The following is a 92,349-nucleotide window of genomic DNA, read 5'->3' as shown; positions in this document are numbered from 1 at the left end:
CTTTCGAGAACGTCGCCTGCGCCGCCGTAGATCATATCGTTGCCCGCGCCGCCGATGAGCGTGTCCGCGCCAGAGCCACCGGAAAGCTCGTCGTTGCCGGAGCCGCCCGTGACAGCCAGAGATGTGAAGCTATTTGAAGAACCGCCGGTGTTGAGAAAAACACCTGTGAAGGACAGGTAGCTGCTATTTGCCTGTATATCTGTGGTCAGTGCGGAAAGGTCGGCTTCAAGCCGCTCGAAGCCGTAAAGCGTTGCTGAACCGCGTGTATCCGCATGAACGACGAGGGTGTCGGAGCCGTCGTTCCCGTTGAAATAGGACGGATCATTGTATGTCATGCCGCCGCTGGAATAGGAGTTCGACAGCGTTGCACCGCTCAGGTCCAGCGTGTCATCTCCGGAACCGAAGCTGAGGCCGAAATGCTCGAATCCGGAAATGATGGTGCCCGGCACGATCTCGTAGTCGGATGCTGCCTGATCCGTGACCTTGAAGTTGATTGCCATCGCTACATCCGTCAGATGCAGGTCGAGGTGGTCGGTCCCATCGCCGCCGCGCATGGTCGCGCCAGCCTCGCCGGAGATCATGTCGTCGTCGTCGCCGCCTTCGAGAACGTCGCCTGCGCCGCCGTAGATCATATCGTTGCCCGCGCCGCCGATGAGCGTGTCCGCGCCAGAGCCACCCTCGAAGTAGTCATTGCCCGAACCACCATTCGCGGTGCCGCCGAGTGATGCTCCTGAAGTGAAGGAAAACGTGTCGTTACCGTTCGAGCCGATGTAGTTGTATTGCTGATCGGCCATCCATCCAATGATGTCGACGTTCAGCCAAAGATCGGAAAGAGGACGCGGATCATAAGCAGGGTGGTAGCTTGCATGTGTCTCGAAATGCAGGCTCTCGTACGTGATCGTAATTTCGGAGGAAGCATACATCGTCGTCGTGTCGAAGACCGCATGCTGTACCACGTACCAGTAATATTCGCCGTCCCCGTCAAGCAGATGATAGGAGGTATTGGTCCACGTTCCTTCGCCATCAATATAGGCGCTCGCAGATGAAGCCCACCACGCTTCGGGGTCGTAGGACTGACCGGCATCATGGGCGTTGACTGAGCCGTTTCCAAAAACCAGGGAGCCCCAGGTTTGTGCATCACCGTCAGCATCAGTTGCAATGATATTAAATGCCATTCGAAAAACCCCACCTCTGCAATCTGTAGGTGAAGAGGTACAAACTTCTTTCAAATTCGGCAACTTGCAAATCCAATCAAAGTTACTTGCTACCCGTGTCCCTGCGCTTCGAGCGCCAGTCGATGAAACACAACTGCATTCTCGATCAGCCCAAGTGTGACACCTCTTTGGTCAGAAGGGGGAATTTGCGCCGGTGGTTTCATGAAACCATCCTTTTCTGGAAGGTTTCGAGGAGGAAGCTCATGGATGCGAGGGCACGGAAACGGGAGCGGCGGACCTGCATGGATCGGCTGCGGCGAGAGGCAGGGAGACCGCGGCGAATCGATGCGGCTGGTAAGGTCGTGCTGAAACTGTTCGGCCTGCTCTCGGCTGTTCTCGCATAGCTCCGGCCAAGCTGGAAATTATTTCCGCGTCCGGGTGGGACCGTCGGCAGCCGCCGTCATGGTATCCGAACGGACCTGCTGCATGGCGCGCGAGCGCGGTCTGAACCGGAAGACAATCCGAAGGAACCGAAACAGCCGGCACCCGCGCTACGCCCGAAAGCGACGGCATCATGGCTGCGGCTGGTCAAGGACCTGGACCGCAGGCCGACGCGAGAACGGGCGCGGGAACTCATCGAAACACGGATTCCTCCGGCGTTGGATTGGCTGCGGGATATGATCCGGGAGAAGACTGGCTTGCGCCTCGACTGGTCGAATCCGCGAACGGGCGCTTTGGGCAGCGAGAAGATGGGAGGCTATGCGTATGCCGCCGGCTCCGCCTGCCGCTCCAGGAGTGTCCGGTGATACGGACGTCACGCCTCCGGCAGGACCACGGCCGAAGTGACCCAAGAGCGTATAATGGGGATCGGACGGGGCAAGGACAGGGGACAAAACGAGCGGAAGGCCCGCGCCCGCAAGGTAGCGTCGTAGGGCCAGGAGCGAGCGGGCGGATTGGGACGAAGGGTCGTCTATGGCAGCGCTTTCCGGAACATCCTGCCGCTGAGCATGCGGCTACTATCGAGCGCCCGGACAAGGTCGACCTGCCTCTTCCCGTAGCGATAGAGGATCAGATAGCGGCCGAGCGTCAAATGACGGCAGCCCTTGGCGGTGTCGGAACGGGCAGGGCCAGCAAAAGGGTGGTCGATCAAAAGCAGGCGCGGGCATAGAGCCTGTCAACGAACTCATCGGCCGTCGTCTGGTTGTCCTTCGCAATGTGATCCCAGATGGCGAGAACATCGTCTTCGAAGACTGGAAGGTAGTTCAGCGTTACCATATGGTCAGTTGCCCGATGCGAGACGTTCACGCCCCCTGCGCTTGATGATCTCGCTGAAGGTTTCCGTCATGGGCCGCGCTTCTCCGCTGGCGATGCCTTCGTCCCACAGCAGGCGCACCTCCTCAACGGTGTATCCGTGCAGGTCGCGACGTTCCTTCCACTGGCGCAATGCCTCGCGGATGACCTCGCTGGCATTGCCGAATTCGCCGCCTGCAACGGCCTGGTCTACGACCGCCGCGATTTCCACTGACAGGCTGACGCTGCGTTTCTCTACAATGGCCATGAACAAGTCCTCCAAGTCGGAACTTGGTGGCATCTATTGCTACCGTGAACAAGCATGGCTCACGGCCCTTCGCCGCCGAAAGGGCGGCGTCGCCGTTTGAGGGACTTGCGGACATTGAGAGCATCTGAGCGTCGAGCATAGCGACCGTTCACGGGCGGCGCGGGAATTCTCGCATGGCATGATCGGTTAAGAGAGTAGCCACAGGAGCGTGAGCATGGCGACCCGGAGGGACGCGCGAGATTGACTGCTCCCGACATGCCATTCCGAATCCATCCCTGAAACGGTCGGTCCGGCCCCGCTCAAGCACTGTGGGCCGTCCAGTCCCTACCCCTGCCGGGACTTCCTGCGGTCCTTCCGGTCCAGATAGGAACCGAGATCGAGTCCTTCCGGGAGCGGAAGAGCCGTCAGGACTTCAATTTCCGTAGGCAGTTCTTCAAGGTCCTTCGCCCCGTACCCTCTCGATATGGTCTTGAAGGTATGCCCGGTCTGTAGGTCGTTCGTGCGGTCATCGACACGGGAAAGTTGCACGATGTCCTTCGCTGTATACCGGGTGCAATGAACACGCGCTCCATCAGCTTGTGAATGCCGACATCTTTCAACATGCGGTTCATTCGCTTCGATGCGGCCCGGGATCGGCGACACGCTCCTTGTCGTGATAGAAGGATGCTGGAAACAGCCAGTCGGCATCGCGGCGGCTCTTTGCATAGTCGATGAAACCAACCTCCGCGAAAATTTCATGGAGCGCGATGATGCGTTTCGACGTTGGAGTCTTGGTCTTGCGTTCTTCGAAGCCGCCGTCTTCCGCGATAAGTTCAAAACGCAGGTCGATGATCCAGTATTTGGCCCCGGTGAATGCGTTCTGCCTCTGATAGATGTCCCTGCCCTGCAGGAAGATCAGTTCCGCGATACGCGCGCCCGTAATCGCCCCAAGCAGGGGCAGCTACATCATTTCGCCGCGTCCCTCCTGCGCGGCATGAGCGAACCATATGTTCAGTTGCCCGACCTTGAAAGGTTGCCGCTTGACGGAACTGCGGCCATCCATGCGAACGTCGGCATCGCCGAAGGGCGACTGGAAGCGATGTTCGACGGCCATTTGCCGGAAGAAATGCTTGAGCGGCGAGAAATAGTTCGTTTCTATCGTCTTCGTTGTCATCGTTGGACGCGGGATTTTGAGCCTTTCGTTATAGTCGGCCGCCTGCTGATGTGTCCTTCCCTTGAGGTGCGGCACCACGCTCATATTTAGGGACGCGGGCCAGCAGGTTCGACCAACGCTGAAAATCGAGGGATGTGTATTTGTCGATGGGCTTGTCGCCCGCGAACGTGATAAAATCCGTGATGCGGTTGTAGTCCGTGGCGATCTTCTTCGGATCGACCGTCGTCTTCCTCCGGACTTCGGTCCACGTCTCCAGCGCTTCGGACGAAAGCGGCCGCAGCGGCCCTTCGATAGAGGTCTGTACCTTCTCCGACAGATCTGCGACCTGTTGAGACATGGCATTGAAGCTCTTCATGACGAGCTCCAAGGTCGCCATATCTTCCGGAGGACGATCGTTCCCAAGCCGTTGCTGCTGCTCTATGACCTGATTTATTCGAGGCTGGACATCGGCTATCGTGTCGCCGAGGGTCTTGAGCTTTGCACCATTTTCTGACGCCTGCCTTCCTCAACAAGCACTCGAACTTCGGTTTTCTGAACTTCAAGCGCAAGGTATGTTTTGTGAAGTGCTTCGACCTCATGAGCATTGGCGATCAAGGCTTCTACCATGTCGGTCAGTTCAGCAATGATTGCGTCACGGATGTCTGCCGCCATGTTTTCTCGCCGCGATGATCTGACAGCCGTGAATAGCTGATCGGCGTGACCGGACAGTAAACGAGCCTTCCGGCGCGCCTCGGCTGCCGTAATGCGGCCAAGAGGAATACGGATCGGCGTTCGGCCTATTCTGTCTTGAAGGTCGCTCGGGACGGCAATCTGGAATCGGAAGCCGCTTGTTCTATGAGAAAGGTACAGGTTCCGTCATGGGTATAGCTTCCGGCGCATGTTTGATGATATAAAATCAACGGCTTATGACAGGCTTGGGGATTTCTCCCGCTCTCTCCGCCATAAATCTTGATTCTTAGCTGGTTACCCCCCGGGCTCTGGAGCCCGGTTGCTGGCTGTTCCTCGGTTTGCCGAAGCCTGCTTCCCGTTTGCGCAACAATGCCTTTATAAACGAACACCGCCGAAGGGATCGGCGGCGCATTGGTCGTGGCGGGGATTTGCGCATGGCCAGCGCCGCTCGGAGCTTTACCAGCTGAAGTCGTCGCGGCTGAGTTCGCTGAGGCGGGTGTCCTCGATCACCAGGTGGTCGCTGCCGGCGCGGAGGACGACGTCGGTGCCCGACTGCTTGGCTGCATTGCGGATGTCGGAATAGCTGTCGAACGCGTTGTAATAGGATACGTCGATTCGGTCGTCGCCGTTTTCGAAGTCGGTGACGGTGTCGCGACCGCCGTTGAAGACGAAGACATCCGCGCCTTCGCCGCCGGTCATCCGGTCGTTGCCGGCGCCGCCGTTCAGGATGTCGTTGCCTTCATGCGCGACGATGCGGTCATTGCCGGATTGGCCGAAAATCCTGTCGTCGCCTTCACCGCCGGAAAGCGTGTCGTTGCCGGAGCCGGCGTGGATCGTGTCGTTGCCTTCACCGCCGCTGATGGAATCGCGCCCCTTGCCGGCCACGGCATAGTCGTTGCCTTCCCCGAGGTTCAGCCGGTTGTTGCCGTCGCCGGCGCGCAGCACGTCGTCGCCCTCGCCGCCCCACAGCCTGTCGTTGCCGCTGCCGGATACGATACGGTCGTTGCCCGAGCCGCCCCAGACCTGGTTGTGGCCGCTGCCGGCCTCGATACGGTCATTGCCTTCCTCGCCGTAGAGGAAGTCGTTGCCGCTAAGGCCGTAAAGCAGGTCATCGCCCGAACGGCCGTACAGATAATCCTGCTGGTTCGTCCCGACGATCCGGTTGTCGTCGTCGTTTCCGCGTTTCGTCACCATTTGAAAGCTCCTCGGTTCACCGGCACCATTGCCGTGTTGCGAGGGAAGAACGGAGCGTCTGGCGGCTTATTCCCATCGAAATGCATTTTTTGATGGAGAGGCTTGTATCTTGTGGTTTGCTTCGCGATGGGTATCCGCCGCCCGGCGGGAGGTGCTGAGCGGGACGAGAGCCTGAATTTGCGGGTTTTCCCTGCATCTGCGCATGGACTCTTTGCATCGCGGCATGGCATAGGGCGCGGAACACCACGAGGCCTGTTTTCATGATCCGCATCGAGAATATCAGCAAGTCCAACAGCCACCGTATCCTCTTCATCGAGGCGTCGGCTGCGTTGAACCGGGGCGAGAAGATCGGGCTCGTGGGGCCGAACGGCGCCGGCAAGACGACGCTTTTCCGTATGATCACAGGGCAGGAGGCGCCGGATGAGGGGCAGGTCTCCGTCGAGAAGAACGTCTCGATCGGCTATTTCAGTCAGGACGTCGGCGAGATGGCGGGACGCAGCGCCGTCACCGAAGTGATGGACGGGGTGGGGCCGGTGAGCACGGTGGCCGCCGAACTGCGCGAACTCGAGGCGGCGATGGTCGATCCTGACAGGCTCGACGAGATGGACGCGATCATCGAGCGTTATGGCGAGGTGCAGGCGCGTTACGAGGAGCTCGACGGTTATGGGCTGGAGAGCCGGGCGCGCGAAGTGCTGGCGGGTCTGAGTTTCAGCCAGGAGATGATGGACGGCGATGTTGGCAAGCTCTCCGGTGGCTGGAAGATGCGCGTGGCGCTGGCCCGCATCCTCCTGATGCGCCCGGACGTCATGCTGCTCGACGAGCCGAGCAACCATCTCGATCTCGAAAGTCTGATCTGGCTGGAGCAATTCCTGAAGGGTTATGACGGCGCGCTTCTGATGACCTCACACGACCGCGAGTTCATGAACCGCATCGTGACGAAAATCATCGAGATCGATGCCGGCTCGCTCACCACCTTTTCGGGCGACTACGGCTTCTACGAGCAGCAGCGCGCGCAGAACGAGAAGCAGCAGCAGGCGCAGTTCGAGCGCCAGCAGGCGATGCTCGCCAAGGAAATCAAGTTCATCGAGCGCTTCAAGGCGCGCGCCTCCCATGCCGCGCAGGTGCAGAGCCGGGTCAAGAAGCTCGACAAGATCGAGCGCGTCGAGCCGCCGCGCCGGCGCCAGACGGTGATGTTCGAATTTCAGCCGGCGCCGCGTTCGGGTGAAGATGTCGTCAATCTCAGGAATGTCGACAAGGCCTATGGCAGCCGGTCGATCTACAGCGATTTCAGTTTCCTCATCCGCCGCCGCGAGCGCTGGTGCGTCATGGGTGTCAATGGCGCCGGCAAGTCGACGCTTCTGAAGCTGGTCGCGGGGGCCGCCAATCCTGATCGGGGCAGCGTGACCATCGGGGCAAGCGTCAAGGTCGGCTATTTTGCACAGCATGCGATGGACCTTCTCGATGGCGACCTGACGGTCTTCGAATGGCTTGAGACCGAGTTTCCGCGTGCGGGGCAGGGACCTTTGCGCACGCTTGCCGGTTGCTTCGGCTTTTCCGGCGACGACGTCGAAAAGAAGTGCCGCGTGCTCTCCGGCGGCGAGAAGGCACGGCTGGTGATGGCGGCGATGCTGTTCGATCCGCCGAATTTCCTGATCCTCGACGAGCCGACGAACCACCTCGACCTCGATACCAAGGAGATGCTGATCAAGGCGCTCTCCGACTATGAGGGCACCATGCTTTTCGTCTCGCACGACCGGCATTTCCTGGGTGCCTTGTCGAACAGGGTGCTGGAACTCAACGGTGACGACGTGCATCAATATCCGGGCGGCTATAGCGAATATGTCGCCCAGTCCGGCCATGAGGCGCCAGGTCTCCACCCCTGATTGGTTGCCGTCGGGTGCTTGCGTTCGGACAAGGGGATCGGAGGGACGCATGGACCGGAAAAAAGCGCTCTATCGCAGCGTCAATACGCGCACCCACGGCGTGCGTCATGGCGGCGGCGAGGACTATCGATCCTCAAGGCGGCGCGAGGATCGCGTGCATGCCGGCGCCATGGGGGGCAAACAGCGGCACGGGCTTGATTATACACCCCTCTTCCGCTTCCTGCTGTCGCGGGTCGGTGAGGACTGGGACGTCGTTCATGCCGAGGCGGTGGCCCGGCTCGACAAAGCCGAACCGATCTTCTGGGTGGTCGCCCGGTCGGACGCGGAGCGAAAACCCTTCGTGCGGATGAGGGAGAGCGCCTACTACAGCGGTCTCTTTGTCGATGGCGACAATCGCCTGCAGCGCGTCGATCCGACACTGACCGTCGAGCAGATGGAGCCGGGCTGCGCCTGCTGCACGCACACGTTCAACGGCGTTCCGTTCACGCGCAAATACCAGCCGCCAGAAGATTAGAGCATTTCGGCAAGGGGTGCGAGGCGGCTTGGCGTCCGGAAACGTTCCGGGCTTCAACCGGACCGGCCCAGATATTGCTCCTCCGTCACCTTCTCCAACCAGGTCACGGGCGAGCCGTTTTCCGACTCGGCGATGGCGATGTGGGTCATGGCCGTGTTGTCGGTGGCGCCGTGCCAGTGTTTTTCTCCGGGCGGGAACCAGACGACGTCGCCGGGGCGGATCTCCTCGATCGGGCCACCCTCGCGCTGCGCCCAGCCGAGCCCCGACGTGACGATGACGGTCTGGCCGAGTGGATGGGTATGCCAGGCGGTGCGTGCGCCCGGCTCGAAGGTGACGATCGCGCCGCCCGCACGGCCGGGCACCTCGGCCTTGAAGGGCGTGTCGAGGCGGACTGTGCCGGTGAAGTAGTCGGCTGGTCCCGGTGTCGAGGGGCTGGTGCCGTTGCGCTTGATATCCATGGGTTTCTCCCGATTCGGAATGCCGATCCTATATCGATCGGGCGGCGGGATCACTGGCGGAGCCGCCTCGGACGCACTATGACGGCGAAGAAGGTTCAGGGGCGAGCGTGCATGGGTGAAAAACGGATCGGGATCGTTGGCGGTGGGCCGGCCGGATTGATGGCGGCGGAAGTTCTGTCGGCGCGCGGCCACGCCGTCACCGTGCTGGAGGCGATGCCGACCATCGGGCGAAAATTCCTGCTGGCGGGCAAATCGGGTCTCAACATCACCCATTCCGAACCCTATGCGCAGTTTGCCACGCGTTTTGGCGCGGCCAGTGCATCGTTGCGCGCCGCTCTCGACGGGTTCACGCCCGATGCCCTTCGGGCATGGGCGGAGGAGCTCGGTACGGAGACCTTCGTCGGTTCGTCCGGCCGTGTTTTTCCGATAGTCATGAAAGCCTCGCCGCTGCTGCGCGCATGGCGTGCCCGGCTGGAAAGGCAGGGTGTCGATATCCGGATACGCCATCGCTGGACGGATTTTTCCGAGGATGGATTGCGTGTCGAGACACCCGATGGCGAGAGGATCATGGCGTTCGATGCCGTGCTCCTGGCGCTGGGTGGGGCGAGCTGGCCGCGCCTTGGATCGGACGCGTCCTGGGTCGACCCCTTGGGTCGGCGCGGTGTCGATATCGCACGCCTGCGGCCGGCCAATTGTGGTTTCGATGTTGCGTGGTCGGCGTTTTTCATCGAAAAATTTGCCGGAGCGCCGGTGAAAGGCGTCACGGCGCGATCGGCAGCCGGTACGATTCCCGGCGAGTTCGTCGTTTCGAGAAACGGTATCGAGGGCAGTCTGGTCTATGCGCATGCGGCAGCGTTGCGCGACGATCTGGAAGAAAACGGCGCGGCAACGCTGATCCTGGATCTCGCACCGGGGCGGAGCGCCGAACGGCTGGCCGCGGATTTTGCCCGGCAGGGCGGCAAGGCGAGCTTTTCCACCCGCTTGCGCAAGGGGATGGGGCTCGATGGCGTCAAGGCGGCCTTGGTGCGCGAGTGCCTTGTCGATCTCCCCGGCCTGACCCCGCAAGCGATGGCGGCTGCGGTGAAGGCGCTGCAGGTCCCTCTCCTGCGCCCCCGCCCCATTGCCGAGGCGATTTCTTCTGCCGGGGGCGTTCGCTTTACTGCGATCGGTGAGGACTACGGGCTGACCGCGCTGCCGGGCGTCTTCGCCGCCGGCGAAATGCTCGACTGGGAGGCTCCGACGGGCGGCTACCTGCTGACCGCCTGCTTTGCCACCGGCCGTGCGGCTGCGGATGGGATCGATCGCTGGCTATCCCGGAAAGTCTGATCTTGTTTCAGGCGCGTCTCGACTGAAGCGGCGCGTGGCTGAGACGGCGGGCGGCGTCCTTCAGGCAGTCGAGATAGCGGTCGCGGTTGGCAAGCCCGTCGTCGCGCGGAGCGACAAGGCAGAGCGTTGCGGCGGCATGTCCCGCATCGTCCGTGACCGGCACGGCAAAGCAGTGCGTGAAGCTGTCGACGATGCTGTTGAAAGTGAAATGGCCGTCCCGCTCAGCCTGCCGCACTTCGGTCAGAAAGGCCGCCGGATCGAGCCATTCGCCGCCCGGCAACTGGAAATCCCGCTCCGGAATGAAGGAAAGGATTTCCGCGTTTGTCATATGCGCGACGAGCAGGCGGCCGGAGGCCGTCCACGGGATCGGCACCGACTGGCCGATATCCGTCGAGATCCGGAAGGGGCGGGCACCCTCGCGCATCCGCACGACGGTGTATTTGTTGCCGTCCAGCATGCAGAACTGCGCGGTTTCGCGTGTTTCGTCGGCCAGCCGTTCCAGGGCTGCCTCGCATTCGCGGGTGAAATCGAAATGGTTCTCATAGGCCGCGCCGAGGAAATAGAGCTTGCGGCCGAGATAGACGCGGCCCTCGCCGCCGGTAAACTCCAGGATACCGTTGCGCAGCAAAAGGTTCACCAGCTCGTAGACCGATGAACGTGGCGCGCCGATCTGCGCGGCGATCTCGTTCGGTTTCAGCGCCTGGCGCTTCTGGCGCAGGAAATCGAGGATCTCGAAGGCGCGGTCCAGTCCGCGTGCGCGTTTTCCCGCCGCCTCGTCCAGACCTGCATCCATCGTCGTTCCTTCCTGCCTTCGTTGCCGTCAAGCTTCTCACGCCCGGCGCGTCCGCTGTCAATGCGGGCCTGCTTTCGGCCGCCAACGAATTTTTTTCCCCCCTCTTGCGGGGCGCAAAATTCCGCATAAGATTGCGACGTCCAGTATTTGGATCATATGTACATTATATTGGACGGAAACGGATGGCAAGCCCGTTCTGCTGCCGCACACAAAAGGGGATCGACAATGAAGATTTTTGAAAACGGCCTGTCCGCCTCGCTGCGCAGCCGGCTCCTCGCGGGCGCCGCCGCCGCTGCAACCCTGCTCGTCTTTTCCGCCGGCACCGCGTCCGCCGCGGCCAACTGCATCAAGGGCGACCGCAAGGCGCCCTACACGGTTGGATGGGCGAACATCTATTCGGTGCCGACCTGGATGAAGCAGACGGAAGGCACGATCGCCGCCGAGGTCGAGGAGCTGAAGAAGGCCGGTCTCGTGAAGGACCTGATGATCACGGACGCGCAGGGCAATGCCCAGACGCAGATCCAGCACATCCAGTCGATGATCGATGCCAATGTCGACGCCATCGTCGTTATCGCCGGCTCGTCCAACGCGCTCGACCGCGTGATTTCCGATGCCTGCGACAAGGGTATCGCGGTCGTGAACTTCGACAGCCTCGTCAATACGGACAAGGTGACGGCGAAGATCAACACCGATTCTGCCGAATGGGGCGCGGGTGCGGCCAAGTGGCTTGCCGACCAGCTTGGCGGCAAGGGCAAGATCATCGTCATGAACGGGCCGGCCGGCATTTCCGTCAGCGACGACCGCCGCAAGGGCGCCCAGCCGGTGCTCGACGCCAATCCGGGCCTCGAAATCATCACCGAGACGAACACGGAATACAACGCCGCGCCCGCGCAGGAAGCGATGACAAGCCTGCTCTTCGCCAATCCGGAAATCGACGGCGTGCTGTCGCTCGGCGGGGCGATCTCGGCCGGTTCCGTCATGGCCTTCGATCGCCAGGGCCGCGAGCAGGTGCCGGTGACGGGCGAGAACGCCCGCCAGTTCCTGGAACTGTGGAAGGAAAAAGGCCTGAAGGGCTGGGCCACCATGCAGCCGAATTGGCTTGGTGCGCTCTCGGTCTACACCGCCGTTCAGGCGCTGGAGGGCAAGGACGTGCCGGCCTTCGTCAAGGTGCCGCTGCCGGTCATCGACGACAGCACGATCGACAGCTACCTCGCGCGGGCGGAAAATTTCCCGGCTGACGGCTACATCTACTCGGATTACGACCAGGCGCTCTTCGACAAGCTGCTCGCCCAGAAGTAATCCCGCTCAAAGGATGCCGTCATGACGGATCAAAAACCCCTGCTGGAAGCCCGGCAGGTGTTCAAGGGATTTTTCGGCAATCCCGTTCTGAAGGGCGTCGATATCGCCCTTCGCCCGGGCAGGGTTCACGCTCTGCTCGGGGAGAACGGTGCGGGAAAGTCCACGTTGATCAACCTTCTCTCCGGCGCCCTTCAGCCGGACAGCGGCACGATTGCCGTCGACGGCAAGCCGGTCGGGCGTTTCAGCCCAGCCGCCGCCCGCGCAGCCGGGATCGCCGTGGTGCAGCAGGAGCTGAGCCTCACGGCGGACCTGTCGATTGCGGAAAATATCGGCCTTGGCGCCTTCCCGCGCCGTTTCGGCCTGATCGACTATGCCGAACTGCATCGCGGCGTGCGGGAGGTCTGTGCCATGGTCGGTCTTACCGAGCCGCTCGACATGCCCGTGGCCGATCTCGCGCTCGGCCGGCGTCAGATGGTGGAGATCGCCAAGGCGCTCTATCGCAGGCCGCGCGTGCTGATCCTCGACGAGCCGACCTCCTCGCTTTCGGCGCACGAGGCCGGCATTCTCGCCGATGTCATCGAGGCGCTGCGCGATCGCGGCACCGCACTTCTCTACATTTCGCATCGCCTCAACGAGGTGCAGGCGCTTTGCTCCCACGTCACGGTGCTCAAGGATGGCGGCGTCACGGCCGACCAGTCGCTGTCGGGCATCGACGGCGAGGGGCTGGTCCGCCTGATGGTCGGTCGCGAGACGGGCGATCTCTTTCCACCACGCGCCGCCGCCAATCCCGGCGTTTTGCGCATCGGCGTCGAGGGCTTTTCGGCGGGCCTCGTGCGTGACATCACCTTCTCCGGCCGCGCCGGCGAGATTATCGGCATCGGCGGCCTGGTGGGGCAGGGGCAGGAAGACCTGCTCCTCGGCCTCTACGGCGCCATTCCGGCCAAGGCGGTCAAAGCGGAGGTCTCCGGCAAGCCGGGCTTGCCCGCCGATGTCGGTGCGGCGAATGCCGCAGGCCTCGTCTATGTGCCGGCTGACCGCAAGCACGAGGGGCTGGTCCTGCCCCATTCCATCGCGTCCAACCTGATCCTCCCCTCGCTTGGACGCCTTGCCCGCAACGGTTTTCGCGATCGCGCCGCCGAAACTGGGCTGATTGCCGAGCTTGCCAAACGGCTCACCATCAAGGGTGACGTGGCTCGTCCAGTCCAGGCGCTTTCCGGCGGCAACCAGCAGAAGGTGGCGCTGGCCAAATGGCTGCCGCTCGATCCCTCGGTGCTGTTGCTCAACGATCCGACACGCGGCGTCGACATCGAGACCAAGCGTGAGATTTATTTGATGCTGCGCGGTTTCGCCACCGAAGGCCGGCTTGTCATCATCGCCAGCTCCGATACGCCGGAGCTCGTGCATCTTTGCGACCGCGTGGTGGTGCTGCGCGAGGGCGCGGTCGCCGCAGAGCTTTCCGGCGGGGCGATCAGCGAAGAGGCCATCGTCGGCGCGGCCATGGGCGTCGACAGAAAGGGAGCGGCCGCATGAGTGCTGTTTCGTCCTCGGGCTGGCTCTACGGCGCCATCCAGCGCCGCCGCAACCGCGGCCTTGGCGGTCTCTACCTCGTCGTCGCCGCTTTCCTCATTCTCTATGCCGTGCTGTTTCCGGGCATTCTCTCGGTCGGCGGTTTCTCGAAATTCACGCAGAATTGGTTTCCGCTCGCCCTCGTGACGATGGCGCAGGCCTTGCTGATGCTGAATGGCGGTATCACGCTTGCCATCGGCCCGCTTGTCAGCCTCGGTGCCGTCATCGCGGCAACCACGATGGATGGCATGTTCGGCGTGCCCGGCGGCATTCTTGCCGTCGCGCTGACCGGCCTTGCCATCGGCACGGTCATCGGGGCGATCGTCGCGCATCTGAGGCTTCCCGCGATTATCGTCACGCTGGCAGGCTCCTTCATCATAACCGGCGTGGCGCTCATCCTTTTGCCGCGTCCCGGTGGCTTCATTCCCGACTGGCTGTCGAATACGCTCGCCGGCCACACGCCCGTCGCCTTCCTGCTTCTCGTTGTCGTGCTGCTTTTGTGGAAGGCGTTTCTCGCGACGCCGCTCGGCCTCGGCATCTATGCGGCGGGCGACAACCCCGTTGGCGCCTTCCGTTCCGGTGTGCCGGTCGAGCGAGCAAAGATCGCGGCCTTCGCGCTTTCCGGCCTGCTCACCGCGCTCGCCGGCCTCTTCGTGGCGGCGCAGACGGGCTCGGGCGATCCTGTCATCGGCGCGCCCTTCACGCTGAACTCCATCGCCGCCGCGGTGCTTGGCGGTGTCGGCTTCCTCGGCGGCAAGGGCACGATGCGCGGAGCGATCTGCGGCAGCCTGCTGCTCTCGGTCATGATCAACGTGATGTTCTTTCTCGGCTTTCCACCGGTCGCGCAATATGTGGCGCAGGGGCTGATCATTGTCGGCGCCGTTGCTGTGCCGGAACTACTGAAGTCGTGGAGGGCAAGGCGATGAATGCCGTGAAAACCATCTTCCGCAATCCGCCGCTGCTGACATTCGTGCTGGTTGCGCTCGTCTGGCTGGTCGCCAGCTTCACGCTGCGCGGTTTCGGCGCCTACGGGCATCTGCGCTATCTCCTGGAGCTTGCCGCCGTGATCGGCATCGCTGCCGCCGGCCAGACCCTCGTCATCCTCATGGGCGGTATCGATCTCTCGGTCGGTGCGGTTATCACCGTCACGGCAATCCTTCTGCCGCTGATCTCGCCCGCCTGGGACCCGACCGGCCTCGTCGGCATCGCGCTGGCATTGTCGATCGCCACCGGTATCGGCGTCCTCAACGGGGCGGGAGCTGCCTATCTCCGTGTCCCACCGATCATCATGACGCTGGCCATGGCGACATTCCTGCAGGGATTGCTCGTCATCGTCGCCGGCGGCAGCGCCGTCACCGTGAGCAATCCGGCGGTCATTCTGCTTGGTCAGTCCCGACCGCTCGGCGTTCCCTCCGGCGTTCTGCTCTGGCTCGCCGTGTCGGCCGTCGTGCTCATCCTCATCCATCGCATGCCGATCGGCGCGCGTTTTCTCGCCATCGGCGCCAATCCGCTCGCTGCCCGCCTTTCGGGTGTCAGCCTCCCGCGCAACACGCTGATTCTCTATGCACTTTCGGGCTTCTTCGCAGGACTTGCCGGCATTCTGGTGCTGGGCATGAACCGGCAGGGCTATGTCGGCATCGGCGATCCCTACCTGCTGACGTCGATCGCCGCCGTCGTGCTCGGCGGCACCTCCATCCTCGGTGGTCGCGGCACCTATGCCGGCACCATTCCCGGCGCCATCCTGCTTGTCACGACGACCGCACTGATTACCGTCGTGAATGCCTCGCCCGGCTGGCGTTCGATCATGTTCGGCACGCTGATCCTGGCGCTGCTGCTCGTTTCCGGTCGCGAGGCGCGGCGATGACGGTGCGTTACAGCGGGCCGGTCATCGACCCGCACCACCATCTCTGGGACCTCTCGCTCGGTCGCCACCCCTGGCTGGAAAAGGCCCGGGTGAACGGCGGCGAAATGGTCTATGGCAGTCTCGCGCCGATCCTGCGTGACTATGGCGTGGCAGACTATTGCCGGGACGCGGCAAACCAGAACGTCGTCGCCACGGTGCATGTCGAGGCCGGCTGGTCGGATGCGCATCCGCTGGAGGAAAGCCGCTGGCTGGGTGGTCTCGACCGCAGCACCGGTATCGCCCGTCGCTATGTTGCCCGTGTTTCGCTCGACAGTCCCGATGCCGCCCGCCTCATCGCGGCCGAGGCGGACAATCCCGACGTCGTCGGCATCCGCGACATCGTGAGCTGGCACGCGGATCCCTCAAAGAGCTTCGCGCCGCGGGCCTATCGCATGGCCGATCCGGTCTGGCGGGCCGGCCTTGCCGAACTTTCCCGCCATGGCCTCGTCTTCGACCTGATGCTCTACCCCGGACAGATGGGCGAAGCGCTCGATCTCGTGCGGGCCTTTCCCGAAACGCTCTTCGTGCTCAATCACGGCGGCAGTCCGGCCGACCGTGATGAGACCGGCATGGCGATCTGGCGCAGCGGCCTGCGGGCGCTTGGCCGCGAACCGAATGTGCGGCTGAAGATTTCCGACCTCGTCGCCTATGACAATGACTGGACGCTGGAAAGCCTGTCGCCGGTCATCGAGCATTGCCTCGATTGCTTCGGTCCATCGCGTGCGATGTTCGCCAGCGATTTCCCGGTTGCCGGCCTCCATGCCTCGTTCGATGAGATCTACGGGGTCTTCCGCACGCTGGCCGCATCGCTTTCGCTCGACGAACAGCGGGCGCTTTTCTTCACCACGGCCAATGAAACCTACCGTCTCGAACTGGCTGAGCCCGTTACGGCCAAGGGAGAAATGCATGTCTGACCGTCACGCCGCCGATATGCTGATTGACGACCGCATCCGTGGTTTTCCGCCCGGGCATACGGCGCTGCCGCTCGAAGCGATCGGCCGGCAGGGCTGGAAGCCCTTTGACGGGGAAATGGCCTTGCCGCTGATTTCGCTCGACCAGACGGCTTTTGCCGGAAATGTCGCGGCGATGATGGCCTATGTGAAGAGCCATGGCATCGAAATCGCCCCCCATGCCAAGACACCCATGTCGCCTGCTCTGTCCAGTGCGCTGCTTGCGGCCGGCGCCTGGGGCACGACGGTCGCCGATATCCGTCAGGCGGCCGTGCTGTTGAAGGCCGGTCAACGCCGGTTGATCCTCGCTAACGAGATCGGGGGCCCCGCCGCTGCCCGCCGCCTTGCGGCGTTGCTTTCCGGCTATCCGGACTCGGACGTCCATATCTTCGTCGATTCTGCTCCCCTTGCCGAGGCGCTCGCCGCCGCGTGGCAGGCGCGTGGCGACCTGCCGCTGCTGGGGCTGCTGGTAGAGCTCGGTGCCGGGCGCGCCGGGGCACGCAACCTCGCGGATGCGGAGAAAATCCTCGATGTCGTCCTCAGTGCTGAAACACCCGCCTTCCGCCTGACCGGCATTGCCGCCTATGAAGGCGCGGCCGCGACGGCAAATGCAGCGGAGACGCTTGCCCGGATCGACGCGTTGATGGGCCTGACGGCGGCGTTCCTTCCGCAGGTCCGCGCCCGGATCGGCGACGGGCGGCCGCTCCTCGTGACGGCTGGCGGCTCTGTCTTCTTCGACCGTGTCGTGGCCGGTCTCTCCGCTGCCGTCGAGGACGATCCCGATTGCCGGCTCATCCTGCGCAGCGGGGCGATCTTCTTTCACGATCACGGTGTCTACGAGCGCGGCCTTGCCGGTCTGGATGCGCGCAATGGTTTTCGCGTAGGGGCGGATATCTGGTCCGCTTCCAAAAAATTCACGCCGGCGCTGCGGGTCTGGGCGGAGGTTCTTTCGCTGCCGGAGCCGGGCCTCGCCATCTGCGGCATGGGAATGCGCGACGTCGCGATCGACCAGGACCTGCCGCGCCCGCTGGCGCTCTACCGGGGTGGCGCGCTGCTCGGCGATTTCAGCACCGCCTCCGTGCTGCGCCTCAACGACCAGCACGCCTTCGTGACGGTTCCCGCCGATGCCGATGTCGCCATCGGCGATGTCGTCGAATTCGGCATTTCGCATCCCTGCACCTGCCTCGACCGGCATGCCATTCTCTATGGCCTCGCACCCGACCACACGGTCACCGCGGCCTTTCTCACCAGCTTCGGCTGATCTCTCCTCCCAAGGCAAGAAAAGGAAAACACTCCATGATCCAGCGTTACCAGAAGGGTTCGCGCATGAGCCAGGCCGTCAGCTACGGCGGGCTTGTCTACATCGCCGGTCAGGTCGCGGAAGACCGCAAGGCCGGCATCGAAGGTCAGACGGGGGATGTGCTCAGCAAGATCGACGCTCTCCTGAAGGAAGCCGGTACGGATCGCTCGAAGTTGCTCGCCGTCAACGTCTTTCTGCCTGCCATTGTCGATTTCGACGCGATGAACGGCGTCTACGATGCCTGGATCGACCCGGCAAACCCGCCGGCACGCGCCTGCGTCGAGGCCCGGCTTGCCGATCCGGACCTGCGCGTCGAGATGACCGCCGTCGCGGCACTCTGAGGAGCGGCCATGCACAGCGGCGTCGTCAATCCGATTGATTTTGAATGCGACGGCCGGCAGGCTGGTCACCTCGCCATTCCCTATTCGGTCGATCGCTCGCCCTATTACCAGATCCGTATTCCCATCCTGCGCCTGAAAAACGGCGCGGGGCCGAGCCTTCTTCTGATGGCGGGCAACCATGGCGACGAATATGAGGGCGAGCTTCAGCTCGGCCGGCTCATGCGCCGGCTCGACGTGTCGACGATACGCGGGGCCGTCACCATCCTGCCGATGGCCAACCTGCCGGCCGTGATGGCGGCAAAACGCTGCTCGCCTTTCGATGGCGGCAATCTCAACCGCGCCTTTCCGGGCGATCCCGCGGGCACGCCGACGGCGCGTATGGCGCATTTCCTCGAACGCGATCTCTTCCCGCGACACGACGCAGTGCTCGATCTGCATTCGGGCGGCACCTCCATGGCGCATCTCGCCTGCACGCTGATCGAGCGGCAGGCGGATGCGGCGCGGTTCGAGCGGTCCGTGGTGCTGATGCGGGCGATGGGGGCGGCCCATGCCTTCATCGCCGATAACGGGCTGGCAGCACCGACCTCGATGGGCGCGGCTTGCCGGGCCGGCACGATCGGCCTTTCGGGTGAATTCGGCGGTGGCGGCACGGTGACGCCCGAGAGCATGGCCTTCACGGCTGCGGCGATCGACCGTCTGATGATTTCGCTCGGCATTGTCGACGCGCCGCAGCTGTCGCGCGCGCCGCTTCCCACGCCGCCCTCCCTGCAGCTTCTGTCGCTCTCGCGGCACAGTCAGGGCATCTATGCGACCAGGCGTGGCTGGTTCGAACCGGCGGTGCCGCTCGGGAAACGCATTGAAGCCGGCGACCGTGCCGGCTGGTATCACGATCTCGAACGGCTGGACCTGCCCGAGGAGGAATTGCACTTTGCCGAGAGCGGCATCGTCATTTCCCACCGTCTGCACACCGACAGCCAGGCCGGCGACTGCCTGATCCAGGTCGCCGAGCCGGTCGATGGCTGAATGTCCGCGCGATCACGTGATCGCTCGGACGGCCTCGTGCACCCAATCGAGGCGCTTTGCCGGGATGAGCCCGTAATTGTAGAAATTGACGCCGTCGGCGCCCGCGTCGACGGCGGCTTTGGCGCGTGCAGCGAGGATCGCGGGGCCATCGACCTCGGGATAGAAAACGCGAAGTCCGAGCCCCAGGAATTTTTCGTTGCCAAGCATGGACCGGCCGGTGCGAATGACGCCACCGATGGTCTGCGGCGTCATGTCGTAGCAGCAGAGGATCGCACCGTCGCAGAGTTTGCCGACATCTCCAAGATCGACGCCGCCGAGCCAGCCGTCCTTGAGGTCGATCAGCACGATGCGGGTCGCGGCATCGGCGGCGGCCTTGATCTCTCCGATCAGGCTGCTCACCGGTTCGAAACGCCAGGCAAGGAAGGCGTGCAGCTCCGGATAGGCGCGGAAAGCGTCGATGCCGGCGTCCGGAAAGTCCGGGAACTGCTTTTCCGGTACGGCGCGCTCGCAAAGTTCGGCGATGAAGCGGGAGACGGCTTTCCGCGCGCCCTCGATCGGCACGCCCGCCTTGCGGGCGCGCGCCGTGCAATGATCGCAGAAGCAGAGGGACAGCAGAAAATCGTCCTCGGCATTGAGGCCGACGCCGTCCTTTTCGTGGTGGTGCTCGTGGGCGAAGCCCATGAAATTCGGGCTCTCGAGCTCCAGCATATCGGGTTTGTAGTTCGTGGTGATGTCGCGCACGAGTGTCACGACATAGTCGCGTGCGGCAGGGCTCGACGGGCACAGATTATAGGTGTTGGCGTTGCCGAAGGCGTTTCGGGTGACGTGATCGGGATGCAGTTCACCGAGCCGGCTGTTGTGAAGGCACACCGTCCAGCTGGAGACCTTGAGGCCTGTCGCGGCCCGTGCCTTTGTCAGCGCATCCAGCATGTCGCCGCGTTCGACAACATTCTGCGCGACCAGCGGGCGGATCGTCTTGTCCTGCCAGAGGGTTTCGTCCGGCCGGAAATAGACCGTGCCGTCCTCCGGAAAATAGGCCTTCTGTGTGGGGCTGCGCGGCTGGAGGAAGCGGCCGGCATGGTAGGAGGTGGCAAGGCTGACCGTGTTGAGGCCGGCACGGCCCGAAAGCTCGGCGGCGAGCGCCTCAAGTCCCTGGTCCTGAACGTCCCAGGGGTAGGTCCACATGGAAAGATGCATGATCGACTCCCGTCTGATATGTCCAGTGTATAGAACATGTGTCCATAATAGTGTCCAGCGGGATTTTCGGTGCCGGAGCGCGGCTTGCATTTCTGATAGAAACGCTTTCTGCCTGCCATCACAGGGGATCATGCCGCAGACCGTTTCGGTGTCGTCAGGCGACTGCGAAGCGCATCGGCGGCATTTTCGATGCATTGGATGTCGCGAACCGGAGGGATTCCTTGCAAGAGGCGGCGTAGCTTCTCGTCATTGCAGGGGCTTGCGCTGGCGCAAGCGGCCTGAAATATGCGCCGAGCCGTAAATCCGGCGACAGACAGGGGATCGCCGGTGCTTGCCCCGCACCGGCCGAACGCGAGAAACGAACCGATGAAAAGCCACGTCCTGACCGTATCCTGCCAATCGACCCGCGGTATTGTGGCCGCGATCACCGGCTACCTCGCCGAAAAGGGGTGTTACATCTCGGACAGTTCGCAGTTCGACGACCTGGAGACGGGCCTGTTCTTCATGCGGCTGACCTTCCTTTCCCAGGAAGGCGTATCGGAGGACGATATCAAGGCCGGTTTTGCGCCGGTCGCCAAGAAGTTCGCGATGACCCACCGCTTCAACGACAGCGACGAGCGCATGAAGGTGCTGCTCATGGTGTCGCGCTTCGGCCATTGCCTGAACGACCTGCTCTACCGCTGGAAGATCGGCGCGCTGCCGATCGACATCGTCGGCGTCGTGTCGAACCACTTCGATTACCAGAAGGTCATCGTCAACCACGACATCCCCTTCCACCACATCAAGGTGACGAAGGAGAACAAGCCGCAGGCCGAGGCCCGGCTGATGGAGGTGGTGGAACAGTCCGGCGCCGAGCTGATCGTGCTTGCCCGCTACATGCAGGTTCTGTCGGATGCGGTGTGCAAGAAGATGTCGGGCCGCATCATCAACATCCACCACTCGTTCCTGCCGTCGTTCAAGGGTGCCAACCCGTACAAGCAGGCCTTCGAGCGCGGCGTGAAGCTGATTGGTGCGACGGCGCACTACGTCACGGAGGATCTCGATGAAGGTCCGATCATCGAGCAGGACGTGGCGCGCATCACGCATGCGCAGTCGGCGGAGGATTATGTGTCGATCGGCCGGGACGTGGAGAGCCAGGTTCTGGCGCGGGCGGTACACGCCCATATCCACCACCGCACCTTCATGAACGGCAACAAGACCATCGTCTTCCCGCCGTCGCCGGGCTCATACGCTTCGGAGCGCATGGGCTGATTTAAGCCATCTGACAAAAAAGGCCGGCGAAAACGCCGGCCTTTTGCTTGGGAGGTATCGGTCTCAGAGACCGAAGGCGTCTTTGAACTGGTACCACCAGGAGCCGATGGTCGAATACTGGGCGCGGAACATGCGCCCGCCCGGGAAGGGGATCCAGGGCAGCTTTTCGAACTGGCTGAAGCGCGAGAGATCGCCGTGGATCGCTTCCGAGAGGATTTTGCCGAAGAGATGCGAGCCGGTGACGCCGTGGCCGCTGTAGCCGTGGGCGAAATAGGTGTTCTTGCCGATCTTGCCCATCTGCGGCACGCGCGAGAAGGACAGCGCGAAGTTGCCGCTCCAGGCGTAGTCGATCTTCACGCCCTTCAGTGACGGGAAGACCTTTTCGAGGTTCGGGCGGATTTTCGCGCGCACGTCCGCCGGGTCGGTGCCGCCGTAAACCGTGCCGCCGCCGAAGATCATGCGCTTGTCGGCCGACAGGCGGAAATAATCGAGGATGTAGCGGACGTCCTCGACGCACATGTCGGAGGGGATGAGCGCATCGGCGCGCTCGCCGAGCGGTTCGGTGGCGACCATCTGGGTCGAGACCGGCATGACGCGCGACACGAGTTTGGGCACGACATGACCGAGATAGGCATTGCCGCAGATGACCGCGGCGTTGGCCGTGACGCTGCCTTTGGCCGTGTGGATAACAGGCTTTTCGGCATCGTGTTCGACGCGGATGACCGGCGACTGTTCGTAGATCACGCCGCCGAGCATTTCGAGCGCTGCGGCCTCGCCGAGCGTCAGGTTGAGCGGGTGCATGTGACCGCCGGTCGTGTCCAGCATGCCGCCGATATAGGCGTCGGTCTTCACCAGCTTCTGGATCGCCGCCTTGTCCAGCATCTGGTGGTCGTCCATGCCATAGCTCTTCCACAGCGCCTTTTTGTGCTCGAGGTCCTTCATATGGGCGGGCGTATAGGCGGCGTAGATGTTGCCGGTCTTCATGTCGCAGTCGATATTGTACTGCGAGACGATGCGGCGGATGATCTTGCCGCCTTCCTGCACGAGGCCGCCGACGAAGGCGCCGGCCTGGTCGCCGTAGCGGCGCTTGATCGTGTCGAGGCTGGCGTTTAGGCCGTTGACGATCTGTCCGCCATTGCGGCCGGAGGCGCCCCATCCTATGCCCGCACCCTCGACCATCACGACCTTGTAGCCCTTTTCCGCCAGATGGATGGCGGTGGACAGGCCGGAATAGCCGGCGCCGAGCACGGCGACGTCGGCCGTGACCGCGCCCTCAAGCATCTTCGGCGTGCGGATGATGTTGCGGGAGGCAGCGTAGTAGCTGTCGGGATAGGCGCCGTTGCCGGCATAGGATCGGGTGTTGGCCATCAGACGATTTCCAGGTAGGCGCTGAATTCGAAGTCGGTCACCTGTTCGGCGAAACCGGCGATTTCCTGCCGCTTGCAGGCGATCAGCATGGAGCGGAGATCCGCGTCGAAGATTTCCGAGACGATCGAGCCGTTCTCGAAGGCGGTGACGGCCGAGCCCCATTCCGAGGGGATGCGCGGCAGCTGCGTTTGGTAGGCTCGACCCGAGACCGGTGCCGGCGGCTCCCACTTGTTGCGGATGCCGACCAGGGCCGCGCCGAGGATGCCGGCCATGACGAGATAGGGGTTGGCGTCTGCGCCGGCAACGCGGTGTTCGATGCGCCGCGCCTTGTTGCTGCCGCCGGGAATACGAATGGCCGCAGTGCGGTTCTCGTAGCCCCAGGAGACCGAGGTCGGTGCATGCGTATCCGGCCGCAGGCGGCGGTAGGAGTTGAAATGCGGTGCAAACAGCAGCGTCGATTCCGCCATGCCGCGCGTCAGGCCCGCGACGGCATGTTTCATGATGTCGGATCCCTCAGGCGTACCGTCGTCGAAGACATTGTTGCCGTCTTCGTCGATCAGGCTGAAATGCATGTGCATGCCGCTGCCCGAGCGCATGCCGTAGGGCTTCGCCATGAAGGTGGCGGCGAAGCCGTGTTTGCGTGCGATGCCCTTGACGATGCGCTTGAAGAACAGCGCGTCGTCGGCGGCCTTCAACGGGTCGTCGGAATGCATGAGGTTGATTTCGAACTGACCGATGCCGTTTTCGGCGACCGCCGAATCCGCCGGCACGTTCTGGCGCTCGCATTCCGCATAGACGTCGGAGAAGAACTGGCCGAAATCGTCGAGCTCGTCGATCGACAGGATGGCGTCGGAATCCAGCCGCTTGCCGGTATAGGGCGAGATCGGCGGCTGGGCATGATCGGGTTCGGCGTCGATCAGGTAGAATTCCATTTCAGAGGCGACGACGGGGCGAAGGCCAAGCTCATGGTACTGCCGGACGATATTGGCGAGCGCCTGGCGCGGGTCGGCAAGAAAGGGCTCGCCGCTCTCCTTGAAGAGCCAGAGGGGCACGACGGCCGACGGCTTCAGTGTCCAGCTGACGGGCAGCGCGCCCCGGCCGGTCGCCGCGCAGATGCCGTCCATGTCGCCCGAGGCGAAAACGTGGCTGGAGCCGACGATGTCTTCACCCCAGACATCGACGCCGACGATGGAAAGCGGCATGCGGATGCCGCCCTTCAGGACCTTTTCCGCCTGTCCCACCGGCACGCGCTTGCCGCGCAGAATGCCGTTCAGGTCGCAAACGACGGCTTGAATGCTCTCTACGCCGTCGGCGGTGATCAGCCATTCGGAATCTTCGTTCAGAGCCATAATTTGTTCCCTATCACATAATTATTTTTGTGATCACATTTTCAAGATATGCACACTTTCTTGTCGCGGGTCAAGCTGCTAGAACCTCTCAATAAGGATAGGTTAGCAACCGACAGCCTGTCACGGGAGGAATGGATTGGGCAATCTGGCGCTGGAACCTCTGGACCGACCGGACGGCATGACGACGCATGAATATGCGCATCGGCGCCTGCGACAGGCCATCATGGTCGGCTCCATCAGGCCGGGCGAATCTCTGACCATCCGCGGCATCGCTGAAGCGATGGAGAGTAGCCCCACGCCGGTGCGCGAGGCATTGCGCCGCCTGTCCTCGGAAGGGGCGCTGCGGGTGCTCGACAACCGCCGCATCATGGTGCCGCGCATGACGGCCGACCGGTTCAGCGAGCTCGTCTCGCTGCGCTCCGTGCTGGAGCAGCACGCCGCCCGCCGCGCGGTGCCGCACATCACCGAGCGCTGCATCGACAGGCTGGAGGAGGTCGACCGGGCGCAGGACGAGGCGATCGCGCGCAAGGACAATGCAGCCGCGCTGCTCCTGAACCAGGAATTCCATCGCACGCTCTATTCCGCCAATCCCGAGCAGGTGATCATGCCGATGGTGGAGAGCATCTGGCTCCAGCTCGGCCCCTTCCTCGGCATCGCCATGGAGCATGTCGCGCAGCTCTATTTCGTCGATCGCCATCAGGAGGCGATCGCCGCCCTGCGCAAGCGTGACGAGGATGCCGTTGCCGCGGCGATCAAGGCCGATATCTCCGAGGGTATCGGCGGTTTCGAGCGTGCTGCGATCGAGAACCTTTTGCGGCTGGCTGGTCAGTAGGTCTAGTCGATACTGACGGCGTCGCCGGATGCGATCCGGCCCGTCGTGACGACCTTGGCCAGCACGCCAAAGCCACCGCCGCCATGTTTGGCAATGGTGTGCAGGACATCCTTGTCGAAGGGGATGTCCGGTTGCCCCAGCGCGGTGAAGGCGCAGCGCGTGCAGGGTTCGGTGATTTCGACGACAGCGTCTCCGACGGTCAGCCACTTTCCGATGAAGCGCTGTTCGACGAAGTCCACATCGCCCGCATCAGTCTCGACCAGGATATTCGGTCGGAAGCGCCTCGTGTCGATGACGGCTGCCGGCAGAAGCGCCTGCAGACGGGTGAGCGACCCGGTCGTCAGGATGTGCAGGTGACCGCGATCATAACGCGGCGCGGCATCGCTCTCGCCAAAACGCCGGAAGCGCACCGGAAAGTCCAGATGCTCCGACGCAACCCTGTCTGCCTCGGCGGACGGCACGGCGTGCCAGGCCGCGCCATCGTGGCTGACCTGCGGCCCCTCGCCCCCCATCCGCGACCGCAGCCCCGGCACGGGCCGCCAGCGCCGTTCGCTCTCGGGGGCCGCGACATCCGTGCCAGCGGCATCGAACAGACCCCATTGCCGATCGCCCGCAACGCCCGTCTCGTCGAGGTCGGTGGCGTCGAGCCGTTCGCCGGTCAGGGAGCTGACCGGATACCGCCAGAGTTCGCGTATCGTACCGAGCTGCATGCCGTTTCTCCCTGTTCATGGCAGCGTGAAGCTAGCTGCGCGGCTGCGGACTGTCGACCTCTCTTCCTTGATGTCGCTTTGACGCAAGCAAGCGGCTTGCATCCGCCGTTCGGCCCATGCAATGGATCGGGTATGTGAATGTGGAGTATGGGGCAGCACATGAAGACGGATGTCATTGTTCTCGGCGCGGGCGTGATCGGCATTTCGACCGCGATCCATCTGGCGCGGCGCGGCAAATCGGTGGTGCTGGTCGATCGGCGCGGCGCTGCGGAAGAGACGTCCTACGGCAATGCCGGCCTGATCCAGCGCGAGGGCGTCTTCCCCTATGGTTTCCCGCACGATTTCGGTGCCCTGTTCCGCTACGCGCTGAACAACACGATCGACGCGCACTATCACCCCTCGGCCATTCCCGGCATTATTCCGTTCCTCGCCCGCTATTGGTGGCATTCCGGTTTCCGCCAGCACCAGAGCATCGCGCATCTCTATGCGCCGCTTATCGAGAACTCGATTTCCGAACATGCCGATCTAATCGCCGCCTCCGGCGCCGAGGATCTCATCCGCAAGGATGGCTGGATGAAGGTTTTCCGCTCCGAGAAGGAGCGTGACAAGGCCTATGCCGAGGCTGAAAAGCTTTCGGCCAATTTCGGCGTCAACCATCAGAAGCTGACGACGGCGGAAGTGGCGCAGATGGAGCCCTCCATTCGTGCGGACCTGACCGGCGGTCTGCGCTGGACCGATCCCTGGTCGATCCTCGACCCGCAGAGCCTGATGAAGCGGTATCTCGGCTATTTCCAGTCGCTCGGCGGCCAGCTGAAATCGGGCGATGCGGCGACCATCGAGCATGTGCTGGAGGGCGAAGGTTGGCGCATCGCGACGCCGGAAGGCCCGTTGGAAGGCAAGGAAGTCGTGGTGGCGCTCGGCCCCTGGGCCGACACGGTGACACGCAAGCTCGGTTACCATTTCCCGCTCGCCGTCAAGCGCGGCTACCACATGCACTATGGTGCGGAAGAAGGCGCGACGCTCAACAACTGGGTGCTCGATGCCGAGCGCGGCTATTTCCTGGCGCCGATGCAGCGTGGCATCCGCCTCACCACCGGTGCCGAATTCGCGCGGCGCGATACGCGCAAGACGCCGGTGCAGCTGCGCCGCGCCGAAAAGGTGGCGCGCGAGTTCTTCCCGCTCGCCGAGCGCCGCGACGAAGAGCCGTGGATGGGCTGCCGCCCCTGCACGCCCGACATGATGCCCGTCATCGGCAAAGCCCCGCGCCATTCCGGCCTCTGGTTCGCCTTCGGCCACGCTCATCACGGTATGACGCTCGGCCCGATCACCGGCCGTGTGCTGGCGGAAAAGATGCTGGGCGAACGCACCGTGATCAATATCGGACCCTACAGGCCGGAGCGCTTCATCGCCTGATTGGCACGGGCTTGCCGCCAAACTCTTTCCTTTTGCGGGAAACATGCGCTAAGGGCATCAGCCATGACCATACCGGCCTTGGCAGATCAGACCTTCGTCGTCCTTCTCGGCGGCGCGCTCGCGGTGACGCCGCGGGTGCGGGCCGATATTGTCGGTGCGCGCTTCGTGGCGGCCGATGGCGGCATGCGGCATGCGGCGACGCTTGGCGTGGTGCCGGAGATCTGGGTCGGCGATTTCGATTCCACGCCGGATGATCTCATCGCCGCCTGGCCCGGCGTCGAGCGCCAGCCCTATCCCGTCGCCAAGAACGAGACGGACGGGGCGATCGCCGTGTCTGTTGCGACCGAACGCGGCGCGAAGGACATCGTTCTGGTCGGCGCGCTCGGCGGCGAGCGCAGCGACCATGCGCTGATGCACCTGCTTCATGCGGTGTCGCTCGCCGAAGACGGCTATGCGATCAAGCTCACCTCCGGCGAGGAGGAGGCCTGGCCGGTCTTGCCGGGCAGCCGGGAGATCGACCTACCGAAGGGCAGCCTGTTTTCGATCCTCGGCCTTTCGCCGCTGTCGGGCCTCTTCATCGGCAATGTGCGCTATCCGCTCCATGATTTCTCGTTGCCCTTCGGCTCCTCGCGCACCATTTCCAATGTCGCCGAAGGCCCGATCCGCCTTTCGCTTGCCTCCGGCCGCGCGATCCTCATCGCCCGGCCCTATGACCTTTCAGGAGCCTGACCCTTGGCACCGCCCATTCTCAAACTCGACGATATCTTCCTGAGCTTCGGCGGCACGCCGCTGCTTGCCGGCGCGAGCCTGCAGGTGGAGCCTGGCGACCGCATCTCGCTTGTCGGCCGCAACGGCTCGGGCAAATCGACGCTGATGAAGATCGCCGCCGGCCTTGCCGAGGCGCAATCGGGCGAGGTCTTCCGCCATCCCTCCGCGACCATCCGCTACCTGCACCAGGCCCCGGATTTCGACGGCTACGACACGGTCGCGGCCTATGCCGAAGCGGGCCTCGGCCCGAGCGACGACCCGTACCGCGTCACCTATCTGCTCGAGCACCTCGGCCTTGACGGCACGGAAGACCCGAAGTCGCTTTCGGGCGGCGAGGCGCGCAGGGCGGCGCTCGCCCGCGTCATGGCGCCGGAGCCGGACATCCTTTTGCTCGACGAGCCGACCAACCATCTGGATCTTCCGACCATCGAATGGTTGGAAGGCGAGCTGCAATCGACCCGCTCGGCGCTTGTCGTGATCTCGCACGACCGTCGTTTTCTGGAAAAGGTGTCCAACGCCACCGTCTGGCTCGATCGCGGCCAGTCGCGTCGCCTGAACCGCGGTTTTGGCCATTTCGAGGCCTGGCGCGACGAGGTGCTGGAGGCGGAGGAGCTGGAGCAGCACAAGCTCGGCAAGGCGATCGAGCGCGAGGAGCACTGGCTGCGCTACGGCGTGACGGCGCGCCGCAAGCGCAACATGCGCCGCCTCGGCGCGCTGCATGATCTGCGCTCGCGTTATCGCGGCCACAAGGGTCCGCAGGGCAGCGTGCAGGCCAGCGCCTCCGATGCGCAGGAATCCGGCAAGCTGGTCATCGAGGCGGAAAAGATCACCAAGAGCTACGGCGAGCGCACCATCGTCGCGCCCTTCTCGATCCGCGTGCATCGCGGCGATTGCATTGGTCTCGTCGGCCCGAACGGTGCCGGCAAGACGACGCTTTTGAAGATGCTCACCGGCCAGTTGGAACCGGACAGCGGCACGGTCAAGCTCGGCACCAATCTGGAGATCGCCACGCTCGACCAGCGCCGCGAGGACCTGAACCTCGACGATACGCTCGCCCATTACCTCACCGACGGGCGTGGCGAAAACCTGCTGGTCAACGGCGAGCAGCGCCATGTCACCGGCTATATGAAGGAATTCCTCTTCCAGCCGGAACAGGCACGCACACCGATCCGCAACCTCTCCGGCGGCGAGCGCGCACGGCTGATGCTGGCCCGCATTCTGTCCCGGCCGACGAACCTGCTGATCCTCGACGAGCCGACCAACGACCTCGACATCGAGACGCTGGACCTCTTGCAGGAAATCGTCGCCGGTTTTGCCGGCACGGTGCTGCTCGTCAGCCATGACCGTGATTTCCTCGACCGTACCGTCACCTCGACCATTGCACCCGCCGATCCGGACGATCCGGACGGGCGCTGGATCGAATATGCCGGCGGCTACACCGACATGATGGCCCAGCGTCGCGGGGCGATCGAGGAAAGGCGCAAGGTGGAAAAGGCCGAGAAGGCCAAGGCGGCGGAAGCCGCGCCTGCCGCCGCATCCTCCGAAAGCAAGGCCAAGGGCAAGCTCTCCTACAAGCAGAAGTTCGCGCTCGAAAACCTGCCGAAGGAGATGGAAAAGGCGGAAAAGGACATCGCCGCCCGCGAGGCGAAGATGGCCGATCCCAACCTCTTCACCAGGGACCCCGCCACCTTCAACAAGCTCGCTGCAGAGATGGAAAAGCTGCGCGCCTCGCTGACGAAGATGGAAGAGGAATGGCTGGAGCTGGAAATGCTGCGGGAAGAGCTGGAGGGCTGAGCAGGCCCGAAACACGCGCTTCCCTCTCTTTCGTCATCCTCGGCCTTGAGCCGAGGATCCATGCGGCAACTGCAGAGGGTGGATGCTCGGGTCAAGCCCGAGCATGACGGAGGAGGGGTAGAATGCAGGCGCATGAACCCCCTGTTCCATCCGAAACAGCGCGGAAGATGAGGCCATGGGATAGTCGGGTCATTGGATGAGAGGCGCTCATCCTGCAACCCGAAAGAGATCAGGAGAGTCCTATGCGCAAGTTCATCATTTCCGCCGTCGTCGCCGCTGTCGCTGCGGTGTCCTTCGCCGCTCCGTCCTATGCCGGCTACTATGGCTACAAGAGCCACGGCTACGGTCACAAGCATCATGGCTACAAGAAGCATTCGGGCTACAAGAAGCACTATGGTGGCCACTACGGCTACAAGAAGCACCATGGCTACAAGAAGCACTACGGCGGCAGCTACGGTTACAACAGCCAAAACGGCTACAGATTCTCGTTCGGTTACTACTGAGCCCTTCGGCGAGATTTCTGACCGAGGCCCGGATGCCCGCCGCATCCGGGCCTCGGTGCATGGATTGATTCGCAGGCTGAGTGGCGCTATTTAAATTCCTCGTGGTGATTTGGCCGGCCGGCTTGCAGCCACGTTAAACAAGTCGCTAAAGGGCCGCGCGAGGAAGACCCTTACGTGGACCGGTTGCGACGTCGTTGCGGCCGGTTTTTGTTTTGGATCGAGTTGAGACATGCCCATCAAGATTCCCGATACGCTCCCCGCCTTCGAAACCCTCGTTCACGAGGGTGTCCGGGTGATGACCGAAACGATGGCGATCCGGCAGGATATTCGTCCGTTGCAGATCGGGCTGCTCAACCTCATGCCGAACAAGATCAAAACGGAAGTTCAGATGGCGCGCCTCGTCGGCGCCTCGCCCCTGCAAGTGGAGCTGTCGCTGGTGCGCGTCGGCGGTCACCGTGCGAAAAACACCTCGGAAGAGCACCTGCTCGCCTTCTACGATACGTGGGAGGAGGTGAAACACCGCAAGTTCGACGGCTTCATCATCACCGGCGCCCCGGTGGAAACCCTCGACTATGAGGACGTCACCTACTGGAACGAGATGAAGCAGATTCTCGACTGGACTGAGACCAATGTGCATTCCACGCTGAATGTCTGCTGGGGCGCGATGGCGGCGATCTATCACTTCCATGGCGTGCCGAAGCGCATTCTCGACGAGAAGGCTTTTGGCGTCTACCGTCACCATAACCGCAATCCGTCATCGGTCTATCTGAACGGCTTCTCCGACGATTTCGAAGTGCCCGTGTCGCGCTGGACGGAAATCCGTCCGGAGGATATCCGCGCCGTGCAGGATCTCGACGTCCTTCTCGATTCCGACGAGACGGGCGTCTGCCTCGTGCAGGAAAAGGCGGGTAACCGGCTCTACATCTTCAACCATGTCGAATATGATTCGACCTCGCTGGCCGACGAATATTTCCGCGACGTCTCGGCTGGCGTGCCGATCAAGATGCCGAAGAACTATTTCCCCCACAACGACCCGGCACTGCCGCCGCAGAACCGCTGGCGCGGCCATGCGCATCTGCTCTTCGGCAATTGGATCAACGAAATCTACCAGACCACGCCATATGACCTCGACAAGATCGGAACGGGAGCCAGTTCATGAACCGCGTCATCATTCGCCCGCTGCACAAGGATGATGAAGGCGAATGGCGCCGTCTGTGGACGGCCTATCTCGCCTTCTACGAGACGGTCTTGCCGGAAGAGATTTTTGCCACGACCTTCGCCCGCCTGACGGGCGAGGTCTCCGACGGCGAATATCGCGGCCTCATCGCCACGCTGGACGGCAAGCCCGTCGGTCTGGCGCACTATCTCTTCCATCGCTCGTGCTGGACGATCGGCAATGTCTGCTACCTGCAGGATCTCTTTGCCGATCCCGACGTGCGCGGCAGCGGCATCGGTCGGGCGCTGATCGAAGGCGTCTACGCCAAGGCGACGGAGGCGGGGTCACCCGAAGTCTACTGGATGACGCAGGAGTTCAACGCCACTGCGCGCAGGCTCTATGATCGGATCGCCGACAAGACGCCCTTCATCGTCTACCAGAAGAACATCTGATGGGTTCTTAAAAGTATGACTTTTCGGTTGCAGCCGACAGGGAATTGAAGCAGGTTGCCGCGTTGTGAAACGACCGGTGGAGGAGACGCGAGCGTGGGGCAGGAACAGCATATCTTCGGTCGGTTGGCTTCTGGTGAAGTGGTGGAGCGCATCACGATTTCCGGCGGCGGACTGACGGCCCATGTTTTGACCTGGGGCGCCGTCATCCAGGATCTCCGGCTCGATGGCCACGATGCGCCGCTCGTTCTCGGCTTTAAGGATTTTTCCGCCTATCTCGATCATTCCCCCTATTTCGGCGCGACGCCCGGCCGCTGCGCCAACCGTATCGGCGGCGGCCGTTTTGCCATTGACGGTACCGGCTACCAGCTCGAATGCAATGAACGAGGCATCGGCCATCTGCACGGCGGAAGCGACGGCACGGGCCGGCAGAATTGGCGCATTGCCGAAAAGGGCAGTGACTTCGTTACACTTGTCGTAAGCGATCCCAACGGCCGCGCCGGCTATCCCGGCAATTGCGCGATCACCTGTACCTATCGTCTGCCGGGCGACGGTGTGCTCTCCGTCGTCTATGAGGCTGTCACCGACGCGCCCACACCGGTCAATCTCTGCCAGCACAGCTATTTCATCCTCGATGACGGTGCGGATGCGCTGGGCCACGAGATCCGTCTGGCTGCAGAACATTACCTGCCCGTCGACGAAAACCTCATTCCGACCGGTGAAATCCGCTCCGTTGCCGGCACGCCCTTCGATCTCAGGGAATGGACTCCGCTTGCCCGCCAGACGGAAGAGGGCGGCGTTGCCTTCGACCACAATTTCTGCCTGTCGTCGGAGCGGGTGACCAAGCGCCGCGTCGCGGAGGTCCGCAGTCCGCTCTCGGGCGTTTCGCTCACCGTGCTGACCACCGAGCCGGGCGTGCAGCTCTATACCGGTTCGAAGGTGGATACGTCCGTTCCGGGCCTTGAAGACCGACACTACGGTGCTTTCGCCGGCTTCTGCCTGGAAACGCAGATCTGGCCGGATGCCGTCAACCACGCCGATTTCCCGAACGCGATCCTGCGTCCCGGTGAAACGCTGCGACAGGAGACGGACTACGTCTTCCAGAAGGACTGATCCTTCGGAAAGGCGATTGCTGCAGCGCAACACAATCGAAACCTTTGTCCCGCACAAGGACGGCATGGACCTGGAATGATACCGGGTTGTGCCGGGAGACGCGCGCCAGGATAGCGCCGGTCGCCCCAGGGGACCTCAGTCCATGAAAATCTCGGATCTCTCCATTTCCCGGAAGGTCGGCCTTCTGGTGCTTCTGATGGGTCTTGCCGCCGGGACGATCGCCACCGTCGGCAGCCGCGGCCTGACCTCGCTCGGCGCCGCGCTTCAGGATACCGGCGCACGCGAAGAGGTGGCCCGCGAGGCCATGGACCTGCGCATCGACGTCATTGCCATCAGCCGCATGACCTACCAGCTGGCGCTCGCGCCGGAAAAGGCCGCCGATTTCGCCGCCGAGACCGACAAGCGCTCCGGGGAGATGCTGGATCGCTTGCCGAAGATCGCCTCTACGGCCGACGCCAGCGAGCAGAAGCTGCTCGACGGCGTGCGGGCGGCCATGACGCCCTATTTCGACCAGATCCGCGCCATGGTTGCCGTCGCCGCAGAAAAAGGCGATGACCGCGCTGCCATTCTCGCCGCTCTCGACAAGGCGCTGGAAGGCCAGAAAGCCGTGACTGCGGCGCTCAAGGAATACACAACCTATTCGGCGGAAACGCTCTCGCAATCGCGCGCCACCGCCATCTCCCGCTCGACGACGACGCAGGTCCTGCTGCTTGCCACCGCCTTCGTGTGCATCGTCGCCGGCATGCTGCTCAGCATGGTTTTCGCCCGCAAGGGCATTGTTCGCCCGATCCAGCTTCTCACCGGCGTCATGTCCAATCTTGCCAGTGGCAAGCTCGACGACACGATCCCTTGCACCGAGCGCAAGGACGAGATCGGCGCCATGGCCCGCACACTCGACGTCTTCCGCGCCAACGAGATGCAGATGCGCGAGATGGAAGCGCAGGAAGCAGCACTTCAGGCGCAGAGCAAGGACCTGCAATCGAACATAGCGACGATCGTCGCCGCCGCCGCCGCCGGCGATTTCTCACGCCGCATCACCAAGGCCTATGAGGACGAGGACCTTCGTCGTTTTGCGACCGGCGTCAACGAACTGGTGCAGAATGTCGACCGCGGCGTCAGCGAAGTGCGTCGTGTTATCGCCTCGCTCTCGCATGCCGATCTCACGCAGGAGATGACGGGTCATTTCCAGGGCGATTTCGCCGAGCTTCAGGCCAATGTGAACGGCGCCATGCTGACGCTGCGCAGCACGATGGGCGGCATCCTCGCCACCGCCGGCACGATCACCGGCAATTCCCGCGAACTGTCGGCTGCCGCCGATCAGCTCGCGCACCGCACGGAACAGCAGGCCGCCTCGCTGGAAGAGACGGCTGCTGCGCTCGAGGAAATCACCACCACAGTCAAAGCCTCGACGACGCGGGCGATCGAAGCCTCCGACATCGTGCGCGCGACCAAGGAAAGTGCCGAGACGTCCGGTGATATCGTCAAAAGCGCCATCGATGCCATGGGCCGCATCGAGCAGTCTTCGCACAGGATCAGCCAGATCATCGGGGTGATCGACGAGATCGCCTTCCAGACGAACCTTCTTGCGCTCAATGCCGGTGTCGAGGCCGCCCGCGCCGGCGAAGCCGGCCGTGGTTTTGCCGTCGTCGCCCAGGAAGTGCGCGAGCTCGCCCAGCGCTCGGCCAATGCCGCCAAGGAGATCAAGACGCTGATCAACGCCTCGGCCGGCGAGGTGAAGGGTGGCGTCGCGCTTGTTCTGTCGACCGGCGACGTGCTTTCGCAGATCAAGGATCTTGTCAATCGCGTCAACGACCACGTTGTCTCGATCACCCGCGCTGCGCAGGAACAATCCGCGGCGCTCGGCGAAATCAACACGGCCGTCAACCAGATGGACCAGATGACCCAGCAGAATGCCGCCATGGTCGAGGAAACCACTGCCGCCAGCCAGGTTCTCGCCAGCGAGGCGGCTCACCTTCAGACGGCCCTCTCGCAGTTCCACATTGCAGATGGCCGCGGCCATGGCGTGCCCCAGCGCCGGGCCGCCTGAGACAGAGCCACACGGCACCTGAAAGGCCCGGCGGACCGGAACCGGCCGCCGGGCCTTTTTCCTATGACGATCAGAACGATGCCCTGAGGCTGCGCTCCAGCGCCTCGACGATCAGCCGTTTCAGTTCGGCATGGATATCGCCGCGTGGGCGCCTGCCGGGATCCTCGCAGATCGGGTCGACTTCGCCGAACGATTTCAGCAACTCCGTACTGCCTTCCTTGCATTCGGGCAGGAAACTGAAATGCCCGGCCTCCGCCACCGCCGCGTAGGTCGCCTGGGGAACGAGTGCCGCGAGCCGGTCCGAAATCACCGCTTCGGGGATCGTGCCGGGGTTGCCGAGATTGATGAAGGCAAGTGGAATGTCGATCGCCTTCAGGCTGTCGGCGATGTAGGCCTGCGCCAATCCGGGATCGACGGCCACCACCGAGCGTACACGCGGATCGCGGTTCGACTGTTCGAAGCGTGCCTTGTCGAGTTTGCGCAGATCGACCTTCTCCACCTTGACCGGCGCGTCACCGACATAACCCCGGCCGCCGGCGAACCACGCGCAATCCCACTTCGCGTAGCCATCGCAATAGCGGGCATAGGCCTCGAGATCGGCGCGCGCACCCGCGATTTCCATCGCCGTCGCCCCGCCGAGCGAAAAGCCGACGACGCCGATCCGCGCAGTGTCCACCGCCGCACGCCAGTCGGCATCGGTTGAAAAGCGATCGATCAGCGCCGAGAGGTCGGCGGTGCGCTCCCAGATCCGCGGCGTTGCCGCCGGCGTCGAATCGCCGCTCGTCGTGCCGGGATGGTTTGGTCCGGCAACGATGAAGCCGGCTTCGGCAAGCGCCGTCGCAAGCCAACTCATCGCCTCCACGCGCCCGCCTGAACCGTGGGAAAGCAGCACGAGCGGGAAGGCGCCGGCCGCAAGAGGGGCATTTTCGCGCGCCGCGGCGCCCTTGAACAGCTGGTTGTCGCCGATCATGGTCGGCGCGCCGCCGCCACCGGCTGGATACCAGACGGTGACGGCAAGATCCCGGCCGCGTTCAGGGGCGGGCACGCTGAGGCTGCGGACGCCGACCTCACCAGCCTGGGCGGACGCCGCCACGCTGGTGAGCAAAAGAAGGGAAAACAGACGACGAATGAACATGGAAACCTCGTTCGGTTGCATTTGACCGGGAAATCCTCGTTCCTATCGGCAGCCACCGCGACCTTGATCGCGTTCGAGGTCGCCCTTGATCGCGATCCGGATCATGATAGGCGTCACCATCAACCGATCTCTTCCGTGTTCCCCCGTGCTCTTCATTCCCCTGCCTTTCGTCATCGCCCTCCTGCTTTTCCTGCGCTTCATCGCGCTGCTGCGTCACCGGGAGATCGGCAACCGGCCGTTCCTGGCGCTGATCGGGCTCTGCGTCCTGCAGTCGATCGCCGTCGGCCTGCGCTGGGGTTACGACGTGACCGCCATCCGGTTTGTCTTGCCCGTGCTGGCGGGAAGCCTGCCGCCGCTGGCTCTGGCGAGCTTCCAGAGCCTCATTCATCGTGAACGGGCCGATATCCGCTGGCTGAACATCGTACCGCCACTGGCCATCGCCGCCCTTCTGGTGTTGGCGCCTGGTCTCATTGACGGCGCGCTGGTCGTGATTTTCGTCGGCTATGCCGTTATCCTCCTGCGGCTTGCCCATGCCGGTCCCGACGCGCTGGACGCGGCCCGGCTCGATGGCGCCGCCGGCGCCCACAGGGCTCTTCTGATTGCCGCCTTCGCCCTCTGCCTGTCCGCCGCCTTCGACATCGCCGTGCTGCTCGCGATCGAGTGGGGGCACGCGGAAAACGTGCCCGCCATCGTCAGCAATGCCAATCTGCTCGGCCCCCTTCTCGTCGGCCTCACTGCGACGGTGGCCGCGCGCGCCCATGCCCCCTCGGCGCCTTCGGAGGAAACGGAAGAGGACGCCGCCGCGACCGCGCGGGACCGCGACGTGCTCGAACGTGTCGATCGGCTGCTGAAAGAGCAAAAACTGTTTTGCGACGATAGTCTGACGCTGGCGCGCCTCGCCCGGCGGGCCGGTGTCCCGGCCCGTCAGATTTCCGGCGCGATCAACCGCCTCGTCGGCAAGAACGTCTCGCAATACATCAACGATTTCCGCGTTACCGAGGCCTGCCGCCTGCTGCGTGAAACCGACATGTCCGTCACCGCGGCCATGCTCGAATCCGGCTTCCAGACCAAATCGAACTTCAATCGCGAGTTCCGCCGGGTCACCAGGCAAAGCCCGGCCACATGGCGCGAGCAAAACCGCTCGACGCTGCCGGTAACGCCTTGATCACTATTGAGGAAAACCCGGAAACAAAAATGCCCCGGCGAACCGAGGCTTCATACGTCTTGGAAGAATGGAGCGGGTGAGGCGATTCGAACGCCCGACCCCAACCTTGGCAAGGTTGTGCTCTACCCCTGAGCTACACCCGCTCATCTGCGACGGCCTGGGGTAGATCGCTTGGCCGAAGGTCGCTGCGTTGCGGCGACGGGCGGTATATGGCCCAAGCCCTTTTAAAACGCAACAGGGAAATTCCGGATTTTGAAGAAAAAATTACGATGGCTTTCAAAGTGCCGGATTCTCAGGCGGTTGCGCTTGTCGTGGTGACGTCTTATCAGCGAGGGACGCAAATCACGCCGGGATCAATGACATGAGCGATATGCAGCCGAAGACCGACAAGGACCTTTTCCAGTTTCTCGATGAATTGGACATCTCCCATTCGACCAAGGAGCATGCGCCGGTGTTCACGGTTGCCGAATCGGTGGCGCTGCGTGACGAAATCCCCGGCGGCCACACGAAGAACCTGTTCGTGAAGGACAAGAAGGACAACTACTTCCTGATGACGGTCGAGGAGCACGCGACGGTCGACCTGAAGACGATCCATACGATCATCGGCGCGGCAAGCCGCGTCTCCTTCGGCAAGCCGGAAAAGCTGATGGAATATCTGGGCGTCATTCCGGGTGCGGTTACGGCTTTCGGCGTCATCAACGATACCGAAGGCAAGGTGAAGATGATCGTCGATGCCGATCTCATGCAATATGATACGATCAACTGCCATCCGCTGCGCAACGACGCGACGACCTCGATCGGTTCGAAGGACCTCCTGCGCTTCATCGCGGCGACCGGACACGAGCCGCTTGTCTTGAAAGTCACGGCCTGACATACGATTTTCAGCGCAGACAGATGAACGAGGCGCCTGGCGCCACAGGAGAGACCATGAGTGCAGGCGAAAATCCCTATGCATCGTCCTATGGCGGGCAGATGAACGTTTCGGCGAGCTATGGCGGCGCGGCACCGGCGGATGACCTGATCAAGGATACGACGACGGCGAGCTTTACCCGCGACGTGCTGGAGGCCTCGCGCCAGCAGCCCGTTCTCGTCGATTTCTGGGCGCCCTGGTGCGGTCCCTGCAAACAGCTCCAGCCGATCATCGAGAAGGTCGTGCGCGAGGGTACAGGCCGCGTGAAGCTCGTCAAGCTCAACATCGACGACCACCCGTCCATTCCCGGCCAGCTTGGCATCCAGTCCATTCCCGCCGTGATCGCTTTCGTCGGCGGCCGGCCGGTGGATGGTTTCATGGGTGCTGTCCCGGAAAGCCAGATCCGCGATTTCATCGACAAGATCGCCGGACCCGCAGGCGCAGACGAGAAGGCCGAGATCGAGGCGCTGCTCACCGAGGCGAAAACCCTGTTCGATGCGGGCGACATCGACGGGGCGGCCAATCTCTACGGCGCGCTGCTGCAGGCCGATCCTGAAAATGCCGCAGCACTTGCCGGCATTGCCGAATGCATGATCGCTGTCGGCCAGCCGGAAAATGCTCGCCAGGCGCTGACGGGCCTGCCGGAAGCGGTCGCCGCGGACCCCGCCGTAGCCGCCGTCCTCAAGAAACTCGACCAGATCGAGGAGGCGCGCAAGCTCGGCGACCCCGCCGCGCTCGAACAGGCCCTGGCGCTCAATCCGGACGACCATGCGGCACGGCTCAATCTTGCGAAGATCCGCAATGTCGAAGGCGATCGGCAGGCGGCGGCCGAGCATCTGCTTCTCATCATGAAGCGCGACCGCGCCTTCGAGGATGACGGTGCCCGCCGTGAACTGCTGCAGTTCTTCGACGTCTGGGGTCCGAAGGACCCGGCGACGATCTCGGCGCGCCGCAAGCTGTCGTCGATCCTGTTTTCCTGAGGTTTTTCGCCTGCCGTATGGCGGCATCCCTTGAGAAACGACGCGCCTACACCACATTCGAAACAGGCGCGTCGGTAAAGGCCGGGCGGAGTATCCGGACGCTGCGCCACGGAATGGAAGGCAATGCCATGCATGTGGGAAATGCGCGCTATCTGAAGCCGACGGACCTGCCGGAGACCATCCCCGTCTTTCCGCTGACGGGCGCGCTTCTCCTGCCGGGTGGCCAATTGCCGCTCAACATCTTCGAGCCGCGCTATCTTTCCATGTTCGATGACGCGCTCGCCTCGCACCGGCTGATCGGTATGGTGCAGCCGGTTTTCGGCGAGCATCGCGCAGACGAGACCGGTCATGACGGCGGTGCCTTGTGCAAGGTCGGTTGCATCGGTCGCATCACCTCGTTTGCGGAGACAGGCGACGGGCGCTACGTCGTCTCGCTTACCGGCGTCTGTCGCTATCGCCTGCTGGAGGAAGCCTCCGGCGCGAAATCCTACCGCAGCTTCCGCATCGCGCCCTTCATCGGCGATCTCTCCGCGCAGGACGATGAGACGAGCGTCGACCGCGATGCCTTGCTTGCCGCCTTCAAGGCCTATCTCGACGCCAACAAGCTGGAGGCGGACTGGGAGAGCGTGGAGCGCGCCAGCAACACGACGCTGGTCAATTCTATGGCGATGATGTCGCCCTATGGCCCCGCGGAAAAGCAGGCGCTTCTCGAGGCGCCCGACCTGAAAACGCGTGCAGAAACCCTGATCGCCATCACCGAGATCGTGCTCGCCCGTGCCTATGGCGATGTCGATTCGCGGCTGCAGTAGGACGCAACCGATGGATGACAGCACCAGCCGGGTCGCTCCCAAACTGCTCGAACTCCTCGTCTGTCCGCTGACCAAGGGCCGGCTACAATATGATGCGCAGGCCGGGGAACTGATTTCCGAAAAGGCCAAGCTCGCCTATCCGATCCGGGACGGCATTCCGATCATGCTGATTTCCGAGGCGCGGGAAATCAAGGAGTGAGGGACGAGGGCGGGCGTCGTTCAGAGTTACCGCGACCTCTCTTTTGTCATCCTCGGGCTTGACCCGAGGATGACGGATGTGGGTGGGGTGCGCTTTTTAAGGGTGCGTCGTCAATCAAATCCGCTGACCGACCAGCATGCGCGGATGTCCGCCGCCCGTTGTGCCTTCCGCCTGCCGGATGAAGAAAGACTTGAGGCCGGGCAGGCGGTCGACGATGCCGAGGCCGACGTCTCGCAGCACGCGGATCGGTGTCATGTCGTTGGAGAACAGGCGGTTCAGCACGTCGGTCGTGACACCCATGCGCACCGTGTCGAAACGGCGCCAGCTTTCGTAGCGCTCCAGAACCGAGACGGCGCCGATGTCGAGGCCGAGGCGGTCGGCTTCGACGATGGTTTCGGCGAGTGCGGCCACATCCTTGAAGCCGAGATTGAGGCCCTGGCCGGAAATTGGATGGATGCCGTGCGCGGCATCGCCCGCCAGCGCGAAGCGCGGGGCGATGAAGGCGCGGGCAAGTGTGAGGCCGAGCGGGAAGGCGCGGCGACCGCCGACGACCTTCAGCGCGCCCAGCTTGTGGCCGAAGCGGCGCTCCAGCTCTTCCTCGAAGACGAGATCGTCGCTTTCCACGAGGCGGCGGGCGTCTTCCGTGCGCTCGGTCCAGACGAGCGAGGAGCGGTTGCCGGTGAGCGGCAGCGTGGCGAAGGGACCGGCGGGCAGGAAGTGCTCCTCCGCCGTGCCGTCATGCGGGCGCTCGTGCTCGACGGTCGTGACGATACCGGACTGGCCGTAGTCGAAGCGCACGGTCTTGATGCCAGCCATGTCGCGCAGTTTCGAGCGCACGCCGTCGCAGGCGACGAACAGGCGGGTTTTTCGTGCAGAACCATCGGAAAGGGTGACGTCTGTGGCGTGCTGGCCGGTGGCAAAACCCTCGGCCGATGTCGACCAGCGTACGGGAATGCCGAGGATCTCGGCCTGGCGCAGCAGGCTGCCGGTCATGGCGCGGTTCGGCACCATATGGGCGAAGGGCTGGCCGTCATCGCCGGAACCGGCACCCTCGAAGGTCAGAAAGACCGGGCGGACGGGATCGGCGGTGCGCGAATCGGTGATGACCATGCGGCGGATCGGTTCGGCCTCCGGGGCGATCTCGTTCCATACGCCAAGCACGTCGAGCAGGTTGCGTGCGGCCGCGACGATGGCCGAGGCGCGTTCGTCCTTCTGCCAGACATGCGCGGGCGCGCCATCGACGACCTCGACGGCAAGGTGCGGCGCCGCCTTCTTGATCGAGACGGCCAGCGACAGACCGACATAGCCGCCGCCGGCAACGAGCACGTCGAGCATGGGGGCGTCGGGCTTGGTCGCGTCGGGCTCGATCACGTCGGTCATGGGGAGACTCCTGGCCGCTTGAGGTCTTGTTTCCCCCTATATAGAGGAGGAGGGGCCGCTTTCCTACCTCAGGCCATGTATCGGAGCCACGTCCAAATGTCGCGCCATCAGCCCAAGAACCCCGCCATGGACCTTCTGATCGAAACGCTCGATCTCGAGCAGCTCGAGGTGCGGCTCTTTCGCGGCCAGAGCCCGCAGGTCGGCTGGCAGCGGGTGTTCGGCGGGCAGGTGATCGGCCAGGCACTGGTGGCGGCGACGCGTACGGTGGAGGAGGGGCGCTTCGTGCATTCCCTGCACGCCTATTTCGTGCGGCCGGGCGATCCGGCCGTGCCGATCATCTACGACGTGGAGAACATCCGCGACGGCGGCTCCTTTGCCACGCGCCGGGTTACGGCCATCCAGCACGGCAAGCCGATCTATTTCATGACCGCCTCCTTCCAGGACGACGAAGAGGGGTTCGAGCACCAGGCGTCGATGCCGGATGTACCGATGCCGGAGCACCTGCTCGGCGAGGCGGAGCTCAAGGAGCGGTTCCTGACGCAGGCGCCTTCCCATATCCGTGCCTATTGGGAACGTCCGCGGCCGATCGAGCTGCGCCCCGTCGCGCTCGACCACTATTTCTCCGCCGAGAAGCTGGAGCCGAGCCAGAACATCTGGGTGCGCACGACCGGGCCGGTGCCGGCCAAGCGTCATTTGCAGGCGGCGGTGCTGGCCTATCTCTCCGACATGACGCTGCTCGACACCTCGCTCTTCGCGCACGGCACCTCCGTCCTGGACCGAAGGCTGCAGGTGGCGAGCCTCGACCATGCCATGTGGTTCCACCGCCCGCCCATTCTCGACGACTGGCTGCTCTACAGCCAGGACAGTCCCTCGGCTTTCGGTGGGCGCGGCATGACGCGTGGCGCAATTTTCAGCCGTTCCGGCACTCTTCTTGCCTCCGTCGCCCAGGAGGGGTTGATTCGGAAAAAGGCAACTGACTAAATTTTATTCATAATACTTTTATCGCTCATTTTTTGATCATTTGCGGTGGCGATTTTTTGCGCCGCAGCGAGAATGTCATTTTTATCGATTTAAATTCAGCATTTTAGCTGAGCCGTTCGAATCTGGCACGCCCCTTGAATGTGTAGGTCTCAGTCGTTGCATCTGCGCACGGCAAGGAGAGATGGCCCCGGCTGGGGGACAAGCACGAAGGATGGGAATCCAGATGAAAATCGTAATGGCCATTATCAAGCCGTTCAAACTCGACGAGGTGCGCGAAGCCCTCACCGCCGTTGGCATCCAGGGCCTGACCGTGACCGAAGTGAAGGGTTACGGGCGCCAGAAGGGCCACACGGAAATCTACCGCGGCACCGAATACGCCGTCAGCTTCCTGCCGAAACTGAAGATCGAGATCGCCGTGCCCGGCGACGTCGTCGACAAGGCCGTCGAAGCGATCGCCGGCGCGGCCAAGACCGGCCAGATCGGCGACGGCAAGATCTTCGTCTACGCCATCGACCACGCCATGCGCATCCGCACCGGCGAAACCGATTCCGAAGCGCTCTAAGCAAACGGCCTTTCAGGGAGCCTAGTTAAAATGTCGTCATTCAAGCTTTCTCACACCCTTTCCCGCGTGGCCACCGCCACGGCGGCCGTGTTTGCGCCCGTGGTCGCCTTCGCGCAGGAAACCGCACCGGCCGCCACTGAAGCCGCTGCCGCAGCACCGGTTCCCGACAAGGCGGACACGGTCTTCATGTTCCTCGCCACGCTGCTCGTCTTCTTCATGCTGATCCCCGGTCTCGCCCTGTTCTACGGCGGCCTGGTGCGCGCCAAGAACATGCTGTCGGTTCTCATGCAGTGCACCGTCATCGGCGCGCTGATGATGATTGTCTGGGTCACCTATGGCTATTCCTTCGCCTTCGGCGGCTCGACGAGCCCCTATTTCGGCGGCTTCGCCAAGATGTTCCTGTCGGGCGTGACCGTCGACAGCACGGCGGCGACCTTCTCCGACGGCGTCGTCATTCCGGAATACATCTTCATGCTGTTCCAGATGACCTTCGCAGCCCTGACGCCGGCGCTGATCATCGGTGCCTTCGCCGAGCGCATCAAATTCTCGGCCGTCATCCTCTTCACCGTGCTCTGGGCCACCTTCGTCTATTTCCCGATCGCCCACATGGTCTGGGACGGCAACGGCCTGATCTTCAACATGGGCGCGCTTGATTTCGCTGGCGGTACCGTCGTGCACATCAATGCCGGTGTCGCAGGCCTCATCGGCGCGATCATGGTCGGCAAGCGCACCGGCTTCGGCAAGGACATGATGGCCCCTCACTCCATGACGCTCACCCTCGTCGGTGCCGCCATGCTGTGGTTCGGCTGGTTCGGCTTCAACGCCGGCTCCAACCTCGAAGCCTCGGGCGGCGCGGTTCTCGCCACCGTCAACACCTTCGTCGCCACCGCTGCCGCGATCCTCGCCTGGTCTGTGGTCGAAGCCTTCACCCGCGGCAAGGCCTCGCTGCTCGGTGCAGCCTCGGGCATGATCGCCGGCCTCGTCGTCGTCACCCCGGCTGCCGGTTCCGTCGGTCCGTTCGGCGCCATCGTGCTCGGCCTCATCGTCTCGCCGATCTGCTACTTCTTCGTCGCCGTCGTGAAGAACAAGTTCGGCTACGACGACACGGCTGACGTCTTCGGCGTCCATGGCATCGGTGGCCTCGTCGGTGCGCTCGGCACCGGCATCTTCACCGCCCCGTCGCTCGGCGGCACGGGTGCTGCCGACTTCTCGATCGCCTCGCAGTTCATGACGCAGCTCACCGCCGTCGTCATCACCATCATCTGGTGCGGCGTCGTCTCGGCCATCCTCTACAAGGTCGTCGATCTGATCGTGGGTCTGCGCGTCTCGGTCGAAGCCGAACGCGAAGGTCTCGATCTCTCCTCGCACGGCGAAGCGGCCTACCACTCGTAAAACAATCGCGGCGGCTCGAAGGGGTCGCCGCCATCAGCCCGTCGCGGCCTGGGAAACCAGACCGCCCTTGGCCCGGACCCTGGTCCGGGTCTTTTTCGTTTACGGCACAGAAACCATGACGGGGGATGGCATGGTTAACATGGCATTAAGGCTTCCTTCGTAGGGTTTGCAGTCAGGCACATCCGCGAATCGCGCGGAGATGTGCGTATTCCATTGCGTGGGCACAGGCTGTAACCATGAGCAGAAGCATTTCGGCAGGGCTGGACAACCGTCACGACCGTTTCGTTCTGTCGGCATTCGTCTGGCGGCAGGCGCAGATCCTTTTCGGGCTCGGTATTTTCCTCGCCCTTGCGCTTGCGATTGCTGCGCTCTCCACCTGGAACGTCTCGGATCCCAGCCTGTCCTATGCGTCCAGCGGCACGCCGGTAAACCTGCTCGGCTATCCCGGTGCCGTGTTCGCCGATATCTTCATGCAGTTCTTCGGCCTTGCCAGCGTGATCGCGCTCCTGCCCGTCGTTGCCTGGGCGATCGGGCTGATCAGCGGCCGGCATTTCAACCGCATTCCGCAGCGCGCGGCCGCCTGGCTCGGCGGCGCTATCCTTGCTTCAGCCGCGCTCGCCTGCGTGCCCGGCCCGGTCACCTGGCCGCTGCCGACGGGGCTTGGCGGCGTCTTCGGCGACATGATCCTGCGTTTTCCGGCGCTCTTCACCGGCGCCTATCCGACGGGCATGCTGGCAAGCATCCTCGGCGGCATCATCGCCATTCCGGCGGCCTGGCTGATGGTGTTCAGCGCCGGCCTGATCGGCACGGTGGCGATCGAGGACGAGGAGAGCTTTGCCCCCGTCCCGGTCCAGAGTCGCGCCCGCACGGTTGCCGAGGAGGACGACGACGAAGAGCGCGAGGGGCCGCTTACCGTGTTTGTCGGCGCCATGACACATGCCTGGTATACTGGCCAGGCACGCATGCGCCGCCTCTTCGGCCTCTCCAACCACCGCCGTAAGGCGCGTGGTATCGAGCAGCCCTATGATTTCAACGAGGATGAATTCGGCACGCTGAACGAGCCGGCGCGTGCCCGCGCCGCACCGCGTTCGTCCGAACGCGTCGAACCGTCGATGGACGGTCGCCGCGCCGTCAATGCCCCGTCGATCGCGCTTGACGACGATGACGATGATCTGCCTTTCGATATGGATGAACGTCCGGCGCATCCCAACGGCATCCTGCCGGACGAGGATTCCGACGATATTGCTGCCGATTGGGCGCCGCGTCGCGCGCCGGCCCGCCAGGCCGTACCCGCGGCCAATGCTCGCGTCGTTCCCGCAGCATCCCGCCCGAAGCCCGGCCAGCGCATCGAGCGCGAAGCGCAGTCCTCCTTCGTTGGTCCCGATGGCTTCCAGCTGCCGCCGATCCATTTGCTCGCCGAGCCCAGGGGCCAGGTGCGCGATGCGACGCTTTCGGCCGATGCGCTCGAACAGAATGCCCGCATGCTGGAAGGCGTGCTGGAGGATTTCGGCGTCAAGGGCGAGATCATCCATGTGCGTCCCGGCCCGGTCGTCACGCTCTATGAGCTGGAACCGGCGCCCGGGATCAAGTCGTCGCGCGTCATCGGCCTCGCCGACGATATCGCCCGCTCGATGAGCGCGATCGCCGCGCGCGTCGCTGTCGTGCCCGGCCGCAACGCCATCGGCATCGAGCTGCCGAACCAGAGCCGCGAGACCGTCTATCTGCGTGAACTCATCGCCTCGCGCGATTTCGAGACCTCCAAGGCGCGCCTTGCCATGGCGCTCGGCAAGACGATCGGTGGCGAGCCGGTCATTTCCGACATCGCCAAGATGCCGCATCTGCTCGTTGCGGGTACCACCGGTTCGGGCAAGTCGGTCGCCATCAACACGATGATCCTGTCGCTGCTCTACCGCCTGAAGCCGGAGCAGTGCCGCCTGATCATGATCGATCCCAAGATGCTGGAACTCTCCGTCTATGACGGCATCCCGCATCTGCTCTCTCCCGTCGTTACCGATCCGAAGAAGGCGGTCGTCGCCCTCAAATGGACGGTGCGCGAGATGGAGGAGCGCTACAAGAAGATGTCCAAGATCGGCGTGCGCAACATCGACGGCTTCAACAGCCGCGTCGAGCAGGCACTGGCCAAGGGCGAGACGATTGCCCGCACCGTACAGACCGGTTTCGACCGCCAGACCGGTGAGGCCATGTACGAGACGGAAGAGTTCGACCTGCAGCCGATCCCCTATATCGTCGTGATCATCGACGAAATGGCCGACCTGATGATGGTCGCCGGCAAGGATATCGAAGGGGCCGTGCAGCGCCTCGCCCAGATGGCGCGTGCCGCCGGCATCCATGTCATCATGGCGACGCAGCGTCCCTCGGTCGATGTCATCACCGGCACGATCAAGGCCAACTTCCCGACGCGCATCTCCTTCCAGGTGACGTCGAAGATCGACAGCCGCACCATTCTCGGTGAACAGGGCGCCGAACAGCTGCTCGGCATGGGCGACATGCTCTACATGGCCGGCGGCGGGCGCATCCAGCGCGTGCATGGCCCGTTCGTCTCGGATGGCGAGGTGGAGGCCGTGGTCGCGCATCTCAAGGCGCAGGGCGCGCCGCAATATCTCGATGCCATCACCCAGGATGACGACGAGGACGGCGACGACGGGCATGGTCCGGCCGGAACGGCGAATCTCGAGGATTCCGACGATCCCTACGACCAGGCGGTCGCCGTGGTGTTGCGCGACGGCAAGGCCTCGACGTCCTATATCCAGCGCCGTCTCGGCATCGGCTACAACCGCGCCGCCTCGCTGATCGAGCGCATGGAGAAGGAGGGGCTGATCGGCCCCGCCAACCACGCCGGAAAGCGCGAAATCCTCGTGCCGACGGAAGACGAAATTTCGGGACGATGACCGGGAACGGAGTGCCTTCTGCGACGTTTCGACCGGCAAGTCTCGCGTCAGGGCCAATCGCCATTATGGCGCCGCGTTTGGCCCGCATGAAAAACGCATGAAGGAGACCAAGATGAACCGATCCGAAAAAGCCGGCACGCTGACGCGCCGCGGCTTCACCGGCCTCATGGCCCTGACATTCTCTGCCGGCCTTCCGCTGCTGTCGCCCGTTGAGGCGTCCGCGCAGGCCAGTGCCGCCGCCCAGAAGATCGCCGATCACTTCGCCTCGGTGAAGACCATGGCCGGCGAATTCGTGCAGTTCGGCCCGCGCGGCGAGCAGACCGGCGGCAAGTTCTTCATCGATCGTCCGGGCAAGATCCGTTTCAACTACGAAGACCCCTCGCCGATGCGCGTAATTGCCGACGGCCGCTCCGTCGTCATCGGCAACCGCAAACTCAAGACCTGGGATCTCTATCCGCTCTCCAAGACACCCCTGAACCTGCTGCTCGGCGAGAAGATCGACCTCTCGGCCAAGATGGTGCGCTCCGTCAAGGAAGAGGCCGACCTGACGACGATCGTTCTCGGCGACCGCAACATGTTCGGCGATTCGACCATCACCATGATGTTCGACCCGAAGACATACGACCTGCGCCAATGGACCATCACCGATGCGCAGGGCAAAGACACGTCTGTGATGATCTTCAACGTCAAGACCGGCATTCCGCTCGACGCCAAGGTTTTCACGATCCCCTATGACGAGGTCCGCCGCCGCGGTACGCAATAACAAGCCGTTTCCGTTTTCGGCACGCCTGCTCTAGGATTTGCTTTTGCCGCATTATCCGACGTCGAAGCAATTTCGCTTCGACTGGAAATGCTCTAAGACGCCCCAACCGGCCCGCTCGACGGGCCGGATGTTTTTGAGGCGGACCCGGCATGGCACTTTCGATCGCGACCTGGAACATCAACTCCGTGCGGCTGCGCATGCCGCTCGTCGAGCATTTCCTGAAAACCTTCTCGCCCGATATCCTGTGCCTGCAGGAAACCAAGTGCCCGAACGACCAGTTTCCCTCCAAGCCGCTGAAGGCGCTCGGCTACGAGCATATCGTGATGCATGGCCAGAAGGGTTATCACGGCGTCGCGACCATCTCCCGCCTGCCGCTGACCGAGATCGTCGAGCGGCGCGACTATTGCGGCGTCGGCGATGCGCGCCATGTCTCGGTGCTCCTCCATCACCGCGGCAAGTCGATCCGCGTGCACAATTTCTATGTGCCGGCCGGCGGCGACGAGCCGGACCGCACGATCAACGCGAAATTCGGCCACAAGCTCGATTTCATCGAGGAAATGAAGCTGCTGCATGCCGAAGCCGAGGCCGGGATTTCCTCGATCCTCGTCGGCGATCTCAACATCGCGCCGCTGGAGCATGATGTCTGGTCGCACAAGCAGCTTCTGAAGATCGTCAGCCACACGCCGATCGAGACCGAAGGCCTGATCGACGTGATGACCAAGGGTGCCTGGGTAGATCTGATGCGCCGCAAGGTGCCGGCGGAGGAAAAGCTCTATACGTGGTGGAGCTACCGTTCGGCCGACTGGCAGGCCGCTAACAAGGGCCGCCGCCTCGACCATATCTGGTCCTCGGCCGACCTCGATCCGCATCTGACGAATATTTCCGTCATCCGTGAAGCGCGCGGCTGGGAACGGCCATCGGACCACGTGCCTGTGATTGCGGAATTCGACTTCTAAAAATCAGGCGAAGCGACGGGCGAGGCCGCGCATCTGGGTGATCATCGCCGTGAGGTTTTCGCGGATGCGGGCATCCACGAGAACGGCGACATCGGGATATTCTTCCAGCATGCGTCGGAAGAGCGGGCGGTTGATACGGATGACCTCGCTGTCCTCCAGCGCCACGGCCGTATATTTCCGCTCGACGGCGGAGATCATCGCCAGCTCCGACAGCAGCGTGCCATAGTCCGCAATACCCTCTTCCTTCGTCGCGCCGTCGCGCAGCGTCGAGGTGAGCTGGAACGAGCCGTGGGCGACGACGAAGCCGCAATCGGCCGAGGTGCCCTCGCGAAACAGCGTCTGCCCCTCGACCAGCCGGCGGCGTTCGGCGCCGAAGGCCATCAGCCGCAGCTTGTCATCGGCAAGACCGGTGAACAGCGGCACGCGGGCGAGAAGGGCGATGTCGTCGCTGAGAGCCACGGCGGGGTTTCCTGATTATGGTACGATCTTGTAACCGCCGTTCTCTGTCACGAGAATCTCGGCATTGGAAGGGTCCCGTTCGATCTTCTGGCGCAGGCGATAGACGTGGGTTTCCAGCGTGTGGGTCGTCACGCCGGAATTGTAGCCCCAGACCTCCTCCAGCAGAATATCGCGCGTCACCACCTTCTGGTCGGCGCGGTAGAGATAGCGGATGATCGCCGCTTCCTTTTCCGTGAGGCGGATCTTCTGGCCGTTTTCCAGCGTCAGAAGTTTCTGGCCGGGCTTGAACGTGTAGGGGCCGACGGTGAAGGTCGCGTCTTCGCTGCTCTCGTGCTGGCGCAGCTGCGCGCGGATGCGGGCGAGCAGCACGGCAAACCGGAAAGGCTTCGTCACATAGTCGTTGGCGCCGGCTTCGAGGCCCAGGATCGTGTCCGAATCGGTGTCGTGCCCGGTCAGCATGATGATCGGCGCCTTGAAGCCGCCCTTGCGCAGAAGCTTCACCGCCTCGCGGCCATCCATATCGGGCAGGCCGACATCCATGATGAGCAGGTCAATCTGGTTGGCGCGCGCCGTCTGGATGCCCTTGCCGGCGGTCGTTTCCTCCAGCGTGGTGAATTCCTCGTAGAGCGAAAGCTGCTCGACGAGCGTCTCGCGAAGGTCGTTGTCGTCATCGACAAGAAGGATCGTGCGGGATGTCATGCGTTTCCTCTCGGCATTTCTCAGGAAAGTAAGGGAGCTAGGGCAAAAATTCAAATGGAAGGGATGGCAGGTTTGGCCCCTTTGTTGCCTAGCCAGTCGAATTCGCGCATGGCGCGAATATGGCAGGGCGCGCGGCGCCGGATCACATCTGCTAAACATTGCGTGAAGACCATCCGAACGTACCCGGCACCATGGCGACGCGTCGCGGTACGGTCGCATGCGCACTTAAAGCTTTTCGCCGGTCCCCCGCTGAAATGCCGCGCCTGTCGACCTATATGCAGCCTCGCCTTCCCAAAACCCGCCCGGGTTCATCCCTTTTCATGGAGACATTCTCATGAGCGATCAGCCGACAATTCTCTTTCACGATGGCAACAGCATTCCCCAGGTCGGCCTCGGCGTGTGGCAGACCCCGAACGATACGGCCGTGACGGCCGTCAAGGCCGCGCTCGGCGCGGGCTACCGCCATATCGATACTGCCGCGATCTACGAGAACGAAGAGGGGGTGGGCGAGGGTATCCGCGCCTCCGGCGTCGCCCGCCCGGAAATCTTCCTCACCACAAAACTCTGGAATTCCGAGCAGGGCTACGATTCGACCCTGAAGGCTTTCGATGCCAGCCTCAAGCGTCTCGGCACCGACTATGTCGATCTCTACCTCATCCACTGGCCGGCACCGAAGCGCGGCCAGTTCGTCGATACCTGGAAGGCCTTCATCCAGCTGCAGAAGGATGGCCGCGCCCGCTCCATCGGTGTTTCCAACTTCTATCCCGAGCATCTGCAGCGGCTGATCGACGAGACAGGCATCACGCCCGTCATCAACCAGATCGAGCTGCATCCGGATTTTCCGCAGAAGGAAGCCCGCGCCTATCACGACAAGCACCGGATCATCACGCAGTCCTGGAGCCCGCTCGGCCAGGGTCAGCTTCTGGAAAACCCCGTCGTCGCCAAGGTCGCGGCCAAACACGGCCGCACGCCGGCACAGGTCATCACCCGCTGGCACATCGACAACGGTCTCGTCGTGATCCCGAAATCGGTGACGCCGTCGCGCATCGAGGAGAATTTCAAGGTCTTCGATTTCAAGCTCGACGCCGAGGACATGGCGACTTTCGCCACGCTTGAAAAGGATGGCAAGCGCATCGGCCCGGATCCGATGACGGCGACGTTCTGATCAAACGAAGAGGGGCCTTAGAGGCCCCTCAATCGTCTTCGCCGTGGCCGACGATCATCATGGCCTCGAAGGCCATGCGTTCGACCTTGCGCATGCGCTCGGATTCCGATTTCAGCTGGCCGCAGGCGGCGAGGATGTCGCGGCCGCGCGGGGTGCGTATCGGCGAAGCATAGCCGGCCTGGTTGATGAAATCGGCGAAACGCTCGATCTGCTCCCAGTCCGAACACTGGTAGTTCGTGCCAGGCCAGGGGTTGAACGGGATGAGGTTGATCTTCGCGGGAATGCCCTTCAGCAGCTGGGTGAGCAGCTTGGCGTCTTCCAGACTATCGTTGACGTCCTTCAGCATCACATATTCGAAGGTAATGCGCCGCGCATTCGACAGGCTCGGATAGGCGCGGCAGGCGTCCAGCAGTTCCTTCAGCGGATACTTCTTGTTGATCGGCACCAGCATGTCGCGCAGCTCGTCGCGCACGGCATGCAGCGAGATCGCCAGCATCACCCCGATCTCGGAGCCCGTGCGATAGATTTCCGGCACGATGCCGGAGGTCGAGAGCGTCACGCGGCGCTTGGAAAGCGAGAGGCCGTCGCCGTCGGTGGCGATCAGCAGCGCCGTTTTCACGCTTTCGAAATTGTAGAGCGGCTCGCCCATGCCCATCATGACGATGTTTGAGACCTTGCGTCCCTCGGCAGGCGCAATCATGCCGGCGGGCGTGTCGCGATCCGGGAAATCGCCGAGCCGGTCGCGAGCCAGCAGCAGCTGCGAGAGGATTTCCTCTGCCGTCAGGTTACGTACCAGCTTCTGCGTGCCGGTGTGGCAGAAGGAACAGGTAAGCGTGCAGCCGACCTGGCTGGAAATGCAGAGCGTGCCGCGGCCTTCCTCGGGAATGTAGACGGTCTCGATCTCGACGGGCCGGCCGGCGCCGCGTGCGGGAAAACGCAGCAGCCACTTGCGCGTGCCGTCATTGGAAATCTGCTCGTCGACGATCTCCGGGCGGGCGATGGTGAAATGCTTCTTGAGCATTTCCCGCATGTCCTTGGAGACATTGGTCATGTCGTCGAAGTCAGAGACGCCGCGCACATAGAGCCAGTGCCAGAGCTGGCTGACGCGCATCTTCACCTGGCGCTCGTTGACGCCCTTCTCCACCAGCGCGCGGCCCATGTCCTCGCGAGAAAGACCGATCAGCGTCGGCTTTTCGGCGGCCGGGATGGTGCGGACGACCGGCGCCTTGACCGGGTCGGCGGTGTTGAGAAAATCCATGCTTGCCATCGGGTCATTCCTCAAGAACAGGCAGCGCCGGCGCAGGCTTTTGCGCCACGGCGGTCCATGCTCGACTGAAGTTCATTGCAGGCCAGGAAATGCCGGGAAGTGCGGCTTACGGCCCAGTTGCCGGCCCTTTAGCATTGTTCTGCCGGAAAGTCACGGCCCATCAGGGCCGCTGGCAGATCTCGCGCAGGCAGGTCCGCAGCCAGCGATGCGCCGGGTCGGCATCCATGCGCGGATGCCAAAGCAGCGAGACGGTGAAATCAGGCAGATCGACCGGCAGCGCGAAAGCCGTCACGCCGTCGCGAAACGACAACGTCGACCGGTCCGAGACCTGCGCGATCAGGTCGGAATTTCTTGCGAGCGTCACGGCCTCGGTAAAACTCGGCACCGTCACGGCTATGGTGCGCGTCAACCCCTTCAGCGCCAGCGCCTCATCGACCGGGCCGCGCTCCCGCCGGCCGCGCGAGACGAGGATATGACCGCCGGCGGCGTAGCGCTCCGGCGTGATCGGCTCGTCGAGCAACGGATGCCCGTCGCGCACGATGCCAATGAAACGATCGCGGAAGAGCGCCTGTGCCCGAACCTCCGGCCCCGTCTCCTCGCCGATCACGCCCGTTTCGAGATCGACGATACCGTCGCGCAGCGGCGTGCTCTCCTTGTTGGGCTTCGGCACGAAGCGCAGTTTCACCCCCGGCGCCTCGCGCGCCACGCGCGCCAGCAGCGCCGGCCCGTAGGTATCGACGAACCCCTCGCGGTTGCGCAGGGTAAATGTCCGCGCGAGGGTCTTGAGATCGAGGGTCTCGGCCGGCCGCAGCAGCGCTTCCGCCTCCTGCACGATCTGCCCGACCCTCTGGCGAAGTTCTATCGCCTGCGGCGTCGGCACAAGGCCGCGCCCGGCCCGCACTAGAAGCGGATCACCCGTCACCTCACGCAGGCGTGCCAGCGCGCGGCTTATCGCCGACGGGCTGAGCCTGAGCCGTCGGGCAGCCTTTGCGACGCTGCCTTCGGCAAGCAGCACGTCGAGCGTCACGAGAAGATTGAGATCGGGCCGGGACATGCAAGATCCTAACATGCCGGCCGGAAAATGACATGGCGTCAGATGCACGAATATAGTGCAATCCATGCGCGTTCCGCCACATCAAGGAAAGGCTTATCTGCTCCAGACAAACAAGGAGCAGCCCCATGCTAGACGCAAACATCCCAACGGCGGACCGGAACAGGGTCGGAGCTCTTGCCGGCCTGTCGCTCGCCATCCTGCTATCCTCGCTCGGCACCAGCATCGCCAATGTCGCCCTGCCGACACTGGCGCAGCACTTCGCCGCGCCCTTCCCGCATGTCCAGTGGGTCGTGCTCGCCTATCTGCTTGCCAGCACCGTGCTGATTGCCGGTATCGGGCGCCTCGGCGATCTCTTTGGCCGTCGCCGGCTGCTGCTGGCGGGGCTCGCGGTGTTTTCAGCCGCCTCGCTGCTGGCGGGCCTGTCACCGTCATTGCCCTTCCTTATTGTCGTCAGGGCCATTCAGGGCGCGGGCGCGGCGGCCATGATGGCGCTGGCCATGGCCTTCGTCAGCGAGACCGTGCCGAAGGAACGCATCGGCAGCACGATGGGCTTGCTCGGCACGATGTCGGCGGTCGGCACCGCACTCGGTCCATCGCTCGGCGGCCTGCTGATCTCCGCCTTCGGCTGGCCTTCGATCTTCCTCGTCGCCGTACCCTTCGGCATCGTCGCTTTCGGCCTCGTGTGGCATTTCCTGCCCGCCGACCGCAAGGCCGCCACTGCAGCCCGTTTCGACCTTGTCGGCGCCACGCTGCTGGCGATATCGCTTGCCGCCTATGCGCTCGCCATGACGGCCGGCGGAGGCCGCATCGGACTTGTGAATGCTGCGCTCGTCGCCACGGCCATCATCGGCGCAATCCTGTTCGTCGTAAGACAGAGCCGAACCGTCTTCCCGCTGATCCGCCCGGCCGCCTTCCGCCGCCCCGGCTTTCCCGCCAGCCTTGCGGCCAACATCCTCGTCGCGACCGTCATCATGGTGACGCTCGTCGTCGGGCCGTTCTACCTGTCGCGCACGCTCGGCCTCGGCCCGGCGGAAGTCGGCTTCGTGCTGGCGATCGGCCCCGTCGTCTCCGTTCTGACCGGCATGCTGGCCGGACGCCTCGTCGATCGCTTCGGTGCGGCCCCCATGGTCGCGGCCGGGCTTGCCACGATGGCGGCGGGTGCTGCCGGCCTGCCCGTGCTCTCCGCTTTGTTCGGCCTGCCCGGCTATATCGCGGCGATCGTCGTGCTCACCCCCGGCTACCAGCTGTTCCAGGCCGCCAACAATGCCGCCGTCATGACCGGCATCGCCGCGGACGAACGCGGCGTCATCTCGGGCCTGCTCAACCTGTCGCGCAATCTCGGCCTCATCACCGGCGCCTCGCTGATGGGCGCGATCTTCGCCGCCGCCACCGGCACGCGGGACCTTGCCGGCGCGGACCCGGCCGCCGTCGCCTTCGGCATGCAGGTGACATTCACCGTGGCTGCGGCGTTGCTTATCGTCGCGCTCGGCCTGTCGTTGCGCCGTTTCCGGCGCGCTCCCGCCTGAACGGCGCAAACAAAAAGGCCGGGAGAAATCCCGGCCTTTCTGCATTTACGGCGATGGAACCGTGATCAGTTGAACGTACGGATATCGACGAAGTGGCCGGCGATCGCGGCGGCCGCAGCCATGGCGGGCGACACGAGATGCGTGCGGCCCTTGAAGCCCTGACGGCCCTCGAAATTGCGGTTCGAGGTGGAGGCGCAGCGCTCGCCCGGTTTCAGGCGGTCGTCGTTCATGGCAAGGCACATCGAGCAGCCGGGCTCGCGCCAGTCGAAACCGGCAGCCTTGAAGATCTTGTCGAGGCCTTCCGCTTCCGCCTGCTCCTTCACGAGGCCGGAGCCCGGAACGATCATGGCGCTGACGGTGGACGCCACCTGCTTGCCCTCGACAACGGCGGCAACGGCACGCAGGTCTTCGATGCGGCCATTGGTGCAGGAGCCGATGAAGACGCGGTCGATCGCGATGTCGGTGATCTTGGTGTCCGGCTTCAGGCCCATATAGTCGAGCGCGCGCCACTTGGAGGTACGCTTGGTTTCGTCCTCAATCGCGTCGGGGTTCGGCACGACGCCTTCGATGGAGACGACGTCTTCCGGCGAGGAGCCCCAGGAGACGATCGGCGGCAGGTTGGCGGCATCGAGCACGACCACGCGGTCGAAATGCGCGCCCTCTTCCGTGTAGAGCGTCTTCCAGTACTCGATCGCCATGTCCAGCGCCTGGCCCTTCGGCGCGCGCGGCTTGCCCTTGATATATTCGAAGGTCTTCTCGTCGGGCGCGATGAGGCCGGCGCGGGCGCCGCCTTCGATCGTCATGTTGCAGATCGTCATGCGGCCTTCCATCGACAACGATCGAATGGCTTCGCCCGCGAATTCGATGACGTGGCCGGTGCCGCCGGCCGTGCCGATCTCGCCGATGATGGCGAGAATGATGTCCTTGGCGGTGACGCCCTCCGGCAGCTGGCCGTCGACGCGCACCAGCATGTTCTTCGCCTTCTTCTGGATCAGCGTTTGGGTGGCGAGCACATGCTCGACCTCGGACGTGCCGATACCGTGCGCCAGTGCGCCGAATGCACCATGCGTGGAGGTGTGGCTGTCACCGCAGACGATGGTCATGCCCGGCAGCGTAAAGCCCTGCTCGGGGCCGACGATGTGCACGATGCCCTGGCGCACGTCCTTTTCGGAGTAATATTCGACGCCGAATTCGGCCGCGTTGGTGGCGAGCGCCTCGACCTGGATGCGGCTTTCCTCGTTCTTGATGCCCTCATGGCGATCCGGTGAGGTGGGAACGTTGTGGTCGACGACGGCGAGCGTCTTTTCCGGCGCGCGGACCTTGCGGCCGGCCATGCGCAGGCCTTCGAAGGCCTGGGGCGACGTCACTTCGTGAACGAGGTGACGGTCGATGTAGAGAAGACAGGTGCCGTCTTCCTGGCGGGAGACGATGTGGTCGTCGAAAATCTTGTCATAGAGGGTACGGGGTGCGCTCATGGCTTTTCATCCGTCTGGCATGTTTGGGAAAGGGAAATCGACAGCGCGAGGCTGCTGGACCGCGAGCGATCAGGATAGACGGCTGATGAGCGCCCCGAAGACGCGCGCAAAGAAGCGTGCCGGCAGGCGCTTGTGATCCTGCAGCACGACGACATGCTTTTCCGTGCATCCGAACTTGGATTCCATACGTTCGCATATAACGATTTTTTGACGGCGCGGCAAGTTGGGCGCGAACGCTGACGTTTACGCTTCTTCCGAAAATTTCCGACCCACCTCCTTGCCGCCATCCCGAATTTTTGACACTCGATAGACGTATCCGGCGGGATGCCGGTTTTAGGGGACAAGTATGAAGACGATTACCTGGCGGGACCGCCTGCGCTACCAGTTCGACAAGAGCATGGCGGCGGGGCCGATCGCCCTGATCGGCTGGCTGGCCGTGATCTCGCTGATCGTCATCATTCTCGCCGGGCTGTTCCTGGCGCTGACCGGTATCGCGCCCGAGGGCGGCTCGCCCGTTTCCTTCATCGAAGGATCCTGGGAATCGCTGATGCGCACCATGGATGCCGGCACGATGGGCGGCGATGCCGGCTGGAGCTTCCGCGGCGTCTCGCTCGTCGTCACCGTCGCCGGCATCTTCGTCTTCTCCGCACTGATCGGCGTGCTCTCTTCCGGCCTCGACGAGAAGCTGGACGAGCTGCGCAAGGGCCGCTCGCATGTGCTGGAGAAGGATCATACGATCATCTTCAACTGGTCGCCCTCGATTTTCGACGTGATTTCCGAACTGGTCATTGCCAACGAGAGCCGGCGCAATCCGCGCATCGTCATCATGGCGAACAAGGACAAGGTGGAGATGGAGGACGAGATCGCCGACAAGATCGCCGATCTCAGGAACACCCGCGTCATCTGCCGCAGCGGCGATCCGACCGATCTCTACGACGTCAACATCGTCAATCCGCAGGCTTCCCGCTCGATCGTCGTGCTGTCGCCGGAAAGCGACTACGCCGATTCCGAGGTCATCAAGACCGTACTCGCCCTCGTCAACGATCCGGAGCGTCGCAAAGAACCCTACCAGATCGCCGCGGAAATTCGCGATGCCAAGAACGCCGAGGTTGCCCGCATCGTCGGTGGTTCGGAGCTCCAGCTGGTGCTGGCGGACGAGCTGATCTCGCGCATCGTCGTCAGTTCTTCGCGCCAGGCAGGCCTCTCAGCCGTCTATACGGAACTGCTCGATTTCGACGGTTCGGAAATCTACGCGCTCGAACAGCCGGCGCTGGTCGGAAAGTCCTTCGGCCATGCGGTGATGGCCTACGATACCTCGACGCTGATCGGTCTTTGCGACCTTGGTGGCGTCGTGCATCTCAACCCGCCGAACAGCCGCGTCATCGCGGCCGGGGAGCGGGCGATCCTGATCGCCGAGGACGACGCAGCGATCAAGCTGCGTAGCGGTGATTTCGACGTCGACCGCGAGATCGTGCGTCCGCCCGTGCAGCACACGGAGGGACCGGAACGGACCTTGCTGCTCGGCTGGAACCGCCGCGGGCCGATCATCGCGCAGGAGCTGTCACGCTATGTGGCGCCCGGCTCCGAGCTTCTGATCGCCGCCAACCGGCCGGATCTCGAAAAGATCGTCGCCGGGCTGTCCTATCTCAAGGAAAACCTTGCCGTTCGCTGCACCGTCATCGACACGACGAACCGTGCGGCCCTCGACGCGCTGGACGTGCCGTCCTACGATCACGTGCTGGTGCTCGGCTATAGTGACGACATGGCGCCGCAGCCGGCCGACACCACGACGCTGGTGACGCTCTTGCAGCTGCGCAAGATCGCCGATGCGGCGGGCCAGCATATCGGCATCGTCAGCGAGATGATCGACGTGCGCAACCGCAACCTCGCCGCCGTCACCCGCGCCGACGATTTCGTCGTCAGCAACAAGCTGGTCAGCCTCATGCTGGCACAGGCCTCGGAAAACGAGCTGATGGCCGATATTTTCGACGAGCTGCTCGACGAGGACGGCTCGGAAATCTACATGCGCCCGGTCACCGACTACATCGCCATCGACCGGCCGGTGAATTTCTACACCGTCACGCTCGCCGCCCTCATCCGCGGCGAAGTGGCCCTCGGCTACAGCCGCGCGACCACGGCGGGGCACGACCCGCGCAATATGGGTGGAGTCGTGGTCAATCCGGTGAAGTCGGAGAAACTGTCCTTCGATGCTGCGGACCGCCTGATCATCCTCGCGCGCCAGTAAGGCGGGTCAGGTTCGCCGCAAACGCCGCTCAAGGCCCCGCAGGCCCAGCGACAGACCGATGGTGAGGATCAGATAGACATAGGCGACGATGGAATAGGTCTCGAAGAACCGGAAGGATCCGGATGCGTAGACCTTGCCCATCTGCGTGATGTCGGCGACCCCCAGAACGGAAACGAGGGATGAATCCTTCACCATCGCGACGAAATCGTTGCCGAGCGGCGGCAGGATGACGCGCACCGCCTGCGGGAAGACGACCAGCCGGAAGCGCTGGAAGCGCGAGAGCCCCAGCGCCTTGGCCGCCTCCACCTGCCCTTTGTCGACCGACTGGATGCCTGCGCGAAACACCTCGGCGATGAAGGCGGAATAGCCGATCATCAGCGCGATGATCGCCCGCCACATCAGCGAGAGGTCGCGCACCAGCATCGGTTCGGCATAACCCGCCGCAACCAGCGGGCTGATCACGACATTGATCACCACGACCAGCGCCGGCGCGCCGACGAAGGCGATATAGAACAGGAGCACCAGGATCGGCACGCCACGGATAACCTCCGTGTAGAAGCGCGCGATCTGGCGCAGCGCCTTGTGCTCCGAAAGCGCCATCAGGGCGACGCCGAGGCCGAGCAGCGTGGCGAGCACAAAGGCGACGAGGGTCACGAAGATGGTGACCCACAGCCCCTTCAGCACGACGCCGAAAACCTGTGCGTAGAGATCATTGGCGATGATGACGCCGGCCAAAGCCAGCGCGATTGCAGCAAGCGCGACCAGCCACCAGGGATAGTCGCCCTTGCCGGCGTCAGACGAAACGGGAGCCATGACCGCCCGTCACTGACCCATCTTGTAATCGAGGAACCACTTCTTGTTCAGCGCATCGAGCGTACCATCCGCCTTGAGGGCTGCGATCGCCGCATTGATGGGTGCGACGAGGTCGGAACCCTTCGGGAAGATGAAGCCGAAATCTTCCGTGCCGAGCGGGCCGCCGACAACCTTCAGCTTGCCGCCGGAGGCATCGACATAGCCTTTGGCCGCGACACTGTCGGTCAGGACGAGATCGACGTCGCCGGCCTGGAGAGCCTGCACAGTCGCGCCAAAAGTCTCGAACAGCTTGATGCGCGGGTTCTGCTCGTTGCCGTCGAGGATTTCATAGACGGCGGTGTAGAAGGGCGAGGTGCCCGGCTGGGCGGCGATCAGGCCGTCCTTGAAGGCGCCGAAGGTCTTGGCATCCGTGAAGCGGCTTTCATCGGCGCGCACCAGCATGAACTGCTGCGAGCGCATATAGGGATCGGAGAAGTCGACCTTCTCCTTGCGATCGTCCTTGATGGTGATGCCGGTCATGCCGATATTGTACTGGTTGTCGGAGACGGCCTGGATCATCGCGTCCCAGGAGGTGTTCTGGTACTCGACCTTGAAATTCAGCCGCTTGGCGATCTCGTTCATCGCGTCATATTCCCAGCCGATCTGCTCGCCGGTCTTGGGATCGACGAACTGCAAAGGCGGATAGGCGTTTTCCGTGACGACGACGACGGCCTTGCCACCGAGGTCGGGCAAGTCCGAGGCAAGCGTTACAGCGGGCATGAGGGCAGCGGCGACGAGGCCTGCAAGGACGGTGCGGCGGGAAAACATCAAAATATGCTCCTGATTGTGGCGGCGGAACACTGTCACAGGTTCAGGCGGCGAAGCAAGCACGGCGCTTGCGCGCAAAGGCTTTTCCGTAAAACAAAAAGCCGCCGGCCAGGGCCGACGGCTTCGAAATCTCTGAATGCAGCGGCCGGATTATTCGGCGGCGGCTTCAGCAGCCTTTGCGGCTTCAGCGGCAGCGGCCTTTTCGGCGGCTTCGGCCGCGGCCTTTTCAGCGGCGAGAGCCTGTGCGGCTGCGACCTTCTCGGCCTCCAGACGTGCCTTTTCCTCGGCAATGGCGGCGCGCTCGGCGTCGTTCAGCTTGCGGGCGCGCGTGCCGGTGTTCTCGATGATACGAGCCGACTTGCCGCGGCGATCGCGCAGGTAGTAGAGCTTGGCGCGGCGGACCTTGCCGCGGCGGACGACTTCGACGCCTTCGACGAGCGGCGAGTAAACCGGGAATACGCGCTCGACGCCTTCGCCGTAGGAGATCTTGCGAACGGTGAAGCTTTCGTTGATGCCGCCGCCGGAACGGGCGATGCAGACGCCTTCATAGGCCTGTACGCGGGTACGCGAGCCTTCCGTGACGCGCACGTTGACGCGGACGGTATCGCCCGGGGAGAATTCCGGGAGCTGGCGCTTGGCTTCGATCTTCGCGGCCTGTTCGGCTTCGAGCTGCTGGATGATGTTCATCGTGTCAAACCTTCGGTTTTTCTGAAACAGCCAGAGCGCTCGACGGTCACCTTGGAGGTCATGCCTCGTGAGGGTAGTCCGTTGCCGGACGGAGCGGGTTCGCCATTCTTTGCTTGCAGGTCGGCTGGGTAATCCCAAATCCGTGCGGGCCAATACACCAGGTAAAGCCGTTTGTCATCCCCCAAGCCCAAAAGAATCGGCTTGGGAATGGCGGTTTTTCCGGCCTTGCAGGCCTTGCGGCACCACGATATCACGCTTTTGAGCAGGACGCAGCGGCCGATGGCCGCTGTCCGCGAGGAGTGCCATGACCTTTGCCGATGCCCTATTGCTGTTTACCGCCGGCTATCTCTCCGGCGTGGTCAACGCCATTGCCGGCGGCGGCACCTTCCTCACCTTCGGCGCCATGACGTTGACCGGCCTGCCGCCGATCGTCGCCAATGCCACCTCGTCCATCACCCAGTTCCCGGGCTACGTCACCTCCTCGCTCGCCTATGCCAGGGAGATCAAGGCCGACTGGAAGGAAGCCGCGCTGCTCGGCGTACTGTCGCTCGTCGGCGGCCTTGCCGGCGCGCTTCTGCTGCTGTCGCTCGACAATCCCTCCTTCCGCGCGCTCGTGCCCTGGCTGCTGCTGGCCGCGACCATCATCTTCGCCGCCGGCCCCTATCTCAAGCCGAAGACGCTGCATGCAGAAACGCCGGTCTCGCCGCTCGGCCTTGCCGGCCAGTTCGTCACCTCGATCTATGGCGGCTTCTTCGGCGCCGGCATGGGCATCATGATGCTCGCCGTTCTCGGCCTCACCAAGGGCGGCGATTATCACCGGCTGAACGCGCTGAAGAATTTCCTGGCCGTGGTCATCGCGGGCGTCGCCATCATCGTCTTCGCCAGCGGCAAGGTCGTCGGCTGGCCGCAGGCTGCCGTCATGGTGCCGGCCGGCGCGCTTGGCGGCTGGTCCGGCGTCTGGGCGGCGCGGCGCGTGCCGCAACCGGTCATCCGCGGCCTGGTGGTCGCGGTCGGCATCGCGCTGACGGTCTATTATTTCGTGACGGGCTGAGACAGCAGGTCCGGCCGACGTTCGCGCGTCAGCTTTTGCGCCTCCTCGCGCCGCCACCGGTCGATGGCCGCGTGGTTACCCGAGGTGAGAACGCCCGGAATTTCCAGACCTTCCCAGACTTGCGGGCGCGTATAGTGCGGGTGCTCCAGCAGCCCACCCTCGAAACTCTCGTGCTCGCCGGAGAGCGCATTGCCCATCACGCCGGGCAGGATGCGCACGATGGCATCGAGGAGGATCATCGCTGCCGGCTCACCGCCGGAGAGAATATAGTCGCCGATCGACACCTCTTCGAGCTGGCGTCCGTCGATGACACGCTGGTCGACACCCTCGAAACGGCCGCAGACCACGATGACGCCCTCGCCGGCCGCCAGTTCGCGCACGCGTTGCTGCGTCAGCGGTTTTCCGCGCGGGCTCATCAGCAGGCGCGGGCGGTTGTCGCCTTCGGATGCATGATCGATCGCCTTGGCCAGCACATCCGGCTTCAGCACCATGCCCGCACCGCCACCGGCCGGCGTGTCGTCGACAGTGCGGTGGCGGTCCGTGGTGAAATCACGGATCTGCACGCAATCGAGCGCCCAGTCGCCACGCGAAAGGGCTTTTCCCGAGAGCGACTGACTGAGCAGGCCGGGAAACATCTCCGGATAGAGCGTCAGGATGGTGGCACGGAAAGCCAAATCAATCCCCGTCGTCTTCCGGCGGGCGGCGACGCCGGCTGCCGGGGCCATTCTGTTCTTCTTCCTCGAGGCCGGCAGCGATCGCGTCGATCACCAGGCGTCCGCCCTCGACGTCGATTTCCAGCACGGCGGCTTCGGAGAAGGGAATGAGCACCGGCCGCTTGCCGGGGCCTTTGAGCTCGAGAAGATCGCCGGCGCCGAAATCGAAGATGCCGGTCACCGTGCCATGGCTGCGGCCCTGCGTGTCGACGGCCTCAAGCCCCTCGAGATCGGCATAGAAGAACTCGTCCTCGTCCAGCTCGTCGTCCGGCAGGTTGTCGCGTTCGATATAGAGATCGGTGCCGTTCAGCGCCTCGGCGGCATTACGGTCGTTGACGCCGCGGAAGCGCACCACGACGACGTTCTTCGCCTCGCGCACTTCCAGCACCTCGAAGGACCGGCCGTCGGCCGTGTGCAGGTGGCCGTAATCGCCGATCGCCGTCGGGTCGATCGTGAAGGATTTCACACGGACTTCGCCGCGCAGGCCCTGGGCCGCGCCGACCGTGCCCATGAGGACGGGATTTTCCAGTTTCGCCATGGTTTTGTTCCGAGCGTTCGTGTGAAGCCTCATACGACGTCTCAGCCGAGGCTCCAAATGAAAACGGGCGGCATAAGGTGCCGCCCGCTAGCTTGGTGAAGAACCTCGCCTGTCCACCGGTGTCATCCTCGGCCTTGAGCCGAGGATCCACGCCTCATCCGCAACGGGTGGATGCTCGGGTCAAGCCCGAGCATGACGGAGGAGAGGTTCGTCGCGAAGAATTATTCGCCAGCGGCAGCAGCAGCGGCGTCTTCTTCCTTCTGCTTCTTCTCGGCGGCGCGCTCGAGCGCCTTCTTGCCCGGCTTTGCCTTTTCCGGGTTGGTGCGGGCGTCGCGCTTTGCAACACCGGCTTCGTCGAGGAAGCGGGCAACGCGGTCGGTCGGCTGGGCGCCCTTGGCGAGCCATTCCTTGATGCGGTCGGCGTCGATCTGGACGCGGTTTGCGTCTTCCTTGCCGAGCATCGGGTTCCACGAACCAACCTTCTCGAGGAAGCGGCCGTCACGCGGCGAGCGGGCGTCGGCAACGACGATCTGGTAGTACGGACGCTTCTTGGAGCCACCGCGGGCGAGACGAATTTTCAGGGACATGTCATTACTCCTTGGGTGTGACGTAAGCCGCTTTTTTCAAGCGGTGGTCTGGTTTGCGCCGCTGTGTTCAGCGGCAATGGCTTCATGATGCCGGATCACCTCGCGGATGATGAAGTTCAGGAACTTCTCCGCGAAATCCGGATCCAGATTGGCATCCTTCGCCAGGCGGCGAAGGCGCTCGATCTGGTATTCCTCGCGCGCCGGATCGGCCGGCGGCAGTTCATGCGTCGCCTTCAGCACGCCCACCGCCTGGGTGCAGCGGAAGCGTTCGGCGAGCATATGCACAAGGGCGGCGTCGATATTGTCGATCGACTGCCGGTACTGGCCCAGTTGTTCCCTAATCTTCGGATCGATCGTCATGGTTCAATCCCTCACTTCTTCTTCGGCAGGCCGGGCAGGCCAGGAAGGCCGCCGAGACCCGGCAGGCGTCCGCCAAGACCCGGAAGACCGCCGCTACCGAGCCCCGGAAGGCTGCCCGGCTTGATACCGGCGGCTTCCGCCTGCTTGGCAAGCGCTTCGAGCTGCTTGGGGTCCATGCTGGACAGATCCGGCATGCCGCCCATGCCGCCGCCGAGGCCCATCTTGCTGGCAAGACCGCCCATCATCTGCTTCATCATGCCGCCCTTCTTGCCGCCCATCATCTTCATCATGTCCGCCATCTGGCGGTGCATCTTGAGAAGCTTGTTGATGTCGGCCGCATCGGTGCCGGAGCCGGCAGCGATGCGCTTCTTGCGGGAATGCTTCAGCAGGTCGGGATTGGCGCGTTCGGCCTTGGTCATCGAATTGATGATGGCGATCTGGCGGCCGAACAGCTTGTCGTCGAGACCGGCGGCCGACATCTTGTCCTTCATGCCGGCCATGCCGGGCATCAGGCCCATGATGCCGCCCATGCCGCCCATCTTCTGCATCTGGCGCAGCTGGTCGGCGAGGTCATTCAGGTCGAACTTGCCCTTGGCCATCTTGGCGGCCATGGCAGCCGCCTTCTCGGCGTCGATATTCTCCGCCGCCTTCTCGACGAGCGAGACGATGTCGCCCATGCCGAGGATGCGGTCCGCGACGCGGCGGGGGTGGAACTCTTCGAGTTCGCCCATCTTTTCGCCGACGCCGATCAGCTTGATCGGCTTGCCGGTGACGGCGCGCATCGAAAGCGCGGCACCGCCGCGGCCATCGCCGTCCATGCGGGTCAGCACGAGGCCGGTAATGCCGACGCGGTCGTCGAAATTGCGGGCGAGGTTGACGGCGTCCTGACCGGTCAGCGCATCGGCGACGAGCAGGATTTCATGCGGATTGGACTTCCGCTTGATTTCCGCCATCTCGATCATCAGCGGTTCGTCGATATGGGTACGGCCGGCGGTATCTAGGATGACGACGTCATGGCCGCCCAGCTTTGCGGCCTGCACGGCGCGCGCGGCGATATCGGTCGGCGACTGGCCGGCAATGATCGGCAGCGTGTCGATGCCGGTCTGAACGCCGAGCTGGCGCAGCTGCTCTTGTGCGGCCGGACGGCGCGTGTCGAGCGAGGCCATCAGGACCTTCTTCTTCTCGCGCGTCTTCAGCCGGTTGGCGATCTTGCCCGCCGTCGTGGTCTTACCCGAGCCCTGCAGACCGACCATCATGATGACGACGGGGGCGGCGGCATTCAAATCGACCGAAACGCCCTCGGAGCCGAGCATCGAGACCAGCTCGTCATGCACGAGCTTGACGACCATCTGGCCGGGCTTGATCGACTTCAGGATTTCCGCGCCGACGGCCTTTTCGCGCACCGCATCGGTGAAGGAGCGCACCACTTCCAGCGCCACGTCCGCTTCCAGAAGCGCACGACGGACCTCGCGCAGCGCCGCGGCGACATCCGCCTCGGAAAGCGCGCCACGGCCTGTCAGTCCATTCAGAATGGAGCCAAGGCGGTCCTGGAGTGTTTCAAACATCACGTCTTCCTTCTTGTTTCCGTCCGTGGCGGAAACGTCGGTGTCATCAGCGGCAAAAACAAGACGCAAAGCCAAAAAGCACCCGAGGGCGCATCGCGCTGTCGGGTGTTGACCTCCGGGATCTGTTTATACCGCTAATAGGGTCCCGGTCGGCGGCTTCAAGCATTCGTACTTGTCGCAGATGCGCGGCTTAAACAGCAACGAGGCCGGAAAGTCAAGAACATCGGGAAAATCCGGCCTTTCCTCACTTTTCCGCGAGTGCCGCTCGGCCCGTTGCAGCAAGGTGAGCGACACCTTATCTTCCATCAATGAACCGTCGCAAGTTTCTGAAATGGTCTGGCATCGGCGCACTGGCCACCTTGGCCGGCGGTACGTTCGCGAGCCGCAGCATGGCCGCCAACCGGTATTATGACGGCCCTGTCAGCGACCATTTCGATGGTACGCATTTCTTCAATCCCGATGGCGAGGAACCGAACAACTTCCTCGAACTGATGCGCTGGCAATTCGGTGGCGGCCGGGCGGCGTGGCCGGCGGACTGGCCGAGCCCGTTTCCGCCGGCAGTGCCGGAAGCACGTGTCGAGGGCGATCGGCTGGCCGTGACGATGGTCGGCCATGCGGCGCTGCTCATCCAGACGGCCGGGCTCAACATCCTGACGGATCCGGTCTGGAGCGACCGGGCGAGCCCCTTCTCCTTTGCCGGGCCGAAGCGCGTCAATCCACCCGGCATCAAGCTCAGGGATCTGCCGAAGATCGACGTCGTGCTCGTCACGCACAATCACTACGACCATCTCGATCTCGCGACGCTGAAGGTGCTTTCCGAGCGGGACAATTGCCTGATCTACACGCCGCTCGGCAATGAGGCCATCATGGGGTCTGTGGTCGGCGAAGGGCGTATAACCATCATGGACTGGGGCGGCAGCACGCCCTTATCCGTCGGCGTCACGCTCCATTGCGAGCCCTGCCATCACTGGTCGGCGCGGGGTCTTGGCGACCGGCGCATGGCACTGTGGTCGGCCTTCCTGATCGAGACGCCGGGCGGGAAGATCTATCATATCGGCGATACCGGTTTTCATCAGGGCATTAATTACCGGGCGATCCGTGAGAAACATGGCGCGATCCGCCTCGCCAACCTGCCTTTCGGCGCCTATGAGCCGCGCTGGTTCATGCGCCCGCAGCACCAGAATCCGGATGAGGCGGTCAAGGGCATGATCGCGTCCGGCGCTGCCTATGTCGCCGGCCATCATTGGGGTACATTCCGGCTGACCAACGAGGGCGTGGACGAGCCGCTTACGGCGCTGGAGGCCGCGCTTCATGCGGCCGGCATCGAGCGCACGCGTTTTCGTGCGCTGAGGCCCGGCGAAGTCTTCGAGGTTCCGCTCGCCACAGTCTGAGCAAGGCACTGGAAATCCGCGGGCTTTTCCGCCATATACGCCGCAACGGGCCGCCTTCGGCCCAATCGGGCAGATGTGATGACAAAGACGGTCGAATTCGCAAGGATGAACGGGCTGGGAAACATGATCCTGGTCGTGGACATGCGCGGCCGCGCGGATGCCGTCACACCGGCCGCCGCGATTGCGCTCAATGCCGATCCCGCCACCCGCTTCGACCAGATCATGGCAATCCATGATCCCCGCGTGGACGGCACCGATGCCTTCATCGATATCCTGAACTGCGACGGCACCAGGGCGCAGGCCTGCGGCAACGGCACGCGCTGCGTCGTGCAGGCGCTGGCCAGCGAGACCGGGCGCAAGGCCTTCACCTTCCAGACCGTCGCCGGCATCCTGAACGCCGTCGAACATGAGGACGGTACGATCTCCGTCGATATGGGCAAGCCGGTCTTCGAATGGAACCGCATCCCGCTCGCCGAAGAGTTCTACGATACGAGCCGCATCGAATTGCAGATCGGCCCGATCGATGATCCGATCCTGCATTCGCCGGCTGCCATGTCGATGGGCAATCCGCATGCGATCTTCTGGGTCGACCGCGACCCGATGACCTTCGATCTCGACCGTTTCGGCCCGCTGCTCGAAAACCATCCGATGTTCCCGGAAAAGGCCAATATCACGCTGGCGCAGGTGACGTCGCCGACGTCCATGACGACGCGGACCTGGGAGCGCGGCGCAGGCCTGACGCTCGCTTGCGGCTCCGCCGCTTGCTCGGCCGGCGTTTCCGGCGCGCGCACCGGCCGCACCGGCCGCAAGGTGGAGATCACCGTTGCCAGCAGCCCGAACCGCGGCAAGCTCACCATCGAATGGCGCGAGGACGACCATGTCGTCATGACGGGACCTGCCGAATGGGAATGGTCGGGCACGCTCGATCCCGTCACCGGCGCCTTCCGCCGCGATGATGATGCCGGGGCGGCCGCCCTTTGAGCGGCGTCGATGTCATAACCTTCGGCTGTCGGCTCAACACCTACGAATCGGAAGTGATGCGCGCCGAGGCCGAGAAGGCGGGGCTGAACAATGCCGTGCTGGTAAACACCTGCGCCGTGACGGGTGAGGCCGTGCGCCAGGCCCGGCAGGCGATCCGCCGGGCGCGCCGCGACAATCCGCATGCCCGCATCATCGTCACCGGCTGCGCCGCGCAGACGGAAAGCGAGACCTTCGCCGCCATGCCGGAAGTGGATGCTGTGCTCGGCAACGAGGAGAAGCTGAAAAGCGCCTCCTACCGCCGCCTCCCGGATTTCGGCGTCTCGGCGGAAGAGAAGCTGCGTGTCAACGACATCATGAGCGTGCGCGAGACCGCGCCGCAGATGGTCAGGCTGATCGACGGCCATGTGCGCGCCTTCGTACAGGTGCAGAACGGCTGCGACCATCGCTGCACCTTCTGCATCATCCCCTATGGTCGTGGCAATTCCCGCTCCGTGCCGATGGGCGCGGTGGTCGATCAGGCGCGCAAACTCGTCGGGAGCGGCTATTGCGAGATCGTGCTGACCGGCGTCGATGCCACAAGCTACGGCGCCGACCTGCCCGGCAAGCCGAGCCTCGGGCAACTGGCCAAGACGCTACTGAAGCAGGTGCCGGACATCCGCCGCCTGCGGCTCTCCTCGATCGACAGCATCGAGGCCGACGCGCATCTCTGGGATCTGATCGCCGACGAGCCGCGCTTCATGCCGCATCTGCATCTTTCTTTGCAGCATGGCGACGACATGATCCTCAAGCGCATGAAGCGCCGCCACTCGGCCGCCGATGCCAGCGCCTTCTGCGGCCGTGTGCGCGCTCTGCGCCCCGATGCCAGTTTCGGTGCCGACATGATCGCCGGTTTCCCGACGGAGACGGAGGAGATGTTCGCCAATGCCGGCAGGCTGGCAGAGGACTGCGGGATCGCGCATCTGCACGTCTTTCCCTACAGCCCGCGTCCCGGCACGCCGGCCGCCCGGATGCCGCAGCTCGACCGTGCGCTCGTCAAGGAGCGTGCCAGCCGGCTGCGTGACACTGGAAAACGGCTGCATGAAGCCCATCTCGTTTCCATGATCGGCAAACGGGAAATGATCCTCGTCGAGAACAACGGCCTTGCGCACACCGAAAATTTCACGCTCGTCGATGCCGCAGGGCTAAAGCCCCGCGACCTTGTGCCGGTTATCATCACCGGCCACAATGGCAAGCACCTGACGATGCGGCCCGAAAACCGCCTTCTCGCATAACCAGCGGATACCCTTATGGCCCTCGGCTTCATCAAGAAGATTTTTACGTTCGGAAAAGACACCGCCCCTGAGCAGAAGCCGGAGGCCGAGGCCGCCGTCGTCGCACCACAGGTGGACGAGGCCGCCCCCGAACAGGTCGTCGAGGAGACCGTCGCCACCGAGGAGCGCGACGCCCTGCTCGAAGAAGCCGAAGCGGCCAACCCCGAAGCGGCAAGCCACGTCCCCGACGAGCCGGAACCGGATATCTATCCGCTGCCGCATGCGCCGGAACTGCCGGTCGCCGAAGACCCGGTCGCACCCGCAGAGATGGAAACGGCCGGCGGACCGGCCGATGATATCAGCGAAAATGAAGACGCCGTCGCCGAGGAAGAACCGGTTGCGGTTGTAGAGGCTATTGTCGAGGACGAGCCGGAAGCGGTCGTCGAAATCGAAGACGTCGCTGCTCCCGCGCAGGAGGCGACGCCGGCCGAAATCGAAGACCCCGTTCTCGAAGAAGTCGCCCGCCTCGAGCCGAAGGCTCTGCCCAAGGGTTTTGCGAGCGCCGAGGACAAGCCGGTCGAGGTAACTGCCGCGCCGCAACCCAAGCGCACCTGGTTCCAGCGCCTGCGCGAGGGCCTGTCGCGCACCTCGTCGCAGCTCACGGGCCAGATCACCAGCCTCTTCACCAAGCGCAAGCTGGATGACGAGACGCTGCAGGATCTCGAAGACCTGCTGATCCAGGCCGATCTCGGCGTGGAAACCGCGCTGCGCATCACCGATACGCTCGCCTCCGAGCGCTACGGCAAGGATGTCACCGGCACCGACGTCTCGCGCATCATGGCAAGCGAGATCACCAAGGTGCTCTCGCCCGTCGCCAAGCCGCTGGCGCTCGACCTCAATCACAAGCCGCATGTCATCCTCGTCGTCGGCGTCAACGGCACCGGCAAGACGACGACCATCGGCAAGCTCGCAGCAAAACTCTCCGGCGCCGGTCTGAAGGTCATGATGGCCGCCGGCGACACGTTTCGCGCCGCGGCAATCGAGCAATTGAAGATCTGGGCGGAGCGCACCGGTTCCGAGATCGTCTCCTCGAAACTCGGCGCCGATGCCGCCGGCCTCGCTTACGAGGCCTATGAGCGGGCGCGCGAGAAGAAGAGCGACGTCCTGATCATCGACACGGCCGGCCGCCTGCAGAACAAGACGGAGCTGATGGCGGAACTGGAAAAGATCGTGCGCGTGCTCGGCAAGCTCGATCCGGACGCACCGCACACCGTGCTCCAGACGCTCGACGCCACGACCGGCCAGAACGCCATGAACCAGGTCGAGATTTTCCGTAATGTCGCGGGCGTGACGGGTCTGATCATGACAAAATTGGACGGTACGGCCCGCGGCGGCATTCTTGTGGCGATTGCCGCCAAACACAAGCTGCCGGTCTATTTCATCGGTGTCGGCGAAGGGATCGACGATCTCGAACCCTTCGAGGCCAAGGATTTCGCGGAAGCGATCGCAGGAGTTGGAGCATGAGCAAGGTTTCGCTGGAAACGCCGGCCAAGGCGGAGGAGAAGGTCAGCCCGCTCCTCAAGATGGTGCTTGAACTCGGCCCGCTCGTCGTGTTCTTCTTCGCCAATTCGCGGGGTGAATGGCTGGCGGCGCAGTTTCCGGTGCTTGCCGAAATGGGCGGCCCGATTTTTATTGCGACCGGCCTCTTCATGGCTGCGACGGCGATAGCCCTTGCCGTCTCCTGGGTGCTCACCCGAACACTCCCCATGATGCCGTTGATTTCGGGCGTTGTCGTCTTCGTCTTCGGCGCGCTGACGCTCTGGCTGCAGAACGACACCTTCATCAAGATGAAGCCGACCATCGTCAATTCGCTGTTCGGTGCCATCCTGCTCGGCGGCCTGCTGTTCGGCAAATCCCTGCTCGGCTATGTCTTTCACGCCGCCTTCAAGCTGACGGACGAGGGCTGGCGCAAGCTGACGCTGCGCTGGGGTCTGTTCTTCCTGGTGCTTGCCGTGATGAACGAAGTCGTCTGGCGCAATTTCTCGACGGACTTCTGGGTTGCCTTCAAGGTCTGGGGTACAATGCCGATCACCATTCTCTTCACGCTGTCGCAGATGCCGCTGATCATGCGCCATTCGATCGAGACGCCGGACGACGGCAAGGCATCGTAAGGTTTCAAGGCAAAGAAAAACCCCGCCGGAACGGCGGGGTTTTCGTTTTATGGCCTTTCCGGCCTGCTCGGGTTACTCGCGGTTGCCCAGGAAACGCAGCAGGAACAGGAAGAGGTTGATGAAGTCGAGATAGAGCGTCAGCGCGCCCATGATGGCCTTGCGACCGGCCACGGCGGTGTCGTCGGCTTCGAAATACATCTCCTTGATCTTCTGCGTGTCCCAGGCCGTCAGGCCGGCGAAGACCAGCACGCCGATCGCGGAGATCGCGAAATCGAGCGCCGAGGACTGCAGGAACAGGTTGACGAGCGAGGCGATGATCAGGCCGAACAGGCCCATGATCAGGAACGAGCCCATGGCGGACAGGTCACGCTTCGTCGTGTAGCCGAACAGCGACAGGGCGCCGAAGGCGGCGGCCGAGACGAAGAAGGTCTGCGCGATGCTGGCGCCGGTGTAGATCAGGAAGATCGACGACAGCGACAGGCCCATCAGGCCGGCATAGACCCAGAAGGTCGCCTGCGCGGCCGAAACGCTCATCGTGTGGATGCGGAAGCTCAGGAAGAAGACCAGCGCCAGCGGCGCGAGCATGACAACCCACTTCAGCGGGCTGACATAGATCGCCTGGCCGAATGCGGTCAGCTGGCCATCGGCGAAGGCGGCCTGCGCGGCGAAATAGGCCACGAGGCCGGTGATCGCGAGACCGAAGGCCATCAGGTTGTAGACCCGCAGCATGTAGCTGCGCAGGCCCTCGTCGATGACGGCACCGGCCTGGGCGCCGGCATTCGCCGGGCGGGTCTGGTAATTGCGGAGATCAGCCATGTTTTCCTCTTGGTCAAAGCCCCTAGTGTTTACGGTGTCGGGCTCCCGCTTATTCGTTCCGGTTTTCGAAACGTGCCGCGGGATCCGGGCAGCCGCTGCGGGGCTCCAGCTTGCCTAGGGTAAATATGAGCATGAATTGTGTTGTGCACAAGACCCGCGACCCTGACGGGAGGCCGCAGGCGCATGATTCTAGAGTTCGCGCAGCACCGGTGCCGCCTTCTGTCCCAGAATGCGCCAGGTGCCGGCAAGGCCGATGCCGACGGTCATGACGAGCGCCGTGACCACCGTCATCACGGCGACATCGGGCAGGAAGCTCGACGGCAGCTTCATGATGGTGCTGACCACGAACCAGGCCGCCACGCCGCCGGCCAGAAGCGCGAAGACGGCGGTCGCCAGCCCGAGCATCAGATATTCGTAGCTGAAGGCCCGGATGAGTGTCGCCCGCGTCGCGCCCAGTGTCTTGAGCACGACGGCATCATGCACGCGCGCCCGGTTGCCGGCCGCAAGCGCGCCGGCCAATACCAGCACCGAGGCGATGAGCGCCACGGCTGCCGCCGCACGGATGGCGGTCGCAAGCTGCCCGACCAGTTCGTTGACCACGTCGAGCGCGTCCTTGACGCGCACCGTGGTGATCGTCGGAAAGGCGTTGGTGACGGCTTTCAGCGTCGCGGCTTCCTGCTCGGCGCTCGCTTTCGGATCGATCATCGTCGCCAGCCAGGCATGCGGCGCACCGGCAAAGGTGTTGGGCGAGAAGACCATGACGAAGTTGATCGACAGCGATTCCCATTCGACCGTGCGGAAATTGGCGATGCGCGCGGTGATGTTGCGGCCGAGCACGTTGACCGTGACGGTGTCACCGATCTTCAGGCCCAGTTCCTTGCCCTCTTCGGCGGCGAAGGAGACGAGCGGCTCGCCGGTATAATCCTCCGGCCACCATTGCCCCTCCACGAGCGTTGAATTCTCCGGCACGCGCTTGGCATAGGTGATGCCGCGATCGCCGCGCAGCACCCATTGCCCGCCCTGGGGGACCTTGACCTTGGCGACATCGACACCGTTCAGTTCCATCACCCGGCCGCGCAGCATCGGCACCTCGATGATCTTGCCGTCGGGCATGTTGCTCTTCAGCACGTCGCGGAACCCGTCGAGCTCGCTGCCCTGGATATCGACGAAGAAGAAGTTCGGCGCCCGTTCCGGCAGGTTGCCGGTGAGTTCGCGGCGCAGGTTTCCGTCGATCAGCGTCAGCGTGACCAGCAGCGCAAGGCCGAGGCCGAGCGACAGCACGACGGAGGCGGTGAGTGCGCCAGGCCGGTGGATATTGCCGATGGCAAGCCGCAGCGATGGCGAATTGACGCGCGGGCTGCGCCTGGCCAGCATCGTGATCAGCATGGCGACGACGCGCAGCACGACGAAGGCAAAGGCGATCGCGCCGAGGAAGACCATGGCGATGTAGCGGTCATAGGCCGTGACGATGGCAAGGCCGGCAAGCGCTGCGAGAAACACCGCCGCGCTGAGCAGATAGGGCCAGCTCGGCAGGCGGCTCTTCTGGAAACCTTGTTCGCGGAACAGCGCTGTCGCCGGCACTTCGCGGGCATGGCCGAGCGGCAGGATGGCGAAGGCGAGCGCCGTCAGCAGGCCGAAGACGGCCGCGAGCAGCAGCGCCGACGGGTAGAGCGTGGTTTCCGCCGGCACCGGCAGCACGCCGTCGAGGAAGCGCATGGCGACCATGGGCATCAGTGCACCGGCAACGAGGCCGATGGCGATGCCGACGGCGGCGATCAGGGCGATCTGCGTGAGATAGATCAGTGCCACCAGCGAGGCGGGCGCCCCCAGGCACTTGAAGGTCGCGATGACCGAACGCTTGGAATCGAGATAGGCGCGCACGGCATTGGCCACGCCGACGCCGCCGACGATCAGCGCGGTGAGGCCGACCAGCGTCAGGAACTGCGAGAAACGGGTGATGTTGGCCGTCAGCGAGGGTGCGGCGCTGTTCGAGGTGCGGATCGACCAGCCGGCTTTCGGAAACGCCTTGTTGGCATCGGCGCGGACCTTGGAGAGCGAGAGGCTCTGGTCGGTAAGCCGCACGCGATAGGCGTTTTCGACGAGGCTGCCGGTCTGCACCAGGCCGCTTGCCGTCAGCGCGTCTTCCGAGAGCATCAGGCGCGGGGCAAAGCCAAAGCCTTCCGAAACGGCATCCGGCTCGCGCACCAGCGTGGCGGTGATCTTCAGCTTCACCGTACCGAGCAGCACCTCATCGCCGATGGCGACGCCGAGCCGGTCGAGCAGCAGAGGTGCTACGACCGCGCCATAGGCGTCACCCTGCTTGGCGAAGAGCTCGGCGCTCGGCTGCTGCGGCGCGGTCTCCAGCGTGCCGTAGAGCGGATAGTCGCCATCGACGCCCTTGGCCTCGACCAGCGTCTGGTCGGACCCATCCGGCAGGCGCGCCATGGAGCGCAGGCCGGAGGACAGGGAGACATCGCCCAGCGACCGGAAATGTTTCAGCTCGTCCGGCGTCGCAAAGCGGTTGTTGAACTCGAAGCGCACATCGCCCGCCAGCAGCGACTGGCCCTGCGAGGCAATGGCCTGGGTGATGGCGCTCGAGACTGAATTGACCCCGGCGATCGCCGCCGTGCCGAGCGCGATACAGGCGAGGAAAATGTAAAAACCCTTCAGCCCGCCGCGCATCTCGCGCAGCGCCAGGCGAAGGGCCAGCGGAAACTGTCGCAGGATCGCGCCGATCCTCATGCCGGCACCGCCTGTGCCGTAACGCGTACGGGAGCCGCACCGGAAACGATCTCACCGGAGCGCATTGCGACCTGCCGGCCGCAACGCGCGGCAAGTGCTGGATCATGCGTCACCAGCACCAGTGTCGTGCCGCGCTCGGCCTGCTTGGAAAAGAGGAGGTCGGCGATCTGCCGTCCGGTCTCGGTGTCGAGATTGCCGGTCGGTTCGTCGGCGATCAGCAGTTTTGGCGCGGGCGCGAGAGCCCGTGCGATCGCCACGCGCTGCTGCTCGCCACCCGAGAGCTGGCCGGGATAATGCGACAGCCGCTCGCCGAGCCCGACAGCCGTCAGCTCGCGCCTTGCGATCTCGAAGGCATCGGGCACATTGGCGAGTTCCAGCGGCACGGCGACGTTTTCCAGCGCCGTCATGTTGGGAATGAGATGGAAGGACTGGAAGACGATGCCGATGTTGCGGCCGCGGAAATCCGCCACCTGGTCCTCGTTCATGCCGTGCAGGCCCGCGCCGTCGATATGGATCTCGCCGCTGTCCAGCCGCTCCAGACCCGCCAGCACCATCAGCAACGTCGACTTGCCGGAACCCGAGGGGCCGACGATGCCGACCGATTCACCCGCATCGATGACAAGGTCGATCCCCTTCAGCACATGGACGGAGGCGGCGGCCTGTCCGAGAGTGAGATCGGCTTTTTTCAGGTCGATGATGGTTTTGGCCAAGGAATTCTGCCCTATATATGCTGGAAACACTGGAATACCCGCAATCTAGGATCAGCATCATGTCGTTTAAAGCGGCGCTCGGCTTTTTCGTCTCACTTGCAATCACAGCTTTGTTATCCGCAGGTGCGGCCTGGGCCGAACCGATCAAGCTCGTCGGTTTCGGCGACAGCCTGATGGCCGGCTACCAGCTGCCCGCCTCCGATGCCTTTCCGGTGAAGCTGGAGGCCGCGCTGAAGGCCAGGGGATATGACGTCGAGATCGCCAATGCCGGTGTCTCCGGCGATACCAGCTCCGGCGGCCTTGCCCGGCTCGACTGGTCGGTGCCTGACGGTACGAAGGGCGTGATTCTCGAACTCGGTGCCAACGATGCGCTGCGCGGCATCGCGCCGGAGGAGACGGAAAAGAACATCGACGCCATGCTGACGCGGCTGAAGGCGCGCGGCATTGCCGTGCTGCTCGCCGGCATGCTCGCGCCGCCCAATATGGGTGCGGACTACGAAAAGCGCTTCAACGGCATCTACCAGCGCATGGCCGAAAAGCACGGCGTTGCGCTCTATCCGTTCTTTCTGGATGGCGTCGCCGCCCAGGCCGACCTGCAGATCGATGACGGCATGCACCCCAATCCGGCCGGCGTGGACGTGATGGTCGCAAGGATTTTGCCGACCGCGGAAGCCTTTCTCAAATCCGTCATGGCCGGGGAATAGTTTTTGCGGGTGCGAAATAAGGGTTGCCTAAAAAGGCGTCGCATGATTCGCTGACAGTAATTCCAGTCGGGAGAAGTCGCCATGCCGAGACTTTTCGTTGCCCTCGAAGTGCCGCGCAACGCGGCGATGAGCCTCTCGCTTCTGAGGGGCGGTCTTCCCGGAGCCCGCTGGATCGACGTCGAGAATTTCCACATCACGCTGCGCTTCATCGGCGATATCGACGGCCGCACCGCCGACGAGGTGGTCGACAAGCTCGATCGCATCGAGCGCCCTGAGTTCCAGCTCACGCTCCAGGTCATGGGCTCCTTCGGCTCCAAGAAGCCGCATTCCATCTATGCCGGCGTGACGCCGGCGCCGGACATGTATGCCCTCCAGGCGGAAATCGAGCGCATCTGCCAGCGCCTTGGCCTGCCGGCCGATCCACGCAAGTTCACGCCGCACGTCACGCTGGCGCGCCTGCGCAACGTCCGCCCCGAGGATGTCGCCCACTACCTCACCGGCCGCGGCAATTTCTACACCAACCCCTTCACGGTGAACCGCTTCGTGCTGATGTCTTCGAAGGAATCGGTCGGCGGCGGGCCTTATGTCACCGAGGAAGTTTTCCCGCTTTACGAATCGGGCGCGAGCTGGGATGGCGCGGATTTGCATGACCATCCGGTCTAATCGATCTGGCATCCAGGTCGGCTAAAAGGCTTTCAGCGTTCGGAACAGATCGAGCATTTTTGCGACATTTCTCAATGTCGAGAGATTTTCTTCCGTGAGAGGGTCAGGATCGAAGTGCATGACGTCGTTTCTTATAGCGTTCACTCTCGACAGCTCTTCGCAAAAAGTTACTCTGTCGAGCTTTAGGTTGAGGCTAATCCAGTTTTTCTCGTTCTCAAGAATCCTTACATAATTGCCGAAACTGAGATCGTTTGCGCTTTTCAGGTTTTTTGGAAGAAACTCCTCTGCGCACGAGGCCTTCATATCGTCTATGGTTATCTTGTTGCTTATCAAAGCCCGAAGATTGTTCTCTATCTCCGCCAGCAACAGAAATGGTGTGCTCGTTTCCTCGAACTGCCGCGTTATGTCCGTTGAGGTCACGATTCCCGATATCTTCTTATCTGGCGACCGTATCAGCACATACCCATGATCCATGATGATTTTGATGCCTGCGAATAGAGATGCCGTCGCCGAAATCTCATGCGCCTCGTCCATATGATGCTGAACCTCGCTCCCGCTCCCGCTCGTCACATAGCGCCTGCCAATCGATTCCCAACTTATGACGCCTTTAACCTCGCGATCGGTCGTCATAACCGGCAATTGTGAGAAGTTTCTTGCAAGCATGATGGTGATGGCTTCTTGCAAGGTCGCATTGGGCTTGACGCTAACGGGCAAATTTCTCGCCGATTCGATCTTGCCGATACGGAAAGACGGATCGTCGGGCGATTTATTTTCAGCCGGAGCGTCGATTGCATCGACGGAATTCTCGGAAGCGCTAACTGGTTTGTTTTCGTTTTTGTGTTGAGAAATCAATTCGAACGTAATGGGCGTATCGACCCAGATATCGAGGTAACTGGGTACTGTGCGAATTCCCGTTAGCTTCAGTTGATTGTTTATATAATCCACATTCGAGGCGGTACGACGCTGCATTCCGAACCAGGATAGAAATGTTCTTATCGTAACGGGTGTTGCTGTCCTGCCGCTTTTCAGGTCCTTCAAGACTGTATTCAGCTCACTGTTCGAAGACATCGCCACCCCGATTTCCAAATAAGAGCGATAAGAAACACAAGACCTGCTGATAGGCTCGCTGAGACTCAGAACTACCACCTGGAGTTTAAGGAATATCAAAAGCTCCAGAGAAAGGGGCCGGGCGAAGAAGGTTTTCAAAAGAGAGGCCGGAGAACGCAGGACAATAGAAACGCAGAGGACAGGAGCAGCTCCAATCGGCGTTTCGTCGCCATCCCCCCTTGCCATTCCCTGCCTCGATGGGCATCTGTTGCCTGCCGAACGTGTTCGGTAAGCGTTGAAACAGCCGGGGCGTGACTTGTCGCAAGCACCCATGATCTTGAGCGGCCGCGGGGTCACCGCGGTGCTCGGCCCGACCAATACGGGCAAGACCCACTACGCAATCGAGCGCATGGTGGCACATGAGACGGGCATTATCGGCCTGCCTCTGCGCCTTCTTGCGCGCGAGGTCTACACGCGGCTCGTCGACAAGGTCGGGCAGCACAATGTGGCGCTCATCACCGGCGAGGAGAAGATCACGCCGCATATGGCGCGCTTCTCGGTCTGCACGGTGGAGGCGATGCCGCGCGAAACGCGCGCCTCCTTCGTCGCCATCGACGAGGTGCAGCTCGCCGGCGATCTCGAACGCGGCCATATCTTCACCGACCGGGTGCTGCACCTGAGGGGCCGCGACGAGACGCTGCTGCTCGGTGCGGGCACGATGAAGCCGATCCTCGAGCAAATGCTGCCCGGTATCCACGTCATCGAGCGCCCGCGTCTCTCGCAGCTGTTCTATGCCGGCTCGAAGAAAATCACCCGCCTGCCGCAGCGTACCGCCATCGTCGCCTTTTCCGCCGACGAGGTCTATGCCATCGCCGAGCTCATCCGCCGCCAGCGCGGCGGGGCCGCGGTGGTGCTTGGGGCGCTCTCGCCGCGGACCCGCAATGCCCAAGTCGCGCTCTACCAGGAGGGCGATGTCGAATATCTCGTCGCCACTGACGCGATCGGCATGGGCCTCAACCTCGACGTCGACCATGTCGCCTTCGCGCAGGACCGCAAATTCGACGGCTATCAGTTCCGCAACCTGAACCCCGCCGAACTTGCCCAGATCGCCGGCCGCGCCGGCCGCCACCTGCGCGACGGCACCTTCGGCGTGACGGGCCGTGTCGATCCCTTCGACGACGAGCTGGTCAGGCGCATCGAGACGCACCAGTTCGATCCGGTGAAGGTGCTGCAATGGCGCACGACCCGCTTCGACTATTCCTCGCTGCAATCGCTGCGCCTGTCGCTCGAAGCCGCCCCGCCGATTGCCGGCCTGACGCGCGCCCTGCCGGCCGTCGACCAGCAGGCGCTCGAACACCTTTCGCGCTATCCCGATGTCCGCGACCTTGCGACGACGCCGGAGCGCGTGCAAAAACTCTGGGAGGCTTGCGCGCTTCCCGATTACCGCCGCATCACGCCCGCCCAGCACGCCGATCTTATTTCGACGCTCTATGCGGATCTCGTAAAGCGTGGCACGGTTAACGAGGATTTTATGGGAGATCAGGTCCGCCGCGCGGATCGTACCGATGGCGAAATCGACACGCTTTCGGCGCGAATCGCGCAGATAAGGACCTGGACCTATGTGTCGAATCGGCCCGGTTGGCTTGCCGATCCGACACACTGGCAGGAAAAGACGCGGGAAATCGAAGACCGATTGTCCGATGCGTTACATGAACGGTTGACGAAACGCTTTGTTGATCGCAGGACATCTGTGCTCATGAAGCGCCTGAGAGAGAATGCAATGTTGGAAGCTGAAATCAGTGTGAATGGCGATGTCTTCGTGGAAGGACATCATGTCGGGCAGTTGGCCGGTTTCCGGTTCACGCTCGTCTCCGGAACGGAAGGTCCCGACGCGAAGGCCGTGCAGGCTGCCGCGCAGAAGGCGCTCGCGCTGGAGTTCGAAGCCCGCGCTGCGCGCCTGCATGCGGCTGGCAACGGCGATCTCGCGCTGGGCTCCGACGGCACCGTGCGCTGGCTCGGCGATCCCGTCGCCCGTCTTGCCGCGTCCGATCACATCATGCGTCCGCGCGTCATCCTGCTCTCCGATGAGCAGCTGACAGGCAATGCGCGCGACCACGTCGCCGCCCGCATCGAGCGTTTCGTGAACCATCACATCGCGACGGTCCTCAAGCCGCTCGACGACCTTTCGCGCGCGGAAGACCTGCAGGGCCTCGCCAAGGGCCTCGCCTTCCAGCTGGTCGAAAATCTCGGCGTGCTGTTCCGCCGTGATGTCGCCGATGACGTCAAGACGCTCGACCAGGATGCCCGCGCCTCCATGCGCAAGCACGGCATCCGCTTCGGCGCCTACCACATCTTCATGCTGGCACTCCTGAAGCCGGCTCCGGCCGAACTCATCACGCTGCTCTGGGCGCTGAAGAATGACGGCCTCGACAAGCCGGGTTATGGCGACCTGATCCCGGTGCTTGCCGCCGGCCGCACCTCCGTCGTCACGGATCCGAGCTTCGAGCGCGCCTTCTACAAGCTCGCCGGCTTCCGGTTCCTCGGCAAACGCGCCGTGCGCATCGATATCCTCGAGCGCCTCGCCGACCTCATCCGTCCGCTTCTTCAGTGGAAGCCGGGCACGACGCGCCCGGACGGCGCCTATGATGGCCGCCGCTTCACCGCGACGACCGCCATGCTCTCCATCCTCGGCGCAACGCCCGACGACATGGAAGAGATCCTCAAGGGTCTCGGCTACCGTGCCGACAGCGTGAAGCCGGAAGAGGCAGCCGCCTTCCTCGCCGCGCAGGCTCCGGCCGCCGCCGCTACGGAAACCCCGGCGGAAGCCGCTGCGGAAACCTCCGACGAACACGATGCCGACGCATCGGACGAAAGCGAAGCCTCGGCCGCACCCGCCGATGCGCCCGCTGCTGAAACCGTGGACGCCCCGGCAGCGGTGGAAGCCGTCGCCGAAGGCGAAGCGGTCGAAGCCAAGCCCGTGCTGCTCTGGCGTCCGGGCTCGCGTCACGACAACCAGCGCCAGGGCGGTCATCGCCACGGCGGCGAGCGTCACCAAGGTGGCGAACGCCAGGGTGAACGTCAGGATCGGGGCGAACGCCGTGGCGGCGACCGCAACCGTGGCCAGCAGGCCGGTGAACGGGGCGAGCGTGGTGAGCGCCGTGATGGCGGCCGTGGTGGCCGTCCGGATCAGGGCAAGGGTGGCCGCGACGGAAAGCCGCAGGGCGGTAACCGCCCGGACCGTGGCGATAATCGCGGTGAGCGCAACGACCGTTCGGCCAAGCCGCAGCAGGCCAAGTTCGAGGCCCGGCCGCCCCGCAAGGAAAAGCCGATCGATCCGGATTCACCCTTCGCAAAGCTCGCAGCGCTCAAGGAGCAGCTGAAGAAGTAAGGCATGACGCGACACGAAGAACAGCCCGCCGCGCGCCAGCGCATCGACAAGTGGCTGTTCTTCGCGCGCCTGCGCAAATCCCGCTCGCTTGCGGCAAAGTCCGTCGAAGCGGGCGATGTAAGGATCAACGATCTTGCCATCCGCCAGCCCTCGCATATGGTGCGGCCGGGCGACGTGATCGTGCTGTCGCTCGACCGTCATGACATGGTGGTGAAGGTGCTGTTGCCGGGTGAACGGCGCGGCCCCTATGAGGAAGCCCGCCTGCTCTATCACGACATGACGCCGCCTCAGCCTCCACGCGAGGAGCGCACTATTTTTGCGCAGGCGACGCGCGAACGTGGCACCGGGCGACCGACAAAACGCGAGCGCCGCGAGATTGATCGGCTGCATGGCGGCCCCGGCGACGACGAGGATTAGAATTCTATACCTCGCGAGGACATAAAGGCGCATCTATTGCGCTTGCCAAGCGCCTGCAAAGCCTTTACCTCCACCACCGGATAGGCCTTGCGCGGGTGAGGTTTTTCGTTCCGGTCGGCCACCCAGGCGACCGTGAGCAACCGCCCGCTTCGTGACGTTTCTGGAGTTCCTCATGACATATGTCGTGACCGACAACTGCATCCGCTGCAAGTACACGGACTGCGTGGAAGTGTGCCCCGTCGACTGTTTCTATGAGGGCGAGAACACGCTCGTCATCCATCCCGACGAATGCATCGATTGCGGTGTCTGCGAGCCGGAATGTCCCGCCGAGGCGATCAAGCCGGACACCGAGCCGGGCCTCGACAAGTGGCTGAAGATCAACACGGAATTCGCGGCGATCTGGCCCAATATCACGGTCAAGCGGGATGCTATGCCCGAGGCCAAGGAAATGGACGGCGTCGAGAACAAGTACGAGCAGTTCTTCTCGCCGAACCCCGGCAAGGGCGACTGAGCTTCGCCACCGGCGACAGCGATCTGGGGAAAAAAGCCTGTCCTCGTCAAAAGGCGATGGGACAGGCTTGATGACCCATGCGAAGCAAATTATTGATTTCGGCACTTTTTTGTGGTAGGGTCCGGATACTGATCCAAATCGCGGCATTTTGCGTGCCCGAACACCACCACGAAAGCAAACGATCCCTCAACGTCGCTCACCTCCCATAGGCAACTTCGGTTGCTCAAATGTGAACGCGTCGCCGGGGACCTTTTTTGCGCATGGAGGGTGGACCAGAGTGGTGACACCGCAACGGTGCCCCCCGTCTTTCCCGGGTCCTCGGACCCACCCGGCCCCCGCCGGGAGCGTAACAGGGAGTATTTGAACAGAATGACGACCCAGCAGAAGAAATCCTCCACGCGCCATGGCTTCAAGACCGGCGAGTCGATCGTCTATCCCGCTCACGGCGTTGGCCAGATCGTCGCCATCGAAGAGCAGGAAGTCGCGGGCATGAAGCTCGAGCTTTTTGTCATCGATTTCGAAAAGGACAAGATGCGCCTCAAGGTGCCGGTTGCCAAAGCCGTTTCCATCGGCATGCGCAAACTGTCGGAGACCGATTTCGTTGAGCGTGCGCTGAAGGTTGTCCAGGGCAAGGCCCGCGTGAAGCGCACCATGTGGTCGCGCCGCGCGCAGGAATACGATGCCAAGATCAATTCCGGCGACCTGATCTCGATCGCCGAAGTGGTCCGTGACCTTTACCGCGCTGAAAACCAGCCGGAGCAGTCCTATTCCGAGCGCCAGCTCTATGAAGCCGCCCTCGACCGCATGGCCCGTGAAATCGCCGCTGTGAACAAGATGTCGGAAACCGAAGCTGTCCGCCTCGTCGAGACGAACCTTGCAAAGGGTCCGAAGCGCGGCAAGGCCATCGAAGAAGACGATAGCCAGGACGAGGCGGCCTGATCTAGGGCGGCGTCCAAACTTTTAAAGCCCGGCTGGCAACAGCCGGGTTTTTTATTGGAACTTTTTTGCATCTTCCCCGTTGTGGTGCCGAGAACGACCGCTTCCGAGAGGGGGGCGGCACCTTGGTGCCGCCACGAATTTTGCCCGAAATCCGTTTTTGGGCATTTGCCATCCTTCCTGAAACGTCTTCTCTCAAGGGCGACAGGGCGGGCGTGCGCCTCCCTGAGCCGGTTCGGCTTACGTGGAGAGACGCCATGGCTACGACGACCGCAGACCGCCGCATGATCAAGCTTGCCATGTCCGCGCCCTATCTGGAGCGCGACGAGGAACAGGCCCTGGCCCTGGCCTGGAAAGACAACAAGGATCAGGAAGCCCGCAACCGCATCGCCATGGCCCATATGCGCCTGGTCGTCTCGATGGCGGGCAAGTTCCGCAACTTCGGCCTTCCTCTCGGCGACCTCGTGCAGGAAGGCTATATCGGCCTCTTGGAAGCCGCCGCCCGCTTCGAGCCGGAGCGGCAGGTCCGCTTCTCGACCTATGCCAGCTGGTGGATCCGCGCCTCCATTCAGGATTACGTGCTGCGCAACTGGTCGATCGTTCGCGGCGGCACGAGTTCGGCGCAAAAAGCCCTCTTCTTCAATCTCCGCAGGCTTCGTGCCCGCCTCGCCCGCGGCGATAGCTATCTCACCAGCGAGGCGATGCATCAGGAGATCGCCGCCGCGATCGGCGTCAGCACCGCCGATGTGCGCACCATGGACGCGCGCCTCTCTTCGTCGGACATCTCCCTGCAAGCCCCTGTTTCCGCCGGTGACGGCGAGGGGTCGAGCCGCATGGAATTCCTGACCAGCGACGCACCGCTGCCCGACGAGCAGGCGCAGGACAGCATCGACGGCGAACGCCGCCACCACTGGCTGCACGCCGCTCTCGGGCAACTCAACGAACGCGAAATGAAGATCATTCGCGCCCGCCGGCTTGCCGAGAACGGCGCGACGCTGGAGGAGCTGGGCACCGTGCTCGGAATTTCCAAGGAGCGCGTGCGCCAGATCGAAAACCGCGCGCTGGAAAAGCTGAAGGCCGTGCTGGTCAGCAAGACGACTGATTTCGCCTACGCCTGAGGCATTTTACGGCGGCGAATGGATCCTCGGGTCAAGCCCGAGGATGACGTGGGAGAGGTTACTGCCCAAAGCGCCGCTTCCATTGTCTGTATCGTTAGAGAGGTAGGAGCCGTCTCCTACCCTCCGTCATCCTCGGGCTTGACCCGAGGATCCACGCGGCACGACACACCCTAACGGACGTTCCTCACTCGCTGATGATCTTGAATTTTTCGCCCGGACGAACCGTACTCGTCGCCGTCATCGCATTGATGAGGCGGAAGAGATCGAGCTTGCGGTCGGTGCCCATCATGCGGCCAGCCAGCGAGGCGACCGTATCGCCGGCGCGGGCCGTCACGACGCGGACGCGCAACGGCTTCAGCGAGGTGACTTCGGCCGGCGTCAGTTTGCGGAATGAGCTCTTGAGGATCGCAGCCGTCGGTTCCAGCGCCTTGGAGCCAGCCGGCACGGCCGTCAGGAAGCGGTAGATCTGCTTGTCGATGCGCACGACCGTGACGTCGAATTCCCAGCGGTCGGCAGCCGCCCTGGCTGTCGCTGCCTCAAGGCCGTTGAGCGAAATCGGGCGGATCGTCTCCGGCTTCAGGCCGGTCACCCAGCCGCTAGAAATGTAATTGACGAGGTCCTGCCCGCGGCTGTCGGCCACGCCGTCGAAGCGGATGGCGACATCGCCCGGACCGGTCGCCAGAACCGCGTCGGCCTTGTTGTCGATCTGGAAACCGTTGGGCACGTCGAAGCGGATGCCGAGCTTGCCGTGCATGAAGGTCTGGCCGCGGACATAGCCTTCCTCCGGCGCATCGCCGTAGAGCAGGCCGTCGATTCCAGCGAGATAATAGTCGCGGCCACGATCGCCGATCGTGCCTTCCGCCCCGAAGGCGCGGGCATGCAGACGGGCCAGCTCCACGCGCTGCGGCGCGTTCGGGTGGCTAGACAGGAAGTCGAGGCTCTGGTCGTTGTCGGGATCAACAGCCGTGAAGCGGGCATAGGCCGCCATGGAATCGAGGAAGCGCGCGGCCGCATAGGGATCGTAGCCGGCTTCGCCCAGCATGCGCACGCCGATCACGTCGGCCTGGAGTTCCTGGTTGCGCGAGAAGGCGGCGAGCCGCAATTTTCCGCGCGCCAGCGCCTGCTTGCCGGCAATGTTGCTGGAGAGCACTTCGGCCACCACGCGGCTGGCGATGACCTCGGCCTCTTCCTTCTTCTGCCGCTCGATGCCGTGATTGGCCGTCACGTGCGCCATTTCGTGCGACAGCACGGCCGCGACTTCCGAGGCATCATTGGCGAGTGCCAGCAGGCCGCGCGTCACATAGAGATAGCCGCCCGGCAGCGCGAAGGCGTTGATCGCGGGCGAATTCAGGATGGTGATGCGGTAGGACTGGTTCGGGTTTTCCGAAACGAGCGTCAGCGCCCCGGTGATGCGCGCGACGAGCTTCTCCGTCTTGGCATCCTTGTATTCGCCGCCATAGCTCGCGACGATGCGGGGATGCTCGCGGGCCCCCATCTGGGCGCGCGGATCGTTCTTCTGCACCTCGTCGACGATCTGCGGATTGGAGGACGGCGAGATCGTCGGCTCGTAAGTCTGCTCGATGATCGACTGGCAGCCGGCCAGCAGCGTGCCGGCAAGCATCAGCGCCGCGATGGGTCTCAAAACCCCGCGCCCGGATACCGTTGCAGCTGCCTGCGTTACCTTCGCCATCTCTCTTGCCCACGCCCCTTGATGGGTTCACGCCCGCCTTGCAGCCCTAAGGTGCAGCGCAGGTGCAAAAATTCGCGTCTTCATAGGGATGAGATAGACGCACCACACCCGGCCGGCAACTCCCTGGTCGACAAACGGTTCCCTTGTGGCTCCGGTGACACAGGTGGGCGTCCAAATTGTGGCGCAACATCCCGTCGAAAGACAACTCTTCCGGCTAAATGGTGGTGTGGCCGAGGAATTTTGCAACTGCCGGCGGCTCGCGCCGGGACAGGAAGTCGCGTGCCGGTTCGTCCAGCAGGATCACGCCCGCTTCCAGGAACATCACCTGCTCGGCGAGCCGGCGGATATCGTCAGGCTGGTGGGTGATGAACAGCATGGTGCTCTTCGTCTCCGCGCGTAGCTCCGACAGCAGACGCGCCATATCCGCCCGCATGGCGGGATCGAGCGCGGCGAAGGGTTCGTCGAGCAACAGGATCGGCCGGCGGCGCACCAGCGCGCGGGCCAGCGCCACGCGCTGCCGCTCGCCGCCGGAGAGCGAGCCGGGCAGGCGCCGCTCGTAGCCGCCGAGCCCGACGCGCGAAAGCGCTGCAAACACGCTTTGACGCTGGGCAACATCGAGCTTCAGCCCCGGATGGATGCCGAGCGCCACATTGTCGGCGATGGTGAGATGGGCGAAGAGATTGTTGTCCTGGAAGATGATCGAGACCGGCCGCTCGGCCGGATCGCGCCCGGCCATGTCCTCGCCGAGCAGCGTGACGCTGCCCGACGTCGGTTTCTGGAAACCGGCGATGACGTTAAACAGCGTCGATTTGCCCGCGCCCGAGGGACCTGCCACCGCGCCGGCCGCACCTGCCGGAATGGCGCAATCGAAGGCGAGCCGCTTCTCGTCGAAACGCACGGTCACGTCAGTCAGGCGAATGGCGGCATCAGGCATCGGCGGACGGGCTTTCGGTTGGGCGCTCGGCGGCTGTGGAGGGCAGCGTCAGCAAAAGACATATCACGCCGAGAATAAGCGCGATGCCCGCCGCATCCGCCGTGCGGTAGCTCGCCATGCGCGAGAACAGCAGCCAGGGCAGCGTCGCAAAGCCTTCCGCGCCGAAAATCGCGACGGCGCTCAAATCGCCGAGCGACAGAGCCATGGCGAAGGCGAAGGCGGTGAGGAACGGTTTTTTCAGCGCCGGCCAGTCGATCCATCGCAGGCGATGCATACCGGTGACGCCGAGGCTGAGCGCAAGCCGGGCGGTGCGTGTCAGGTGCGTGCTGTAGGCCGGCTCCAGCACGCGCACCACGAAGGGCAGCGCCATCAGCGCATTGACGACGGTGATGATGACGGGCGCGAAACGCCCGGTCTCGCCGAAGGTGCGCAGCATCAGGAACCAGCCGGTCGCCACCACGACCGGCGGCACCAGCAGGATCAGCGACCCCGTCGCCGGCAGCGCCCGCGCCATCAGCCGCGTGGCAAGCCCCGCATTGCCCATCTCCGCCAGGCGCGGCACCAGCACGATGGGCAGCGCGATGGCGAGGCTGAGGCAGCCGGAGGCGAAGGAGATGGCAAGGCTCGTGGCAAGTGCGCGATGCAGCAGCGGATCGAGCGTCAGCCGGCCGAAATCGGCCGAAAGGCCGGAGACGAGCGTCGCGGCAAGCGGTGCGGCGGTAAAAAGCGTGAAGACGAGCAGAATGAGGCCGTCGGACAGGCGACGCCGCCGGCCGTCGAAGCGCCGGATATCCCGCCCCGCCGTCATGCCCTCTTCCGGCGGGCGGGCGAACAGCGAGAGCAGCCAGATCAGCACGCCCGTGACGGCGATCTGCAGGCCTGACAGCAGCACGGCGCGCTGCGGATCGAAATCGAAGCGCAGCGCCTGGTAGATCGCCACCTCGATGGTGGTCGCCGCCGGCCCGCCGCCGAGCGTCAGCACCACGGTGAAGCTTGCTGCGCAGAGCATGAAGATCAGGCCGGCAATACCCGGCAATACGCGCCTTATCACCGGCCACTCGATAAGCCGGAAGGTCGCGCCGCTGCCCATGCCGAGATTGGCCGAGGTCAGCCAATATTCCGGCGGAATGCGGTCGAGGGCCGCCAGCAGGAATCGCGCGGCAAGCGGCATGTTGAAGAAGACATGGGCGATCAGGATGCCGGCAAGACCATAGACGCTGACCGGGCTTTCCAGCCCGCCGAGCCGCAGGAGATCGTTGACGACGCCCTGCCGGCCCCAGATCTCGATGATGCCCAGCGCCGCCACCAGCGCCGGCAGGCCGAGCGGCACGACGGAGAGCCTGAGGATCCACACACGGCCCGGAAAGGTCCGCTGGCGGGCCAAGGCGCGAGCGACGGGAATGGCGAGCACGACCGACAGGAGCGTCGAGAGCGTAGCCTGCATCAGCGTGAACTGCGCGACCCGCCAGGTATAGGCATCGAAGAGCGGGGCGCCGCTGCCGCCCGCATGGGCAAGCAGCACCGCCGTCGCAGCGCCCGCGAAGACCAGCACGAAGCCGAGGGCAAGCCCCCCGGCGACACGCAATGTCCGTCGTTCCGCGCGGGCGAACATGTCAGGCCTTCCTTACTTGGCGCTCATCACGGCCAGCCATTCGTCGATCCAGGCCTTGCGGTTGGCGGCGACCTCGTCCGACGGCACCAGGAAGGTCTTTTCCGGCTTCACCAGCGTATCGAAGGCGGCGGGCAGCGGGTCCTTCGTCTTGGCGGCCGGCATCATCCAGTTGGTTTCCGGAATGATCGACTGGAAATCCGGGCCGGTCATGAAGGTCAGGAACTGGCGGGCAAGATCCTTGTCGTCAGAGGTGCGCGTCAGGCCGGCAACCTCGATCTGCACATAGTGGCCCTCGGAGAAGGCGGCCGCCTTGTAGCGCTCGGTCTTTTCCGCAATCACGTGATAGGCCGGCGACGTCGTGTAGGAGAGCACCATCGGCGCCTCGCCCTTGGTGAACAGGCCGTAGGCCTCAGACCAGCCGGGCGTGACCGTCAGCACGCGGTTCTTCAGCTTGCCCCAGGCCTCGCCGGCCTTGTCGCCATAAACGGATTTCACCCAGAGCAGCAGGCCGAGGCCCGGCGTAGAGGTGCGCGGGTCCTCGATGACGATCTTCTGCGCGGGATCACCCTCGACCAGTTCCTTCAGGCTCGTCGGCGGGGTCTTTACCGTCTCGGTGTCGTAGACGACGGCGAAGTGGCCGTAGTCATAGGGCAGGAACGTATCGTCGGAAAAACCGCCCGGTACGGTCAGGCCTTCCGGCGAAAGACCGTGCGCCTCGAAAAGGCCGGTCGCCTTCGCCTCGGTGATCAGGTTGGTGTCGAGCCCGAGCACGATATCGGCCTTGGTGCCTTCACCCTCAAGCTTCAGCCGCGTCAGAAGCTCTACGCCGTCGGCAACACCGACCCACTCGACCTTGCAGCCGCAGGTCTTCTCGAATTCTTCCTTGACCTTCGGACCGGGGCCCCAGTCGGACACGAAGCTTTCATAGGTATAGACGGTCAGCGTCTTTTCCTGCGCGAAGGCGGGCAAAGCGAAGGAAACGGCGAGCGCCGTGATGGAGGAAAGAACGGTCTTGCGCATCAGCGCCTCCTTGTTTCGTCAAAAACGGGAATAGGGCGCTGGATTGTGCCGTCTAATCCCTCCGCCGGTACAAACCGGATCAGGTTCTTCGGGTTGGCGGCAAGGCCTCTCAGCCCGCAAATCTGCGGGCACCCCGTTAGAGCGAAAAAAGGCATAATCCCGGAAACGTCGCGGCGCAAGGGGTGGAGGGTGTGCAGGCGGGCGGATTGCCCTGTTCCATCGGAAACAGCGGCATGCGCAGGGATATGAGATCTTCAGATCACCGGATGAGAGAGGCTCATCCCCCACCACAGATCAGGAGAGACCCCATGCGCAAGTTCATCGTTTCCGCCACCGTTGCCCTCGTCGCCGCCGTCTCCTTCGCGGCCCCCTCGCAGGCCGGCTATTACAGCTACGACTACCAGCCCACCTGCTTCATCAAGAAGATCAAGTCCTACGACTACTACGGCAACATCGTCATCAAACGCATTAAGGTCTGCCGCTAAGCGACCCTGCCACTGACCTCCTCTAAGGCCCGGATGTTCCCCTGCATCCAGGTCTTTTGCTTGCAAAAAACGCTATCGCCTTATCCGCGTCGACAGGATGATCGACGACAGCGTGCGTTCCACGCCGTCGATGGCGCCGATACGGTCGATCAGGTGGTCGAGCTCGGCGATGGAGGCTGCCTCGACGACGGCGATGAGGTCGAAGCTGCCGCTCACCGAGTGCAGCGTGCGCACGGCTGAGATGGCGTGCAGCTCCGTGGTGATGCGCGCCAGCGTCTTCGGCGCGATGGTGATGAGGACATGGGCCTTCACCATGCCGCTTTCATAAGCGTCGGAAAGCTTGACGCCGTAACCGGCGATCACCCCGTCCCGTTCCAACCGGTCGATCTTCGCCTGCACGGTGGTGCGGGAAAGCCCCAGCTTGCGGGCGATGGTCGCGGTCTGCTCGCGGGCGTTCTCGCTGAGGATGGCGAGGAGTTCGCGATCCTTGGGGCCTAGCGTCGAAATGCTCATTTTTACCGTCATTCTGCCGATATCGATGATTGATTATGCCAGATATGGCGCTTTAAATCGACAGTCTTCCCTCTCAAAATAAGCGCATCAATTCATGCCGGAGGGAAATCACATGAAGGACATCGTCGTCATCGGCGCAGGCAAGATCGGTTCGACCATCGCACGCATGCTGGCTCATAGCGGGGATTACCGCGTCACCGTCGCGGACCGTTCCGAGGATCAGCTTGCCGGCATCGAAAGCCACGCTGCCGTCACCACCGCAGTCGTCGATATCGCCGATGCCGCCGCCATGAAGGCCCTTCTGACCGGCAAGTTCGCCGTTCTCTCGGCCGCGCCCTACCACCTGACGGTCGCGATTGCCGAAGCGGCCGCCGCCGCCGGTGTGCACTATCTCGACCTTACGGAAGACGTCGAATCCACCCGCCAGGTCAAGCGCATCGCCGAAAAGGCCAAGACGGCGTTCATTCCGCAGTGCGGCCTAGCCCCGGGCTTCATCTCCATCGTCGCCAACGACCTTGCCAGCCGCTTCGACACGCTCGACAGCGTGCGCATGCGCGTCGGCGCCCTGCCGCAGTACCCCTCCAACGCTCTGAACTATAACCTGACCTGGAGCACGGACGGCGTCATCAACGAATATATCGAGCCCTGCGAAGCCATCGTCGAAGGCGCGCTGATCGAGGTTCCGGCGCTGGAAGAGCGTGAGGAATTCTCGCTTGACGGCGTCACCTACGAGGCTTTCAACACTTCGGGCGGCCTTGGCACGCTCTGCGAGACGCTGAAAGGCAAGGTTCGCACGCTGAACTACCGCACGATCCGCTACCCCGGCCACGCCGCCATCATGAAGGCGCTCCTGAACGACCTCGGCCTGCGTCATCGCCGCGAAGTCCTCAAGGACATCTTCGAAAACGCCTTGCCGACCACCACGCAGGACGTCGTCATCATCTTTGTGACCGTTTCGGGCCGCAAGAACGGCCGACTGATCCAGGAAACCTACGCCAACAAGGTCTACAGCGCCCCGGTCGCCGGCGCCCTGCATTCCGCCATCCAGATCACCACCGCAGGCT

General features: G+C 63.5%; 88 protein-coding genes, 1 tRNA gene, 1 pseudogene and 2 riboswitches (1 of these 92 running past the window's edge). Of the genes and pseudogenes, 52 read left to right on the top strand and 38 right to left on the bottom strand.

Translation table 11 applies throughout. The annotated features are described in order from the left end of the window. The 3 genes from MUU55_RS29185 to MUU55_RS24330 all read right to left on the bottom strand — a co-directional run. Positions 1 to 1,175: calcium-binding protein (locus MUU55_RS29185; protein ID WP_425314227.1), on the bottom strand; the 1,175-nt coding region annotated here is incomplete at its 3' end. A gap of 1,125 nt (positions 1,176 to 2,300) precedes the next feature. Then, positions 2,301 to 2,429 (bottom strand): hypothetical protein, encoded by a 129-nt coding sequence (locus MUU55_RS29180; protein WP_280519101.1) that lies wholly within the window; start codon positions 2,427 to 2,429, stop codon positions 2,301 to 2,303. Between the two features lie 4 nt (positions 2,430 to 2,433). Next, entirely contained in the window at positions 2,434 to 2,712 is a 279-nt protein-coding gene (locus MUU55_RS24330; RefSeq protein ID WP_244763370.1) for a type II toxin-antitoxin system ParD family antitoxin, read from the bottom strand. 619 nt (positions 2,713 to 3,331) lie between these two features. Here MUU55_RS24330 and MUU55_RS24325 point away from each other — a divergent pair. Beyond that, complete coding sequence (locus MUU55_RS24325; protein ID WP_244763369.1) at positions 3,332 to 3,955, top strand: hypothetical protein; 624 nt, start codon at positions 3,332 to 3,334, stop codon at positions 3,953 to 3,955. Here the strand turns inward: MUU55_RS24325 and MUU55_RS24320 are convergent. From MUU55_RS24320 to MUU55_RS24310, 4 genes and pseudogenes are all read right to left on the bottom strand, one after another. Then, on the bottom strand, positions 3,894 to 4,220 hold the full coding sequence (locus MUU55_RS24320) for a hypothetical protein (RefSeq protein ID WP_244763368.1): 327 nt from the start codon (positions 4,218 to 4,220) through the stop codon (positions 3,894 to 3,896). The genes MUU55_RS24325 and MUU55_RS24320 overlap by 62 nt on opposite strands. Positions 4,221 to 4,315: 95 nt before the next feature. Further along, positions 4,316 to 4,516 carry a hypothetical protein gene (locus MUU55_RS24315; protein ID WP_244763367.1) on the bottom strand — a complete coding sequence of 67 codons (201 nt, stop codon included), beginning with the start codon at positions 4,514 to 4,516 and terminating at the stop codon, positions 4,316 to 4,318. A 30-nt stretch (positions 4,517 to 4,546) separates the two neighbouring features. Next, a pseudogene (locus MUU55_RS29400) lies at positions 4,547 to 4,714 on the bottom strand (DUF6538 domain-containing protein); the annotation flags it as partial. Positions 4,715 to 4,990: 276 nt separating this feature from the next. Next, entirely contained in the window at positions 4,991 to 5,728 is a 738-nt protein-coding gene (locus tag MUU55_RS24310) for a calcium-binding protein (RefSeq protein WP_244763366.1), read from the bottom strand. A 260-nt stretch (positions 5,729 to 5,988) separates the two neighbouring features. Here MUU55_RS24310 and MUU55_RS24305 point away from each other — a divergent pair, with 260 nt between their 5' ends. Both MUU55_RS24305 and MUU55_RS24300 read left to right on the top strand, forming a co-directional pair. Continuing rightward, a complete protein-coding gene (locus tag MUU55_RS24305) occupies positions 5,989 to 7,611 on the top strand; it encodes an ABC-F family ATP-binding cassette domain-containing protein (RefSeq protein WP_244763365.1) in 1,623 nt (540 codons plus the stop codon). 49 nt (positions 7,612 to 7,660) lie between these two features. Further along, positions 7,661 to 8,125, top strand: coding sequence for a hypothetical protein (locus MUU55_RS24300; protein WP_244763364.1), 465 nt, complete (start codon positions 7,661 to 7,663; stop codon positions 8,123 to 8,125). 53 nt (positions 8,126 to 8,178) lie between these two features. On the opposite strand, the gene MUU55_RS24295 is transcribed toward MUU55_RS24300, so the two are convergent. Continuing rightward, a complete protein-coding gene (locus tag MUU55_RS24295) occupies positions 8,179 to 8,583 on the bottom strand; it encodes a (R)-mandelonitrile lyase (RefSeq protein WP_244763363.1) in 405 nt (134 codons plus the stop codon). Positions 8,584 to 8,694: 111 nt separating this feature from the next. On the opposite strand from MUU55_RS24295, the gene MUU55_RS24290 reads away from it, so the two are divergent. Further along, a complete protein-coding gene (locus MUU55_RS24290) occupies positions 8,695 to 9,909 on the top strand; it encodes a TIGR03862 family flavoprotein (RefSeq protein ID WP_244763362.1) in 1,215 nt (404 codons plus the stop codon). Positions 9,910 to 9,916: 7 nt separating this feature from the next. On the opposite strand, the gene MUU55_RS24285 is transcribed toward MUU55_RS24290, so the two are convergent. After that, a complete protein-coding gene (locus MUU55_RS24285; protein ID WP_244763361.1) occupies positions 9,917 to 10,702 on the bottom strand; it encodes an IclR family transcriptional regulator in 786 nt (261 codons plus the stop codon). Positions 10,703 to 10,927: 225 nt separating this feature from the next. Between MUU55_RS24285 and MUU55_RS24280 the strand changes: the two genes are divergently transcribed. Genes MUU55_RS24280 through MUU55_RS24245 form a run of 8 tightly spaced genes read left to right on the top strand, consistent with a single transcriptional unit; the run spans position 10,928 to position 19,084 of the window. Next, complete coding sequence (locus MUU55_RS24280; RefSeq protein ID WP_244763360.1) at positions 10,928 to 12,001, top strand: ABC transporter substrate-binding protein; 1,074 nt, start codon at positions 10,928 to 10,930, stop codon at positions 11,999 to 12,001. A 21-nt stretch (positions 12,002 to 12,022) separates the two neighbouring features. Then, positions 12,023 to 13,531, top strand: coding sequence for a sugar ABC transporter ATP-binding protein (locus MUU55_RS24275; RefSeq protein ID WP_244763359.1), 1,509 nt, complete (start codon positions 12,023 to 12,025; stop codon positions 13,529 to 13,531). Further along, a complete protein-coding gene (locus MUU55_RS24270; RefSeq protein ID WP_244763358.1) occupies positions 13,528 to 14,493 on the top strand; it encodes an ABC transporter permease in 966 nt (321 codons plus the stop codon). Before MUU55_RS24275 ends, MUU55_RS24270 begins: the two co-directional genes overlap by 4 nt. Then, positions 14,490 to 15,431: an ABC transporter permease gene (locus MUU55_RS24265; protein WP_244763357.1), complete on the top strand. Its 942-nt coding sequence runs from the start codon at positions 14,490 to 14,492 to the stop codon at positions 15,429 to 15,431. The genes MUU55_RS24270 and MUU55_RS24265 overlap by 4 nt, the downstream gene beginning before the upstream one ends. Continuing rightward, entirely contained in the window at positions 15,428 to 16,384 is a 957-nt protein-coding gene (locus MUU55_RS24260) for an amidohydrolase family protein (protein WP_244763356.1), read from the top strand. Before MUU55_RS24265 ends, MUU55_RS24260 begins: the two co-directional genes overlap by 4 nt. Continuing rightward, positions 16,377 to 17,681 carry an alanine racemase gene (locus tag MUU55_RS24255; protein ID WP_244763355.1) on the top strand — a complete coding sequence of 435 codons (1,305 nt, stop codon included), beginning with the start codon at positions 16,377 to 16,379 and terminating at the stop codon, positions 17,679 to 17,681. Before MUU55_RS24260 ends, MUU55_RS24255 begins: the two co-directional genes overlap by 8 nt. A gap of 35 nt (positions 17,682 to 17,716) precedes the next feature. Then, entirely contained in the window at positions 17,717 to 18,061 is a 345-nt protein-coding gene (locus MUU55_RS24250; protein ID WP_244763354.1) for a RidA family protein, read from the top strand. 9 nt (positions 18,062 to 18,070) lie between these two features. Then, on the top strand, positions 18,071 to 19,084 hold the full coding sequence (locus tag MUU55_RS24245; RefSeq protein WP_244763353.1) for a succinylglutamate desuccinylase/aspartoacylase family protein: 1,014 nt from the start codon (positions 18,071 to 18,073) through the stop codon (positions 19,082 to 19,084). A gap of 12 nt (positions 19,085 to 19,096) precedes the next feature. On the opposite strand, the gene MUU55_RS24240 is transcribed toward MUU55_RS24245, so the two are convergent. Then, positions 19,097 to 20,281: a hypothetical protein gene (locus tag MUU55_RS24240; RefSeq protein WP_244763352.1), complete on the bottom strand. Its 1,185-nt coding sequence runs from the start codon at positions 20,279 to 20,281 to the stop codon at positions 19,097 to 19,099. Positions 20,282 to 20,647: 366 nt separating this feature from the next. Here MUU55_RS24240 and purU point away from each other — a divergent pair, with 366 nt between their 5' ends. After that, complete coding sequence (purU, locus tag MUU55_RS24235) at positions 20,648 to 21,532, top strand: formyltetrahydrofolate deformylase (protein WP_244763102.1); 885 nt, start codon at positions 20,648 to 20,650, stop codon at positions 21,530 to 21,532. A 63-nt stretch (positions 21,533 to 21,595) separates the two neighbouring features. On the opposite strand, the gene MUU55_RS24230 is transcribed toward purU, so the two are convergent. Beyond that, on the bottom strand, positions 21,596 to 22,900 hold the full coding sequence (locus tag MUU55_RS24230) for an NAD(P)/FAD-dependent oxidoreductase (RefSeq protein ID WP_425314226.1): 1,305 nt from the start codon (positions 22,898 to 22,900) through the stop codon (positions 21,596 to 21,598). Beyond that, positions 22,900 to 24,249, bottom strand: a complete 1,350-nt coding sequence (locus MUU55_RS24225; RefSeq protein ID WP_244763351.1) for a glutamine synthetase family protein — start codon at positions 24,247 to 24,249, stop codon at positions 22,900 to 22,902. Before MUU55_RS24225 ends, MUU55_RS24230 begins: the two co-directional genes overlap by 1 nt. 178 nt (positions 24,250 to 24,427) lie before the next feature. Between MUU55_RS24225 and MUU55_RS24220 the strand changes: the two genes are divergently transcribed. Further along, entirely contained in the window at positions 24,428 to 25,081 is a 654-nt protein-coding gene (locus MUU55_RS24220) for a GntR family transcriptional regulator (RefSeq protein ID WP_244763498.1), read from the top strand. A 2-nt stretch (positions 25,082 to 25,083) separates the two neighbouring features. Here the strand turns inward: MUU55_RS24220 and MUU55_RS24215 are convergent, their stop codons facing one another. Continuing rightward, positions 25,084 to 25,791 carry an MOSC domain-containing protein gene (locus MUU55_RS24215; protein WP_244763350.1) on the bottom strand — a complete coding sequence of 236 codons (708 nt, stop codon included), beginning with the start codon at positions 25,789 to 25,791 and terminating at the stop codon, positions 25,084 to 25,086. Between the two features lie 159 nt (positions 25,792 to 25,950). Between MUU55_RS24215 and MUU55_RS24210 the strand changes: the two genes are divergently transcribed. The 8 genes from MUU55_RS24210 to MUU55_RS24175 all read left to right on the top strand — a co-directional run bounded on the left by MUU55_RS24210 (position 25,951) and on the right by MUU55_RS24175 (position 35,034). Next, positions 25,951 to 27,204 carry an NAD(P)/FAD-dependent oxidoreductase gene (locus MUU55_RS24210; protein ID WP_244763349.1) on the top strand — a complete coding sequence of 418 codons (1,254 nt, stop codon included), beginning with the start codon at positions 25,951 to 25,953 and terminating at the stop codon, positions 27,202 to 27,204. 63 nt (positions 27,205 to 27,267) lie between these two features. Continuing rightward, positions 27,268 to 27,933, top strand: a complete 666-nt coding sequence (locus MUU55_RS24205) for a thiamine diphosphokinase (RefSeq protein ID WP_244763348.1) — start codon at positions 27,268 to 27,270, stop codon at positions 27,931 to 27,933. 3 nt (positions 27,934 to 27,936) lie between these two features. Then, positions 27,937 to 29,766, top strand: coding sequence for an ABC-F family ATP-binding cassette domain-containing protein (locus tag MUU55_RS24200; RefSeq protein WP_244763347.1), 1,830 nt, complete (start codon positions 27,937 to 27,939; stop codon positions 29,764 to 29,766). Positions 29,767 to 30,008: 242 nt separating this feature from the next. Further along, on the top strand, positions 30,009 to 30,269 hold the full coding sequence (locus MUU55_RS24195) for a hypothetical protein (RefSeq protein ID WP_244763346.1): 261 nt from the start codon (positions 30,009 to 30,011) through the stop codon (positions 30,267 to 30,269). A gap of 91 nt (positions 30,270 to 30,360) precedes the next feature. Further along, positions 30,361 to 30,438, top strand: a riboswitch (SAM riboswitch). A 60-nt stretch (positions 30,439 to 30,498) separates the two neighbouring features. After that, the gene (gene metA, locus MUU55_RS24190; protein ID WP_244763345.1) at positions 30,499 to 31,428 is read left to right on the top strand and encodes a homoserine O-acetyltransferase MetA; all 930 of its coding nucleotides are present in this window, start codon (positions 30,499 to 30,501) and stop codon (positions 31,426 to 31,428) included. After that, positions 31,425 to 31,877 carry a GNAT family N-acetyltransferase gene (locus tag MUU55_RS24185; RefSeq protein WP_244763344.1) on the top strand — a complete coding sequence of 151 codons (453 nt, stop codon included), beginning with the start codon at positions 31,425 to 31,427 and terminating at the stop codon, positions 31,875 to 31,877. The genes metA and MUU55_RS24185 overlap by 4 nt, the downstream gene beginning before the upstream one ends. Positions 31,878 to 31,970: 93 nt before the next feature. Next, complete coding sequence (locus tag MUU55_RS24180) at positions 31,971 to 32,987, top strand: aldose epimerase family protein (protein ID WP_244763343.1); 1,017 nt, start codon at positions 31,971 to 31,973, stop codon at positions 32,985 to 32,987. Positions 32,988 to 33,129: 142 nt separating this feature from the next. After that, positions 33,130 to 35,034, top strand: coding sequence for a methyl-accepting chemotaxis protein (locus MUU55_RS24175; RefSeq protein ID WP_244763342.1), 1,905 nt, complete (start codon positions 33,130 to 33,132; stop codon positions 35,032 to 35,034). Between the two features lie 70 nt (positions 35,035 to 35,104). On the opposite strand, the gene MUU55_RS24170 is transcribed toward MUU55_RS24175, so the two are convergent. Beyond that, positions 35,105 to 36,169, bottom strand: a complete 1,065-nt coding sequence (locus tag MUU55_RS24170; protein WP_244763341.1) for an alpha/beta hydrolase family protein — start codon at positions 36,167 to 36,169, stop codon at positions 35,105 to 35,107. A 145-nt stretch (positions 36,170 to 36,314) separates the two neighbouring features. Between MUU55_RS24170 and MUU55_RS24165 the strand changes: the two genes are divergently transcribed. Continuing rightward, positions 36,315 to 37,334, top strand: coding sequence for a helix-turn-helix domain-containing protein (locus tag MUU55_RS24165; RefSeq protein ID WP_244763340.1), 1,020 nt, complete (start codon positions 36,315 to 36,317; stop codon positions 37,332 to 37,334). 68 nt (positions 37,335 to 37,402) lie between these two features. On the opposite strand, the gene MUU55_RS24160 is transcribed toward MUU55_RS24165, so the two are convergent. Then, positions 37,403 to 37,477, bottom strand: a tRNA-Gly gene (locus tag MUU55_RS24160). 66 nt (positions 37,478 to 37,543) lie between these two features. Here MUU55_RS24160 and MUU55_RS24155 point away from each other — a divergent pair. The 5 genes from MUU55_RS24155 (at position 37,544) to MUU55_RS24135 (ending at position 40,232) form a co-directional block, all read left to right on the top strand. Then, positions 37,544 to 37,699 (top strand): hypothetical protein, encoded by a 156-nt coding sequence (locus MUU55_RS24155; protein ID WP_244763339.1) that lies wholly within the window; start codon positions 37,544 to 37,546, stop codon positions 37,697 to 37,699. Then, positions 37,696 to 38,205, top strand: a complete 510-nt coding sequence (locus tag MUU55_RS24150) for a prolyl-tRNA synthetase associated domain-containing protein (protein WP_244763338.1) — start codon at positions 37,696 to 37,698, stop codon at positions 38,203 to 38,205. Before MUU55_RS24155 ends, MUU55_RS24150 begins: the two co-directional genes overlap by 4 nt. A gap of 56 nt (positions 38,206 to 38,261) precedes the next feature. Beyond that, on the top strand, positions 38,262 to 39,224 hold the full coding sequence (trxA, locus tag MUU55_RS24145; RefSeq protein ID WP_244763337.1) for a thioredoxin: 963 nt from the start codon (positions 38,262 to 38,264) through the stop codon (positions 39,222 to 39,224). Between the two features lie 128 nt (positions 39,225 to 39,352). After that, complete coding sequence (locus MUU55_RS24140) at positions 39,353 to 40,033, top strand: LON peptidase substrate-binding domain-containing protein (protein ID WP_244763336.1); 681 nt, start codon at positions 39,353 to 39,355, stop codon at positions 40,031 to 40,033. A 10-nt stretch (positions 40,034 to 40,043) separates the two neighbouring features. Continuing rightward, the gene (locus MUU55_RS24135) at positions 40,044 to 40,232 is read left to right on the top strand and encodes a Trm112 family protein (protein ID WP_244763335.1); all 189 of its coding nucleotides are present in this window, start codon (positions 40,044 to 40,046) and stop codon (positions 40,230 to 40,232) included. A 114-nt stretch (positions 40,233 to 40,346) separates the two neighbouring features. On the opposite strand, the gene MUU55_RS24130 is transcribed toward MUU55_RS24135, so the two are convergent. Further along, positions 40,347 to 41,567 (bottom strand): ubiquinone biosynthesis hydroxylase, encoded by a 1,221-nt coding sequence (locus tag MUU55_RS24130; protein ID WP_244763497.1) that lies wholly within the window; start codon positions 41,565 to 41,567, stop codon positions 40,347 to 40,349. A 141-nt stretch (positions 41,568 to 41,708) separates the two neighbouring features. On the opposite strand from MUU55_RS24130, the gene tesB reads away from it, so the two are divergent. From tesB to MUU55_RS24100, 6 genes are all read left to right on the top strand, one after another. Continuing rightward, on the top strand, positions 41,709 to 42,593 hold the full coding sequence (gene tesB / locus MUU55_RS24125) for an acyl-CoA thioesterase II (RefSeq protein WP_244763334.1): 885 nt from the start codon (positions 41,709 to 41,711) through the stop codon (positions 42,591 to 42,593). A 211-nt stretch (positions 42,594 to 42,804) separates the two neighbouring features. Next, the gene (locus tag MUU55_RS24120; RefSeq protein WP_280519100.1) at positions 42,805 to 43,155 is read left to right on the top strand and encodes a P-II family nitrogen regulator; all 351 of its coding nucleotides are present in this window, start codon (positions 42,805 to 42,807) and stop codon (positions 43,153 to 43,155) included. A 30-nt stretch (positions 43,156 to 43,185) separates the two neighbouring features. Further along, entirely contained in the window at positions 43,186 to 44,547 is a 1,362-nt protein-coding gene (locus MUU55_RS24115; RefSeq protein ID WP_244763332.1) for an ammonium transporter, read from the top strand. A gap of 236 nt (positions 44,548 to 44,783) precedes the next feature. Continuing rightward, on the top strand, positions 44,784 to 47,456 hold the full coding sequence (locus MUU55_RS24110) for an FtsK/SpoIIIE family DNA translocase (RefSeq protein WP_244763331.1): 2,673 nt from the start codon (positions 44,784 to 44,786) through the stop codon (positions 47,454 to 47,456). Between the two features lie 97 nt (positions 47,457 to 47,553). Beyond that, positions 47,554 to 48,219: an outer membrane lipoprotein carrier protein LolA gene (locus MUU55_RS24105; RefSeq protein WP_244763330.1), complete on the top strand. Its 666-nt coding sequence runs from the start codon at positions 47,554 to 47,556 to the stop codon at positions 48,217 to 48,219. A gap of 149 nt (positions 48,220 to 48,368) precedes the next feature. Then, positions 48,369 to 49,175, top strand: coding sequence for an exodeoxyribonuclease III (locus MUU55_RS24100; protein WP_244763329.1), 807 nt, complete (start codon positions 48,369 to 48,371; stop codon positions 49,173 to 49,175). Positions 49,176 to 49,178: 3 nt separating this feature from the next. On the opposite strand, the gene MUU55_RS24095 is transcribed toward MUU55_RS24100, so the two are convergent. Next, complete coding sequence (locus tag MUU55_RS24095) at positions 49,179 to 49,634, bottom strand: cyclic nucleotide-binding domain-containing protein (RefSeq protein WP_244763328.1); 456 nt, start codon at positions 49,632 to 49,634, stop codon at positions 49,179 to 49,181. Between the two features lie 15 nt (positions 49,635 to 49,649). Continuing rightward, on the bottom strand, positions 49,650 to 50,333 hold the full coding sequence (locus MUU55_RS24090) for a response regulator transcription factor (protein WP_244763327.1): 684 nt from the start codon (positions 50,331 to 50,333) through the stop codon (positions 49,650 to 49,652). Positions 50,334 to 50,667: 334 nt separating this feature from the next. Between MUU55_RS24090 and MUU55_RS24085 the strand changes: the two genes are divergently transcribed. Then, the gene (locus MUU55_RS24085) at positions 50,668 to 51,498 is read left to right on the top strand and encodes an aldo/keto reductase (RefSeq protein ID WP_244763326.1); all 831 of its coding nucleotides are present in this window, start codon (positions 50,668 to 50,670) and stop codon (positions 51,496 to 51,498) included. A 28-nt stretch (positions 51,499 to 51,526) separates the two neighbouring features. Here MUU55_RS24085 and rlmN read toward each other — a convergent pair whose 3' ends face one another. Together rlmN and MUU55_RS24075 are read right to left on the bottom strand one after the other, a co-directional pair. Beyond that, positions 51,527 to 52,756 carry a dual-specificity RNA methyltransferase RlmN gene (gene rlmN, locus MUU55_RS24080; RefSeq protein ID WP_425314231.1) on the bottom strand — a complete coding sequence of 410 codons (1,230 nt, stop codon included), beginning with the start codon at positions 52,754 to 52,756 and terminating at the stop codon, positions 51,527 to 51,529. A 169-nt stretch (positions 52,757 to 52,925) separates the two neighbouring features. Then, the gene (locus MUU55_RS24075) at positions 52,926 to 53,819 is read right to left on the bottom strand and encodes a LysR family transcriptional regulator (protein ID WP_244763324.1); all 894 of its coding nucleotides are present in this window, start codon (positions 53,817 to 53,819) and stop codon (positions 52,926 to 52,928) included. A 125-nt stretch (positions 53,820 to 53,944) separates the two neighbouring features. Here MUU55_RS24075 and MUU55_RS24070 point away from each other — a divergent pair, with 125 nt between their 5' ends. Then, positions 53,945 to 55,345 (top strand): MFS transporter, encoded by a 1,401-nt coding sequence (locus MUU55_RS24070; RefSeq protein WP_244763323.1) that lies wholly within the window; start codon positions 53,945 to 53,947, stop codon positions 55,343 to 55,345. A 65-nt stretch (positions 55,346 to 55,410) separates the two neighbouring features. Here MUU55_RS24070 and leuC read toward each other — a convergent pair whose 3' ends face one another. After that, positions 55,411 to 56,820 (bottom strand): 3-isopropylmalate dehydratase large subunit, encoded by a 1,410-nt coding sequence (leuC, locus tag MUU55_RS24065; RefSeq protein WP_244763322.1) that lies wholly within the window; start codon positions 56,818 to 56,820, stop codon positions 55,411 to 55,413. 346 nt (positions 56,821 to 57,166) lie between these two features. On the opposite strand from leuC, the gene MUU55_RS24060 reads away from it, so the two are divergent. Next, a complete protein-coding gene (locus tag MUU55_RS24060; protein ID WP_244763321.1) occupies positions 57,167 to 59,065 on the top strand; it encodes a CASTOR/POLLUX-related putative ion channel in 1,899 nt (632 codons plus the stop codon). Between the two features lie 6 nt (positions 59,066 to 59,071). On the opposite strand, the gene MUU55_RS24055 is transcribed toward MUU55_RS24060, so the two are convergent. The 3 genes from MUU55_RS24055 to rplS all read right to left on the bottom strand — a co-directional run bounded on the left by MUU55_RS24055 (position 59,072) and on the right by rplS (position 61,372). After that, complete coding sequence (locus tag MUU55_RS24055; protein WP_244763320.1) at positions 59,072 to 59,878, bottom strand: amino acid ABC transporter permease; 807 nt, start codon at positions 59,876 to 59,878, stop codon at positions 59,072 to 59,074. Positions 59,879 to 59,887: 9 nt separating this feature from the next. Then, complete coding sequence (locus MUU55_RS24050) at positions 59,888 to 60,685, bottom strand: basic amino acid ABC transporter substrate-binding protein (RefSeq protein WP_244763319.1); 798 nt, start codon at positions 60,683 to 60,685, stop codon at positions 59,888 to 59,890. Between the two features lie 150 nt (positions 60,686 to 60,835). Continuing rightward, complete coding sequence (gene rplS / locus MUU55_RS24045) at positions 60,836 to 61,372, bottom strand: 50S ribosomal protein L19 (protein WP_244763318.1); 537 nt, start codon at positions 61,370 to 61,372, stop codon at positions 60,836 to 60,838. Positions 61,373 to 61,676: 304 nt separating this feature from the next. Between rplS and MUU55_RS24040 the strand changes: the two genes are divergently transcribed. Continuing rightward, entirely contained in the window at positions 61,677 to 62,423 is a 747-nt protein-coding gene (locus MUU55_RS24040; RefSeq protein ID WP_244763317.1) for a sulfite exporter TauE/SafE family protein, read from the top strand. Here MUU55_RS24040 and trmD read toward each other — a convergent pair. The 5 genes from trmD to ffh all read right to left on the bottom strand — a co-directional run bounded on the left by trmD (position 62,405) and on the right by ffh (position 66,186). Then, positions 62,405 to 63,097: a tRNA (guanosine(37)-N1)-methyltransferase TrmD gene (trmD, locus tag MUU55_RS24035; RefSeq protein ID WP_244763496.1), complete on the bottom strand. Its 693-nt coding sequence runs from the start codon at positions 63,095 to 63,097 to the stop codon at positions 62,405 to 62,407. The two genes, MUU55_RS24040 and trmD, sit on opposite strands and share 19 nt — an antisense overlap. Before the next feature lies 1 nt (position 63,098). Next, positions 63,099 to 63,674: a ribosome maturation factor RimM gene (rimM, locus tag MUU55_RS24030; RefSeq protein ID WP_244763316.1), complete on the bottom strand. Its 576-nt coding sequence runs from the start codon at positions 63,672 to 63,674 to the stop codon at positions 63,099 to 63,101. 221 nt (positions 63,675 to 63,895) lie between these two features. Continuing rightward, entirely contained in the window at positions 63,896 to 64,261 is a 366-nt protein-coding gene (rpsP, locus tag MUU55_RS24025) for a 30S ribosomal protein S16 (RefSeq protein ID WP_244763315.1), read from the bottom strand. A 36-nt stretch (positions 64,262 to 64,297) separates the two neighbouring features. After that, positions 64,298 to 64,621: a chorismate mutase gene (locus tag MUU55_RS24020; protein WP_244763314.1), complete on the bottom strand. Its 324-nt coding sequence runs from the start codon at positions 64,619 to 64,621 to the stop codon at positions 64,298 to 64,300. An 11-nt stretch (positions 64,622 to 64,632) separates the two neighbouring features. Next, positions 64,633 to 66,186 carry a signal recognition particle protein gene (gene ffh, locus MUU55_RS24015; RefSeq protein ID WP_244763313.1) on the bottom strand — a complete coding sequence of 518 codons (1,554 nt, stop codon included), beginning with the start codon at positions 66,184 to 66,186 and terminating at the stop codon, positions 64,633 to 64,635. 308 nt (positions 66,187 to 66,494) lie between these two features. On the opposite strand from ffh, the gene MUU55_RS24010 reads away from it, so the two are divergent. From MUU55_RS24010 to MUU55_RS23990, 5 genes are all read left to right on the top strand, one after another. Continuing rightward, on the top strand, positions 66,495 to 67,577 hold the full coding sequence (locus tag MUU55_RS24010) for an MBL fold metallo-hydrolase (protein ID WP_244763312.1): 1,083 nt from the start codon (positions 66,495 to 66,497) through the stop codon (positions 67,575 to 67,577). Positions 67,578 to 67,655: 78 nt separating this feature from the next. Beyond that, entirely contained in the window at positions 67,656 to 68,558 is a 903-nt protein-coding gene (gene dapF / locus MUU55_RS24005) for a diaminopimelate epimerase (protein ID WP_244763311.1), read from the top strand. Further along, positions 68,555 to 69,829, top strand: a complete 1,275-nt coding sequence (gene mtaB, locus MUU55_RS24000) for a tRNA (N(6)-L-threonylcarbamoyladenosine(37)-C(2))-methylthiotransferase MtaB (protein WP_244763310.1) — start codon at positions 68,555 to 68,557, stop codon at positions 69,827 to 69,829. Before dapF ends, mtaB begins: the two co-directional genes overlap by 4 nt. 15 nt (positions 69,830 to 69,844) lie before the next feature. After that, positions 69,845 to 71,332: a signal recognition particle-docking protein FtsY gene (gene ftsY / locus MUU55_RS23995; RefSeq protein WP_244763309.1), complete on the top strand. Its 1,488-nt coding sequence runs from the start codon at positions 69,845 to 69,847 to the stop codon at positions 71,330 to 71,332. Next, positions 71,329 to 71,979, top strand: a complete 651-nt coding sequence (locus MUU55_RS23990) for a septation protein A (RefSeq protein ID WP_244763308.1) — start codon at positions 71,329 to 71,331, stop codon at positions 71,977 to 71,979. Before ftsY ends, MUU55_RS23990 begins: the two co-directional genes overlap by 4 nt. 72 nt (positions 71,980 to 72,051) lie before the next feature. Here the strand turns inward: MUU55_RS23990 and MUU55_RS23985 are convergent, their stop codons facing one another. From MUU55_RS23985 to MUU55_RS23975, 3 genes are all read right to left on the bottom strand, one after another. Further along, on the bottom strand, positions 72,052 to 72,795 hold the full coding sequence (locus MUU55_RS23985) for a Bax inhibitor-1/YccA family protein (protein WP_244763307.1): 744 nt from the start codon (positions 72,793 to 72,795) through the stop codon (positions 72,052 to 72,054). A 189-nt stretch (positions 72,796 to 72,984) separates the two neighbouring features. After that, positions 72,985 to 75,537 carry an ABC transporter permease gene (locus MUU55_RS23980; RefSeq protein ID WP_244763306.1) on the bottom strand — a complete coding sequence of 851 codons (2,553 nt, stop codon included), beginning with the start codon at positions 75,535 to 75,537 and terminating at the stop codon, positions 72,985 to 72,987. Next, on the bottom strand, positions 75,534 to 76,247 hold the full coding sequence (locus tag MUU55_RS23975) for an ABC transporter ATP-binding protein (RefSeq protein WP_244763305.1): 714 nt from the start codon (positions 76,245 to 76,247) through the stop codon (positions 75,534 to 75,536). Before MUU55_RS23975 ends, MUU55_RS23980 begins: the two co-directional genes overlap by 4 nt. A gap of 59 nt (positions 76,248 to 76,306) precedes the next feature. On the opposite strand from MUU55_RS23975, the gene MUU55_RS23970 reads away from it, so the two are divergent. Further along, entirely contained in the window at positions 76,307 to 76,951 is a 645-nt protein-coding gene (locus tag MUU55_RS23970) for an arylesterase (protein WP_244763304.1), read from the top strand. An 81-nt stretch (positions 76,952 to 77,032) separates the two neighbouring features. Beyond that, positions 77,033 to 77,614, top strand: coding sequence for an RNA 2',3'-cyclic phosphodiesterase (gene thpR / locus MUU55_RS23965; RefSeq protein ID WP_244763303.1), 582 nt, complete (start codon positions 77,033 to 77,035; stop codon positions 77,612 to 77,614). A gap of 21 nt (positions 77,615 to 77,635) precedes the next feature. Here thpR and MUU55_RS23960 read toward each other — a convergent pair whose 3' ends face one another. Then, positions 77,636 to 78,907: a CBS domain-containing anti-phage protein gene (locus MUU55_RS23960; protein ID WP_244763302.1), complete on the bottom strand. Its 1,272-nt coding sequence runs from the start codon at positions 78,905 to 78,907 to the stop codon at positions 77,636 to 77,638. 85 nt (positions 78,908 to 78,992) lie between these two features. Here MUU55_RS23960 and MUU55_RS23955 point away from each other — a divergent pair, with 85 nt between their 5' ends. The 5 genes from MUU55_RS23955 (at position 78,993) to MUU55_RS23935 (ending at position 85,031) form a co-directional block, all read left to right on the top strand. Next, a complete protein-coding gene (locus MUU55_RS23955) occupies positions 78,993 to 82,049 on the top strand; it encodes a helicase-related protein (RefSeq protein WP_244763301.1) in 3,057 nt (1,018 codons plus the stop codon). A gap of 3 nt (positions 82,050 to 82,052) precedes the next feature. Continuing rightward, a complete protein-coding gene (locus MUU55_RS23950; RefSeq protein ID WP_244763300.1) occupies positions 82,053 to 82,466 on the top strand; it encodes an RNA-binding S4 domain-containing protein in 414 nt (137 codons plus the stop codon). 172 nt (positions 82,467 to 82,638) lie between these two features. Next, positions 82,639 to 82,977 (top strand): ferredoxin FdxA, encoded by a 339-nt coding sequence (gene fdxA / locus MUU55_RS23945; protein ID WP_244763299.1) that lies wholly within the window; start codon positions 82,639 to 82,641, stop codon positions 82,975 to 82,977. A gap of 369 nt (positions 82,978 to 83,346) precedes the next feature. After that, complete coding sequence (locus MUU55_RS23940; protein ID WP_117371285.1) at positions 83,347 to 83,916, top strand: CarD family transcriptional regulator; 570 nt, start codon at positions 83,347 to 83,349, stop codon at positions 83,914 to 83,916. Positions 83,917 to 84,170: 254 nt separating this feature from the next. Beyond that, positions 84,171 to 85,031, top strand: a complete 861-nt coding sequence (locus tag MUU55_RS23935; protein ID WP_244763298.1) for an RNA polymerase factor sigma-32 — start codon at positions 84,171 to 84,173, stop codon at positions 85,029 to 85,031. 184 nt (positions 85,032 to 85,215) lie between these two features. Here the strand turns inward: MUU55_RS23935 and MUU55_RS23930 are convergent, their stop codons facing one another. The 4 genes from MUU55_RS23930 to thiB form a co-directional block, all read right to left on the bottom strand. Then, the gene (locus MUU55_RS23930; protein ID WP_244763495.1) at positions 85,216 to 86,652 is read right to left on the bottom strand and encodes a M48 family metalloprotease; all 1,437 of its coding nucleotides are present in this window, start codon (positions 86,650 to 86,652) and stop codon (positions 85,216 to 85,218) included. Between the two features lie 283 nt (positions 86,653 to 86,935). After that, positions 86,936 to 87,655: a thiamine ABC transporter ATP-binding protein gene (gene thiQ / locus MUU55_RS23925; protein ID WP_244763297.1), complete on the bottom strand. Its 720-nt coding sequence runs from the start codon at positions 87,653 to 87,655 to the stop codon at positions 86,936 to 86,938. Continuing rightward, positions 87,648 to 89,267: a thiamine/thiamine pyrophosphate ABC transporter permease gene (thiP, locus tag MUU55_RS23920; protein ID WP_244763296.1), complete on the bottom strand. Its 1,620-nt coding sequence runs from the start codon at positions 89,265 to 89,267 to the stop codon at positions 87,648 to 87,650. The genes thiQ and thiP overlap by 8 nt, the downstream gene beginning before the upstream one ends. A gap of 12 nt (positions 89,268 to 89,279) precedes the next feature. Further along, entirely contained in the window at positions 89,280 to 90,287 is a 1,008-nt protein-coding gene (gene thiB, locus MUU55_RS23915) for a thiamine ABC transporter substrate binding subunit (protein ID WP_244763295.1), read from the bottom strand. A gap of 39 nt (positions 90,288 to 90,326) precedes the next feature. Next, positions 90,327 to 90,433: riboswitch (TPP riboswitch) on the bottom strand. A 162-nt stretch (positions 90,434 to 90,595) separates the two neighbouring features. Here thiB and MUU55_RS23910 point away from each other — a divergent pair. Further along, the gene (locus MUU55_RS23910; RefSeq protein WP_244761384.1) at positions 90,596 to 90,772 is read left to right on the top strand and encodes a hypothetical protein; all 177 of its coding nucleotides are present in this window, start codon (positions 90,596 to 90,598) and stop codon (positions 90,770 to 90,772) included. Between the two features lie 72 nt (positions 90,773 to 90,844). Here MUU55_RS23910 and MUU55_RS23905 read toward each other — a convergent pair whose 3' ends face one another. Next, a complete protein-coding gene (locus tag MUU55_RS23905) occupies positions 90,845 to 91,285 on the bottom strand; it encodes an Lrp/AsnC family transcriptional regulator (RefSeq protein ID WP_244763294.1) in 441 nt (146 codons plus the stop codon). 112 nt (positions 91,286 to 91,397) lie between these two features. Between MUU55_RS23905 and MUU55_RS23900 the strand changes: the two genes are divergently transcribed. After that, positions 91,398 to 92,349 carry the 5' portion of a saccharopine dehydrogenase family protein gene (locus MUU55_RS23900; RefSeq protein ID WP_244763293.1) on the top strand. Its footprint extends 149 nt past the window's final position, so the window shows 952 of its 1,101 coding nt (coding positions 1–952); it begins with the start codon at positions 91,398 to 91,400; its stop codon lies beyond the right edge, outside the window.

The sequence above is a fragment of the Shinella curvata genome (genome assembly GCF_022899935.1).
Taxonomy (GTDB): domain Bacteria; phylum Pseudomonadota; class Alphaproteobacteria; order Rhizobiales; family Rhizobiaceae; genus Shinella; species Shinella curvata.
The sequence above is the reverse complement of the archived record's forward strand: the minus strand, read 5'-3'. Positions and strand labels throughout refer to the sequence as shown.

Excerpts from the sequence above, each read along its gene's own strand:
- MUU55_RS29180 (WP_280519101.1), bottom strand. The coding sequence starts at position 2,429 with ATGGTAACGCTGAACTACCTTCCAGTCTTCGAAGACGATGTTCTCGCC.
- MUU55_RS24330 (WP_244763370.1), bottom strand. The coding sequence starts at position 2,712 with ATGGCCATTGTAGAGAAACGCAGCGTCAGCCTGTCAGTGGAAATCGCG.
- MUU55_RS24325 (WP_244763369.1), top strand. The coding sequence starts at position 3,332 with ATGCGGCCCGGGATCGGCGACACGCTCCTTGTCGTGATAGAAGGATGC.
- MUU55_RS24320 (WP_244763368.1), bottom strand. The coding sequence starts at position 4,220 with ATGAAGAGCTTCAATGCCATGTCTCAACAGGTCGCAGATCTGTCGGAG.
- MUU55_RS24315 (WP_244763367.1), bottom strand. The coding sequence starts at position 4,516 with ATGGCGGCAGACATCCGTGACGCAATCATTGCTGAACTGACCGACATG.
- MUU55_RS24310 (WP_244763366.1), bottom strand. The coding sequence starts at position 5,728 with ATGGTGACGAAACGCGGAAACGACGACGACAACCGGATCGTCGGGACG.
- MUU55_RS24305 (WP_244763365.1), top strand. The coding sequence starts at position 5,989 with ATGATCCGCATCGAGAATATCAGCAAGTCCAACAGCCACCGTATCCTC.
- MUU55_RS24300 (WP_244763364.1), top strand. The coding sequence starts at position 7,661 with ATGGACCGGAAAAAAGCGCTCTATCGCAGCGTCAATACGCGCACCCAC.
- MUU55_RS24295 (WP_244763363.1), bottom strand. The coding sequence starts at position 8,583 with ATGGATATCAAGCGCAACGGCACCAGCCCCTCGACACCGGGACCAGCC.
- MUU55_RS24290 (WP_244763362.1), top strand. The coding sequence starts at position 8,695 with ATGGGTGAAAAACGGATCGGGATCGTTGGCGGTGGGCCGGCCGGATTG.
- MUU55_RS24285 (WP_244763361.1), bottom strand. The coding sequence starts at position 10,702 with ATGGATGCAGGTCTGGACGAGGCGGCGGGAAAACGCGCACGCGGACTG.
- MUU55_RS24280 (WP_244763360.1), top strand. The coding sequence starts at position 10,928 with ATGAAGATTTTTGAAAACGGCCTGTCCGCCTCGCTGCGCAGCCGGCTC.
- MUU55_RS24275 (WP_244763359.1), top strand. The coding sequence starts at position 12,023 with ATGACGGATCAAAAACCCCTGCTGGAAGCCCGGCAGGTGTTCAAGGGA.
- MUU55_RS24270 (WP_244763358.1), top strand. The coding sequence starts at position 13,528 with ATGAGTGCTGTTTCGTCCTCGGGCTGGCTCTACGGCGCCATCCAGCGC.
- MUU55_RS24265 (WP_244763357.1), top strand. The coding sequence starts at position 14,490 with ATGAATGCCGTGAAAACCATCTTCCGCAATCCGCCGCTGCTGACATTC.
- MUU55_RS24260 (WP_244763356.1), top strand. The coding sequence starts at position 15,428 with ATGACGGTGCGTTACAGCGGGCCGGTCATCGACCCGCACCACCATCTC.
- MUU55_RS24255 (WP_244763355.1), top strand. The coding sequence starts at position 16,377 with ATGTCTGACCGTCACGCCGCCGATATGCTGATTGACGACCGCATCCGT.
- MUU55_RS24250 (WP_244763354.1), top strand. The coding sequence starts at position 17,717 with ATGATCCAGCGTTACCAGAAGGGTTCGCGCATGAGCCAGGCCGTCAGC.
- MUU55_RS24245 (WP_244763353.1), top strand. The coding sequence starts at position 18,071 with ATGCACAGCGGCGTCGTCAATCCGATTGATTTTGAATGCGACGGCCGG.
- MUU55_RS24240 (WP_244763352.1), bottom strand. The coding sequence starts at position 20,281 with ATGCATCTTTCCATGTGGACCTACCCCTGGGACGTTCAGGACCAGGGA.
- purU (WP_244763102.1), top strand. The coding sequence starts at position 20,648 with ATGAAAAGCCACGTCCTGACCGTATCCTGCCAATCGACCCGCGGTATT.
- MUU55_RS24230 (WP_425314226.1), bottom strand. The coding sequence starts at position 22,900 with ATGGCCAACACCCGATCCTATGCCGGCAACGGCGCCTATCCCGACAGC.
- MUU55_RS24225 (WP_244763351.1), bottom strand. The coding sequence starts at position 24,249 with ATGGCTCTGAACGAAGATTCCGAATGGCTGATCACCGCCGACGGCGTA.
- MUU55_RS24220 (WP_244763498.1), top strand. The coding sequence starts at position 24,428 with ATGACGACGCATGAATATGCGCATCGGCGCCTGCGACAGGCCATCATG.
- MUU55_RS24215 (WP_244763350.1), bottom strand. The coding sequence starts at position 25,791 with ATGCAGCTCGGTACGATACGCGAACTCTGGCGGTATCCGGTCAGCTCC.
- MUU55_RS24210 (WP_244763349.1), top strand. The coding sequence starts at position 25,951 with ATGAAGACGGATGTCATTGTTCTCGGCGCGGGCGTGATCGGCATTTCG.
- MUU55_RS24205 (WP_244763348.1), top strand. The coding sequence starts at position 27,268 with ATGACCATACCGGCCTTGGCAGATCAGACCTTCGTCGTCCTTCTCGGC.
- MUU55_RS24195 (WP_244763346.1), top strand. The coding sequence starts at position 30,009 with ATGCGCAAGTTCATCATTTCCGCCGTCGTCGCCGCTGTCGCTGCGGTG.
- metA (WP_244763345.1), top strand. The coding sequence starts at position 30,499 with ATGCCCATCAAGATTCCCGATACGCTCCCCGCCTTCGAAACCCTCGTT.
- MUU55_RS24185 (WP_244763344.1), top strand. The coding sequence starts at position 31,425 with ATGAACCGCGTCATCATTCGCCCGCTGCACAAGGATGATGAAGGCGAA.
- MUU55_RS24175 (WP_244763342.1), top strand. The coding sequence starts at position 33,130 with ATGAAAATCTCGGATCTCTCCATTTCCCGGAAGGTCGGCCTTCTGGTG.
- MUU55_RS24170 (WP_244763341.1), bottom strand. The coding sequence starts at position 36,169 with ATGTTCATTCGTCGTCTGTTTTCCCTTCTTTTGCTCACCAGCGTGGCG.
- MUU55_RS24155 (WP_244763339.1), top strand. The coding sequence starts at position 37,544 with ATGGCCCAAGCCCTTTTAAAACGCAACAGGGAAATTCCGGATTTTGAA.
- MUU55_RS24150 (WP_244763338.1), top strand. The coding sequence starts at position 37,696 with ATGAGCGATATGCAGCCGAAGACCGACAAGGACCTTTTCCAGTTTCTC.
- trxA (WP_244763337.1), top strand. The coding sequence starts at position 38,262 with ATGAGTGCAGGCGAAAATCCCTATGCATCGTCCTATGGCGGGCAGATG.
- MUU55_RS24140 (WP_244763336.1), top strand. The coding sequence starts at position 39,353 with ATGCATGTGGGAAATGCGCGCTATCTGAAGCCGACGGACCTGCCGGAG.
- MUU55_RS24135 (WP_244763335.1), top strand. The coding sequence starts at position 40,044 with ATGGATGACAGCACCAGCCGGGTCGCTCCCAAACTGCTCGAACTCCTC.
- MUU55_RS24130 (WP_244763497.1), bottom strand. The coding sequence starts at position 41,567 with ATGCTCGACGTGCTCGTTGCCGGCGGCGGCTATGTCGGTCTGTCGCTG.
- tesB (WP_244763334.1), top strand. The coding sequence starts at position 41,709 with ATGTCGCGCCATCAGCCCAAGAACCCCGCCATGGACCTTCTGATCGAA.
- MUU55_RS24120 (WP_280519100.1), top strand. The coding sequence starts at position 42,805 with ATGGGAATCCAGATGAAAATCGTAATGGCCATTATCAAGCCGTTCAAA.
- MUU55_RS24115 (WP_244763332.1), top strand. The coding sequence starts at position 43,186 with ATGTCGTCATTCAAGCTTTCTCACACCCTTTCCCGCGTGGCCACCGCC.
- MUU55_RS24110 (WP_244763331.1), top strand. The coding sequence starts at position 44,784 with ATGAGCAGAAGCATTTCGGCAGGGCTGGACAACCGTCACGACCGTTTC.
- MUU55_RS24105 (WP_244763330.1), top strand. The coding sequence starts at position 47,554 with ATGAAGGAGACCAAGATGAACCGATCCGAAAAAGCCGGCACGCTGACG.
- MUU55_RS24100 (WP_244763329.1), top strand. The coding sequence starts at position 48,369 with ATGGCACTTTCGATCGCGACCTGGAACATCAACTCCGTGCGGCTGCGC.
- MUU55_RS24090 (WP_244763327.1), bottom strand. The coding sequence starts at position 50,333 with ATGACATCCCGCACGATCCTTCTTGTCGATGACGACAACGACCTTCGC.
- MUU55_RS24085 (WP_244763326.1), top strand. The coding sequence starts at position 50,668 with ATGAGCGATCAGCCGACAATTCTCTTTCACGATGGCAACAGCATTCCC.
- rlmN (WP_425314231.1), bottom strand. The coding sequence starts at position 52,756 with ATGGATTTTCTCAACACCGCCGACCCGGTCAAGGCGCCGGTCGTCCGC.
- MUU55_RS24075 (WP_244763324.1), bottom strand. The coding sequence starts at position 53,819 with ATGTCCCGGCCCGATCTCAATCTTCTCGTGACGCTCGACGTGCTGCTT.
- MUU55_RS24070 (WP_244763323.1), top strand. The coding sequence starts at position 53,945 with ATGCTAGACGCAAACATCCCAACGGCGGACCGGAACAGGGTCGGAGCT.
- leuC (WP_244763322.1), bottom strand. The coding sequence starts at position 56,820 with ATGAGCGCACCCCGTACCCTCTATGACAAGATTTTCGACGACCACATC.
- MUU55_RS24060 (WP_244763321.1), top strand. The coding sequence starts at position 57,167 with ATGAAGACGATTACCTGGCGGGACCGCCTGCGCTACCAGTTCGACAAG.
- MUU55_RS24055 (WP_244763320.1), bottom strand. The coding sequence starts at position 59,878 with ATGGCTCCCGTTTCGTCTGACGCCGGCAAGGGCGACTATCCCTGGTGG.
- MUU55_RS24050 (WP_244763319.1), bottom strand. The coding sequence starts at position 60,685 with ATGTTTTCCCGCCGCACCGTCCTTGCAGGCCTCGTCGCCGCTGCCCTC.
- rplS (WP_244763318.1), bottom strand. The coding sequence starts at position 61,372 with ATGAACATCATCCAGCAGCTCGAAGCCGAACAGGCCGCGAAGATCGAA.
- MUU55_RS24040 (WP_244763317.1), top strand. The coding sequence starts at position 61,677 with ATGACCTTTGCCGATGCCCTATTGCTGTTTACCGCCGGCTATCTCTCC.
- rimM (WP_244763316.1), bottom strand. The coding sequence starts at position 63,674 with ATGGCGAAACTGGAAAATCCCGTCCTCATGGGCACGGTCGGCGCGGCC.
- rpsP (WP_244763315.1), bottom strand. The coding sequence starts at position 64,261 with ATGTCCCTGAAAATTCGTCTCGCCCGCGGTGGCTCCAAGAAGCGTCCG.
- MUU55_RS24020 (WP_244763314.1), bottom strand. The coding sequence starts at position 64,621 with ATGACGATCGATCCGAAGATTAGGGAACAACTGGGCCAGTACCGGCAG.
- ffh (WP_244763313.1), bottom strand. The coding sequence starts at position 66,186 with ATGTTTGAAACACTCCAGGACCGCCTTGGCTCCATTCTGAATGGACTG.
- MUU55_RS24010 (WP_244763312.1), top strand. The coding sequence starts at position 66,495 with ATGAACCGTCGCAAGTTTCTGAAATGGTCTGGCATCGGCGCACTGGCC.
- dapF (WP_244763311.1), top strand. The coding sequence starts at position 67,656 with ATGACAAAGACGGTCGAATTCGCAAGGATGAACGGGCTGGGAAACATG.
- ftsY (WP_244763309.1), top strand. The coding sequence starts at position 69,845 with ATGGCCCTCGGCTTCATCAAGAAGATTTTTACGTTCGGAAAAGACACC.
- MUU55_RS23990 (WP_244763308.1), top strand. The coding sequence starts at position 71,329 with ATGAGCAAGGTTTCGCTGGAAACGCCGGCCAAGGCGGAGGAGAAGGTC.
- MUU55_RS23985 (WP_244763307.1), bottom strand. The coding sequence starts at position 72,795 with ATGGCTGATCTCCGCAATTACCAGACCCGCCCGGCGAATGCCGGCGCC.
- MUU55_RS23980 (WP_244763306.1), bottom strand. The coding sequence starts at position 75,537 with ATGAGGATCGGCGCGATCCTGCGACAGTTTCCGCTGGCCCTTCGCCTG.
- MUU55_RS23970 (WP_244763304.1), top strand. The coding sequence starts at position 76,307 with ATGTCGTTTAAAGCGGCGCTCGGCTTTTTCGTCTCACTTGCAATCACA.
- thpR (WP_244763303.1), top strand. The coding sequence starts at position 77,033 with ATGCCGAGACTTTTCGTTGCCCTCGAAGTGCCGCGCAACGCGGCGATG.
- MUU55_RS23960 (WP_244763302.1), bottom strand. The coding sequence starts at position 78,907 with ATGGCAAGGGGGGATGGCGACGAAACGCCGATTGGAGCTGCTCCTGTC.
- MUU55_RS23955 (WP_244763301.1), top strand. The coding sequence starts at position 78,993 with ATGATCTTGAGCGGCCGCGGGGTCACCGCGGTGCTCGGCCCGACCAAT.
- MUU55_RS23950 (WP_244763300.1), top strand. The coding sequence starts at position 82,053 with ATGACGCGACACGAAGAACAGCCCGCCGCGCGCCAGCGCATCGACAAG.
- fdxA (WP_244763299.1), top strand. The coding sequence starts at position 82,639 with ATGACATATGTCGTGACCGACAACTGCATCCGCTGCAAGTACACGGAC.
- MUU55_RS23940 (WP_117371285.1), top strand. The coding sequence starts at position 83,347 with ATGACGACCCAGCAGAAGAAATCCTCCACGCGCCATGGCTTCAAGACC.
- MUU55_RS23935 (WP_244763298.1), top strand. The coding sequence starts at position 84,171 with ATGGCTACGACGACCGCAGACCGCCGCATGATCAAGCTTGCCATGTCC.
- MUU55_RS23930 (WP_244763495.1), bottom strand. The coding sequence starts at position 86,652 with ATGCTTGCCGGCACGCTGCTGGCCGGCTGCCAGTCGATCATCGAGCAG.
- thiQ (WP_244763297.1), bottom strand. The coding sequence starts at position 87,655 with ATGCCTGATGCCGCCATTCGCCTGACTGACGTGACCGTGCGTTTCGAC.
- thiP (WP_244763296.1), bottom strand. The coding sequence starts at position 89,267 with ATGTTCGCCCGCGCGGAACGACGGACATTGCGTGTCGCCGGGGGGCTT.
- thiB (WP_244763295.1), bottom strand. The coding sequence starts at position 90,287 with ATGCGCAAGACCGTTCTTTCCTCCATCACGGCGCTCGCCGTTTCCTTC.
- MUU55_RS23910 (WP_244761384.1), top strand. The coding sequence starts at position 90,596 with ATGCGCAAGTTCATCGTTTCCGCCACCGTTGCCCTCGTCGCCGCCGTC.
- MUU55_RS23905 (WP_244763294.1), bottom strand. The coding sequence starts at position 91,285 with ATGAGCATTTCGACGCTAGGCCCCAAGGATCGCGAACTCCTCGCCATC.